The organism is Propioniciclava sp. LT432 (genome assembly GCF_059515965.1).
Genome location: NZ_JCAKNE010000008.1, coordinates 1 through 111,730, shown reverse-complemented (window position 1 = coordinate 111,730; position 111,730 = coordinate 1). Strand labels below are relative to the sequence as shown.

Sequence of the window (111,730 nt, the reverse complement as noted above, 5' to 3'; positions counted from 1 at the left end):
GCTGATCCTCGTCCTCGGCCTGCTCACGCTGGCCGGCACGATGATCATGCAGGCCACGCCCGAGGCGCTGGCCGACCCGGAGGTCTTCCAGGCCTGGTACGAGAACGGCCCCCGGCAGAAGTACGGCGGCTGGGCCCCGATCCTCTCCGCCCTCGGCCTCTACAGCGTGTTCGGCACCTGGTACTTCAAGGCGCTCTTCGCGCTGCTCGCCACGAGCATCCTGGCCTGCTCGGTGAACCGCGCCCCACGCCTGTGGCGCAGCGCCACGCGCCCCCACGTGTCCCTGCGCGAGGCCTTCTTCACCCACGCCCCGCTCCGCGCCGCCTTCGACCTCCCGATGGATGCCGAGGGTGCGGCCCAGCGCGTCCGGGCCGGCCTCCAGCGCGGCCACTTCCGCACCGTCGAGGCCGAGGTGACGGACGGCGCGGACCTGTACGGCGACAAGTTCCGCTGGGCGCCGTTCGGCACGGTGATCGCCCACATCAGCTTCATCATCATCCTGCTGGGCTTCGTGGTGTCGGCCTCCATGGGCTTCCGGGACGACCAGTTCGTCGCCCCCGTGGGTGTCCCCGTCGAGGTCGGCCACGGCACCGGCCTGACGGTGCTGGCGCACTCGTTCCACGACGCCTACTACGACAACGGCGCCCCGAAGGACTACGTCTCCGACCTCGAGGTGTTCAAGGACGGACAGTCGGTCGCGCGCCAGGAGATCCGGGTGAACGAGCCGCTCATCTTCGACGACGTCTGGTTCCACCAGTCCTTCTTCGGGGTGGGGGCCGACGTCAAGGTGACCGAGGGTGGCTCCGATGTCTTCGCCGAGACGGTCGCGATGGCGTGGCGCTCCAACGACGGCACCCGCACCATCGGCCAGTTCACGATCCCGACCAAGGGGCTGTCGGTCTACGTCGTGCAGGCGGCGTCCGGCAAGGTCCTGCCCGAACTCCCCGCCGGATCGGTGGCGCTCGAGATCAGCAGGACGGGCTCCACGACGCCGACCGTCGAGGTGCTCACCCAGGGCGACTCCGTCGAGGCCGAGGGCCTGACGTGGACCTTCGAGCGCAACCGCCAGTACACCGGCGTGACCATCAAGAAGGACCCGGGCTCGGTGCTGGTGTGGGTGGGCAGCGCCCTGCTCATCCTCGGCAGCTGCCTCGTGTTCTTCCTGCCGCATCGCCGCATCTGGGCGCGTGTCCGTCCGAATACGGACGGCACCACCCGCGTGATGCTCGGCGCCCCCAACAAGCGCGACCCCGGCATGGAGCCGGTGTTCGCCGACCTCCTCCACCGCATCCAGAACGACGACGCCCAGCGCGAGCGCTGAGCCCAAGGAGAGAACGCCATGCTGCTCTACGCCCAATACGCCATCATGGTGGCCCTCGCGGCCACGGTGCTCGCCTCCATCGGGTACATCTGGGCCGCGGTCCAGGGCCACCAGATGGTCACCGCGGGCGCCAGGAGGAAGACCCGGGTCCTGGTGGGCGGCGACCTCGTCGACGACCTCGCCGGGTTCGAGGCCGAGCCCGCGGCGTCCCGTCAAGGACGCGCTTCCAACCCCGGCGCGATCGCGCGCTACTCCTCCTGGCTCGCCTGGGGCGCCCTCGGCCTGCTGACGCTGGCCCTGGTGATGCGCACGATCGAGACGGGCCGTGGCCCCTTCGTCACCCAGCACGAGTTCGCCGTGTCGATGGCCTGGGGCTTCCTGCTCATGTACCTCCTCTTCGAGTGGAAGTACCGGGCCCGCACCCTCGCGCTCGTCGCCCTGCCGATGACGGTGGTCATCCAGCTGTACGCCCTGTCCTGGGACTCGACCGCCGACCCGCTCGTGCCGGCGCTGCAGAACAGCTTCCTGCTGACCATCCACATCGTCGTCGCGATCTTCGCCTACGGCGCGTTCCTGGTCTCCTTCGCCGCCGCCGTCCTCTACCTGGTCAACTCCTACTTCCCGGGCAGGTTCAGCCATGTGCTGCCCAAGCAGGACGTCCTGGACCGCCTCGGGTACCGCGCGGTCGTCATCGGTTACCCCCTGCTCACGGCCGTCATCGTGCTGGGCGCGGTGTGGGCCGAGATCGCGTGGGGCCGGTACTGGAGCTGGGACCCGAAGGAGACCGCGTCACTCGTCACGTGGCTCATCTACGGCGCTTACCTGCACGCCCGCGTCGCGCGCGGCTGGGTCGGACGCGGTGCGGCCTGGCTCCTCGTGCTGGCCTTCTCGTCGGTGATCTTCACCTTCTTCGGCAACGCGATCTTCGGCGGCCTGCACTCCTACGGCGTCTCCTGATCGTGGCCGGGGGAGTGACGGAACGGGAAGGAACGGATCATGAGGGACCACATCGAGGACGACGACGAACTGTTCGAGGTGACCGGGGCCGAGGCGACGCGGGGTGTCGACGTGCTCGCGCCCACGGCGTCCACCGTGGTGCGTCGTGACCCGCGCGAGCGGATCCGCTCGAGCAGGCTGGGCCAGCTGTTCGTCCTGCTGGTGACGGCGGCCGTCGTCCTGGGCGGCTGGCAGATCGTCCAGATGCAGGAGCGGCAGGACCGCGCCTCGCAGACAGGCGGCTCGACGGTCGTCCGTCTCGACGGCACCTCCCGGCTGCCGCCGCCCACTCTCGGGCAGCCGGCGACCGACTTCACCTACACGACCTGGGACGGCAAGAAGATCACGCTCTCGGAGCTGCGGGGCAAGGGTGTCTGGGTCACGTTCGGAGCCACCTGGTGCACCAACTGCCAAGCCGAGATGCCCGATGTCGAAGCCGCCTCGAAGGCGTTCGCGGATCGGGGTGTCGTGGTCCTGGGGGTCAACATCCAGGAGTCCCCGGAGGCCGTCCGTTCGTACGCCGAGCGCGTCGGGCTGACCATGCCGATCGGGGTCGACGCGACGAACGAGATCGCCGAGGCGTACGCCGTGGGCGCCATCCCGGCCCACTACTTCATCGCTCCCGACGGCACGGTCAAGGACATCCGTGTCGGCGGTCTGGCTCCGGCCACCATGACGTCCATCCTCGAGGAGTTGGCACCGTGACCAACGCGCCCGAACCCGCCGAACCCGTTCCGGACGAGGTCGGCGGCCCAGCGGATCCACCCGGGTCGGCGTCGCCCCAGACCCCGGCGCAGCCGCGCCGGGGCTTCCGCGCGCGTGTGGTCGACCCGGTCGTGGGGTTCGTCCGCCGGTGGACCCCACGTCCGAAGACGCTCGGTGGCGCCCTGGCGCTCATCTTCGGCACCCTCGCGGTGGGGGTGGCCCTCGCCGTGGGCGGCATGGAGGTCGTCCACTACTCCGAGAGCGTCCCGTTCTGCACGCTCTGCCACACCATGGAGCCGCAGGACAAGGCCTATCACGCCTCGCCCCACGCGGAGGCGGCCACGTGCGGCGACTGCCACGTCACCCCGACGGTCGCCGGCTTCGTGAAGGCCAAGCTCGAGGGCACCCGTGAGCTGAAGAACCTCGTGTTCAACACCTACCCCACGCCGATCCCGCCGATCGAGCACGGGAAGATGCCCCAGAGCACCGACACGTGCACCAACTGCCACCAGGTGTCCTCCCTCGGTGGGAACCTCGGGCCGAACCGGCTCGTGCTGCGCACCACGTACGCCTCCGACGAGAGCAACACCCGCAAGGACCTCGCCGTCGTCATGCGGCCGGCCAAGGCCGGCAGCCCGGACGCGCTGGGCGTCCACTGGCACATCGAGACGCCGGTCGAGTTCACGACCACGGACGCGCACCAGCAGACGATCGATTCGGTCAGCTTCACCGACCCCAAGACGGGCGCGGAGCGCACCTTCATCGCCGTCGGACAGATTCGCGACTCCAACAACGCCGCGCTCGACGTCCAGCGGATGCGTGAGCGCGACGAGGTCGTCACGATGAGCTGCATCACCTGTCACAACCGGGTGGGCCACGACATCCCCACGGCGGACCAGGCCGTCGACGACGCGCTCGCGCTGGGGAAGCTCGACCCGTCGCTGCCGTTCCTGAAGAAGAAGGCCGTCGAGCTGCTGAGCGGGCCGTGGGAGGGCGAGGAGAAGGACCTCGCCGACATCGCCGCCCTTCCGGCCTTCTACGGGTCCGAGTACCCGCTGGTCGCGCAGCAGAAGGCCGAGGCGGTGCAGGAGTCGACACAGGAGCTGACCCGGCTGTACTCCCAACTCGTCACCGCCGGCATGGAGACCGGCCCGGGCACCTATGCCAACAACCTGGGCCACCAGGCGGGCACGGGCTGCTTCCGCTGCCACGACGGCGCCCACTACGAGGTGGTCGACAAGGTCGTCACCAAGACCACGATCCCGTCCACGTGCGACACCTGCCACACGTTCCCCCAGTTGACCGGGCCGGACGTCCCACCCGAGGCGCAGAAGATCTCCGCGGTCATGGACCCCGTCCCGCTCGGCCCGCGTCCGGACGACCACAACCGGGGGCTGTTCGCCTTCGACCATGCCAAGCTCGCGACCTCGCTCGACGGCGTCGGGACGAGCTGCGCCGCCTGCCACAAGCCGAGCTACTGCGTGGACTGCCACGACAGCGGCGCGATCAACGTGGAGCACGACCAGATGCTGTACAGCCACGCGACCTCGCTGCGGCTGGCCAACGGACCGCTCGCGTGCGCGGTGTGCCACCAGCCCAGCTACTGCGCCCAGTGCCACAAGGGGGACGCCCGGCTCGGGCCGAGCAACTCCCGGCTGGACGGCTCCACCGCCGAGGTGGGCCGATGACCGCGACCACACGGATGAACGAGACCTGGCTCTCGGTCCAGGAGGCCAGCGCGATGCTGGGAGTGTCCCCGGCCACGCTGCGCCGGTGGAGCGCCGCCGGCGAGATCGAGGCGTTCACCACTCCCGGCGGGCACCGGCGGTTCGCGCGCAGCACGCTGAGCGCACTGCTGGACAAGGGCTGCGGTGACGCCGCGCGCTCGGGTGGGGACGACCCCCTGCCCGAGGGCTTGTCCGGGTGCCTCCTCACCGAGGTGGTGGCGGCCTTCGTCCGGTTCCGTGGGGTGTTCGTGGACGAGGTGGCGGACGCCGCGGTGCGGCACGGCCTCACCTCGACCGAGGCGATGACCCTGGTCAACCGGTGTGGCGCGGTCGTCGACGAGGCGCTCGCCGACTTCGTGCGGGCGGGGCAGGAGGGCCGCGAGGCCTGATTGCATCTCGCGGTGCGGACGAGTTCGGTGGAAGTGGTTGACAGGACTATCGTAGAAGCAGCCGTGGTGATCGGACCCGGCCCTGTTCCGTGGAGGTCAGTCGTGAGGCGTCAGCTCGAGCTCGTGCAGCCGATGTGCTGCTGGGCGCGCCTCCACATCGACATGATGCGGGCGAGCTCCATGTGCTGTCGCGGCTGAGCCGCACGCCCAGGACGCTCGCCGTCCCGCCCCCCTCGCACCTCAACCTCCCCGTATCACCACCTCTGAGAAGGAATCCCTCTGTCATGCGCATTTCCAAGCCGCTCGTCGCTGCCATCGCCGCCCTGTCCCTGACTCTGGCCGGTTGCTCCGCCGGGGCCCAGCCCGCCGCGTCCGGCACCGCGGCCGCCGACAAGCCGATCAAGCTCGGCGTCGTCGGAGCGGCGTCCCCCGAGTGGGACGTCTTCAAGTCCAAGGCCCAGGCCGCCGGCCTCAAGGTCGAGATCAAGGACTTCACCGACTACACCACGCCGAACCCGGCCGTCTCGGACGGTTCGCTCGATGCCAACCAGTTCCAGCACATCCTGTACCTGGCGCGCTACAACAAGGACAACAACGGCAAGCTCGTGCCCATCGCGTCCACCGCCATCTACCCGCTGGCGCTGTACTCGCAGAAGTTCACCTCGGTCGACGCCATCGAGGCCGGCTCCCAGATCGCCGTCCCGAACGACGAGACCAACAAGTCCCGCGCCATCCACCTGTTGGCCTCGGCCGGCCTGCTGAAGCTCAAGGACGGCACCGGCGTCATCGCCGGCGAGGAGGACATCGTCGCCGCCGAGTCCAAGGTCAAGGTCTCCCCGATGGACGCCCAGCAGACGGTCACCGCCCTGCCGTCCATCGCGGGCGCGGTCGTGAACAACGACTTCGTCAACGACGCCGGGCTGGATCCGGAGTCCGCCCTGGTGGAGGACGACCCGAGCAACGAGGCGTCGCAGCCGTACATCAACGTGCTGGTCGTCCGCGAGGCCGACGCGACCAACCCCAACCTGCTCAAGCTCGGCGAGATCCTGGCCGACAAGGAGTTCCAGGCCGCGCTGAGCGAGCAGTCCGCGGACTCGGCGGTCCTGGTCAACAAGACCCCGCAGGAGCTCAAGCAGATCCTCGACGAGGTCACGGCCGACCTCGCCTGAGGTCGCCCCACGACGATGGCCGACCCCATCATCACGTTCGACGGCGTGCACAAGGTCTTCGAGGGATCGAAGCCGGTGCACGCCGTCAACGGCGTCTCCCTGGCCATCGCGGCCGGGGAGATCTTCGGCGTCATCGGCTTCTCCGGAGCCGGCAAGTCGACGCTGGTCCGTCTGGTCAACGGGCTCGAACCCGTGACGGAGGGCCGCATCGTCGTGGACGGCTTCGAGGTGTCCGCCATGACGGAGAAGGAGCTGCGCAGCGTCCGTCCCGAGATCGGGATGATCTTCCAGCAGTTCAACCTGTTCCAGTCCAAGACGATCGCCGAGAACATCGCCTACCCGCTGCGCCTGGCCCGGTGGGACGCCGCCCGCCGCAAGGCCCGCGTCGCGGAGTTGCTCGAGTTCGTCGGGCTCACCGACAAGGCCGACGTCCACCCCGCGCAGCTGTCCGGGGGCCAGAAGCAGCGCGTCGGCATCGCCCGCGCGCTCGCGACCAGCCCGAAGATCCTGCTGGCCGACGAGTGCACGTCGGCGCTGGATCCCCAGACCACCCGTGAGGTGCTGGACCTGCTGCGCCGCGTCAACGACGAACTGGGCGTCACGATCGTCCTCATCACGCACGAGATGGACGTCGTCCGCTACCTGTGCGACCGCGTCCTGATCATGGAGGACGGCCACGCCGTCGAGTCCGGCGACGTCTACTCGATCTTCGCCCGCCCGCAGCAGGAGGTGACGCGGCGGTTCGTCCACACGGCCCTGCGCGACCGGCCGTCGGCGGACGCGCTGGCCCGCTTGGCGCGCACCCACCCGGGTCGGATCGTCACGGTGCCGGTCACCGACGACGCGGACGCCTCGGGTGACCGCGCCGCCGTGTTCGCCCGCCACGGGGTGGCGGCCCAACTGGTCTACGGCGGCATCGTCGAGATCTCCGAGCGTCCCTACGGGTCGCTCACCTACGCCCTCGACGGCCCGGACGCCGCGGTCGCGGCCGCGTTGGCCGAACTCGAGGCGTCCGGCGGATACGAGGAGCACGACCGGGAGGACCTGCGATGAAGTTCGACTTCTCGGTCAACGGAGACATCTTCCTCGAGGCCATCGGGACCACGCTCTACATCGTCTCGGTGGGGCTGGGTGTCGGCGGGCTGGTCGGCCTGGGCGTCGGCGTCCTGCTCTACCTGACCCGGCGCGGGGGCCTTCGCCCGCACAAGGTCCTGTTCACCATCCTCAACCTGGTGATCAACTTCTTCCGGCCGATCCCGTTCATCATCTTCATCACCGCTGTCGGCCCGCTGACGCTGACGGTCGTGGGCTCGACGATCGGGACGAACGCCTTCATCTTCCCGCTGGCGATCATGGTGTCGTTCGCCTCGGCGCGCCTGGTGGAGCAGTCGCTGGTGGCGTTGGACCCGGGTGTCATCGAGGCGGCACGCTCCATGGGGGCGTCGACCTGGACAATCGTCCGGACGGTCGTGATCCCCGAGGCGCTGGCCCCGCTGATCCTGGCCTACACGTACCTCTTCGTGGCCGTCGTCGACATGTCGGCGCTGGCGGGGATCGTCGCGGGCGGTGGCCTCGGCGCGTTCGCGCTCAGCTACGGCTACCAGCGATTCGACTGGGCGATCACCTGGATCACCGTCGGCCTCATCGTCGTGCTGGTGCAGTCGGTGCAGTTCCTGGGCAACACCCTGGCCCGGAGGGCGCTGCACCGCTGAGCGGGATCGGTGACCTTGGTTGCCTCCGGTACGCTCAACGGCGTCCCCAACTCGCGCCCAGACAGGGAGTGGAATGAAAGCACCACGGCTCCTCCGCAGTCCGTTCCTGTGGATCCTCGCCGTTTTCCTGGTGGTCATCATCGGGATGAACCTGTTCTCGGCGTCGAGCCGCTACCAGCAGGTCCCGACGTCGCAGGTCATCCAGGCGATCGAGGGCAACGACCCGCTGCTCGAGGTGGTCATGGTCGACGGTGACCAGGAGATCCGCCTGGAATACAAGGAGAACGGTGCCCGCCTGCGCGCCAACTGGGTCGGCACCCAGAGCCAGGACATCATCGAGCGCCTCAACGAGCGTGTCGAGGCAGGCACGCTGGACCAGTGGCGCGGCGAGAACCCGGGCAACGGGTTCATGTCGCTGTTCCTGATGGGCGTGCTGCCGTTCCTGCTCATCGGCGGACTGTTCCTCTTCATGATGAACTCCGCCCAGGGCGGCAACCGCGTGCTGGGCTTCGGCAAGAGCAAGGCCAAGATCGCCAACAAGGACACCCCGCGCACGACCTTCGACGACGTCGCCGGCTGCGAGGAGGCCATCGAGGAGTTGCAGGAGATCCGCGAATTCCTCTCCGAGCCGGCCAAGTTCCAGGCCGTCGGCGCCAAGATCCCCAAGGGCGTCCTGCTGTACGGACCCCCGGGCACCGGCAAGACCCTGCTGGCGCGAGCGGTCGCCGGCGAGGCCGGCGTCCCGTTCTTCTCGATCTCGGGTTCGGACTTCGTCGAGATGTTCGTCGGTGTCGGCGCCAGCCGCGTCCGTGACCTCTTCGAACAGGCCAAGGAGGCCGCCCCGGCCATCATCTTCATCGACGAGATCGACGCCGTCGGACGCCACCGCGGCGCCGGCATGGGCGGTGGGCACGACGAGCGTGAGCAGACCCTGAACCAGTTGCTGGTCGAGATGGACGGCTTCGACGTCAAGGGTGGCGTGGTCCTCCTCGCGGCCACCAACCGGCCCGACGTGCTCGACCCGGCGCTGCTGCGTCCGGGGCGGTTCGATCGGCAGATCCCCGTCGAGGCACCCGACATGAACGGACGCCTGCAGATCCTGCGCGTCCACGCGCAGAACAAGCCCATGGCGGCGGACGCGGAGCTCGCCTCGGTCGCCAAGCGCACCCCCGGCTTCACCGGCGCCGACCTGGCCAACGTCCTGAACGAGGCCGCCCTGCTGACGGCGCGCCAGAACCGCCAGTGGATCACCAAGGAGAACCTCGATGAGGCCATCGACCGCGTCATCGCCGGCCCGCAGAAGCGCACGCGGGTGATGAACGAGCGCGAGCTGCTCATCACCGCTTACCACGAGGGTGGTCACGCCCTCGTGGCGGCGGCGATGCCCGGCAACGACCCCGTGCAGAAGGTCACGATCCTGCCCCGGGGCCGGGCGCTCGGCTACACGATGGTCATGCCGGACGCCGACAAGTACTCCCAGACCCGCGGCGAGCTGCTCGACCAGCTGGCGTACATGCTGGGCGGACGCGCCGCTGAGGAACTGGTGTTCCACGACCCGACGACCGGTGCCGCGAACGACATCGAGAAGGCCACGAAGGTCGCCCGTGCGATGGTCACGCAGTACGGCATGACCGAGAGCCTGGGCGCGGTGAAGTTCGGCGCCGACAACGGCGAGCCGTTCCTCGGCATGCAGGCCGGCATGGGCGGCTCGCGCGACTACTCCGAGGACGTCGCCGGTCGCATCGACGCCGAGGTCAAGAGCCTCATCGCCACCGCCCACCAGGAGGCGTTCGACGTCCTCGACGAGAACCGCGACGTCCTCGACGAGCTCGTCCGCCAGCTGTTCGAGCACGAGACCCTCGACAAGGAACACGTCGCCCGCATCTTCGAACCGCTGAAGAAGCGCCCGCGGCGTCCGGCCTGGACGGGCTCGCCCGACCGCGTGCCCTCCGACGTTCCCCCCATCGACCCGCCCGAGCGCAAGGTGCCGGACGCCGTGGCCCCCGGCCCCCAGCCCGCCGGCCTCCCCGGTGGTCCGGGGCAGAACCCGTGGGGTCAGCAGCCCCCGGGCCAGCCGGGCCCCTGGCAGCCGGGCCCGCCCGCCGGGCCGTGGGGCAGCCAGCCGCCCGGTCCCTACGGCCAGCCGCCGCAGCAGCCCGGTCCTTACGGCCAACCGCCGCAGGCGCCCGGTCCCTGGAACCAGCCCGGCGCGTACCCGCCGCCGAACGCCCCGTACCCGCCCGGGGGACCCGGTCAGGGCCCGTATCCGCCCGGGCAGGCTCCCCAACCCCCGCAGGAGCGCTGACATGGCCGTTGACCAGGAACGCCTGACCGCGGCCGTCCGGGAGATCCTCCACGCCATCGGCGAGGATCCGGACCGCGACGGCCTCGTCGGCACCCCCGAGCGGGTCGCCCGCGCGTACGCCGAGATGTTCTCCGGCCTCGACCAGGACCCGGCCGACCACCTCGGTGTCACCTTCGACCTCGAGCACGAGGAGATGGTGCTCGTGAAGGACATCGAGGTGTGGTCCACGTGCGAGCACCACCTGCTGCCGTTCCATGGCGTGGCCCATGTGGCCTACATCCCGAGCAAGGACGGCAAGATCACGGGGCTGTCCAAGCTCGCCCGCCTCGTCGACGTGTACGCGCGGCGCCCCCAGGTGCAGGAGCGGCTGACCGGGCAGGTCGCGGATGCCCTGGTCGAGCACCTCAATCCCCAGGGCGTGATGGTCGTCGTCGAGGCCGAGCACCAGTGCATGACGATGCGCGGCGTCCGCAAGCCGGGCAGCAAGACCGTCACCTCGGCCGTCCGCGGGGTGCTCCTCAACGCCGCCACCCGCGCCGAGGCCATGGGCCTCATCATCGGGTGAGCGCCATGGCGCGCACGCTCGTGATGGGCGTCCTCAACGTGACGCCCGACTCCTTCTCGGACGGCGGTTCGTGGGCGGAGACGGACGCCGCCATCGCGCACGGCCTGCACCTGGTCGCCGAGGGCGCCGACATCGTCGACGTCGGCGGGGAGTCCACCCGCCCCGACTCCGACCGCGTCGACGAGGCGACCGAGCTCGCCCGGGTCGTCCCGGTCGTCCGGGCGCTGGCGGACGCCGGCGTCCAGGTCTCGGTGGACACCACCCGGGCCTCGGTTGCGGCCGCCTCGCTCGACGTGGGCGCGACGTGGATCAACGACGTCTCGGGTGGTCTCGCCGACCCGGACATGCTCGCCACGGTGGCGAACCTGGGCGGGTCGTACATCACCATGCACTGGCGCGGGCACGCGCGCGAGATGGGGGAGAACGCGGTCTACGCCGATGTCGCGGCGGACGTCGCGCGCGAGCTCGCGGCCTGCCGGGACGCCGCCCTGGCGGCCGGCATCGCCCCGGAGCGCCTGGTGCTCGACCCGGGCATCGGCTTCGCCAAGACCGCCGAGCACAACTGGGCGGTCCTGCAGGGCTGGGACGCCCTGGACGCGCTGGGCCTCCCGCTCCTGCTGGCCGTGAGCCGCAAGCGTTTCCTCGGCACCCTGCTAGGGTCCGCGGACGCGCCCCGACCCCCGCGCGAGCGGGACACCGCGACCGCCTACCTCTCGGGTCGGTTCGCCGAGCGTGGGGTGTGGGGCGTCCGGGTCCACGACGTCCGCTCCACCCGCGACGCCATCGCCGTCGCCGAACGGTTGGGGCGGCCATGACCGACGACCACCTCGTCACGATCCGGCTGACCGGGATCCGGGCGACCGGACACCACGGCGTGTTCGACTTCGAGCGGCGCGAGGGCCAGGAGTTCGTCGTCGATGCCGAATTGGACGTCCACCGTCCGAACCTGACCGACGACCTCACCACCACAGTGGACTACGGTGGTCTTGCGGACGCCCTCGTGGCGGACGTGGAGCGTGACCCGGTCGACCTCATCGAAACCCTCGCCGGGCGCCTCGCCGAGACCTGTCTGGCCGATCCGCTCGTCGAGCGGGCGACCGTCACCGTCCACAAACCCAACGCACCGATCAGCGTCCCCTTCGGGGACGTCGCTGTCACGTGCACGAGGAGGAAACCGTGAGCTACCCCGTCGAACTCGACCTGGACACCCTGAGCGGCATGAAGCCCCTGCGGCGGATCGTCTTCTCCCTCGGCGGCAACCTGGGGGACGTCGCCGACTCCTTGCAGCGCGCCGTCGACCTCATCGCCTCCACCCCCGACGTCGTGGTCACCGACGTCTCTTCCGTCTACCGCACTGCCCCCGTCGGCAAGACCGACCAGCCCGACTTCCTGAACATCGTGCTGATCGCCGAGACCATGATGTCGTCCGACGTCCTCCTGGAGCGGGTCCAGGCGATCGAGACCTACCTCGGCCGGGTGCGCGAGGAGCGGTGGGGCCCGCGCACGATCGACATCGACCTCATCACGCTGGGCGATCGCGTCCGCGACGAGGACGAGCTCACCCTGCCGCACCCGCGCGCCCATGAGCGGGCCTTCGTCCTCGTGCCGTGGCTCGAGGCCGACCCGGCCGCCCAACTGCCCGGACGCGGTTCCGTCGCCGACCTCGTCGCCGGTCTCGACACCACGGGCGTCGAGCGGGTCGAGGGCGTCACGATCCACCTTCCGTGACCGAAGGGCCCAGGATCCGACCCACCCGGCCGCTCCGCGTTCTGGGGGCGGCCGTGGGGGCGCTCCTCGTCGTGCGCCTGACGCTGGCGTGGTGGCAGGGGCGAGGATCGTCGCTGCCGATCGCCGGGTTCGCCTCCTGGGTGTCGATCCTCGTCGTCGCATTGGGGATCGCCTGGCTGGCCCTGCGCACGCGACGGACGCTGGCGCGCGACCGTGCGGCCCTCGACCCGACCCAGGCGGTCAGGCGCGTGTTGCTGGGTAAGACGTCCCAAGTGGGCGGAGCCCTGCTGCTGGGGGGCTACGCGGCGCTGGCCTGGGCCGCGGCGGACGCGCTGCCCGCGCCCCTGGCGGTCGAGCGCGTCGTGCATGCCGGCGTGGCGGTCGTCGCCTCCGCCGGGTGGGTGGTGGCCGGACGCGCCCTCGAATCGGCTTGCCGGCTTCCGGACGACCGGGACTCCCCGAACGACCTCGGTTCCGACTCCGACACCCCGCCCGGCACATCGGTGCGCTAGCCTTTCCGAGGTAGCCTAGGTCTGTGACCTCCCTGTCTTCCCCCGCGCCCCGGACGCGCCGCCGCGTCCTCCTCATCTCCAGCCTGGTCCTCGGTACCGTCGCCTCCCTCGCCCTCATGGTGGCCAACCAATGGGTGCCCTTCCTCGATTGGGCTGCGGTCGTCGTCGCCCTCGCGGCGGGCTTCCTGGCCACGTGGGCCGCCCTCGTCGAGTTCCGTGAGTGGCGCCTCCGCTCGCTGGCCGAGGCCGCTGAGGCCCGCGCCGCCGAGCGCGCGCGCACCCAGCAGCTCCACGCCACCCAGCGCAGCGTCCTCACCACGGTGGAGGCCCGCATCCAAGCCGTCACCGGTGCGCTGGACGAGACGCGGGACGAGCTGGACTCCACCACGGAGGAGCTCGTCCACACCAAGGTGGAGCTCGCCGAGACCAAGGAGGAGCTCGTCCAGACCAAGGTGGTCCTCGGTGAGGCCCACATGCAGGTCTCCCGCCTTCGCGGCGACAACGAGGCGCTGCGGGTGGAGAACACCGGCCTGCGCCACGACCTGGCCACCGCCACCGCGGTCGACGAGGGTGCGGAGGTCTTCTCCCTCCCACGACGCCGTGTCACCGAGGGTGAGTCGGAGTGGGACACCGTCGAGGCGCCCACCGTCGTCGACCTCGACCTCCAGCGACTGGCCCAGCCGTTCGTCGCCGAGGTCCAGGCGCGTCACGCCAACTGAGATCACGTGAGAGCCCCCGGCCCTGGGCCGGGGGCTCTTCTCATGTCCGCGTCACTTGTCGAGGTCGCCCGCCACCCAGGGCAGGGACGCGATGGCGATGTCCAGGTCGGCCATCGCCGTGCCGGGGAGGACCGCCGGCCAGGACGAGACGTTCGCGAAGGACGGCGTCCGCAGGCGCAGCCGCCACGGGGTCTTCTCGCCACGCGACGAGACGACCATGCCCGCCCGGCCGAGGGGGGCCTCGACGCGGGCGACCCAGTCGCCCTCCGGGAGCTTGACGACCTTCGGCAGGTGCGCCACGAGCGGGCCGGCGGGCAACGCGTCCAGCCACCGGTCCAGCATCGATGCGGACGCCACCACCTCGGCGGCCAGGTGGGCGAAGCGGGCCCGGGCGTCACCGGTGGCCGGGGCGGCCACGTCCAGGAGGTCGCGCACGGCCCGCCATGGCTCCGCGTGCCCGCCGCCTCCGCGCCGCAGGTCGGTCACCATGCCGGACGCCCGGGCCACCGGACCCGCGAGCCCGTACGCGTCGACCACGGCGGGGGACACGGGCGCGACACCGGCTCCGAAGCCGTCCGCAACGACCTCCCCGATCCGGATGGCCAGCGCGGACGCCCGGGCCACAGCCGCGCGCTCGGCGTCCGCCCAGCCGGACGGGAGGTCGTCGGCGATCCCGCCCAGCCGGACCACCATGGGGTGGAGCCGGTTGCCGGTCCAGGCCGCCGTCTGCCGGCGCAGCGACTCCCGCACCGTGTCCGTCTCGAGGGAGGGGTCACCCAGTCGGTGCCCCAGGAACGACAGGTGGGCCAGGTGCGACGCGATCCGGGAGTGTTCGGCGCCGATGGCGCGGAGCCAGCGTGCCCGGTCCGGCACCTCGATGCCCAGGGCGTCCTCGACGAGGCGGGCCAGCGTCCACTCGCCGAAGAAGGGGGCCTGCCAGTCGTGGCGGTTGGCCAGGCTCAGGGCTTGGCGGTAGTCCCGCGCGGTGAAGATCATCTCCGCGCCACGGTGCAGCGCACCCGGTGCCGGATCGGCCGAGGTGACCGCGCCGTCAGCGTCGGTGAAAATGATTAACTCCAGCATTCCGGCCGCGCTCGGGTGGGTCGGACCGAGGTCAATCGTGGCCCCGGTGATTCCGGGACCATCAATTCCGCCGATGCGGAGGTGGGATTCGCTCGTGTGCACCCCCGAAGCCTATTTGGCCGATTGATTCAGGGCCAGTCGAGGGTATACATTCATCTGTGGCACGGGGGCGCATATTGCTGAGTGCCGTCCTTGTGAACCTTGTGAAGGGAATGTGCCATGGCGCAACGTGTCCGTATCGAACTCACCGACGACCTGCTCAATGACGGCACCCCCGCCGACGAGACTGTCACTTTCGCTCTCGACGGTGTCACCTACGAGATCGACCTCACCTCCGAGAATGCGGCGAAGCTGCGCGATGGGCTCTCCGCCTGGGTCGCCTCCGGCCGCCGTGTCGCGGGCCGCAAGCAGGTCACCCGTGCCGCCTCGACGTCGGGTCGTCGTTCGCGCTCGGGGTCCGGCTCGGCCAACGACATCCGCGAGTGGGCGCGCGCCCAGGGCATGGAGGTCTCCGATCGCGGCCGTGTCCGCGACGAGGTGCGTGCCGCCTACGAGGCCGCGCACAACTGAGCCGCCCCCACGACTCGTCGGACGCCCCGGGTGCCGCACCCGGGGCGTCCGCTATGCCGAGGGCGAACAGGGAACATCCGGTGTGCCGGGGGCGTTGACTAGACTGATGAAACAACCGTCCACGTTCCGTGTGGGCGATCCGGCTGCCGGCCGGAGATCAAGGAGAGCTCATGTTCGATCGGTTCACCGACCGCGCGCGGCGCGTGATCGTCCTGGCCCAGGACGAGGCGCGCATGCTCAACCACAACTACATCGGCACCGAGCACCTGCTGCTCGGCCTGATTCACGAGGGCGAGGGTGTCGCGGCCAAGGCGCTGGAGTCCCTCGGCATCTCGCTGGAGGCTGTGCGCGCCCAGGTGGAGGAGATCATCGGTCAGGGCCAGCAGGCGCCGACCGGCCACATCCCGTTCACGCCTCGGGCCAAGAAGGTGTTGGAGCTGTCCATGCGCGAGGCGCTGCAGCTCAACCATCCCTACATCGGCACCGAGCACATCCTGCTCGGCCTGATCCGCGAGGGTGAGGGTGTCGCTGCCCAGGTGCTCATCAAGCTGGGCGCCGACCTCAACCGCGTCCGCAACCAGGTGCTGCAGCTGCTGTCCGGGTTCCAGGGCAACGAGAAGCCCTCGACCGCGGGTGCGCCCGAGGCTCCGCAGCAGCCGGGCAACCAGACGATCCTGGACCAGTTCGGTCGCAACCTCACCCAGGCCGCCCGCGAGAACCAGCTCGACCCGGTCATCGGGCGCGAGAAGGAGATCGAGCGGGTCATGACGGTGCTGAGCCGTCGTACCAAGAACAACCCGGTCCTGATCGGTGAGCCCGGCGTCGGCAAGTCCGCCTGCGTCGAGGGCCTGGCCCAGCAGATCGTGCGCGGCGACGTGCCCGAAACCCTGCGCGGCAAGCAGATCTACACCCTCGACCTCGGTGCGCTGGTGGCGGGTTCCCGCTACCGCGGTGACTTCGAGGAGCGCCTGAAGAAGGTGCTGAAGGAGATCAAGACCCGCGGCGACATCGTGCTGTTCATCGACGAGATCCACACCCTGGTGGGTGCGGGCGCCGCCGAGGGCGCCATCGACGCGGCATCGATCCTGAAGCCCATGCTCGCCCGTGGTGAGCTGCAGACGATCGGCGCGACGACGCTGGACGAGTACCGCAAGCACATCGAGAAGGACGCCGCCCTCGAGCGCCGCTTCCAGCCGATCCAGGTGGCGGAGCCCTCCATCGCGCTCACCATCGAGATCCTCAAGGGGCTGCGCGACCGCTACGAGGCGCATCACCGCATCACGATCACCGACGGTGCGCTGACCGCCGCTGCAACGCTGGCCGACCGCTACATCCAGGATCGCTTCCTGCCCGACAAGGCCATCGACCTGATCGACGAGGCCGGCGCCCGCCTTCGCATCCAGCGCATGACCGCCCCGCCGGACCTGCGCGAGATCGACGAGCGCATCGCCGTCACGCGCGGTGAGAAGGAGGCCGCGATCGATGGCCAGGACTTCGAGCGGGCGGCCCGCCTGCGCGATGACGAGAAGAAGCTGATCATCGAGCGCAACAAACTCGAGGAGAGCTGGAAGAACGGTGACCAGGGTGTTCCGCCCGAGGTCGGCGAGGAGGAGATCGCAGTCGTGCTCTCGAGCGCGACGGGCATCCCCGTGTTCAAGCTGACCGAGGAGGAGAGCCAGCGCCTGCTCCAGATGGAAGCCGAGATCGGCAGGCGCTACATCGGGCAGACGGACGCCGTGAAGGCGCTGTCCCGCTCGATCCGCCGTACCCGGGCCGGCCTGAAGGACCCGAAGCGCCCCAGCGGTTCGTTCATCTTCGCGGGTCCGTCGGGCGTCGGAAAGACCGAGCTGACCAAGGCCCTGACCGAGTTCCTGTTCGGCGACGAGGATGCGCTGATCACCCTCGACATGTCCGAGTACTCCGAGAAGCACACCGCTTCGCGGATGTTCGGTTCGCCTCCCGGATACGTGGGGTACGAGGAGGGTGGCCAACTCACCGAGAAGGTGCGGCGCAAGCCGTTCTCAGTCGTGTTGTTCGACGAGATCGAGAAGGCGCACCCCGACATCTTCAATTCGCTCCTGCAGATCTTGGACGAGGGTCGCCTGACCGACGCCCAGGGCCGCGTGGTGGATTTCAAGAACACCGTTATCGTCATGACGACGAACTTGGGTACGCGCGACATCTCGAAGTCCGTGAACCTTGGTTTCAGCCGCACGGACGATCCGGTCGGTGGTTATGACAAGATGAAGGCGAAGGTGACGGACGAGCTGAAGCAGCACTTCCGTCCCGAGTTCCTGAACCGCGTCGACGAGATCATCGTGTTCCACCAGTTGAGCGAGACCGACATCGAGCACATCGTGGATCTCATGGTCGCGCAGGTGGAGGCGCGTCTCGCCGATCGTGACATGGGCATCGTCCTCACCGACACGGCCAAGGCCCTGATCGCGAAGCGCGGCTTCGACCCCGTGCTGGGCGCACGTCCGCTGCGTCGAGCGATCCAGCGCGACATCGAGGACTCGCTCGCCGAGAAGATCCTCTTCGGTGAGTTGCACCCCGGTGAGATCGTGGTCGTGGACGCCGCGCCGGAGGGTTCGGAGCTTCCGTTCACCTTCACGGGCCAGCCCCGTGCCGAGCTGCCGGACCACGCGCCGGCCGACCTGAGCGGCACGCAGGAGAGCTGACCTCCAGCGGACAGAGGCCCCCAGCAGAGAGGCCCCCAGCCGAAAGGCTGGGGGCCTCTGTCGCGTCCTGCGCCGAGGGCTCGGGTTCCCTGCGCCGCGGGCTCGGGTTCCCTGCGCCGAGGGCTCGGGTTCCCTGCGCCGAGGGCTCGGGTTCGCTGTGGGTGTGCTCAGCTGCGCACGGCCATGAACCCGACGATGCCCACCGCGACCAGCAGGATGCCGAGCAGCATGACCAAGGTGACCACAAGCCCGAGCGCCCAGCCGACCGTGAGGCTCGTGCTGGGGGAGAAGCGACCCGCGGCCACCTCGGCGCGGGCTCGCATGCCCAGCACCAGGGCGAACGGCGCGGTGACGCCACTGAAGAGCCCCAGGACCCCCAACAGGAGGATCGTGGTGGACTGCGGGTGCTCGGGCAGCGTCCAGGCAGAAGGTCGGTCCCAAGCGAGGTTCCCCGGGGCGCCATACGGTGGGTGCGCGGCGTCCGGCGGGCCCTGCCACGTGGGCGTATCGGCGTAGGGGTTCACCGGCTCGGCGGGGCGGGAGGGCTGGGACGGCTCGGTCATGGGGGGCCTCTCGTGCGGGGTGGCCACCACGATACTGCCCCTGCTCGGGTGCCGGCCCTGGGCCCCTCACCCCATCAGCGCCGGTGGTCTCTCGCTTGTGTCGCTGCTGGGCCCGGGCGCCGCAGGAATCACTCTCCTGGCTGTGCTGTTCCTGAGCGGCGTTTCTTCCCTGACCCGTGCCGTCGGGCGGTCGACGTGCACCGCGGTCACAAGGAAAACCGTCCGTCCGCCCGCCGCCGGACCAAGCCGTCCGCCAGTAGGGACGCCAACGCCCGACGGGCCTGAGCAGGGTCGGACGCCCACAGCGCCAGCAGGGCGTCCTCCGCCACGGCGTCCGCCTCGCGCAGGGCGCCCAGCAGTACGCCCCGGCACTGCCGGTCGGTGCCGGCGTAGGTCTGACCCACCCGAGGCGGCCCTTCCCACGCCGGGCGTCCGCCCGCGAGCCAGGCGCAGGCGTCGCTGACGGGGCAGACGTCGCAGCGGGGGGCGTCCGCGGTGCAGACGAGGGCGCCGAGTTCCATGGAGGAGGCCGCCCAGGTGGCGGCCTCGGCGTCCGACTCAGGTAGCCAGGCGGCGGCCCGCGCGCGCTCGGCGCGGGTGAGCGTGGCGGGGGCGAACGCGACCCCGCCCTCGAGGCGCGCGATCACCCGGCGGACGTTCGTGTCGAGCACCACGTGGCGGCGCCCGTGGGCGAAGGACGCGATCGCGGCAGCCGTGTAGTCGCCCACGCCGGGCAGGGCACGCAGGGCGTCCAGGTCCGCGGGGACCTGTCCGCCGTACTCGTCCCGAATGGCCGACGCGGCCGCGTGCAGCCGCTGGGCGCGACGGGGGTAGCCCAGGCGGCCCCACGCGCGGACAGCCTCACCCACCTCCTCGGCGGCGAGGCTGACGGGGGTCGGCCAGCGATCCAGCCACGCGTGCCAGACGGGCAGCACCCGGACGACCGGTGTCTGCTGGAGCATGAACTCACTCACCATCACACCCCACGGCGTGCAGTCGGGCACCCGCCACGGCAGGGGACGGGCGTGTGCGGCGTACCAGGCCGCCACACGGGCGACGACGGCGGGACGATCCATCTAGTTGGTGAGGGCCCGCTCGGCGATGCGGGCCAGCCCGTCACGGACGGTGTGCGCGATGTCGGGGGTCACCTCGTCGACGGCCAACATCTGCGTCGTGGACGCCGAGTAGAGACCGTTGAGGTCGCCGAACGTCTCGACGAGTCGGGCGCGTACCCCTGCGGGTAGTCGCGGGATCGAGGCGAGCTGCCGGTAGCCACGGGGCCGGACGTGGGAATCCAGGTGCAGGTCGCCGGCGAAGCCGAGCGCGCGCGCGACGAGCACGATGTCGAACAACTCGTGGTCGTCGAGGCGGGTGAGGTTCGCGAACGGCATGGCCTCGGCGTCCTCCGCCACGTAGTCACGCTGGAGCAGGGACGACAGAGGGGTGAGGTCGTCGACGAGGTCGCGGAGTTGCAGGGACGCCAACCGTCCGTCGCCGCCCATCGCGTTGATGTACGTGTTGGCCTCGTCGGCCAGCCGGTTGACCATCTCGACCCGCTGGGCGACGTGCGCGAGGTCGCGCAGCGTCACGCTGTCGTGCACCTCCAGGGTCGTGAGCCGGTCCAGCGCGCCATTGAGGCGTTGCCGGGTGCCCTGGATGGCGGACAGGGCCTGGCTCGCGCGGTCGAGCAACTGCTCGGGTCGCGGAACCACCTGACGTCCGGCGCCGGCGAACAAGGAAATCGTGCCCATGGAGGCCGACACCGTCACCACGGGCACGCCGACCTGCCGGGCGACGCGCTCGGCGGTGCGGTGGCGCGTGCCGGTCTCGGACGTGGGGACCTCGGGGGCGGGCGAGAGGTGGACGGCCGCGGCGACGATCCGGCCCAGGTCGGTGCTCAGGACGATCGCGCCGTCCATCTTGGCCAACTCGCGCAGGCGGGTGGCGTTGAACGGGATGTCGATGGCGAAGCCCCCGGTCGAGATCGCCTGGAGCGCCGGATTCGTGCCGAGCACGACCAACGCGCCGGTGTGGCTGCTCACGATGCGATCGAGGCCATCGCGCAGGGGCGTGCCCGGCGCGAGCTGGACGATCTCGTCCGGCAACCGTCCCACGCTCACGAGCACCTCCTCGGGGTTCTCGGACATTCTAGTGGAGCCGCGCCGCCGCGCTGTCGAGACCACTCGCCTCCCGGCGGTGCTCGTCGAGCACGGCGACCTTGCCGCGGGCGGTGCCGAAGGCCGCGCGGAGCGCCTCGTCGATCGAGGTGACCTCGACGACCGTCAACCCGGTGCACCCCGACTCCCTGCCCGACCCCGCGGGCACGATGGCGCGGTCGAACCCCAGCCGGGCGGCCTCGGCCAGCCGCCGGCCCAGGGCCGGGACCCGCCGGACCTCGCCCGACAGGCCGACCTCGCCGATCGCGAGCAGCTTGCCCAACGGCTCCTCGTCGCGGAGCGCCGAGGCCACCGCGATGGCGAGCGCCAAGTCGGCCGCCGGGTCACTCAGTCGGACGCCGCCCACGGTCGAGGCGTAGACGTCGCGCGTGTGGAGCTTGTGGCCCGCGCGGCGCTGCAGCACGGCCAGGGTCATCGTGACCCGCGCGTTCTCCAGGCCCTGGGTCATGCGCCGCGGCTGTTGGAGGCTGGTCGGCACCACGAGTGCCTGCACCTCGGCCACGAGCGGACGCCGCCCCTCGAGGCTCACCGTCACGCAGGTACCGGCCGTCGGCCCGCGGGCGGACGTGAACAGCCCGGACGGGTCGGGAACCTCGCGGATGCCCGTCTCGGTCATCTCGAAGCAGCCCACCTCGTCGGCCGGGCCGTACCGGTTCTTCGTCGCCCGGACCATGCGGAAGCCGCCGTGCCGCTCGCCCTCGAAGCTCAGCACGACGTCGACGAGGTGCTCCAGGGTGCGGGGACCGGCGAGCGCCCCGTCCTTCGTCACGTGGCCGATGATGAGGACCGCCATGTTGCGACGCTTCGCCGTGCGGACCAGCGCGTTCGTCACCTCGCGCACCTGCGCGACGCCACCGGCGACGCCGTCCGTGCCCTGGGCCTGCACCGTCTGCACCGAGTCCAGCACGAGCAGGCTGGGGGAGAGCTCCTCGATGTGGCCCAGGACCACGCCCAGGTCGGACTCGGCGGCGAGGAACAACTCGTCGTGGAGCGCCTCCGTCCGGTCGGCGCGCAGGCGGACCTGCGCCGAGGACTCCTCGGCCGTCACGTAGAGCGTCCGTCGCCCCAGGGACGCCCACCGGGCGGCCACCTCCAGCAGCAGGGTCGACTTGCCGACCCCGGGCTCGCCGCCCAGCAGGACGACCGCGCCGGGCACCAGCCCGTCGCCGAGCACCCGGTCGAGCTCGCCGATGCCCGTGCGGACGCCACGGGCCGCGTTGGCCTCGACCTCGGTGATGCGGAGGGCCGGCTGCGCGGGGCGCTGGGAGGCGACGGCGCGGGGGGAGGTCGCCTCTCCCTCGGTGAGGCTGCCCCAGGCCTGGCACTGGGCACAGCGGCCGACCCAGCGCCCGGTCGTCCAGCCGCACTCGGTGCAGCGATAGCTCGTGGTGGTCTTGGCCATGGCTCACAACCTAGGTGCCCGCACAGACAAAACCGGACGCCGTGGCGTCCGGTCTCATCGGGAAGGGGTCAGATGGTGACGATGCCCTGGGGGCAGCGGAAGGTGACCGCCTCGATGCCCGGCATGCCGTTGGGCGAGTTGAAGGTGAGGCCCACCCCGTCGAAGACCGGGCCGAGCTCCTCGCCGATCCACTCCGAGACGCGCTCGCGCGACCCGGACAGGCGGATCTCCAGCAGTTCGATGGGCTCGGGCGGGAGGGCCGACGGGCGGAGCTCCTCCTCGCTCGTCCACTTCACGAAGAAGGGGAGCTGCGGGTCGGCCATGAGGCCCTTGATGCCGATCTGGCGCCACTCCAGCCGGCGGCCGTCGGGGAACTGGCGCGAGCCCTCGACCGACTGCCGCTCGAGGCGGGCCTCCAGGGGGGACATGTCGTCGACCTCGAGGACCCACGCGAACCAGCCGCCGCCCATGTCGGTGCGGGCGCGGACGGCCTGACCGAACACGGCCTTCTCGGCCGCGGGGTGCTCCAGGACCTCGACGACCTCGAGGTAGCGGCCGCCCGCGATGGTGATGATGTTGTTGCGGGTGCCGAAGCGCGGGTGGAATCCCCCGTCCCGGAAGTGGACGCCCAGAGCGCCCTCCAGTCGGGCGACGGCAGGCGCGAGCCCGTCTGGTCCGGCGGCGAAGGAGAGATTCGACAGGCGCATGGCAGAATTCAAACCCATCAGCGAGAACCGCGCCAATCGAGTCCGTTTCCCCTTGTGGTGAGGTCATCACGACATCGAGACAGTGCTGCGGTGGGGCGGCGTCCGAGGTGGCGACGCGTCGGGGCGCGCCTATGCTGGGCGGGTGAGTGCCTACCCCGCCTGGCCCGGCGCCGGGTCGCAACAGACCTCTCGCGTCGGCCTGTCGACGTCGTCGGTGTATCCCGAGCAGACCCCCCGATGCTTCGAGTTGGCCAGCCGGCTGGGCTATGACGGCGTGGAGGTGATGGTCGGCATCGACCCGGTCAGCCGCGACGTGGACGCCCTGGTCGCGCTCCAGGAGCAACACGGTGTCGAGGTGCTCAGCATCCACGCGCCGACCCTGCTCGTCACCCAGAACACCTGGGGCGCCGATCCGTGGGAGAAGCTGGAGCGCTCGGCCGTGGCCGCCCACCGACTCGGCGCCGACTCGGTCGTCGTGCACCCGCCGTTCCGCTGGCAACGCAAGTACGCGGCCGGATTCGTGGAGGGCATCCGACGTCTGGAGCGGACCACCGGCATCACCTTCGCGGTGGAGAACATGTTCCCCTGGCGCGGGCCGCGCGGCACCGAGGTGCGCGCCTACTCCCCGGGCTGGGATCCGACGGAGCGCGACTACGACCACCTCACCCTCGACCTCTCCCATGCCTCGACCTCCCGCCGGAAGTCGCTCGACCTCGTGGACGCCTGGGGGGAGCGACTCACCCACGTCCACCTCACGGACGGGAACGGGTCGATCGCGGACGCGCACCTCTTCCCCGGCGAGGGGGACCAGGAGGCGAACAAGGTGCTGGGCACCCTCGCCTCCCGCGGATTCGCCGGGCACGTCGTCCTGGAGATGAACACCCGCACGATCGGCTCGCGTCCGGCGCGCGAGGAGGCGCTCGCGCGTGCCCTGGCCTGGTCGCGCGAGGCGCTGTCCGTCCCGGTGGTGCCGTGAGCACGGTGGCCGGCGCCGACCCCGAGGCCGGTGACCCGACCACGACGCGAGGTGCGCCCGCGGCGTCCGGCGGTCGGTACCTGACGGAGGTGCTGCTGGTGCTGGGCGTGTCGCTCGGCCAGTCCGCGGTGTACTCGCTGCTGTCGATCATCGAGAAGGTCACCCGCGAGGTGCCGCTGAACCAGCAGACGACGTCCATGAACAACTCGGTCACGCCCGACCGCCCCTGGCTCGACCTGGCCTACCAGGTCGCGGGCATCGTCTTCCCGCTGATGCCGATGCTGCTGGCCCTGTACCTGCTCCGGCTCACCGGCGACCGCGCCGGGATCGGTTTCGACCGGCGGCGTCCGGGCTTCGACCTGGGGCGGGGCTTCCTCGCGGCCGCCATCATCGGCATCCCGGGGCTGGCGTTCTACTTCGCGGCGCGCGAGTTGGGGTTCAACACCAACGTGTCGCCGGCCAACCTCGCCGCGAACTGGTGGACGATCCCCGTGCTGGTCGGCTACGCGCTGATGAACGGCCTCCTGGAGGAGGTCGTCATGCTCGGCTTCGTGCTGCGGCGCTTCGAGCAACTGCGGATGGGCCCATGGGTGGCCATCGTGGCCAGCGCCGTGATCCGCGGTGCGTACCACCTCTACCAGGGCTTCGGCGGCTTCGTCGGCAACATCGTCATGGGGCTGGTCTTCGGCTGGCTGTACCGCCGCTGGGGACGGGTGATGCCCCTCGTGGTCGCGCACGTGATCCTCGACCTGGTCAGCTTCCTCGGCTACGCCCTCATCGCGCCGTACGTCGACTGGTTCTGAGGCAACCGGGTGGGACACCTCGCGGTGGTGAGGGTGGCCCGCCGTAGGATGGTCCCCATGCGTGTTGGTGTCTTCGGTGCGACCGGTCAGGTCGGTCAGGTCATGCGTGCCCTCCTCGAGCAGCGGGAGTTCCCCCTCGACGACGTGCGCTTCTTCAGTTCCGCCAAGTCGGCCGGCACGGTGATCCCCTTCAAGGGCAAGGACGTCACCGTCGAGGACACCGCCACCGCCGACTTCTCCGGCATCGACATTGCCATCTTCTCCGCCGGTGCGACCATGTCGCGCGAGTACGCCCCCAAGGTGGCGGCCGCCGGCGCGATCGTCGTCGACAACTCCTCCGCCTGGCGCAAGGACCCCGACGTCCCGCTGGTCGTCAGCGAGGTCAACCCCGAGGACGCGGTCAACCCTCCCAAGGGCATCATCGCCAACCCCAACTGCACCACCATGGCCGCCATGCCGGTGCTGAAGCCGCTGCACGACGAGGCCACGCTCACCCGCCTCACCGTCGCCACCTACCAGGCCGTCTCCGGCTCGGGCGTCAAGGGCGTCCAGGCGTTGGCCGACCAGGTCGCCGCGATCGAGGACCCCAAGGTGCTGGCCCTCGCCGGAGCCGAGGTGCCCGCCGGTGACACGAGCCCGTACGTCGCGCCCATCGCGTACAACGTGGTGGCGATCGCCGGCAGCCGGCTGGAGGACGGGTCCGGTGAGACCGACGAGGAGGCCAAGCTCCGCAACGAGTCGCGCAAGATCCTCCACATCCCCGAGTTGCTGGTGTCCGGCACCTGCGTCCGTGTGCCGGTCTTCTCCGGCCACTCGCTGGCCGTCCACGCCGAGTTCGCCGAGGACATCACCCCCGAGCGTGCGCTCGAGCTGCTCGCGGACGCCCCGGGCGTCCAGGTCGTCGACCTGCCGAACCCGCGGGTCGCCGCCGGCGAGGACGACGTCTTCGTGGGCCGTGTGCGTCAGGACCAGGGCGTGCGGGGCAAGAAGGGCCTCGTGATGTTCATCACCGGGGACAACCTGCGCAAGGGGGCCGCGCTGAACGCCATCCAGGTCGCCGAACTGCTGGTCGCGAAGTGAGCCACACCGCCCTCATCGGCACCGGCGTGATGGGGGAGACCCTGCTCGCCGGGCTGCTCAAGGCCGGATGGGCGCCCACCGACCTCGTGGGCGCCGACCGCCGGGAGTCCCGTCGGCACGAGCTGGAGGGGCGTTACGGCGTCCGGACCTTCGCCAGCGCGGCCGACGCCGTCGAGGGGGCGGACACTGTCCTGCTGGTGGTCAAGCCGCAGGACGTCCACGACCTGCTGCCGGAGCTCTCCCCGCACATGGGGGCGGGAACCCTGCTGGTCTCTCTCTGCGCCGGCGTGACGACCGCCCAGCTCGAGGCGGGCCTGCCCGAGGGGACGCCGGTCATCCGGGTCATGCCGAACACCCCGGCCCAGGTCTCGGAGGGCATGGCGGCCATCTCGCCCGGCGCCCACGCCAGCGAGGTCGACCTGGAGAAGGCCGTCCACATCATGGAGGCGGTCGGGCGCGCCGTCGTCGTCGCCGAGCGCTACCAGGACGCCGTGACGGCGATCTCCGGGTCCGGCCCGGCCTACCTGTTCTTCGTGGTCGAGGCCATGATCGACGCCGGTGTCATGCTCGGCCTGCCGCGCGACCTGTCCACCACGCTGGTCAACCAGACGGTGTTCGGGTCGGCGAAGCTCCTGGTGGAGTCCGACAAGCACCCGAACCTCCTGCGCGAGATGGTGACCTCGCCGGCCGGCACCACCGCCGCCGCGCTGCGTCACCTCGAGGAGCGCTCCGTCAAGGCCGCCTTCATGGCCGCGATGGAAGCTGCCCGCGACCGGTCCGTCGAGCTCGGTCGGGGCTGACCCAACCCCGGTGGGGTCCAGGTACCCCACCGGTGTGTCGACTGGTGGCAAGCGTTTGGTCGCTTCCCGGTCGGGGCAGTAGGATGCTGTCCTTGCGGGCCCGGGAATCAGGCTCGCAGTCAACCATTCATCCCCGCCCCTGAGGTCCGGGGGCGTCCTGAGGAGTCACACGTGGGTTCTGTCATCAAGAAGCGTCGCAAGCGGATGTCCAAGAAGAAGCACCGCAAGCTGCTGAAGAAGACGCGCATCCAGCGCCGCCGCGCAGGCAAGTGACCTCCGCGCACCCGATGCCGCAGTCGGACGCCCGCGTGGTGGTCCTGACGCGACAGGGGTGCCACCTCTGCGACGAGGCGCTCGCGATCATCGAGACGGTCTGCCGGGAACGAGCTGTGTCCTGGCAGGCCGTCGACGTCGATGGCGACCCCGCACTGCGCAGGCAGTACACCGATCATGTGCCCGTGACGTTCGTCGACGGCCGGCAGTTGAGCCTGTGGTTCGTGGACGCCGGGCAGCTCGCCGACGCCCTCGGCTGACCGCCTATCCTTACCGGCATGCAGCCCACCATCGTCCACGTGTGCCGTCACGGGCAGGTCCTCAACCCGGACCATGTCCTGTACGGCCGCTTGCCGGGGTACGGGTTGAGCGACCTCGGTCGCGCCATGGCCGAGCGTCTGGCCGACCACTTCGCCGGCGTCCCGTTGGACGCCCTGTACGTCTCCCCGCTGCAGCGTGCCCAGGAGACCATGGCACCCATCGCCGCACGTCACCCCGACCTGGAGGTCAGGGTGGACGAGCGCGTCACCGAGGCGACCAACGTCTTCGAGGGCCGCAGCTTCGGCCGCTTCAACGAGCGGCTCCTGCTGCCGGCGAATGCGTGGCGGCTGCGCAACCCGTTCCGTCCGTCCTGGGGCGAGCCCTACCGCGAGGTGGCGGCCCGCATGCGCGCCGCCCTGGGTGACATGGCGGCGTCCGTGCCCGCCGGTGGGCGGGTCCTGGTGGTGTCCCACCAGCTCCCCATCTACGTCGCGAGGCTGGACGCCGAGGGTCGCAGCCACCTGCACAACCCCGCGAACCGTGAGTGCCGGCAGGCGTCGGTGACCAGCTTCCACTTCGTGGACGGGCGCGTGGTGAAGGTGGGGTACGAGGAGCCGGCCGCCGACCTCTACCCCGTCGGACGCCGGCTGTTCCGGCCCGGGATGTGATGGGGGTGTCCCTCTCCACGCGGCTCAGGGGCCTGGCGCTCGCGGCGTCCGCCCTCGTCCTGATCAGCGGCTGCACGGCCGGTCCGACGGCCGAGGGTGGCTTCGTCGGCGGTGACGGTTCGCTCACCATCGTCCCGGCCTCCGAGCGACGCGAGGCCCCGCGCATCTCGGGTGAGCTCCTGGGTGGGGGCGCGTTCGACTCGGCGTCCCTCGACGGCCAGGTGATCGTCTACAACGTGTGGGGCAGTTGGTGCGCGCCCTGCCGCAAGGAGGCGCCCGCCCTCGAGCAGGCCGCCCGCGCCACCGCCGGCAAGGCCCAGTTCGTGGGCATCAACACGCGCGACCTCGACCAGGCCCCCGCGCTCGCCTTCTCGCGCGCGTTCGACATCACCTATCCCAGCGTGTTCGACCCGGACGGTCGGGAGCTGTTGAAGTTCGGCTCCCAACTCCCGCCGAGCGCCATCCCGTCCACCCTCGTGGTGGACGCCGAGGGTCGCGTCGCGGCGCGCGTGCTGGGCGAGGTCACCGAGTCCACCCTGACGGGCCTCATCGACGACGTGGCGGCCGGCAGGTGAGCGTCCTGGACATCGGCTCCTGGTTCGCGCAGGCCGCGGGTGGCTCGATGGTCCTCGCCCTGCCCGTCGCCCTCCTCGCCGGCGTCGTCTCGTTCTTCTCACCCTGCGTCCTGCCGTTGCTGCCGGGTTACCTGTCGTACGCGACGGGCCTGTCGGCGTCCGACGTCACGTCGGGGAAGGGCAGCCGCGGACGCATGCTGCTCGGGACGAGCCTGTTCATCGCCGGCTTCGCGCTCGTCTTCGTCTCCACCGGCGCCCTGTTCGGCGGGCTCGGCAGCCTGCTGCTCACCTGGAGCCGTCCCATCTCGGTCGTGATCGGCATCATCGCGATCCTGCTGGGGCTGGTGTTCGCCGGCGTCCTCACCATCGGGCAGGGCACCTACCGGATGGGTGGCCGCGCGCCGGCCGTCGGACTGGCAGCCGCGCCGTTGTTGGGGATCGTCTTCGGACTGGGTTGGACGCCCTGCATCGGCCCCACGCTGTCGGTCGTCCTGACGCTGGCCCTCAACGAGGGGACGGCCGTCCGGGGTGCGGTCCTCGCATTGGCGTACGCGCTGGGCCTCGGCGTGCCCTTCCTGCTCGCCGGGCTGGCGTTCGACCGGTTCGCCGGCGCGCTGGACTGGGTCAAGCGCCACCACGGTCTGCTCCAGAAGTTGGGCGGGGGCATGATGGTGCTCGTCGGCGTCCTGCTCGTCACCGGCCTGTGGGACCGGTTGATGGGTGTCTTCCGCCAGTGGGCGTCGGCGTACGGATTGGTGATCTGAGTGGCGCTCCTCCGACTGTTCTGGGTGCAGTTGACCTCCATGCGGACGGCGCTGATCCTGCTGCTCACCCTCGCCCTGGTGGCAATCCCCGGCTCGCTGCTCCCGCAGCGTCCCGTCGCGCCCATCCGCGTGTCCGACTGGAAGGCCGCCAACCCGGCCGTCGCCGACCTGTACGAGGTGCTGGGCCTGTTCGACGTGTACGGCTCGCCGTGGTTCTCGGCGGTCTACCTGCTGCTCACGGTCTCGCTCATCGGCTGCATCCTGCCCCGCATCGCGGTGTACGCGAAGGCGGTCGGCCAGCCCCCGGCCCGGACGCCCAGGCGACTGGACCGCCTGCCGGCCAGCGCGTCCGGCCCGACGGCGTTGCCGGCGGACGAGGCGCTCGGCAACGCGGAGCACCTGCTGCGCGCGAAGCGCTTCCGCGTCCGGCGCGAGGGCGACGCGGTGGCCGCCGAGCGCGGGTACCTGCGCGAGTTCGGCAACATCCTGTTCCACCTCAGCTTCGCCCTCATGCTCGTGGGCGTGGCCTGGAACACGATGTTCCACTACAAGGGCGAGGTCGTCGTGGTCGAGGGCCAGGCGTTCAGCAACAACCTCACCCAGTACGACGACTTCTCCGCGGGCGCCGCGTTCAAGGCCGAGAACCTGCAGCCTTTCACGATCTGGGTCGACCGCTTCACCGCCAAGTTCGAGACCGGCGAGGTCCAGCGGGGCGCCGCCCGCGTCTTCGAGGCGGACGTCCGTGTCGCCCACGGTTCCGGTGAGCCCGAGGCGACGCGCATCGAGGTCAACCACCCGCTCGAGGTGGACGGCACCCAGGTCCACCTCATCGGCCACGGCTACGCCCCGGTCGTCACGGTCACCGACCCGAACGGCGACGTGGCGTTCTCCGGCCCGGTCGTGTTCCTGCCCCAGGACGGCAACTTCACCTCACTCGGCGTGGTCAAGGCCCCGGACGCCCGGCCGAACTACCTCGGCTTCGAGGGCTTCTTCCTGCCCACGGCCGTGGTCGACCAGCGCGGCCCGCACTCCGTCTTCCCGGACGCGCTGGCCCCCGAGTTGTTCGTCAACGTCTGGACCGGCCCGCCGCGGGACGAGACCGGACGCCCCGAGTCGGTCTACTCGATCAACAAGGACGGCCTGGAGCAGATGCGCACGGCCGACGGCAAGATCGTCACGTTCCGCATCGCGCCCGGTCAGGCCATCGACCTGCCGGACGGGTCCTCCCTGTCGTTCGACGACTGGAGGCGCTGGACGAAGCTCCAGATCTCCAACGAGCCGGGGCTGTGGCTCGTGATCGGTTCCGTCCTGCTCGCAGTGGTCGGCATGCTGCTGAGCCTGTACATTCGCCCGCGTCGCCTGTGGGTGCGCGTGGTGGACACCCCGGACGGTCTCCGCGCCGAGGTCGGCGGGCTCGACCGGGCCGAGTCCTCGACCGGTCTGACCGACGACGTCGCCGAGCTGGCGGTGGCCGCCGGCGTCCGGCATCCCCAGGAACACGCGGGCGACGAGGATCGCGTGGACGAGAAGGAGAACGCATGAGCGCCTACACGAGCCTTCCCATGGTGTTGTCGGCCGTCCTCTACCTGCTGGCGATGGTCGCCCACGCCGTGGAGTGGGCGGCGGACCGGCGTCCGGTCCGCGAGCGGCAGTTGGTCGCCGCGGGCGGCCCGGCCGTCACCCAACCGGCCGTCACCCAACCGGACGTCGCCGAGCCGGCCGTCGCCGGGGCGTCCGAGTACCGCGTCCGCCTGTTCAGCCGGATCGGGGTGGCGCTGACCATCGTGGGCGTGCTGTGCCATGTCGCGGGCGTCGTCCTCCGCGGCATCGCGGCCGAGCGACTCCCGTGGGGCAACATGTACGAGTTCGTGACGAGCTCGCTCGCGTTCGCCGCCATCTTCTACCTGCTGCTCGTGTGGCGGCGCGGGTGGACGTGGCTGGGCCTCCCGGTGACCCTGCTGCTGTCGGTGGGCCAGGGCCTCGCGGTGACGGTCTTCTACGTCGCCGTCGCACCGCTCGTGCCCGCGCTGCACTCGGTGTGGTTCATCGTCCACATCGTTGCGGCGGCCGTCTCGGCGGCGGCCTTCAACGTGGCGGCGATCGCGGCGATCCTCTTCCTGGTGCGCACCCGGGCCGAGGCCAAGGGTCCGGTGACCGGTTACCTCGCGCGCCTGCCGAAGGCGACCGCCCTCGATGACTTCTCGTTCCGCGTGCACCGCTTCGCGTTCCCGCTGTGGACCTTCACGATCCTGGCGGGCGCGGTCTGGGCCGACTACGCCTGGGGCCGCTTCTGGGGCTGGGATCCCAAGGAGACTTGGTCGCTGGTCACCTGGGTCGTGTACGCCGCCTACCTGCACGCCCGCGTCACCGCCGGCTGGAAGGGCGTCCGTGCCGCGTGGCTGGCGATCCTGGGCGTGGTGACCTTCTGGTTCAACTTCGTCGGCGTCAACCTGCTGACCGTCGGACTGCACTCGTACGCCGGCATCTGAGCCTTCTGGGAGACTGGTCGGGTGCGCCATTTCGACCTCATCATCATCGGCTCCGGCTCGGGCAACTCGATCGTCGACGAACGTTTCGGCGACTGGGACGTCGCCCTCATCGACGACGGGGTACGGTTCGGCGGCACCTGCCTGAACCACGGCTGCATCCCCACCAAGATGTTCGTGCTGCCGGCGGACGCCCTTCGCGCCCCCGAGGCGGCGGCGGCGATCAGCGTGACCGTACCGCAGCCGACCGCCGACTGGGCCACGGTCCGGGACCGCATCTTCGGCCGGATCGACCCCATCAGCGAGGGCGGTGAGGCCTGGCGCGCCCAGGCGGACAACGTCACGCTGTACCGCCAGACCGCCCGCTTCGTCGGCGAACGTGTTCTGGAGGTGGCGGGGGAGACCATCACGGCGGACAGGATCGTCATCGGCGCAGGGTCGCGCTGCACCTCGCCCGAGACCATCGAGGGCCTGTCCGAGGCCTGGGCGTCGCAGCGCGTCCACAACTCCGACACGGTCATGCGCATCGACGCGTTGGCCGAGCGCGTCGTCATCCTGGGCGCGGGCTTCATCGCCGCCGAGTTCGCCCACGTGTTCTCCGCCTTCGGCGCCCAGGTCACCGTGGTGGCCCGCTCCGGCGTCATGCTCCGCCGCGAGGACGACGAGGTCTCACGCCGCTACACCACCGCGGCCGCCCGTCACCTCGACCTCCGCCTGGGCCAGGTCACCCGGCGCGTCGAGGCGGACGCCGAGGGCGTCCGCCTGTTCACGGTGGACAACGGGGGACACGAACACGTCATCGAGGGCGACCTCCTCCTCGTGGCGACCGGCCGTCGCCCCAACAGCGACCGGGTGGACGCCCGGGCCGGCGGCATCGCGACGGACGAGGAGGGCTTCATCGTCGTCGACGAGCAGCAGCGCACCAGCGTCGAGGGCGTGTGGGCCTTCGGGGACGTCTCCTCGCCGTTCATGCTCAAGCACGTGGCCAACCACGAGGCCCGGGTCGTCCAGTACAACCTGCTGCACCCGGACGCCCCGATGACGAGCGAGCTCGGCCCGATCCCCCACGCGGTGTTCGGCAGCCCCCAGGTGGCCGCCGTGGGCCTCACCGAAACCGAGGCGCGCGCAGCCGGGCACGACATCGCGGTGGCGGTGCAGGAGTACGGCAGCACGGCCTACGGCTGGGCGCTGGAGGACACGGAGAGCTGCGTGAAGCTGATCGCCGACAAGCAGACGCGGCAGTTGCTCGGGGCCCACATCATCGGCCCGCAGGCGTCGTCGCTCATCCAACCGGTCATCCAGGCGATGGCCACCGGACTGGACGTCCCCACCATGGCGCGCGGTCAGTACTGGATCCACCCCGCGCTGCCCGAAGTGGTCGAGAACGCCCTGTTGTCGCTGGGGCTGAACGTCTCCTGAGGCCTCAGGGCTCCACGCGGAGCTGGCCCTGCACCTGACGGGCCGTGGCGAGCAACTCGGGACGACTGTCGGGGATCGAGGCGTAGTACAGGCTGGAGGAGTCGGTGCCGGTCTTGACGACCATGATGATGGCCGTCTCGCCCTTCTCCTTCAGGTTCGGGATGTCGAAGGTGAGGTGCATCTCCGTCAGCCACGCGTCGCGCCCGTCGACGGTCGTGGCCTGGCTGACCCGGTCGGAGCGCCCGACCTCGGCGTCCGCGTAGAAGACGCCCAGCACGCACTGGGCGATGATCTCGGCGCCCTGCTGGGGGTCGAAGAAGCCGTCGCCGGCCACGAGCTCACCCACGACGATGGACGCCACCCAACTGGCGTTGCCGTCGTAGTTCGGCTCGACCATCACGGACTGGCCGTAGACGTCGCGGCCGAAGGGAACACGGGTCTCCTGCTCGACCGGACCCCACGGAGACCCGAGCTGCGGGTAGGAGAGCTTGCCGCCCTGCACGCGGCCGGCTGGGTTCGTGTGGGTGCTGGGCTCCGTGGTGATGCGCTTGGGCGGGCAGACCGCGGCGGTCGGGTTGGACGCAGGCCCGTTGCCGCCCAACGGCCCCAGGGACCCACCGGTGAGCAGCTGGACCGACGCGGCGAGCAGTGCCACCAGGAGGACGCCGACCAGGACGAGGACGATCAGCGGGCCTCGCCCCGAACGCTGCGGCTCGGCGCCGGCGGACGACCGCCAGGCCTGCCGATCCTCGTCCGACAACTCCCTGATCGGGAGGTCGTGGGCCTCGGGGGCACTCCAGGGCTGGCGCGGATCGCGCGCGGGCGGGCCGGCGAAGGGCTCGCGGGTGACCATGGGCGTCCACTGGCTGCCGTCCCACCAGCGGAAGAGATCCTGCTGGCCGCCTGGATCGGGGTACCAACCTGCCTCGCTCATGCCCCGAGTCTATGTGGGAATGCAGCTGGGCCCCGACCGTGGTCGGGGCCCAGCACGCGGAGGGTGTCGATCAGCCGAAGCGGCCGGTGATGTAGTCCTCGGTGGCCTTGACGGACGGGGTGGAGAAGATCTTCTCGGTCGAATCCATCTCGATGAGCTTGCCGGGCTGGCCGGTGCCGGCGATGTTGAAGAAGGCCGTGGTGTCGGAGACGCGGGCGGCCTGCTGCATGTTATGGGTCACGATCACGATCGTGTAGTTGGCCTTCAGCTCCTGGATCAGGTCCTCGATGGCCAGCGTGGAGATCGGGTCCAGGGCGGAGCAGGGCTCGTCCATCAGGAGGACCTCGGGGGACATGGCGATCGCGCGGGCGATGCAGAGGCGCTGCTGCTGGCCGCCGGACAGGCCGGAGCCGGGCAGGTCGAGACGGTGCTTGACCTCCTCCCACAGGTTGGCGCCGCGCAGGGCCTTCTCGGCGATGTCGTCCTGCTCGGACTTCGACAGCTCCCTCTGGTTGAGGCGCAGGCCGGCGAGGACGTTCTCCTTGATGGACATCGTCGGGAACGGGTTCGGGCGCTGGAAGACCATGCCGATCTTGCGGCGCACATTCACCGGGTCGACGCCGGGGCCGTAGAGGTTCTCGCCGTCGAGCAGGATCTCACCGTCGACGTAGGCGCCCGGGATGACCTCGTGCATGCGGTTCAGCGTCCGCAGGAAGGTGGTCTTGCCGCAGCCGGACGGGCCGATGAAGGCCGTGACGGCCCGCGGCTCGATGGTCATGCTGACGCCCTCGACGGCCTTGAACTTGCCGTAGTAGATGTCGACGTCGGTCGCTTCGATTCGCTTGGACATGGTGTGCGTGGCTCCTTGTTACCGGCCGGCCTTGGGCGCGAACCGCTTGGCAATGATACGGCCAATGAGGTTCAAGGCCATGACGATGAGGATGAGGGTGAGGGCTCCCGACCAGGCGCGGTCCCAGTAGGGCTCGTTGGGGATGCCCGGGCGTGCGTACTGGTCGTAGACGAAGACCGGGAGGGTCATCATGGGGCCCGACAGCGGGTTGGTGTTGAGGCTCTGGGTGAAGCCCGCCGCGACCATGAGGGGGGCCGTCTCGCCGATGATGCGGGCGATGGCGAGGATGACGCCTGCCACGATGCCCGAGATGGCAGTGGGGAGCACGATCTTCAGGATCGTCCGCCACTTCGGCACCCCGAGCGCGTAGGACGCCTCACGGAGTTCGTTCGGCACGATGCGCAGGAGTTCCTCCGTGGAACGCACCAGGACGGGAATCATGAGCACGGACAACGCGACCGACCCCGACAGCCCGCTGTAGAAGCCAGGGCCGAAGAGCAGCGCGAAGACGGCGTAGGCGAACAGGCCGGCCACGATGGACGGGATGCCGGTCATCACGTCGACGAAGAACGTGATGCCGCGCGCGAGCGCCGAACGTCCGCCGTACTCGGCGAGGTAGATCGCGGTGAGCAGGCCGATCGGCACCGAGATCAGCGTCGCGATGCCCGTGACGATCAGGGTTCCCCAGATGGCGTGGTTCGCCCCGCCGCCATCGCCCAGGACATTGCGCATCGAGTAGGAGAAGAACATCGGGTCGAAGCGGCGCAATCCGTCCGCGAGGGTGGTGACGACGACCGAGATGAGGGGGAGCAGCGCGAGCAGGAACGCTCCGGTCACCAGGTGCTGGAACAGGCGGTCGGCCGCCCGACGTGAGCCCTCGACGGTGAAAGACGCGATGTGCATGAACACGAGGAACAGCACGGCTGCGATGACGGACGCGAGGGCGATGTGGAACCCGCCGAGGAGCACGGTGGCCACTGCACCCACGACGCCCGAGGCGGCCAGGATGACCCACGGCGTCCACCGGGGGAGCTGGCCCGCGGTCAGCGACGTCGGTGCGACCGCTCGCGGGGGACGGTTGTCGGTGAGGGTGCTCATCAGTTGGCTCCTGAGAAGGCGGCGCGGCGGCTCACGATCCAGCGGGCCAGCACGTTGACCGCGAGGGTGATCACGAACAGCACGAGGCCGGAGGCGATCAACTGGTTCACGCGCAGGCCGAAGGCCTCGGGGAAGTTCAGCGCGATGTTGGCGGCGATGCTGTTGGGGTTCGACTGACCCGTCAACTGGAAGTGGATGACGTGGGCGCCGGAGAGGATCATGGCGACGGCCATCGTCTCACCCAGGGCGCGACCGAGGCCGAGCATCACGGCGGACACGATGCCGGCGCGGGCGAAGGGGAAGACGGCCATCCTGATCATCTCCCACCGGGTGGCGCCGAGGGCGAGAGCCGCCTCCTCGTGGAGCTTCGGCGTCTGCAGGAAGACCTCACGGCACAGGGAGGTGATGATCGGCAGGATCATCACCGCCAGCACGAGCGACGTGGTCAGGATCGTGCGGCCGGTGCCGGACGGGTCACCGGAGAACAGCGGGATCCAGCCCAGGTAGGTGGTGAGCCACACGTGGAGCGGCTGCAGGGCCGGCGCCAGCACGAAGAACCCCCACAGGCCGTAGACGACGGAGGGCACGGCGGCGAGCAGGTCGACGACGTAGCCCAGCGACTGCGCCAGCCGGCGGGGGGCGTAGTGGGAGATGAACAGGGCGATGCCGATCGACACCGGAACGGCGAACAACAGGGCCCAGAAGGACGACCAGATCGTGCCGAAGGCGTAGGGGAGCACCCAGGACCAGAACTCGCCGTATCCTCGCGAGGCGAGCTCCTCGGGGGCGGTGGTCAGCGCGGGAATGGACAGCGCCACGAGGAAGGTGGCGACGGCGCCGAGGATCGCGAGAATGACGATGCCCGAACCGGTCGACAAGCCCTTGAAGACGCTGTCGCCGATCCGCCGCTTGGTGGGGACGAGCGAGGATCTCGGCTCTGCCGGCCTCGCCTGTGTGGTGCTGCTCACGAATGCCTTCCCAAGTTGTCTGGGGCCCGTGCCGGGCCGACGGGAGCAAGAATGAGGGGGAGGGGAAGTGAAGGGCCCGTCCCGGCCAGAATACCGGGACAGGCCTTTCAGGGAGCTACTCGAGCAAGGTCACTTGACCGAATCGATGGCGGCCTTGACGTTGGCCTGCATCTTCTCGCTCAGCGGGGCGGCGCCGGCCTTCTCGGCGGCGAGCTTCTGGCCATCGGCCGACAGGGTGTAGCCCACGTAGGCCTTCACCAGCTCGGCGTCCTTGGCGTCCTGGTACTGCTCGCACACCATGGTGTAGGCGACCAGGGCGATCGGGTAGGCGTCAGCGGCCTTGCGGTCGAGCTTGAGGGCCCAGTCGTGGTCCTTGCGGCCCTCGACCTTCGGGGAGGCCTCGACCATCGCGGCGGCACCCTCGGGGGTCGGCGCGATGAAGTCGGAGCCGACGCCGACGGAGACCTTGCCCAGGTCGCCGACCTGGCCGAGGTCGGCGTAACCGATGGTGTTCGCACCGTTCTTGACGGCCCCGACCACACCGGAGGTGCCCTGCGCGGCCTCGCCACCGAAGGCGGCCGGCCACTCGCCGTCAGCCTTCTCGGTCCAGACCGCGGGGGCGGCCTTGCTGAGGTAGTCGGTGAAGTTCTCGGTGGTGCCCGAATCGTCAGCGCGGTGCACGGCGGTGATCGTGGCGTCGGGCAGGGTCACGCCGGGGTTGTCGGCGGCGATGGCCGGGTCGTTCCACTTCGTGATCTTGCCGGAGAAGATGCTGGCGATGACCTCGGGCTTGAGGTTGAGCTCCTCGACGCCCTCGATGTTGAACATCACGGCGATCGGGGAGATGAAGGTCGGGAGGTTGAGGGCGCTGGAGTCGGTGGCGCACTTGGCGAACTTGCCGGCACCCATCTCCTCGTCCTTGAACGCACGGTCCGAGCCCGCGTACTGGACGGCACCCGCGACGAAGGCGTCGCGGCCGGCGCCGGAGCCCGCGGGGTTGTAGTTGATGGTGACCTGCGGGTGCTCGGTCTGGAAGCCTGCGGTCCAAGCCTTCTGGGCGCTGCCCATGGCCGAGGAGCCCTGGCCGGCGAGCGTGCCGGAGAGGCTGGAGGCGGCAGCGGTGTTGCCGGAGTTGCTGGCCGGGGTGGCCTCGTTGGCCGCGCAGGCGGTCAGGGTCAGGGCGGCGACGGTGAGGACGGCGAGCGGGGCGCCGATCTTCTGGAGCTTCAAGGTTCATCCTTTGCTTGCGAGCGTTCGGGGCGTTGCCCCGAGGACTGGTTTGTCCCAATCTCCGTGGGTGACGGTAGGGACATGCCGTGAAGAGAGTCGGACCCAAAAGTGAACGAATGGTGAACTGCCCGTCTCGATTGGGGCACGAAATCATCCCGGCCTTGCGAACCACCTTGTGGGAGTGCTCAAGGATGGGTCGTCTCCCGTCCGCCCAATCCGGCGGCAACTCCGCGGCAACCCGTCAACCACGGGGACGGTGGAACTCCGTCGCGACGGTGCGGGCCTGGTTGTCCAGGTGCAGGATGATCGCCGAAGCGGTCTGCATCGGGCGATCGGGGAGCCCGAGGGCCTCGAGCATGATGGGCAGGACCGGCCGGTGCCCGCAGACGGCCGTCGGTGTGCCGGACTCGACGGCGCCGCGTGCCAGTCGCTGCATGAGCTCCTGCACGGAGTTCGGGTTGTCCTGCCCGTACTCCTCGGACAGGGTCGTCCACCCGTTCACGTCCAATCCCTTGGCCCTCGCGTAGGGGCTCAAGGTCTGGACGCACCGGGTGGAGGTGCTGGACGCGAGGGAGCGGACGCCGAACGCCTCCAGGAGCGGCACAAGACGGCGGCTCTGCCTCCGTCCCCGCGAGGTGATCGGGCGATACATGTCGCGCTTCGACCAGTTCTTGCGGTCCATCGCCTTCGCGTGGCGCACGACCAGGAACGGCGTCGTGTGGGGCAACCCGAGGGCCTGCTTGAGGAGCCCCTTCTCGTCGTCGTACGTCATGCGGGCCAGCGCGCTGGTCGGGGTCAGCCATGCGACCATGTCGACCTCCCGGTCCGCCTTGCGCCTCTGTCCCTCCAGCGGTTCGGCGCGCCAGTAGTGCACGACCTTGGTGCCGCCCCCGACGGGGTACCGGATGACGCCCAGGGGCAGGTGCAGGGCGACCTTGACGGCTGTCTCCTCCCAGGTCTCCCGCCCGGCGGCCACCGCCTCGTACTCGTCCGGCTCCAGGTGGCCTTTGGGCAGCGTCCAGTCGTCGTAGGCGGGCCGGTGCACCAGCAGCACGTGCGGCTCCTTGCCCTCGCGCTCCCGGATCGTGACGGTCCCGGCCGCGGTGATGATCTTCCCGCTGCCCTTCATCGCCCCTCCTCGCGCTTGGTGGACAAGGTGGTGATGAGGTGCTCCTGGAGGTCGAGGAGCGGCGTCCCGTCCGGGGCGCTCGTCCGCATCGTCCACGTGGAGTCCTGCAGGTGCCACGCCGCGGTCCCAGCGTCGAAGGCGAGCTCGAACAACGCGCCGATGGCCTTGACGTGCCGAGGGTGCGGGATCGGGGTGATGACCTCCACCCGGCGATCGAGGTTGCGGTGCATCAGGTCGGCGCTGCCGAGGCCGACCCGCGGCTCCCCGCCATGGGCGAACCAGTAGAGGCGGCTGTGCTCCAGGAAGCGACCCAGGATCGAGCGCACGCGGATGTTCTCGCTCAGACCGGGCACGCCCGGGCGGACGACGCACATCCCGCGCACCCACAGGTCGACGGGCACGCCTTCGGCGGAGGCGCGGTAGAGCGCGTCGACGACCTTCTCGTCGACGATCGCATTCACCTTCAGGCGCACCCCGGCGGGACGCCCGGCCCTGGCGTTCTCGATCTCGCCTTCGATCGCGGCGATCAGTCCGGAGCGGACGCCCCGGGGTGCGACGAGGAGGCTGCGGTACTCCATGTCCCGGGTCACGCCGGACAGGTGGTTGAAGACGCGGCCCACGTCCTCGGTGATGGTCGGGTCCGACGTGAGCAGGCCCATGTCCTCGTAGGCCCGGGCCGTGGACGGGTTGTAGTTGCCCGTGCCGATGTGGACGTAGCGCCTCAGGCCCTCGGGTTCGTCCCGCACCACCAGGCACAACTTGGCGTGCGTCTTGAGGCCCACGAGGCCGTACACCACGTGGCAGCCGGCACGTTCCAGCTTGCGGGCCCACCGGATGTTCGCGTGTTCGTCGAAGCGGGCCATGATCTCGACGATGACGAGCACCTGCTTGCCGGCCTCGGCCGCCTCGACCAGGGCGTCCACGATGGGCGAGTCGCCGGAGGTGCGGTAGAGCGTCTGCTTGATCGCCAGGACCGCCGGGTCCGCGGCGGCCTGCTCGATGAAGCGTTGCACGGACGTGGCGAAGCTGTCGTAGGGGTGGTGAACGAGGACGTCGCGCTCCCGCAGTGCGCCGAACAGGTCGGCGGGCTTGGCCGTCTCCACCTCGGCGAGGTCGGGGTGGGTCTGCGGCAGGAATGCGCCGAAGCACAGGTCCTCCCGATCCGAGCTCGCCGCGATCTGCGTGAGGCTCGTGAGGTCGAGCGGGGCGGGGAGGTGGAAGACCTCGGCTTCGGAGATGTCGAGCTCCTCCAGGAGCACGTCCAGCAGTTCGGTGGGGATGCCACGCTCCACCTCGAGCCGGACGGGTGGGCGTCCGACCTTGCGGCGGAGCAGTTCCTTCTCCAGTGCGTGGAGGATGTTCTCGGCGTCGTCCTCCTCCACCTCCAGGTCCTGGTTGCGGGTGACCCGGAAGGTCGTCCAGGCGAGGAGCTCGGTGCCGGGGAAGAGCGTCTGCAGCCGGTGGCCGATGATGTCCTCGATGGGCAGGTACCGCCCGTCCCCGAGGGGGGCGAAACGCGGCAGGATCGTGGGGACCTTGATGCGGGCGAACTGCCGGTTGCCCGTGGTGGGGTTCCGCACGAGGACGGCGATGTTCACCGACAGCCCCGAGATGTAGGGGAACGGGTGGGACGGGTCGACCGCGAGCGGGGTCAGGATCGGGTAGATGCGCTCCTCGAACAGGCGCGCCATGCGCTCCTGCTCGGCGACAGCGAGGGCGTCCCACTCCACGATCCGGATGCCCTCGGCCGCCAGGGCGGGCCGCACGTCCTCACAGAACACCCGAGCCTGCTCGTCGGTCATCTCCCGGACGCGGGCGAGGATCAGGTCGTGCACGTCACGGGGCAGGATGCCCGACGCACCCGGGAGCGCGAGCCCGGCGGCGATGCGCCGTTTCAGCCCGGCGACGCGCACCATGAAGTACTCGTCCAGGTTGGAGCTGAAGATCGCCAGGAAGCGGGCGCGCTCGAGCAGCGGCACGCGTCGGGAGTCCTTCGCCAGGTCCAGCACGCGATTGTTGAAGTCGAGCCACGACAGTTCACGGTCGTGGAAGCGCCCACCGGGGAGCGTCGGATCTGCGAACCGCTCGGGCATCGCGTCACCAGCCTTCCTGCATGCGGCGGGTCTCAGCTCGAGGGAGCCGGACGGTAGAGCGTATCGGTGTGGACGACCCGGAAACCACTGCGCTCGTAGAGGCCGACGGCCGGGATGTTCCCGGCGTCCACGTAGAGGATGACCCGGCGCGCGCCGCCCGCCGCGAGGTGCGCCAACCCGGCGTCCAGCAGGACACCGCCCAGCCCGCGCCCGGCACCGCGCGGGTGGACGCCGAGGACGTAGACCTCACCGGTGTCGGCGTCGTGGCGCTTGGTCCAGTGGAATCCGACGACCCCCTCGGCGTCCTCGGCCAGGATCAGGCCGGCGGGGTCCCACCAGCTCTCCGCCTGGCGGTTGGCGAGGTCGGCTCCCGAGAAGTGCCCCTGTTCCGGGTGGTTCGCGAAGGCGGCCGCGTTGACGGCCAGGAAGGCGTCCGCGTCGGCGTCGGTGTAGGCGCGCAGGGTGGTGCCGTCGGGTGCCGGACGCGCGGGTCCGGCGTCCAACGCGCGCTCCATGATGTGGAGGCCGCGGGCGGGGAGCAGGCCCATGGCGGCGGCGAAGCGTTGGGCGGCGTGGCTGTCACCGAACGCCCACACGGCGGGCTCGGCGACGTCGCCGGCCAGCGCGGCGTACAGCGAGCTCCCGTGGCCCCGGCGGCGGTGCCCGGGGTGCACGACGAGCTGACCCGTGGCGTTGGCCAGCTGCCACTGGGCGTACCCGACCACGACGTCGTCGCGAATCGCGAGCCAGTGCAGCGCCTCGGTCCGGTCGAGCTGGAGGACGGCCTCCTCGTTGAGGGGGGCCACCCCGTCGACCGCACGGGCCGCGGAGGCGAGGTCGGCGACGGCGTCCCGCTGGGCGCTGGTGAGCGAGGTCAACTGGTCCACGCGGCCACGATAGTCGTCGGCACACCGACTCCGGGCCCAGACCCGGGACCCGGTGCTCACGCCTCCAGGAGACCCCGGATGTCCTCGGCCGACAGGGGTGCGGCCACGTCGGACGCCGCCCCGACGACCTCGTCGAACAGGTGTCGCTTGGACTCGGCCAGCGCGACCACCTTCTCCTCGATGGTGTCGGCGGCGACCAGCCGGTACACGTTGACGGGCTTGTCCTGCCCGATGCGGTGGGTGCGGTCGACGGCCTGGGCCTCGGCGGCGGGATTCCACCACGGGTCGAGGATGAACACGTAGTCGGCCTCGGTGAGGGTCAGCCCGAAGCCGCCGGCCTTCAACGAGATGAGGAACACCGGGTCGTCGCCCCCCCGGAAGTCGGTGATGCGCGCCGCCCGGTCGCGGGTGCGGCCATCCAGGTAGGAGTGCGCGATGCCCTCGGCGTCGAGCCGGGCACGGACGAGGGCGAGGAACCCGGTGAACTGGCTGAACACGAGCGCCCGGTGCCCCTCGGCGATGACCTCACCGAGGAGTTCCACCAACGTGTCGATCTTGGCCGACTGGGCCGGGTAGTCACCCTCGATCAGGGCGGGGGAGAGGCTGAGCTGGCGCAGAAGGGTGAGCGACCGGAGGATCGTGACCCGGTTGCGACCGAGGTCGCCGACGAGGCCGAGCACCTTCTGCCGCTCGCGCTGGAGGTGCCGGTCGTACAGTCGCCGGTGCGCCGGGGACAGCTCGACGGGGACCACCTGCTCCTGCTTGGTGGGCAGTTCGGTGGCGACGGCCGCCTTGGTGCGGCGCAGGACCAGGGGACGGATGCGGCGGTGGAGCCGCGCGAGCGCCTCCCCGTCACCCGACTCGATCGGCTTGCGGTAGGCCTCGGCGAACGCCTTGGGGTGCGGGAACAGGCCCGGCGCGGTGATCGAGAGCAGCGACCACAGGTCCATGAGGTTGTTCTCGAGCGGCGTGCCCGTGAGGGCGATCTTCACCCGTGAGCGCAACCTGCGGACTGCGTGGTACGCCTGTGAGCGGTGGTTCTTCACGAACTGCGCCTCGTCCAGCAGCACGGCCGCCCAGTCGAGATCGGCGTACGCCTCGGCCTCCAGCCGCAGCAGCGTGTAGGACGTGACCACCACGTGCGCGCCGGAGACCGCGTCGGCGAGGGGTGCCCCCCGCCGCTTGTGGGTCTCGGTGATCGGCACCACCGTGAGTCCCGGCGCGAACCGGGCGGCCTCGGCGACCCAGGTGCCCAGCACCGAGGTGGGGGCGACGACGAGCATGGGGCTGGCCAGGTCCCCCGCTTCGTGCGCGGCTTGGGCCAGCGCCAGCGCCTGCAGCGTCTTGCCCAGGCCCATCTCGTCGGCCAGGATCCCACCCAGTCGGGTGCGCCACAGGAATGCCAGCCACGAGAAGCCCGTGTGCTGGTACGGCCGCAGGTCTGCGGCCAGCCCGCGGGGGACGGCCGCCTCGGGCAGCGACTCGAGGTCGATCAGGGCGCCGACGGACTCGGCCCACGCCGCCGACTGCTCCGCGACCACCCCCAGTTCGACGAGGTCGGCCCACAGGCCGGCGTGCTCCGGTCGGAGCCGGAAGGTGTCGTCGTCGTGGTCGACGAGCAGGCTCGCCTCGGCGATCAGGGACCGGAGTTGCTCCAGTTCGGGCCGGTCGAGGTCGAACCACGTGCCGGACGCCAGCAGCAGGTGGTCCTCCCCCCGGGACAGGGCGGCGAACAGGTCGGCGAACGGGACGGCCTCCCCGTCGACCGTCACCTCGACGTTGAGGTTGAACCAGTCACCCGCGGGCGGTTCGCTGACCGTCAACGTCACCACGGGGGCGGACTCGGCCTCCCGGTACGTGGGGGGAGCCGACCCGAGCTCGACGTCGACACCGTCGAGCTCCCCCAGGGCGGGAAGCGTGCGCGCGGTGAAGGAGAACAGGGGGCGTCCGGTCAGGAAGGTGGGCCGCAGGGCCGGCTCGCCGCGGGGGCCCACCACGCGCCAGGGACCGTCCGGCACGCGGGCCGCCAGGGCCGCCTCGGCCTCCAAGTCGCGCACCGGGGGGTCGGACGCCGTGGGTGCGAGCCCCAGCCGGTGGGTCGCGGAACCGACCCGATAGAGGAACGACCACCGGACGGTCGCACTGGCCTCGCCGAACTCGACGCCGCAGACCAGTCGGGGCGGCTCCGCCTCGGGGATCGCGACGTCGTCGTCCACCTCCACCGTGATGCGTCGTCGCAGCGCCGGGAGGAAGCCGGCGCCGAACAACGACAGGTCCTCCTCCGGGATGCGGAGGGGACCGGGCTGGGTGAACAGGTGGTGCTCGGCGGAGTCGAGCGGACGGGCGAGGCGGCCGAGCAGCAGGCGGCCCTCGTGGGTGAACACGGCGCCGTGGGCCGGGCGTCCGATGAGGGACTGCCAGGGCAGTGATCGTTCCTGGCCCTCGAACGTGACGACCGGCGCCAGCACGACGCCGTCCGTCCGGTGCAGGTGCAGCACGGGAACCAACGGATCGTCCAGGAGCTCGGGCTCGGGCAGCGGCCGGTGCGACGCATCCTCCCCGGCCAGCAGGGGGACACCGACCTCCCGCGCGCGGGCCAGCAGCTCCCACACGTCGTGCCGCAGCTCCCAGAGGGGGAGCGCGTCGGCACGGTGCCCGTAGGCGAGGTCGCTGCGTCGCCTCGAGTCGAGCAGGGCCACCAGCACCTCTCGCTGCTGGGGGTCGAACACCGCGGACGCGTTGCGCACGTCGTCCCACGTCGCGCCCGTCTTGACCCAGCTTCCGCGGTTCCCGGGCCGCAGGGGCCGGAGCGTGTACTCGCGCCCGGCCGCGTTCAGCTGGAGTGCGAGTTGCGTCGTACCCGATGCGGCGTTCGGACGGGGGACCAAGGGGGTCAGTGCGAGCTGCCAGGGCGCGGTGCGGCGACCGGCGACCTTGCGCCGCGCGGTCAGGATGAGGGCGGCGCCGTGCTTGCAGTCGCGCCGGACCGGACACGTGCACGTGGACACGAGTGAGGTGGGCCCAGCCGTCGCGATGGCCGAGCACTGGTAGGTCTGCCGGCCACTGCCCAGCACCGTCGCCATGATGAGGTCGCCCGCCGTGCGGACACCTCGCACGCGTCCGTCGTCGGCGTACGCCTGCCCGCGCGCCAGGGTCTCGGCGCCGAAGCGGCGCTCGAGGTCACTGTCGCCGAACGAGGCGACCCAGTCGGGCAAGGTGTTCATCGCTTCGTCGATGGTACGACCGCGGTCGGACAAGTCATGCGCCGGACACTAGGCGGAGCATGTCACGCCCGGCCCTCCGGGCTGAAGCGGTAGCCGACATTGCGGACGGTACCGATGAGCGACTCGTGCTCGGCACCCAGCTTGGCGCGCAGGCGTCGGACGTGGACGTCCACCGTGCGGGTACCGCCGTAGTAGTCGTAGCCCCACACGTCCGAGAGGAGGGTCTCGCGGGTGAACACGCGGCCCGGCTGGCCCGCCAGGTACTTGAGCAACTCGAACTCCGTGTAGGTGAGGTCCAGCGGCCGGCCGTCCAGTGTCGCCGAGTACGCGGTCTCGTTGATCACCAGTCCACCCGCGGACAGGATCCCCGAGGAGCCGTTGTCGCGGCCCGCGGCGAGGCGGATCCGGGCGTCGACCTCGGCGGGACCCGCCCCGTCCAGCACGATGTCGGTGACGCCCCACTCGGGGTTGACCGCCGCGAACCCACCCTCCCGCAGCACCAGCAGGATGGGCGTCTCGCTGCCCGCGGCCGCGAGCAGGCGGCACATCTGCAGGGCGAGGGCGAGATCGGTGCGGCCGTCCAGGACGACGACGTCAGCGTTGGCGGCCTCGGTGGCGACGGTGGCGTCCGGGAGCAACTCGCGGACGGAGTGGGGCAGCACGGAGAGGACGCCGAAGGCGGGCTCTCCCGGGCCCCGGCGGGCACGGGGGCTGACAGCCAGCACGTCGACCATTCCCACCCCTTTCGACCGGAAATCGATCGTCGACCAGTCTACGACCGACGGCCCCGCCGTCCGTCAGCGCGCCCAGGTGGCGCTGTCGAGCAGCAGGGTCACGGGGCCGTCGTTGACGAGGTCGACCGCCATGTCGGCGCCGAACCGTCCGGTCTCCACGCGGGCCCCACGCTCGCGGAGGGCCTCGACGAACGCTTGGACGAGCGGTTCGGAGACCGGCCCGGGGGCCGCGTCGCTCCAGGAGGGCCGCCGTCCCTTCCGCACGTCGGCGTAGAGCGTGAACTGGCTCACCACCAGGATGGGCGCGTCCAGGTCGGAGGCCGAGCGTTCCTCCCGCATGACGCGGAGCCCCCACACCTTGTCGGCCAGGCGGTCCACGTCGGCCCGGGTGTCGCTGTGGGTCGTGCCCACGAGCAGGCACAGGCCGGGGCCGTCGATGGAGCCGACCACCTCACCGTCCACCGTGACCGACGCGCGGCTCACCCGCTGGAGGACCACCCTCATCGTGCTGCCGCCCTCACTGGTAGGAGATGAACTGCGGGGTCGGGTGCACCTGGTCGACCGTCTGCTTCGGGGTGAGCATCGGGACGTCCTCGTCCTCGAAGTTCTTCCAGCCCAGGTGGGTGTGGGCGGGGAGGTTGCGCTTGATGACCCCCCAGGTGTCCTGTTTGGCCGCCTGTCCGCCCTGGCCGTCCACGTGCACGAGGTACTGGATCTCGGGGCGGGAGGTGTCGAGGCGCGCGCGGTCCACGATCATGCGGGTCTGGAACTGGTGGAGCGTCAACACCTTCGGCGGCAGCTTGTGCCGGGCCACGAGGTCAGCCAGCCAGGTGCCGACCTCGTTGACCTCGTCGACTCCCACCTGCCCGATCTGCCGCAGGTGCTTCTGGTCCGGCTTCAACCGCCACTCCGGGTCGAGCGCCAGCCCGACCCAGGGGCGCTTGAGCAGGTCCTCGTACCGCTTGGCCTGCTCGAGGAACGGGGTGCGGCCGGGCTGCAGGTCGAGCACGACGTAGATGTCGTTCTCCTCGGCCGCCTCGACCCAGGGGAGGATCAGGTCGATCGGGGTCTCGTAGCTGTAGTCGCCGTCATCGCCCGCGGAGCCCGAGGCCACAGTGGTGATGATCTCGAACGCCCCGATCACGGTCCGGTCGGGCATCAGCTGGCGGTACTCCTCCACCAGCGTGTTGAGGCGGGTGACCGCCGCCGCGGGGGGCTGCTCACCCATCATGCCCAGCGCCGCCGTCTCCGGGTGGCCGTACAGGGCGATCATGTGCCGGCCCGGGAAGGGGGCGACTCCGCCACCGGGCAATTCGGTGGCCGTCCGGGTCACCTCGACCTGCCGGATGAACTGCTCCTCGGTGCCGAATCCCTCGCCCACGGCCAGGACGGGACCCTCGTGATCGCGCACCCGGGCGGTGGACTCACCCGTGGCGCCCGGGTGGGGTCCGGGGAGCGGCGAGGCGGGCGGGAGTTGGGCGGCGCCGAGGACGGCGTCGGTCAGCGGGTCCAGCTCACCGACGACGAGGGCGAGGACGCCGGGGGCCTCGGCCTTGGCCGGGAGGCCGGGCAGGTCGACCTCGGCGGCGCTGGCGGGCGCGGCGACGAGCTCGCGGTCACCGATGTGCTGGGGCGTGCCGTACGCGATCACCGTGCGCGTCTGCAGACGGTCGAGCTCGGCCGCGAGCTCGGGTGTGTCTGCGAACGCCGGGACGCCCAGTTCGCGGGCCAGGCGTGCCGCGGTCACGTGGGGGGAGGCGTCCGGCTGGGGAGTCGGTTGGGCGGTCGTCGTGGGCGTCGGGCCCGTCGTGGGCGTCGGGCCCGGCGAGGACGTCGGCTGGGGCGAGGCGGACGGATCGCCGGCGTCCGTCTGGCCGACGACCACGACCACGGTGGCGGCCGCCAGCAGCGCGCGGGACGCCACGAGAGCGCCCTCGGGACCGGGGGGCACGACCAGGTCAGCGGGCGGGATCCTGGTGAGGACCGTGGTGGCGCGGGGGTCGACGCGCCGGGTCTCGGTCTGGTCGGGGGGAAGCAGACCGGTCGAGGGCTGGTCGGCGGTGCAGCCCGCAACCATGAGGAGGGCGCCCGCGGTGGCACCGGACAGGAGAGTTCGTCGGGTGATCATCGCGTCCACCCTAGCTTCCCCGGGGATGATCGCACACCTCACGGCTTGCGGAATCAACAGCGGCGCGACAACGTTGGGGAGGAAGACGCCATGAAGGAGAAGCACGTGTTCGAGATCCCGTCCGACCTCAATCCCGCCCTCGCCGGGCTGGCCTGGCTGCGCGGCCGCTGGGAGGGCACCGGCTTCCGCGAGTGGCCGGGGGAGGGCAAGGTCGAGTTCGGCGTGCAGATCGACTTCGTCGAGAACGGCGGCGACTACCTGCACTACCTCGCGCAGATGTTCCTGTTGGACGACCGGGGGCGTCCGGAGCGCCCCCTCACCCTCGAGACCGGCTTCTGGCGGGCCAACGCGAAGGCGGAGACCGACGTCGTCATGTGCAGCCCCGAGGGCTACTCGGAGATCTGGTTCGGCAAGCTCCAGCCGGGACGCGTCGACCTCACCACGGACGCCGTCGTGCGCTCGCCACACGCGCCCGTGGAGTACACGGCCGGACGCCGCCTCTACGGCAACGTGAACGGCCAGCTCATGTACAGCTTCGACCGGGCCACGTCAGAGGTCCAGCTGCGCCCCTTCATGTGGGCCACCCTCAACCGCGTGGGGTCCTGACATGGGCCGTGCGGTCCTCAACGAGACGGGCCTCGACGCCGGCGTCCCGTGGCACCACGGTGAGCCGCTGCGCGAGCAGCGCCGCCTGGCGGCGGGGGAGGCGACGGTCGACCTGTCCCATCGTCCGGTGTTCCGGATCACGGGGCCGGACCGGTTGACCTGGTTGCACGCCATCACCTCCCAAGCCTTCGAGGGGATCGCGCCCGGCGTCTGGACCACCGCGTTCGTCCTGGACCCGAACGGCCACATCGAGCACGTGCTGGCCGGCGCCGACGACGGCGAGGCGTTCTGGGCGACCACGGAGCCGGGGCACCTCGACGCGCTGCTCGCCTGGTTGCGCCGCATGGTGTTCGCCTCCCGGGTCGAGCTCGCGGACGTGAGCGACTCCCACGCCTTCGTCCTCGCCGGCGGCCCGCGCATCGTGCCCCGCGACGCGCTGGACGAAGTCCTCGGCGAGGAGCGGGCCGGCACCTGGGCGTCCGAGGCCCTGCGCATCGCGTCCGGGCAGCCCCGCATCTTCCTCGACACCGACGAGAAGACCATTCCCAACGAGGTGGCCATGCCCGACGGGCTCGCCCTCGGCGTCGGCGTCCACCTGCAGAAGGGCTGCTACCGCGGGCAGGAGACCGTAGCGCGCGTGCACACGCTCGGGCGTCCGCCGCGCCGCCTGACGCTCCTGCACTTCGACGGCTCGGACGAGCGCCTGCCGGAGGTGGGCGCGGACGTGCTGCTGGACGGCAAGGTGGTCGGACGGATGGGCACGTCGGCCATCCACCACGAGCTGGGCCCGATCGGGCTGGCGCTGGTCAAGCGGAACACCCCGCTCGACGCGCGCCTGGATGTTGATGGCCTCGTCGCGGCGCAGGAGACGATCGTCGACCCCGAGGTCGGCCTGCACGTGCGTCCCAACCTGCGCTGACGCCCACGCAGACAGGTCGACCGTCACCTTCCGTTCACGTGGGGTGGGAAGTATCCAGTCCATGTCTGCCTTCGCATCCTCGACCCGCCGCATCGCGCTGGCCGGTCTCGTCGCCGGCGCTTGCGCCCTCGTCCCGGTTGCGGCCGTCGCCGCCCCCGCGGCCTCCACTGACCCGGCCTTCTCCATGACCCCCATGGGCACCTACGCCACCGGCGCTTGGGACGAGGGCGCCTCCGAGATCGTCGCCTTTGACAAGCAGTCGCAGCGCCTGTTCGTCGTCAACGCCATGGCGGGCACGATCGACGTGGTCGACGCCTCGAACCCGGCCGAGCCGACAAAGATCGGCGAGCTCGCCACCCCGGGCGCCAATTCGGTCGCCGTCAGCCACGGCGTCGTCGCCGTCGCCGAGCAGGCCGACGACAAGCAGGCCGACGGCACGGTGTCCTTCTTCGACGCTCGCAGCCTCGCGAGGCTGAACACCGTCACCGTGGGCGCGCTGCCCGACATGGTGACCTTCACCCCGAACGGCAAGAAGGTCCTCGTCGCCAACGAGGGCGAGCCCGAGGGCTACGAGGCCGGCCAGGTCGACCCAGTCGGCTCGGTGTCCATCATCGACATCACCCGCTCGGTCCAGAAGGCCACCGTCTCGACCGCCGGCTTCGAGGCATTCGACGCCGAAGCGCTGCGCGCCGAGGGCGTCCGCATCTCCGGCCCCGGCTCCACCGCGGCGCAGGACCTCGAGCCCGAGTACATCGCTGTCGACAAGTCCGGGCACACGGCCTGGGTGACCCTGCAGGAGAACAACGCCCTTGCGATCGTGGACATCAGGTCCGCGACCGTGACCGACATCGTCCCGCTCGGCCTCAAGGACCACTCGCTGCCGGGCAACGGCCTGGACGCGTCCGACAGGGACAAGAAGATCAACATCGCCACCTGGCCGGTCAAGGGTTTGTTCATGCCCGATGCGATCGCCGCCTTCGACGCCGAGGGCAAGACCTACACGGTGACCGCCAACGAGGGCGACGCGCGCGAGTACGACGGCTGGGAGGACGAGGTCCGCATCAAGGACGTCACCTTGGACACGACGGTCTTCTCGAACGCGGCGGGCCTGCAGGGCAGCAGCGCCATCGGGCGACTCAATGTGGTCGTCGACTCGCCCAGGAATGCCGCGGGGGAGTACGCCGAGCTTTGGAGCTACGGCGCCCGCTCGATCACCATCCGCGACGCCGCCGGCGCGCTGGTCTGGGATTCCGGCGACGCCCTGGAGCGCATGACGGCCGCGTTCGCCCCCGAGGCGTTCAACGGCGAGGGCCAGGACGACGGCGCGATGTCGTTCGACGACCGCTCCGACAACAAGGGCCCCGAGCCCGAGGGCGTCACCGTCGGCAAGGTCGGCGGACGCACCTACGCGTTCGTCGGCCTCGAGCGCTTCGCGGCCATCGCGGTCTTCGACGTGACCGACCCGACCGCGCCGATCGAGCTCGGACTCTTCAAGAACGAGGGCGACTTCGCCCCCGAGGGCCTGCTGTTCGTCCCGGCGTCCGACAGCCCGACCCACACACCGCTGCTGGTCGTCGGCAATGAGCTGTCCGGCACCACCACGGTGTGGGAGATGAACGCCTGACCACGACACCCTTCTTCTGACCCACCCCCAGTGAGGCATTTCCGGGTGGCAGGACCCCCAGAATTCTGGGGGTCCTGCCACCCGGAAACGCATCACGGGGGGAGGGGGGCGAGGGCGGAGCGGAGGTCAGGGCTTCCGGGCCAGCACGGCGAGTTGTTCGGCGGAGCCCTCGTGCGGCCGAGGGGCGCGGCGGTACCACTCCACGTCCACCAACCCTGCGGACTCCACCGCGGCGAGGACGTCGGCCTGGTCGTGCTCGACGACCGCCACGTCGACCGGGTGGCCGAGGAACTCGGTGTAGGGGCGGACGCGGTCGCCCACCATCAGCGTCACCAGGAGGTGCCCGCCGGGACGCAGCACGCGCGCCATCTCAGCGATCGCCGGGCCCAACTCTGACGGGGCGAGGTGGAGCAGGGACTGCAGTGCCAGCACCGCTCCCCAGGCGGGCGCCGTCCGCGGACGGAGCAGGGAGCGCAGGTCGCCCACCGCGAAGTCCAGGTCGGGGTAGGTCTCCTGCGCCAGGGCCACCATCGCCGGTGAGGAGTCCAGCCCGCTGACCGTGGCACCGAGGTCGGCAAGGAAGGCCGCGACATGGCCGGGGCCGCACCCCAGGTCGAGGATGGGGGCCTCGCCGGCGGCGTCCGCCACGCGCTCGAGCAGCCACACCTCCAACGGCTGGTCGGTGAGGTCATCGGCATGGGCGTCCGACCAGTCGGCCGACACCGCGTCCCACGCGGCGACCACCCGCGCATCCCGGACGGAGGACCCATCGGCCAGCACGGCCTCCCGATCCGGGCCGGACGCCGTGGGCCCGGCCACCGCGGCTTCCGCGGCCGGACCCAACGTGTGGACCCACCGGGTCTCCTGCTGACCCCGCCGCGTGCCGACCTCGCGGACGAGGGGTTCGGGTCGCCCCGCCATCGCCGTGAGGGTCTCGGTCACCGCCTCCTTGTCGGCGAAGGGGTGCAGTCGTTCGGTCCGCGTCCGCAGTTCGCCCGCCGACTGGGCGCCGCGCAGCAGCAGCACGGTCAGCAGGGCCCGCTCGGGGTCCGTCAGGTCCAGCAGTTCATCGACCAGGTGGTGGTACTTCACCACGCGTGACCCCTTGCCGGCCCACACGAACCGGACGAGGCCGCGCTCCTTGAGGCTCTTGAGCGCCGACAACAACGTCGCGTCGTCGAAGTCGGTCACCGGCTCCCGGTTGGACGTCTGGTTGCAGGCGGACTTCAGCGCGTTCGCGCTGAGGGGGTAGGACGCCGGCACGGTGGCCTGCTTCTCGAGCAGGCTTCCGATGATGCGTTGGTTCAGGGCGTCGAGTTCGGGGAACACACCCTCAGCCTAGGACCGGGCGGCGTGCAGGTCAGCCAAGAACGTGTCCGCCCATCGGTCGACGTCGTGGCCGAACACCTGGCGGCGCAGGGCCGTCATGCGGCGGCGCTTCTCGCGGTCGGGCGCGTTGGTCGCGGCCATGATGCCCTCCTTGAGCGCGTCGATGTCGTGGGGGTTCACCAGCCAGGCCTGGCGCAGTTCCCGTGCCGCCCCCGCGAACTCGCTCAGCACGAGGGCCCCGTCGGCGCTGCTGCGGCACGCGACGAACTCCTTCGCCACGAGGTTCATGCCGTCGCGCAGTGGCGTGACCACCAACACGTCCGCCGCCCGGTACAGCGCCGCCATCTCCTCGCGCACGAAGGAGTGGTGCAGGTAGGTGATCGGGGCACGTCCGAAGCGGCCGTTCGATCCATTGATGCGGCCCACGAGCAACTCGAGGTCATCGCGCAGCCGGCGGTACTCCCGGACCCGTTCCCGCGACGGCGACGCGACCTGGACGAAGACCGAGTCGCCCGCATGGAGTCGGCCCTCGGCGAACAACTCACCGAAGGCTCGGACCCGCTGCCGCAGGCCCTTGCTGTAGTCCAGCCGGTCCACGCCCAGGTACACCGTGCGAGCGTTCAGGTCGGCGCGGATCTCGTGCGACCGGGCCACCACGTCGGGGCGGTTGGCGAGCGCCTCGAAGCCCTGCGCATCGATGGAGATGGGGTAGGCGCCCGCGCGGCCGCGGGTGCCGTCGGGCCGTTGGAAGGTGTCGGGTCCCACCGTCCACCCCAGGCGCTTCCGCACCAGGTGCAGGAAGTTCCGTGCCGCGCCCGGCACCTGGAAACCCACCACGTCCGCGCCGGTCAGACCGAGCAGGATCTCCTCGCGCCACGGCAACTGGTCGAAGAGCTCGGGCGGTGGGAACGGGATGTGCAGGAAGAACCCGATGGCCAGGTCGGGCCGCAGCTCCCGCAACAGCTGGGGAACCAGTTGCAGGTGGTAGTCCTGCACCCACACCGTCGCCTCCGGTTCGGACGCCGCGGCCACGGCCTCGGCGAAGCGCCGGTTCACGCGGACGTAGGCGTTCCACCACTCCCGGTGGTACTCGGGCGTGGCGACCGCGTCGTGGTACAGCGGCCACAGCGTCGCGTTGGCCATGCCCTCGTAGTAGTCGGTGACGTCGTCCGCCGTCAGGGGCACCCCGATCATGTCGATGCCGTCGTGCCGCCATGGCGGCACCTCGTCGTCCGCGACCCCGTGCCAGCCGACCCAGGCGCCCCGGTGGGTGCGCATGAGCGAGGTCATGGCCGTGACGAGTCCGCCGGGCGACGTCCGCCACGTCGCCTGTCCGTCCCTGTCACTGGTGCGCTCCACCGCGAGGCGGTTCGCGACGACCACGAAGGACGCCCTGGGCGAGCCGGCCGCGGTGGGGGGATTTCCGTCCATGGACCCCTCCTCCCGGTGCCCCACCGTAACCCGTAGCCTCTGTCATGACGAGGGGAGGCGTCGTGCGCATGCCCACCACCACCGGCCGTGCGGCCTGGTCCGCCCTGGTCGCGGACCCCGGATCCGCCCTCGTCTGCACGGACTTCGACGGCGTGCTGGCGCCCATCGTCGACGACCCCGACGCGGCGTGGGCGTCCGACGACGTGCTGGACGCCCTGGGTCGCCTCGGTGCGCGCGTGGGCAAGGTGGCGGTGGTGACCGGACGCCCCGCGCGGACCGCCGTCCGGCTGGGTCGGCTGGACGGGCGTCCCGGTCTGGAAACGCTGTCGGTGCTGGGCCTCTACGGGTTCGAGCGCTGGGATGCGGCGACGGGGGAGTACACGGAGCCGCGCGGGTCCCAGGGCGTGGCGGACGCGGCCGCCGAACTGCCGGCCCTGCTGGAGGGCCTCGGCCTGACCGGCGCCCGGGTTGAGGACAAGCGGCTGTCGATCGGCGTCCACACCCGCGAGCTGCCCCACCCCGCGGACGCCCTCGCGCGGCTCCGCGCGCCACTGACCGAGATGGCCGGACGCCATGGGCTCCAGCTGGAACCGGGCCGGTTCGTCCTCGAGATGCGGATGCCGGGGCGTGACAAGGGGGACGCCGTGCGCGAGCTGGTCGGGCAGACGCGCGCCCGTACGGTGCTGTACGCCGGCGACGACCTCGGGGACGTGCCGGCCTTCGAGGCAGTGCGGGACCTCCGGGAGCGCGGGGAGGTCCATGGCCTGTTGGTGTGCTCGGGGTCGCGGGAGCAGGACGCCCTCGTCGGCCTGGCCGACGTGGTGGTGCCCGGTCCCCCCGGCGTGGCGCGCCTGTTCGACGCCCTGACCGGGGCGGTGGCGTCCTGACCCGCCGGGGGCGTGAGAGCCGGTGGTTTGAAAGGGGAGCGGTGGTCCCCTGTGGAAAAAGCCCGGCCTGAGTTAGCATGGGCCATCGGTTTTCGCGCGAGGAGGCGCCATGACCACCACTCAGTCAACCCGTCCCACCGGCCCCACCGCGCGGGATTCGCGCAAGGTGGCCGAGGCCGCCCGAGAGCAGAGCTGGACCAAGCCCAGCTTCGGCAAGGAGCTCTTCCTCGGACGCCTGCGGCTCGACCTGATCGACCCGTGGCCGACGCCCACGCCGGAGGCACGCGCCCGCGGCGAGGAATTCTTGGCGAGGGCCCGTCCCGTGGCCGAGGGCATCGACGGGCGCCGCATCGAGCGCGAGGCGCGCATCCCCGACGAGGTGTTCGCCGAGTTGGCCGAGGTGGGCGCCTTCGGCATGAAGGTCCCCACCGAGTACGGCGGCGTGGGCCTCTCCAGCTACTACTACAGCAAGGCGCTGGCGCTGTTCGGCACGGCCAACCCCTCGGTGGGGGCCCTGCTCAGCGCGCACCAGTCCATCGGCGTGCCACAGCCGGTCCACATGTTCGGCAGCCCGGAGCAGCAGGCCAAGTTCCTGCCGCGCGTGGCGGCCGGCGAGGTGTCGGCGTTCCTGCTGACCGAACCGGACGTGGGCTCCGACCCGGCGCGACTCGGCTCGACCGCCGAGCCCCTGCCGGACGGCGGCTACCGCCTCAACGGCGTCAAGCTGTGGGGGACCAACGCCACGGTGTCCGGCCTGTATGTGGTGATGGCACGGGTGCCCGCTTCCGAGGGGAACAAGGGCGGCATCACGGCATTCGTCGTCGAGGCGGATTCCCCGGGCATCACCGTCGAGAACCGCAACGCGTTCATGGGCCTGCGGGGCCTGGAGAACGCGGTCGTGCGGTTCGACAACGTCGAGGTCCCCGCCGAGAACGTCCTCCTCGGCGTCGGGCGCGGGCTCAAGATCGCCCTGGCCACGCTGAACGTCGGACGCCTGTCGCTCCCGGCGCTGTGCGTCGGGGCGGCCAAGTGGTGCCTGAACGTGGCGCGCGGCTGGTCGGCCGAGCGGGTCCAGTGGGGCCGCCGGATCGGCGACCACGAGGCGATCGCCACGAAGTTGGCGTTCGTCGCGGCGACCACCTACGGCCTGGAGTCGATGCTCGACCTGTCCTGCCTGCTGGCCGACGACGACCGCAACGACATCCGCATCGAGGCCGCCCTGGCCAAGCTGTACGGCTCCGAGCTGGCCTGGAAGGTCGCGGACGAGGTCGTCCAGATCCGGGGAGGCCGCGGCTACGAGACGGCCGACTCGCTGGAGGCGCGGGGCGAGCGTCCGGCCGAGGTCGAGCAGGTCCTGCGCGACCTGCGCATCGAGCGGATCTTCGAGGGATCGAGCGAGATCATGCACCTCTTCATCGCCCGGGAGGCGGTGGACACCCACCTCACCATCGCGGGCGACCTCATCGATCCCGAGTCCAGCACGGAGGCCAAGGCGCGCGCCGTGGCCCGCGCAGCCGGGTTCTACGCCGGATGGTTGCCCACCCTGGCCGTCGGCGCGGGGGACAAGCCCGGTGCGTTCTCCGAGTACGGCGAACTCGCGGGTCACCTGCGGTGGGTGGAGCGGGCGTCCCGCCGGCTGGCACGGCACATCTTCGCCGGCATGGCGCGCTGGCAGGGCCGACTGGAACACCGGCAGGCGTTCCTCGGCCGGGCCGTCGACATCGGCGCCGAGCTGTACGCCATGGCGGCCGCCTGCGTGCGGGCCAAGGCCGAGCGCGACACGTACCCCGAGGGGGTGGAACTCGCCGACGCGTTCTGTGGTCAGGCGCGCGTCCGGGCCGAGGCGCTGTTCACGGGACTGTGGCACAACACCGACGCCGCCGACCGCGCGCTCGCCAAGAAGGTCCTCGACGGCCGCTTCACCCGTCTGGAGGAGGGTGTGCGGCACGTCGCGTCGACGCTCCCCTGGGTCAGCCCGTGGCCGACCGGACCGTCGACCCGGCCCGACGTCCGCCGCCGGGTGAACCGCAAGGCGGACGCCGTGGGTCAGGCCAGGTAGTCGACCAGCGCCTCGTCCGCGTCACGCGGGGCGAACCCTGTCGCCTTGATCTTGTCCAGGGACAGGACACTGTGGCGCGGGCGGGGGGAGACAACCTTGCCCGCCGCGAACTCCGCGGTGCTCTGCGGTGACACGTCGTCGACGCTCGCGCCGGACAGTTCGAACACGCGCCGGGCGATCTCGAACCAGGACCGCGCCGGGCCGTCGTTCGTGACGTTGTAGGTGCCGGACGCCGGGCGCGTGGCCAGCAGGTGGGCGACGGCCTCGGCGAGCGTGGAGGTGAACGTCAGGCGTCCGAACTGGTCGTCGACGACGGAGGGCTTGATGCCGCGCTCGGCCAGTGAGGCCATCGTCTTGACGAAGTTCTTGCCCTCGCCGATCACCCAGCTGGTGCGGACGATGTAGTGGTCGGGCAGGGTCGCGACGAGCGCGTCGCCGGCGGCCTTGGTCACGCCGTACACGCCCAGCGGGCTGAACGGCTCGTCTTCGGCGTGCTCCTCGACGGTTCCGTCGAAGACGTAGTCGCTGGAGACGTGGAGCAACGTGATCCGGTTCGCCCGGGCCGCCTCAACCAGGTTCTCAACGGCGCGGACGTTGACCGCCCACGCCCCGGGGCGTCCCTCCTCGGTCTCGGCCGCGTCCACGGCCGTCCAAGCTGCGGCGTTGATGATGGTGCCCACGCCCTGCCACGAGTGGGCACGGACGGCCTCGGCGTCCGTGATGTCGAGGTCGGCGTGGCGGAGCGCCACGGCGTCGGGGAAGGCCTTCTGCAGGGCCAGTCCGAGCTGTCCCCCGGCTCCCACGATGACGGTGGTGCGCGGCTTCATCGGTGCCACGTCGGCCAGGCGCGGATGGTTCGCGTCGGCGTCGGAGATGATCGCCTCCGACAGCGGGATGGGCCAGTCGATGCCGACGGTCTCGTCGGCGAGGTTCACGAACGTGTAGGACGCTTTGGCCCCGGCCGACCAGTGCTCGTTGACGAGGTACGAGTACGTGGTGTCCGCCTCAAGCGCCTGGTAGCCGTTCGCGACGCCGCGCGGAACGAAGACCGCCTTGTCGGTGCCCATCTCGAGGGTGAAGCTCGTGCCGAACGTCTCGCCGGGGCGCAGGTCGACCCACGCGCCCAGGATGCGTCCGTGGGCAAGGCCGATCAGCTTGTCCCACGGCTCGGCGTGCAGGCCGCGCGTGACGCCGGCCTCGGCGTTGTAGGACATGTTGTTCTGGACGGGGCCGAAGTCGGGCAGGCCGAGGGCCACCATCTTCTCCCGCTGCCAGTTCTCCTTGAACCAGCCGCGGGAGTCCCCGTGCAGGGGCAGGTCGATGACCAGCAGCCCCGGGATCGGGGTGGTGTGGACGGCGAGGTCAGCCATCGATCACTGGCCCGTACGCGCGTACTTGGCCTCGGTGGCCTCCTTCATCGGACGCCACCAGGACTCGTTGTCCCGGTACCAGTCGATGGTGGCGGCCAGGCCGTCCTCGAAGGACGTGTACCGCGGCGTCCAGCCCAGCTCGGTGCGGAGCTTGGTGGAGTCGATCGCGTAGCGCATGTCGTGGCCGGGGCGGTCGTTGACGTGCTCGTAGGCGTCGGTCGGGTGGTCGATGAGGCGCAGGATCATCTCGACCACGGCCTTGTTGTTCATCTCGCCGTCGGCACCGATGAGGTAGGTCTCCCCGATGCGCCCGGCCTCGATGATGCGCAGGACGGCGGTGTTGTGGTCGTCGACGTGGATCCAGTCGCGGACGTTCTGGCCCGCCCCGTAGAGCTTGGGGTGGACGCCGTCGATCAGGTTGGTGATCTGCCGCGGGATGAACTTCTCCACGTGCTGGCGCGGGCCATAGTTGTTGGAGCAGTTGCTGATGGTCGCCTGCACGCCGAAGGAACGCACCCAAGCGCGCACGAGCAGGTCGGACCCTGCCTTCGTCGAGGAGTACGGCGAACTCGGGTTGTACGGGGTCGTCTCGTGGAACCGCTCGGGATCGTCCAGCTCCAGGTCGCCGTACACCTCATCGGTGGAGATGTGGTGGTAGCGGACGCCGTGCTTGCGGACCGCCTCGAGCAGCGTGAACGTGCCGACCAGGTTGGTGTTGATGAACGGGCTCGGGTCGTTGAGCGAGTTGTCGTTGTGGGACTCGGCGGCGAAGTGGACGACCACGTCCGCCTTCGAGACCAGCTTGTCGACGAGGTCGGCATCGCAGATGTCACCGACCACCAAGTCGACCCGGGCCGCGGGCAGGCCGTCCAGGGATGCCCGGTTGCCCGCGTAGGTGAGCTTGTCCAACACCGTTGCCGTGTGGTCGGTGTCCTGGACGAGGGTCCGAACGAAGTTGCTGCCGATGAAGCCGGCACCGCCGGTCACGAGGTAATGAGCCACGGGTCCCAGACTAGAGGACATGGCGCGGCGGGAGTGCGCCACAATGACCGCATGCGCGGAATCATCTTGGCCGGTGGATCTGGTACCCGGCTGCACCCGATCACCCAGGCCACCAGCAAGCAGCTCGTCCCCGTCTACGACAAGCCCATGATCTACTACCCGCTCTCGACGCTGATGTTCGCGGGGATCAAGGACGTGCTCGTGATCACCACGCCGCACGAGGCGGAGGCGTTCCAGCGGCTGCTCCGGGACGGGTCGCAGTTCGGCATCTCGATCACCTACGCCACCCAGCCCGAACCCAAGGGGCTCGCGCAGGCGTTCACGATCGGCGCCGACTTCGCCCGCGGGCAGAAGTGCGCGCTCGTGCTGGGCGACAACATCTTCTATGGCCCCGGGCTCGGCCGACAGCTCCGAGGCTTCAGCGAGGTGGACGGCGCCGCCGTCTTCGCCTACTGGGTGTCCGACCCGACGGCCTACGGTGTCGTCGAGTTCGACGACGACTTCAAGGCGGTCTCGATCGAGGAGAAGCCCGCCCACCCCAAGTCGAACTACGCCGTGCCCGGCCTGTACTTCTACGACGAGCAGGTCACCGACATCGCCGCCGACCTCCGGCCGTCTGCTCGGGGCGAGTACGAGATCACCGACGTGAACCGCGTCTACCTCGAGCAGGGCAAGCTGCAGGTCGGCGTCCTGCCGCGCGGCACCGCTTGGCTGGACACCGGCACGTTCGAGTCGCTGAACGACGCCAGCAACTTCGTCCGCACCATTCAGGCGCGGCAGGGCCTGCAGGTGGGCTGCCCGGAGGAGGTCGCCTGGCGGATGGGCTTCCTGACCGACGATGAACTGCGGGTGCGCGCAACCAAGCTGGTGAAGTCCGGCTACGGCGACTACCTGCTCAACCTGCTGGAGTCTGGCCGGGTGGGCTGACCGCGCCCGGTTTGGCGGGCTGACGCGGCCGAGGAGGCCGGTCAGCCCGTGCGGGGTGTGATGATGATCTGAACGGCCTCGATCCGCTTGCCCTGGCCGGTCGTTCCTGCCAGGCCCCCGTCGGCCACCCAGTTCTGCCACCCCACGTCTTGGACGTGCGCGCGGTAGCGCACCGTATGGGTCGTGGCCGTGGTGCCGGTGAGTCGCATCTCGAAGGCTTCGAGGCGGAGAGCCCGGCCCAACGTGCCGACGTTCGTGCTCGACCCCGCCCAAGGCTGCCAGCCGAGGTTCTGCACGTGGCCACGCCATTCGAGGACGTTGGCCGGGACACTGCTCGGGAGTTGCAGGGACAGGGCCTCGAGGCGCAGGCTCTGCCCGGTCGTGCCGGCGGCCTCGCCGCTCGCGACCGGTGCCAGCCAACCGCGGTTCTGGACGTGCGCCGCGTACGTGATGGCGACGGTCTTCGGCACGAGTGCCACCTCGACGGCTTCGATGGCGCGCGCTTGCCCCGTGGTCCCGGCGGTGGCCCCGTTCAGGCGGTACGGCTGCCATCCGATCCCCGACACGTGGGCGCGGTAACGGATGTCGTAGAGGGCCGCCAGGTGGCCGGTCAGCTTGAACTCGATGGCCTCCAGGCGTCGGTCCTGTCCCGTGGATCCCACCTGACCGCCCGAGTTGACCCAGGGTTGCCAGCCCACGTCCTGCACGTGACCGCGGGCGGAGATGCTCGGGGTGAAGTAGTCGACCCACAGGCGCAGGGCCTCCAGGCGGCGGGACTGGCCCGTCGTGCCGGCCGTCTGTCCGTCCGCGACGGCCGACTGCCAGCCAATGCCCTGGACATGTCCCGCGTAGATGACCAGGCCCGGGGGCGTGGGTGCCGGCGACGGGATGATGGGCTGGACGGTCGACGAGGTCATGGCCCCGGGGAACCACGTCTTGATGATCCGGAAGAAGTTCCGGTTGCCATAGGCGGAGCAATAGCCACCCTCCCCCGTGACGGCGGACAGCGCCGCGGCATCAGCGGTGTAGGGCGTGTAGTTGTAGAGCCCGGCGGTGGCCTGGTTGGCGACATACACGGTCGCGCGTCCACAGCGAGAGTCGGGGTTGTAGAGGATTTGGTTCGTGGCCCCGGCCTTCACGTTGTAGCGCCCCGGCTCCAGGCGGTACTTCTGGAAGCGTTCCCCGGCTCCGTACACCTGCAGGAAGAACGTGGCCTCCGCCGGGTTGCAGGGTTGGAAGTCGGGGCATCCCGCGCCGGTCGCCTTGGCGTAGGCGGACGCCGTCAGGCGGCTCCCCGACGCGGTCACCAGGCCGGACTCCTTCTGGATGAGCGTGATCAGCACCTGCGGGTTGATGCCGCAGGCGCTCGCCACCGAGGAGATGATGCCGGCGGCGGAGTTCTGTGCCACCGCCGGCAGTGCGGCGCAGTAGAAGGTCGAAGGAGTCGGGGGTGTGTCGACGCGGTAGTCCTTGAGGCACGGCATCTCACCTGCCACGCAGGACGCCCCCCTGAGGGCCAGGAAGTCGGCGACGTCGGTTGCCGTCATCGTGCCCCGGTTGAAGAAGCTGGCATCGCTGATCAGGTTCCCCGGGTCGTACCCCTCCAAGCCGGTCGCAGCCTGCGCGGAGGTCGTGGGCCCCACGGTCAGCGATGCCAGCGCCAGGACAAGAGCCAGGAGCGCATGAGTCCAACGGCGCACCATGGGCGGCCTCCCATCATCAGGGGTGGTCAGGTCCCGGACCACCGAGCCCATCCTCGCAAGTGGAGCGCCGGTGTCAAGCGTCCTTCTTGGAGCGGGTGCGCGCCTTGGCGCGTTCGTGGGCGACGAGGGTCGTCTTCCGCATGCGGACGGTCGCGGGCGTGACCTCGAGGCACTCGTCCGCCCGGCAGAACTCCAAGGCCTGCTCGAGGGAGAACTTGGTCGCGGGGATGAGGCGCTCCAATTCGTCTCCGGTGGACGAACGCACGTTGGTGAGGTGCTTCTCCTTGGTGGGGTTGACGTCCATGTCGTCCGGGCGGGAGTTCTCGCCGACGATCATGCCTTCGTAGGTCTCCTCGCCCGGCGCGACGAACATGGTGCCGCGCTCCTGCAGGTTGAACAGGGCGTAGGACGTCACGCTCCCCATGCGGTCGGCGACCATCGAACCCGTCGTGCGGGTCAGGATCTCGCCGTGCCACGGCTCGTAGCCCTCGAACACGTGGTTCATGATGCCGGTGCCACGCGTCTGCGTCAGGAACTCCGTGCGGAAGCCGATCAGGCCGCGGGCCGGGACGGTGAACTCCAGGCGGACCCAGCCGGTGCCGTGGTTCGTCATCGACTCCATGCGGCCCTTTCGGGCGCCCATGAGCTGCGCGACCGTACCCAGGTGCTCCTCGGGCACGTCGACGGTCAGCTTCTCGACGGGTTCGTGGACCTTGCCGTCGATCACGCGGGTCAGGACTTCCGGCTTGCCGACGGTGAGTTCGAAGCCCTCGCGGCGCATCATCTCGACCAGGATCGCCAGCTGAAGCTCGCCACGACCCTGCACCTCCCACGTGTCCGGGCGGTCGGTGTTGTTGACCTTGATCGAGACGTTGCCGATCAGCTCCTGGTCCAAGCGGGCCTTGACGAGCCGCGCCGTGAGCTTCTTGCCCGACTTGCCGGCCAGCGGTGAGGTGTTGATGCCGATGGTCATGGAGATGGACGGCTCATCCACGTGGATCAGCGGCAGTGCCACCGGATTCGCCGGGTCGGCGAGGGTCTCGCCGATGGTGATCTCAGGGATGCCCGCGATCGCGACGATGTCGCCGGGGCCGGCGGACTCGGCAGGGACGCGCTCCAGCGCGTTGGTCATGAGCAGTTCCGACAGCTTGACGTTCTGCACGGATCCGTCGCGGCGCATCCACGCCACGGACTGGCCGCGCACCAGGGTGCCCTGGACGATGCGGCACAGGGCCAGGCGTCCGAGGTAGGGCGACGAGTCCAGGTTGGTCACCAGCGCCTGGAGCGGAGCGCCCTCGGTGTAGGACGGCGCGGGGATGGTCTCCATGATGACCTCGAACAACGGCTCGAGGTTCTCGGAGTCCGGCATGGTGCCGTCCGCCGGCTGGGTACGGGACGCGCGGCCGGCCTTGGCGGCCGCGAAGACGACAGGGAAGTCGAGCAGCTCGGCCTGGTCGTCCTCCACCAGGTCCATGAACAGGGCGTACACCTCGTCCACGACCTCGCTGATACGGGCGTCGGCCCGGTCCACCTTGTTGATCACGACGATGATCGGCAGCTTCTTGGCCAGCGCCTTGCGCAGGACGAAGCGTGTCTGGGGGAGTGGGCCCTCGGAGGAGTCCACGAGCAGGACGACGCCGTCGACCATCTCCAGGCCGCGCTCGACCTCCCCCCCGAAGTCGGCGTGGCCGGGGGTGTCGATGATGTTGATCGTGACCCGCCGGCCGTCGGCCATGGTGTGCGTGACGGCGGTGTTCTTCGCGAGGATGGTGATGCCCTTCTCGCGCTCGAGGTCCATGGAGTCCATGACGCGGTTCTCGACGTCCTGGTTCTCGCGGAAGGCGCCGGACTGCCACAACATGGCGTCCACCAGGGTGGTCTTGCCGTGGTCGACGTGGGCGATGATGGCGACATTGCGCAGGTCGGCGCGTGTGGGCATGCGGGATTCCCGTCGGGTTGAGTGCGGAGAGCGAACTGATTCTACGCGGAGACGGGGTGGTGTTGAACCGCCCCGGCCCGGGCCGGCCCTAGCGGGTCAGTCGGATGGTGTCCGTCACCTGCGATCCATCGCCGTCACCTGGCCGCTGGCGGTACTCCAGGACGAGCGTCTGGGGCGTCGCCAGGAGCTGGACGATGCCCGGTCCGGCGAGGCAGATCCGGCTGCCCGGGACACGCTCGGTGGGGCAGTCGCGTCCCACGGTCCCGGCGCTGACGCCGGCGGTCACGTAGTGCAGCCCTCCCGCCACGATGTCCTCGTAGATGTGCTGGTGGCCCGACACCACCAGGTCGGCGCCCCACTCCCGGAGGTCCCAGGTGCCGTCAGGTTGCGGGCGCATCGCGACGTTGGCCGCATGGACGCCGGACGTGTAGGGCGGGTGGTGGAACACCACGACGTTCCAGACGAGCGGATCTGCGGCACGTGCGGCGCCCAGCGCCGCCTGGAGCCAAGCGCGTTGGCGTTGCATCTCCACCGCCGGCGTGGCCTGGCTGTCCACCGCGAAGAGCCGCACGTGTCCGAGCGGTTGGGGGTACCAGCGTTGCTGGGGGTCCGCCTGGTCACTGAGGTGGGGGAAGGCCCGGCGGTAGGCGTCGAGCCCAGCACCGACATCGTCGTAGTCGTGGTTGCCCAGGGTGGGCCACAGGGTGGGGTCGCCGCGCCCATCTGCGCCGCGCGGGTAGAAGCCCCAGACAGAGCGGGTGTAGGGGACGCAGGCGCTCTCATTCTGGCTGTTGTCCCCGGCCGTGATGATGGCTTCCACCCCCAGGGAGCGCACGGCCTCCGAGGCCCACTGCTCCTCGGCGTCGCACGTCCCGAAATCAGTGATGAGCCCGAGCCGCGTCTCGATCGTGGACGCAGCACCGCTGCTCGGTTGAGAGCTGTTCGAGGGTGTGGGCGCCGATGCGGCCATCGTGCAGCCTGCCAGCGTCCCGAGCGCGATGAGCAGCGACAGGAGTCCGTGCGCGCGCCTCCAGTGCGGCTTTCTCGGCGGCAGGACCTGGTGCACCGGATCTCCTCTGAAAGGGAAATGCTAACAAGGGCGTCAAGGGCATCGGCCCCAGGCGGACGAGCCTGGGGCCGATGGTTCTCCGAGGTGATCAGGCCTTGGGGACCAGCCTGACCGCCACCTGTTCGAGGCGCAGGGACTGCCCGGTCGTGCCGGCCGTCTGGCCGTTCCGACGCCAGCTCTGCCACCCGCTGCCCTGCACGTAGGCCCGGTACTCGACGTCGAACTCTGCGGCGAGGTCGCCGGTCAGCTTCACCTCGAACGCCTCCATCCGAAGTGAACTGCCGGTCGTCCCGATGAAGTTCGCCGAGGTCTGCCAGCTCATCCAGCCGATGTCCTGGACATGGGCCCGGTAGGAGATGTCCCCGGAGACCTGCTCACTGGACGCCTTCAGCTTGAGGGCCTCCAGCCGCTTGCCGAGGACGCCGGCGACTGCGCCGTCCTTGACGTTCGGGCCCCAGCCGATGTCCTGGCTGTGCACGTTGTAGGTCGTCACGCCCACGGGGACCGGGTCGGACGCGCCAGTCTTCGCGAGCAGGCGGATCTGGATGGCCTCCACCCGCTTGGCCTGCCCTGTGGTGCCTGCGACGGCGCCGTTGGTCACCCATGGCTGCCAGCCGATGTCCTGGACGTGGGTCCGGTACGAGATGTCGTACTTGGTGGCGAGGTCGCCCGTGAGGCGGAACTTGACCGCCTCCAAGCGGAGGCTGCGTCCCGTGGTCCCGATCTCGGCCGCGTTCCTGTACCCCATCCAGCCGATGTCCTGGACGTGGGCGTCGGCTTCGATGCTGTTGATCGTGGACGTTCCCGGGGTGGAGAGTCGTAGCGCCTCCAACCGCTTGCTCTGGCCGACCGTCCCGGAGACCTGCCCGAAGTTGTAGCGACCCTGCCAACCGATGCGCTGGATGTGGCTCTCGTAGGAGAGCACGGGGGTGGGAGCGTGCTCCCTGGAGAGCATCGTCACCCGCGTGTTCACCCAGTCGCGAAGGTACGTGACCTCACCGGCGTAGGTGGTCGCGTAGGTCTTGCCGATGCTGGCGACCAGCAATGAGGGCTTGCCCAGGATCGGCCACTCCGTGAAGTTGGCTCCTGCTGACTTGGCCAGAGACGCGCCCCAGGCGTCGATCTTGGCAGGGATCTCCGCCGCAGCGGCGCCGATGCCCTCGGCCCACATCTGGTTGGCCCGCTCGACGAATCCGCGCTGTCGGAACAGTTCCTCGAACCAGCCGTTGTGTTCGGGAGCGGTCGCGGGGTTGTTCGCATCCTTCAGCGTCTTGACGCTCTTGGCGTAGTCCGAGCCTGCCTCGGACCCGTACCACGGTGCCTTGTCGAAGTTGCCGAGTGAGCTGTCGAAGTCCCACACCGGGCCGGCGAACACCTTGCTGTTCGGGCCGTCCTTGTAGAAGTACACGCTGGAACCCGTGATTTCCGAGTTCGCCGTGAGTTCCGAGACGAAGTAGAACCTGACGAAGGAATCGACGTCGATGACGGCCTCGACGGCGGGCCAGTCCACCGTGGGGGCTGCCAGGAGGGCGTCCAGGCGATTCAACGACTCCTGGATGTCCGCCCAACCCGCTGCCGTGTTTGCGGACAGTGGGTCCGGTAGGTCGGCGACCTTCGAGACGGCCTCCTTCAGCACGAACAGCGACTTGCTCGTGCCGGTCCAGAATTTCCAGTCCTCCACGTCGCCGTAGCGGTTGTCGAGTTCGACCAACACCCCCTGCGGGTCCGTGAGCTGGACGCGGTTCGTCTTGACCTCCGTCTTCTCCGAGAGCAGGTAGTTGCCGAGGTAGTCGTCGTTCACCCTGACGTCCACCCAACGGGACTCGGGCGTGTACGGCATGCCGATGCTGGTGGCGAAGTCGAACGCCACCTTGTTGCGCATCAGGGAGGCGTCCGCGTGGTTGGCCAACAGGACCCACGTCGACTGCGGGGCCATGCCCAACACGCCGGTGTTCGCGGCGAACTTGATCTGGAAGGCCTCTTGTCGAGCGTCCAGGTGAAGTTCCCACGCCCCTTGATCTCGCCGGGCAGGTCGGTGAAGTTGAGTTCGGCCGTCGGCGCGCCCTCGAGCGACATCGTGACGGGCGCCTTGGTGTCATGGTTCTCGTCGTCGTTCACCGCCTTCATGAGCGCGGGATCGACGGTGATGTTCAGGGTGGGGAGGTCGTCCACCACCGGTGCTGCGGAGGCGGACGGGACGCTGAGAGGGGCGAGCAGGGCCATGGCGGTTGCGGCCGCCAGCATCACCCGGCCCAGAGTCTTGGTATGTTCTTCAATGGGCATGTGAAGCCCCCTATCTTGAAGCGGTCCAAGTGACCGCAGCGGCAACGGTGCCGCTGTGATCGGCATGCACTGGTGTGAAGCCTTGCGCGCATCTTAAGTCGAGACCGTTTTCTCGGTACAGGAATCGCGACGATTTGTCAGGGCAGCATTCCAGCGGTGAATGGAGCGCTTTCGGTGAGCCGCATCTGGAGGATGATGTGAGCATGACCCGGCTCGTTTCCATGGCCCTCTACGACCCCGACGGCATCGTGGCGCCCTTCGTGCGCCGGACGTTCGACCAACTCGCGCGCCCGGACACGACGATCGTCGCGACCAGTACCCGTCCCTTGCGTCCTGCCGACGCGTCCTGGGTACGGGAGCGAGCCGAGCTGGTCGAGCGCGAGAACGTGGGGCTGGACCTGTTCAGCCACCACCTGGTGCTGACCTCCCGCGACCTGAGCCAGTACGACGAGGTCATCACCACCAACGACACCTACGTCCTGCTGCAGCCGTTGGACGCCGTCGAGCAGGACATCGACCCCAAGGCCGACTTCTGGGGGTTCACGATCAGCCCCGAGGTTCGACCGCACGTGCAGTCGTTCTACGTCGATTTCCGTTCGTCGGCCATCCGGAACCCGGCCTTCCTCGAGCACTGGCGCGCCGTCCGGCCACTGCGGCGCCGCGCGATGATCCGCACGAACGAGGTCGGCATGTCGCGCAGCCTGCTCAGGGCGGGACTCCGGATGGATGCTGCCTTCCGGCCCACGGCGCGGGATCGGAGGTTGGCCCGCGCCCGCGCCCTGCGGCACGGGTGGTTCAACCCGCGCAGCGTGCTGGGCCAGTGGAACCCGAACTCCATCCTGGCCGAGGCGGCGCTGGAGGGACGGATGCCGATGGCCAAGATCTCCACGCTGCGCTACGACCCGTTCAAGATCGGAGCGGCTGATTTGCTCGATCGCCTCGAGGAGACATTTCCGGCTCCCATGCGGGGAGTCCGGGAGTACCTGGAGCGGACCGGCACCTCGTATCGCAAGCGCAGCCCCATCGCGGAGATGCTGCGGGAGAACTAGGCGCCTCGCTGAAACCCTTCGATCGGGCGAGGAGGCCGACGCTAGGATGACCCGGACGCGGGAGGTGTGGTCTTGGACGCGAACGTTCGCGCCAGCGTGTGCATGGCGACCTGGAACGGTGAGCGCTACGTCACCGAACAACTGGAGTCGATCCTGGAGCAGATCGGTCCCGACGACGAGGTCGTGGTCGTGGACGACGCCTCCACGGACGGCACGCGCGACGTCATCCGTGCGATCGATGACCCCCGCATCCGACTGATCGCCCGCTCCCACAACCTGGGCTACGTCAAGACGTTCGAGGAGGCGCTCCGCGAGAGCCGGGGCGAGTACCTCTTCCTGTCCGACCAGGACGACCTGTGGTTGCCGGGCCGCTTCGACGCCATGATGGAGGCGCTCGAGGACCATGACGTGGTGGCGTCCAACCTCACGACCCTGGGCGTGTCGGCAACGCTGGAGGGGCCGTTCGGCCAACCTGATTGGCGCCTGCACTCCTCGACGTCGTCCCATCGCGTCCGGAACGTGGTGGGCATCCTCACCCAGGCGTTGCCGTACTACGGATGTGCCATGGCCCTGCGCCGGTCGGCGCTGGGCAACGGTGTCCTTCCCTTCCCGTCCTTCCTGTTCGAGTCCCACGACACGTGGATCGCGCTCTACGGCAACATCCGCGGGCGCATGGCGCACCTCGACCTTCGCTCCGTGGCCCGACGCCTTCACGACGACAACGCCACCCCGAACCGCCCCCGCGCGGTGGCCAAGGTGCTGCGGTCGCGCGTCATGATGCTCCGCTGCATCGCGGCGCTCCTGGCCCGGCGCGGCTGAGGAACCGGGTTGCCCAGCGTCCTCAGCCGCTTGACCGGCTTCACACTCCTCCCCCTGATCGGCCTCGTGCTGCCACTCGTCCTCATGCCGACGGCCGCCCGCATCGTGGGCGTGGACGGCTGGTCCAGCGCTCTGGCCGGTACCGCGATCGGCGCGTTCGCCTCCACGATCATCCTGTGGGGCTGGAACGTCGACGGTCCGGTGCTGGTGGCGCGCACGATGGACGATGGACTCCGAGCGACGATCTACGCGCGCAGCATGCGCACGCGCATCATCCTCGGAACAGTGGTCCTGCCCGCCGCGATCCTGATCGCCATGGTCAACGCCCTGCCCGGCCACGCCTCCTCCGCCGCCGCCATGACGCTCGCGACCGCCATGGCCGGTTTCTCGCCGGCGTGGTTCGGGATCGGCGCTGGTAGCCCCGTCCTGCTGGTGCTGTACGACACCCTTCCTCGCGTCCTCGCCACGCTCGCGTCGGTGCCGCTCATGCTGTGGACGGCATCCCTGTGGCCCTACCCGATCCTCATCGTCCTCGCCACGGTGGTGTCGCTCGTCATCTTCGGACGCCGGCACGCCGAAGCGGCCTGGTGGCGTCCCGGCCCGCTGCGGCTCGTGTGGCGGGACATCGCTGAGCAGCGCCACACCGCCGGCTACAACTTGGCCGGGTCCGCCTACGCCGCCACGCCCATCCCCATCGCGAACGGCACCATCGGCAACGCGACAACCGCAGCGTTCGGATCCACCGACCAGCTGTACCGGTATGGCCTGTTCAGCGTCGTGGCCCTCGGGAACGCGCTGCAGGCGTGGACGCTCGAACCAGGGGTGCCCAACCGGCTCCGGCGGCACGGCCTGGCGATCGCCGCACACGTGGTGTTGGGCCTGGTGGGCTTCGCGGTCCTGGTCGTGGCGGGGCCCCCCGTGGGCGGCCTGCTGTTCGGGAGTGACAAGGCTCCGACCACCATCCTGTGTGCCCTGTACGGCGCCGCCTTCGTGTGCCTCTCGATCGCCACGCCCTTGTCGCGCAACATCCTGATCCCGGCGGGCCGACAGCGCTTCGTCCTGGGCTCCACGATCGTCGCGGCCGTCGTCGGTGTGGTGGTCATGGTGATCGCCGGCGCCGCGGGTCACGTCGAGGGGATCGCGCTCGGAATGGCGCTGTCCGAGGCCGTGATGCTGGCGGTGCTGATCGCTCCGTCGCTGAGCTTGGTGAGGGAGGACCGCGATGGATGAACACAGGACCACCACGGTTGTGGCGGTGGTTGCCGCGTACAACCCCGACGACAGCCTGCGGAGCAGGGTCTCCACGACGGCCCAGCAGGTGGCGCACGTCGTCGTCGTGGACGACGGCTCGACGCGCGGGCTCGACGTGCTCGCCGGCTTGCGGGGCCCGTCCGTGACCGTGCTGCACCAGGACGGCAACCGAGGCATCGCCGCGGCGCTCAACGCCGGTGTGGCCGAAGCGAGGAGGCACGGTGCCGACGCCGTGCTCACCCTTGATCAGGACTCGTCGTTGGGGCCCGAGTACGTGGAGGTCCAACTGGAGTTGTGGGGTCGCGCCGAACAGGCGGGCTTGCGGGTCGGCCTCCTGGCCGCCGCCTCCCATGGCGGCCATCCGACACCGACTCTCGCAGGCCGCCACGCGGACCCGTTCACGAGGGCGTTCGACCCCATGCAGTCCGGATCCCTGATCCCCATCGAGGTGTTCGATCGCGTGGGGGGATTCGATGAGGGCTTCTTCATCGACGGCGTGGACTCCGAGTTCAGCGCGCGGTTGGCGACCGAAGGGTTCGAGGTCCTGCTGGCCGACGGTGCTCGCCTGCACCATGCACTGGGACGGCGACTGCCGACGACCGTCCTCGGGCGCCCCGTGGTCCTGTTCGGGCGCCGGATCGAGTACAACGAGCATTCACCCGTGCGCGTCTACTACATCACGCGCAACGGGATGACCCTGGTGCGGCGGTACGCGAAGTCACAACCGCGGTGGGTGGCCCGCCGCACGGTGCAGGACGCGAAGGCGCACGCCATGCGCGTGGTCCTCGGCGGACGGCGCCTGCGCACGCTGGAGGCCATGGCGTACGGCGTCCGGGATGCCGTGCGCGGTGTGTCGGGCCGTGTCCCGACCCACACCCTCCAGCGCCTCACGCGCACGCCCGACACAGGAAGGAGACGGGAAGCCGCCACGGATCGCTAGGCTCACGGGCATGCGCATCGCGATCGTCTTCGACTGCATGTACCCCCACACCACCGGAGGCGGGGAGAAGCAGTACGTGGAGTTCGCGCGGGAGTTCGTGAAGCTGGGACACCGGGTGGATTACCTGACCCGACGGCAGTGGGAGGGCGCCGACCCGGTGGAGGAGGGCGTCCGGGCCGTGTCCATCACCGACGGGTTCCCGCTCTACGACGACGCGGGCGTCCGCCGCCCGATCGGTGCTGTGAAGTTCTCCGCTGCACTGTTCGCCCACCTGCTCCGCCACCGTTCCTCCTACGACGTGGTGATGGTCTCTGCGACGCCCGTCCTGAACGTCTTCGCCGCCCGGCTCGCGTTGAGCGCCACGCGCACCAGGCTGGTCGTCGACTGGCTGGAGGTCTGGACGCGTCGGCAGTGGCTCGAGTACTCCGGCCCCGTCGTCGGCCGCGTCGCGGACTTCCTGCAGCGCCTGGCCGTCCGCATGTCCCCGTTGGCGACCGGGCACTCGCAGCACACCGAGGACGGTGCGCTCCGCAACGGATTGCCGCCCGCGCGCTTCCTGCGCTCTCCGGGGATCATCCCGCCCCAGCCGGTCGATGTCGCACCGCGGCTGGCGGTCGACGCGACGCCGGGGCCGGTGCTCTTCGTGGGGCGCCACATCCAGGACAAGCGCGCCCAGGCCATCCCGCCCGCGCTGAAGGTGGCCCGGGCCACGGTGCCGGACCTGACCGCCGTCATCGGCGGCCGGGGGCCCGAGTCGGACGCCGTGCGTGCGGCGATCGCGGAGTCCGGGCTGGATGACGCGATCTCGATGCCGGGGTTCGTCGACCAGGACGAACTGGGCCGCCTCATGGGACGGGCGAGCATGCTGCTGAACCCGTCGCGGCGTGAGGGCTACGGTCTCGTGGTCGTGGAGGCGGCCGCGCACGGCACCCCCTCCGTCGTGGTGGACGACCCGACGAACGCGTCCACCGAACTGGTCCAGGATGGCGTGAACGGGTTCAAGGCGCGCAGCGCCTCGGCCCCGGACCTGGCTGAAGCGATGGTCAAGGTGATTGAGGGTGGGGAAGAGCTCCGGCGGTCGACCCGGGCATGGTACGAGGACGCCATCGCCACCAAGTCCATCGCCGCCACCGTGCGCCGCATGGCGGAGCGACTCGAGGCGATGGTGTCCTGACCCTGTCGAGCAGGACGGCCGTCAGTCCAGCCCGTAGCGCCGCCGTGCCTCCTCCAGCGCGACCTGACGGGCGAGCCTGAAGGTGATGTCGCGCTGGGCCCCGTTGCGCAGGTACTGCGACAACGCGTAGACGATGAACGCGGCGGTGAGGCCGTAGAGGAGCAGGTCGGTGCCGCGTCCGATGCCGGCCCACGTCGCGACCAGCGAGAACAACCCCGGGTTCATCACCGCGACCACCATGCCGACGGCGAGCAGCACCAGGCCGATCTTCTTGTAGGCGCTCGTCGCGGCCGTCTGTCGGCGGACCGTGATGTACACCAGCCACAGTGCGACGACGATGATGCCGACCTGGACCCACATCAGCGAGCCACCTTCCTCAACAACATGTCGAACGCGATGTTCACCGCGTTGATGATCGACTGCCCCTTCGACCGGCTGTACTGCGTGTAGACGATCTGGACCGGCACCTCTGCGTACGTGAAGCCGTGCGACCTGATGATCTCGAGGATCTCCGAGGCGTGGGCCATGCCGGGGATCGTCAGGTTCACCTCGTCGATGGCTCGGCGGCCCATCACCCGAAGGCCGTTGTGCGTGTCGGTGAGCTTCACGCCCGACGTCAGGTTGCTGAAGGCGATGGCGGCCTTGAGCACGGCCCGCTTCACCTTCGGCATGTCGACCGCCTCGGTGCCGAGGAAGCGGGAGCCCAGGACCATGTCCACGCCCTTCTCCTCAGCCACGCGGAGCATCTGCTCGACGTCCTCCAGACGGTGCTGGCCGTCCGCATCGAACGTCACCACGTACCGGATCCCGGGTAGGCCGCGGACGAACTCCAGACCGGTCTGCAGTGCGGCGCCCTGTCCCATGTTGATCGGGTGGTTGATGAGGTAGGCGCCGGTCGCGGCGATCTGGGACGCCGAATCGTCCCGGCTGCAGTCGTTGACGCACACCACACGGGCATAGTGCTCCAGGACGCTCTCGACGACCTCACGGACGACACTGCCCTCGTTGTACACGGGGATCACGAAGGCGACGTCGGACCGCGTGTGTGCAGGGGGCGGGGATGTTCGATCCACGGGCTCACCCTATCGGCTCACGCGAAAGCCCGGTCCGGGCGCATCAACCGCAGGCCGTGACCTCGTACAGGACGGCGTCGCCTTCACGAGCCACCTCCTTGAATCCTTGGGCGGAGGCGAGGGAGTCGAATCCTGGGTAGGGGTGGCTGCCGCCGTGCACCTCACGCGTGCCGAAGTCCAGGACGTAGCGCACCCCCAACCGGTCGACCGCGTCACAGGTCGCCCCGCCGGCACGCGCTTCGTCCAGGCTGGAGTTGATCGAGTCGACATCCGGGGTCGAGACGTACAAGGTGTGCGTCGTGGTGGTCCGCACCCCTTCCAGCGCCCACGCCATGGAGGAACCGTTCCATGGGTTGGTGGCGATGACCGCGTCGGTGGGAACCAACTGGGGCAGGCGCTGGAGCAGCGCGTACTCGTCGGAATTGACCAGCGGCGAGTCGTCGGTCAAGGCGTAGGTCGACGAAGCTCGGTCCACGGCCTGGTCCATCGCGGGCGTTCGCTGGGTGGCCGCGACCAGCACCACCGCCAGCAGTACCCCGCTCCCGGCCGCGAGCCAACGGGTGAGGCGCCGTCCTCCACGAACGCGGCGGGTCAGCCCGCCGGCGAACCACACAGTCACCGCCTCGGCGCCCAAGGCGGCCAGGGGGAGCGCGGCGGCCGGGACGAGCGCGGCGAGGCGGAAGGAGTCGTTGTACCAGATGCCGGTGAGCGTGTCGCGGAGTTCACCTGAGGGACCGCTCGAGACGACCAACCACAGCACGCCGACGATGGCCCAGCCCGCCAGGATCCAGCCCAAGCGGCGCCTCCAGGCCGCGACGAGCCCGAGGGCCACGAGCAGGCTCACCGCCCACAGGGGCCCCAGGCCCAAGGGTGCGTTGAGCGCGAACTGTCCGAAGGAATCCGTCCGGGACAGCGTGGGCGGCCAGAACGGGTCGAGCGGACGAAGGATGCGCCAGGCCATGACGATCGCCACGAGGGCCACGACGCACGCCGCCACGACCCCCAGTGCGGTCGGGGCAGCGGCCCGGCCCTGACGCCAGGACACGACATGACGGCCGGCACGGACCAGCAGGATGGGGACGGCCAGCGCCATCAGGGACATGAGCGCGTTGGGGTGGGCCATGACGAGGCCGGGGAGGATGAGCGCGCCGAGGCCGATCGCCTCGAAGACGGTGAAGGGCTGGGTACGCGACACCGCCAACGCCTGGACGGCCAAGCCCAGGAGGACCGGGAGCAGGGCGAGGCCGAGCAGGTTGGGGTAGAGGACGCCGTAACCCAACAGGAGCACGGGGAAGGCGGTGAACGAGGCGGCAAGGACTCCCGTGATGAGCAGGGTGGCGGGGCGCGCTCGGAACAGGCACCGGATCAGGAAGACACAGGCGAACGGCCACACGACCGCTGAGATGACCCAGAGCACGGCGTTCACGGCGACGGCCATGCTGCCGGGGAATGCCTGCAGCACCAGCGACGCCATTCCATGGAACGCGGCCGGGTAGAAGGACGACTCGTCGGGGCCGGCGTTGATCCGCGTGACGTGCAGCGAGGACGCGTCCCCCGTCACCACGATGTAGCGCACCACTGAGAGATGGAAGATGTTGTCGAAGGTCTGCGAGAAGGCGTCGGGCCGGTCGAGGACGTTCCGAAGGTGCCGAGTCAGCAGGACGATCGCCACGCCGAGCCCGATCCACGCGCCCACCTCCGACCGATCCCACCACTGGTCCGACGTCCGCCCCGCCCGCCTGAGGCGACGCAGCGCGAAGGCTGCCAGGCCCAAGATGAGTGCCGCGACCAGGGGGACGGGCCAACCCCACGGCACGCCGGCGGCTCCCGCGACGACGGCGGACACCCCGATCGCGGTGACGGAGAGCGCGGGGGACAGGGCCAGGGCGGTGAATCCGCGACGGCCCGCCAGCAGGGCCACCACCAGGCCCGGGACCAGGGTCAGGAAGAGCGCATAGGCGGCGGGGGCGAGGAGGGCTGACCAGGTCATGGGGTCATCATCCCAGAGAAGGTTCCTGGACCACCGCGGCGGTCGCCCGAGGACCCTGCTGCTCCCCCCCTTGGGTGTCCATCATGTGGCCCGAATCGTCCTACGCTTTGACATTATTGGTCTCAACGACGACATGTAGTAGAAGACGTGGCAGGATGTCGTCATGACCCCACGAACCATCGGCGTGACCGAGGTCGCGCTTCGTGATGCCCACCAATCCCTGATGGCCACGCGCATGGCCATGGAAGACATGGTCGACGCCTGTGAGGACATCGATCAGGCGGGTTACTGGTCCGTCGAGTGCTGGGGTGGTGCGACCTACGACGCCTGCATCCGGTTCCTGAACGAGGACCCGTGGCAGCGTCTCCGTACGTTCCGTGAACTCATGCCCAACAGCCGCCTGCAGATGCTCCTGCGCGGCCAGAACCTGCTCGGTTACCGCCACTACGAGGACGGCGTCGTCGAGCGCTTCGTCGACAAGTCGGCCGAGAACGGCATGGACGTCTTCCGCGTGTTCGACGCCCTCAACGACCCCCGCAACATGGCCCAGGCGATGCAGGCGGTGAAGAAGACAGGCAAGCACGCCCAGGGCACCATCTGCTACACGATCTCGCCGCTGCACACGACCGAGGGCTACATCAAGCTCGCGGGCCAACTCCTCGACATGGGCGCCGAGTCCATCGCCCTGAAGGACATGGCCGCGCTGCTCCAGCCGCAGGCCGCCTACGACATCGTCAAGGGCATCAAGGACACCTACGGCGACGTCCAGATCAACGTCCACTGCCACTCCACGACGGGCGTGACGCTGGTCAGCCTGATGAAGGCGATCGAGGCCGGGGCCGACGTGGTCGACACCGCGATCAGCTCGATGAGCCTCGGTCCGGGACACAACCCGACCGAGTCCCTGGTCGCCATGCTGGAGGGCACCGAATACACCACGGCCCTCGACATGGACCGGCTCCTGAAGATCCGCGACCACTTCGCCAAGGTGCGCCCCAAGTACGCCCAGTTCGAGTCGGCGACGCTGGTCGACACCGACATCTTCTCCAGCCAGATCCCCGGCGGCATGCTCTCCAACATGGAGAGCCAGCTCAAGGCCCAGGGTGCGGGCGACCGCATCCGCGAGGTGATGGAGGAGGTGCCGCGGGTGAAGGCGGACGCGGGGCACCCGCCGCTGGTCACCCCGTCCAGCCAGATCGTCGGCACCCAGGCCGTGTTCAACGTCTTGATGGGCAAGTACAAGGTCCTGACCGGCGAGTTTGCCGACCTGATGCTCGGCTACTACGGCGAGTGCATCGGCGAGCGCAACCCCGAGGTCGTCGAGATCGCCCACAATCAGACGAAGAAGGAGCCGATCACGCGCCGTCCGGCCGATCTGCTCGAGCCGGAGTGGGACAAGCTCGTCGCCGAGGCGTCCGGCCTGCCGGGCACGGACGGCACCGACGAGGACGTCCTCACCTACGCCATGTTCCCGTCGGTGGCCCCCGGCTTCTTCGCCAAGCGCGCGGAGGGCCCCAAGAGCGTCGGCAAGACCCCGGAGCAGATGGCTGAGCAGGCCGCCGCCAAGGGTGACAGCGATCGCGCCGTGAAGGGGCCGATCACCTACAAGGTGTCCCTGGGTGGACGCGAACACAACGTCGTCGTGGAAAGGGCGTGACCAACATGGTCAAGAAGACACGTGCCATGGATGAGCAGGTCGCCAACCTCAACAAGGCCCGCATCGAGACCCGCAAGGGCGGTGGTGAGAAGCGCATCGAGAAGCAGCACGAGGCCGGAAAGCTGAGCGCGCGTGAGCGCGTCGCGGCCCTGGTGGACGAGGGCTCCTTCCAGGAGATCGGACTGTTCCGCCGCAACCGGACGACCGCGTTCGGCATGGCGCAGGCCGACATGCCCGCCGACGGCGTCGTGACCGGCACCGGGACGGTGCTGGGGCGTCCGGTGCACATCGCCAGCCAGGACTTCACGGTCGTGGGTGGCTCGGCCGGTGAGGTGCACAGCCTGAAGGTCGCCCAGATGATGGACGCCGCCCTCAAGTGCGGCACGCCCTTCATCTTCATCAACGACTCCGGCGGTGCCCGTGTGCAGGAGGGCATCGACTCCCTCCACGGCTACGGGGCGGTCTTCCACACCAACGTGAAGCTGTCCGGCGTGGTGCCGCAGGTCTCGATCATCGCCGGCCCCTGCGCCGGCGGCGCGGCCTACTCCCCGGCCCTGACCGACTTCATCATCCAGACCCGCAAGGCCCACATGTTCATCACGGGCCCGGGCGTGATCAAGCAGGTCACCGGTGAGGACGTGACCGCCGACAAGCTCGGCGGCGCGGACACCCACATGGCGGTCTCCGGCGTCAACCACTTCGTGGTGGACGACGACGAACAGGCGATCCTGGTGGCGCAGAAGCTGCTGAGCTTCCTGCCGCAGAACAACACCGAGGACCCGGCGATCGTCGACCCGGACCCGTACGTCGACCACGACGAGGCGATGTACGACCTGGTCCCCACCGACGGCAACAAGGGCTACGATGTCCGGACGGTCATCGCCCGCCTGGTCGACCACGAGGACTTCCTCGAGGTCCAGGCCGGCTACGCCCAGAACATCGTGGTCGGCTTCGGCCGCATCAATGGCCGTACCGTGGGCCTCGTCGCGAACCAGCCGCAGGTGATGGCGGGCGTGCTCGACATCAACTCCTCCGACAAGGCGAGCCGGTTCATCCGCTTCTGCAACGCGTTCAACATCCCGCTGGTCACCTTGGTGGACGTCCCGGGCTTCCTGCCCGGCGTCGCCCAGGAGGCGGGTGGCATCATCCGGCACGGCGCGAAGATGCTGTACGCCTACGCCGCGGCGACCGTCCCGAAGATCACCGTCGTGCTCCGCAAGGCGTACGGCGGGGCGTACCTCGCCATGTGCTCCAAGGACATGGGCGCGGACACCGTGTACGCCTGGCCGACCGCCGAGATCGCCGTCATGGGCGCGGAGGGCGCTGCCACCGTCGTGTTCCGCAAGGAGATCGCGGCCGCCGACGACCCGGAGGCTCGGCGCGCCGAACTGGTCCAGGAGTACAAGGACACGTACTCCACGCCGTTCGTCGCCGCGTCGCGGGGTCTCGTCGACGACGTCATCGACCCGGCGGACACGCGCCGCTACATCGCCATGCAGCTGGAGATCCTCGTCAACAAGCGTGAGCTCCGGCCGGCCAAGAAGCACGGCCTCGGCCCGGTCTGATCGGAGGAACCATGTCGGACGACATCAACGCCGAACTGCTCGCCGCTGTCAGGAAGCTGACCGAACGCGTCGAGGGGCTCGAGACCGAGATCAAGGGCATCAGGCTGATGACTTCGCAGCACGTGCCGGAGGAGGTGGTGGTCGCCATCTCGGCGGCCGTCGCCGCCTACCTCGGTCACCGCGCCAAGCGCCGTCAGGCGCACTTCACGCGCTCGGCCGCCTGGCAGTCGACCACGCGCCAGTCCCAACACGACCGCATGCCGCTCCACCTGCGGTGACCTGAAAGGTACAACCATGAAGCTCAAGGTGACCGTCAATGGAGTTCCCTACGACATCGAGGTGGACGTCCAGGAGGAGGAGAAGCACCCCGTCGGTTCCATCGTGATCGGGGGGGCGGGTGGCATGAACACGCCCGTGGCGTCCACGGCGTCCGTCCAGGCGACCTCCGCCAACGCCGTCACCGCGCCCCTGTCGGGCTCGGTGTCGCGCATCCTCGTCGAGGAGGGCCAGGCCATCAAGGCGGGCCAGGTCCTCTGCGTGCTCGAGGCCATGAAGATGGAGACTGAGATCACCGCACCGGCCGACGGCACGGTGGCCCGCATCCTCGTCGAGAAGGGCGACACCGTCGCGGGTGGGGAGGCCCTCATCGAGCTGGGCTGATCCCGCTCGACCCACGCGCACCGGGTTGGCGGGACTCAGCCGACCCGGTGCAGCTTGTGGTTGGCGGCTTGGGCCCGCGGGCGGACGACCAGTCGGTCGATGTTCACGTGCGCCGGACGGGTCGCGACCCACGCGATGACGTCGGCGACGTCCTCGGCGACGAGCGGGTCCGGGACGCCGGCGTACACGGCGTCCGCCCTGGCCTGGTCGCCGTGGAAGCGGACGACGGAGAACTCCTCGGTGTGCACCAGCCCCGGCGCCACCTCGCACACCCGGATCGGCTCGCCGTTCAGTTCGAGCCGCAGGGCCCCGGCGAGCATCCGTTCGCCGGCCTTGGCCGCGTTGTAGCCGGAACCGCCCTCGTAGGCGGCCTCGGCCGCGCTGGACGTCACGAACACGACCGTGCCCTCGGCGGCGCGCAGGGCCGGGAGGAGCGCCTTCGTGACGCGGCCGGCGCCCAGGACGTTGGTCTCGAACATCGTCGTCCAGGCGTCGAAGTCCGCCTCGGCGAGGGGCTCGCTACCGACCGCCCCGCCGGCGTTGTTGACCAGCAGGTCGAGGCGGTCGCCCACGGGTCGGGCGAGCGCGGCCACGGCGTCGGCGTCCGTCACGTCGCAGACGACGGCCACGCCGTCAATCTCGTCGGCCAACTCCTGGATCCGGTCCTGGCGGCGGGCGGCGCAGAACACGCGGTAGCCCTCGGCGGCGAGGCGGCGCGCGGTGGCGGCGCCGATCCCGCTGGAGGCTCCGGTGACGACAGCGGTGAGGCTCATGGGGCGATCCTAACGACAGGCATCCTTCAGGCGAACCGCGTCGAGGCGGCGTCCAGCGTGGCGACGTCCGCGTGGCTGAGGGTCAGCCCGGGGGCGGCCAGGAGCGCCGGCAACTGCTCCGGGCGCGACACGGACGCGATGGGTGCGGTCACGCCCTTGGCGAGCAACCACGCCAGCGCGACGGTGGTCGGCTCGCTGCCCTGCTCGGCCGCGACGGCGTCCAGTGCCTCGACCACCTCGAGGCCGCCCGCCTCGTGGTAGCGACGATTCGCGGCCTCACGGGACGACCTCGCGAGGTCCTCCTCGCCGCGCACCTTGCCGGTGAGGTAGCCCGATGCCAAGGCGGTGTAGGGGAACGAGGCCAGCCCGAACTCGGCGATGACCGGGCCGGCATCCTGCTCGTACTCGGTGCGCGCCACGAGGCTGTACCGGTTCTGGACGGCGGCGGGCAGGGTGGCGCCCGTCTCGCGGGCAGTGTCCACCCACTCGCGCAGGCGGGCTCCCGAATAGTTGGACAAGCCGATCGCCCGAACGCGTCCCTCGCGGACGAGTTCGTCGAAGGTCCGGACCTGGTCGGCGATCGGGGTGGCGGGGTCGTCCTTGTGGGCGTAGTAGAGGTCCACGTGGTCGGTGCCGAGGCGGACCAAAGACTCCGCCAGCCCGGCGCGAACGCTCGCCCGGGACAAGCCCTCGTGCGGGGTGTACATGCCCACCTTGGTCGCGATCACGATGTCGTCGCGGTTGCCGCGCGCGGCCAGCCACGACCCGATCATGCGCTCGGACTCGCCGCCCTTGTTGCCCGGGACCCAGGCCGAGTAGCCGTCCGCCGTGTCCACGGCGTTGCCGCCCGCCGAGACGAACGCGTCCAGGATGGCGTGGGTGGTCGGCTCGTCGGCGGTCCAGCCGAAGGAGTTGCCGCCGAGGATGAGCGGGAAGAGGTCGGTGTCGATGCCGTGGATCTGCGCCATGGCAACACCCTAGAGCCGCCGGTGGGCGAGCGACAGGAAGGGCTGGGACCGGCGAAGGTCGCGTCGGTGACGCGATCATTTCGCCTGCGACGGCAGGGGTCGTGGTGGGAGCATGGGTCCATGCGCCATGCACTTTCAGTCCGGTGGGGCGCCGGACTCATCGCGATGCTCCTCGGAGCCACCCTCCCCACGCTCACCGCCGAGGCGGCACCCAAGCCGAAGCCGACCCCTGCCCCCACCAATGGCTACGTAGCGTTGGGGGACAGCTATGCCGCCGGCACCGGAGCCGGGAGCTACCTCAGGGACGGCACCACGTGCTACCGGTCCACCAAGGGCTATCCGTACCTCCTCGCGACCAGCAACGGCCTCGCCCTCAACCTCCAGGCCTGCTCCGGTGCGACCATCGCAGATGTCAGCGCCAAGCAACTCGGGGTGCTGAAGAGCACGACCGCCTACGTGACGATCACCGTGGGCGGCAACGATGTCGGTTTCGCCGACACGGTCTCCACGTGCGCGGGCTCCGACACCCAGGCCTGCCTGGCCAAGGTCAGCGCTGCCGAGGCCACCATCGCGGAGACGTTGCCCGCCAAGTTGAGGGAGCTGTATGCAGCCGCGAAGGCCAAGGCTCCCACCGCGCAGGTCGTGGCGACCGGCTACCCGCGCCTGTTCAACGGCAGTGACTGCAGCGCCTGGACGTCGTTCACGGCCGACGAAATGACCGCCATGAACACGGCGTCGGAACACTTGGCCGACGCGATCGAGTCGGCAGCGGCGGCCGCGAGCATCGCGTACAGCGACGTCCAGGGGACGTTCGTCGGGCACGCGGTGTGCGACACCGTGCCGTGGATCAACAACGTCGACGTGTGGCGGCAGTACAACTCGTTCCACCCGAACGCGAGCGGCTACGCCGGCGGTTACCAGCCTGCGGTGACGGCTTCCCTCGGCATCGGTGGCGCAGTCACGACGACGGCCACCGTGACCACGGGCGGTACCACGTCGTCCAACACCAAGCGGGGTGAGGTGCGCATCCAGGGCTGACACTGTCGGCTGTCGGGACGCCGGGTTAGGCTCAGGCGTGGCCGAAGCAGAGATCCTGTCCGTCGACGGACCCCAGGGCGTCCGCGAGGTGAGGCTGACCAGCGCCGACAAGGTGCTGTGGCCGGCGTCCGGTGGCGCGAAGGAGATCACCAAGCGCGACCTCGCGGACTACCTGCTCGCCGCGTCCGAGTCGTTCCTGCGCATCAACGGGGACCGGCCGATGACGCTGCAGCGGTTCCCCGAGGGCATCGAGGGCGAGGAGTTCTTCGCCAAGCGGCCCCCCGCGGGGGCTCCGGCGTGGCTCAACCGGGTGATGTGCACGTACCCGAGCCGACGCCGCCACGAGCAGGTGACGTTCGACGAGCCGGCCGACCTGGTGTGGGCCGCCCAGATGGCGACGATCACCTTCCACCCGTGGCCCGTCCGCACGGCCAACCTCGACAATCCCGACGAGTTCCGCATCGACCTCGATCCCCAGCCCGGCCGCGACTTCTCCGACGCCGTGGAGGCCGCCTTGGCGCTGCGCGAGGTGATGGCGTCCGTCGGGCTCACGGCGTACGCCAAGACCTCGGGCAACCGGGGCGTCCACGTGTACGCGCGGATCAGGCCCACGCACGAGTTCCAGGACGTCCGGCACGGGGTCATCGGCGTCGCCCGCGAGCTGGAGCGGCAGCTCCCCGACCTCGTCACCACCTCGTGGTGGAAGGAGGAGCGCGGCGAGCGCGTCTTCGTCGACTTCAACCAGGCCAACCGTGACCGCACGATCGCCGGTGCCTACTCGCCGCGTCCCCTGCCCGGGGCGCCCGTCTCGACGCCGTTGTCCTGGGACGAGCTGGCCGACGCCGACCCCCGCGACCTGACGATCTGGACCGTCCCGAAGCTGCTGAGGGACCGGCCGTGCCCGTGGGCGTCCATGGACGACGACCCGGGCGAGCTGACCGGCGCGCTGGGGCTCTGGGAGGCCGACCTGGAGCGCGGGCTCGGTGAGCTCAACTTCCCGCCCGACTATCCCAAGATGCCGGGCGAGCCGCCGCGGGTGCCGCCGAGCAAGCGCAAGAAGGACCGCGCCGAGGAGGACTACCTCGCACCCAAGGCCGAGCGTGACGCCGAGTGGGGGACGCCGATCGTCCCGCCGTTCGGGCCGATGCTGGCCAAGCTCGTCAAGGACTTCCCGAAGGCCGAAGTCCTGTTCGAGCCCAAGTGGGACGGCTTCCGGACGATCATCTGGCGTTCGGGGGACATGGTCGAGTTGGGGTCGCGCAACTCCCGGCCGATGACGCGGTACTTCCCCGAGCTGGTGGAGGCGGTGAAGGAGAACTTCCCGGACCCGTGCGTGATCGACGGCGAGATCATCCTCATCGACCCCATGTCCGGCGACCGGCTCAACTTCGACCTGCTGCAGCAGCGGATCCATCCCGCGGAGTCCCGCATCAAGAAGCTGAGCAGGGAGACACCCGCCAGCTTCGTCGGGTTCGACCTGCTCGCGTGGGGGAGCGAGAACTGGGCGGAGAGGCCCTTCCGGGAGCGCCGCCAAGCTCTCGAGAAGGCCCTCGCAAAGGCGAGGCCGCCGATCTTCCTCACCCGGGCGACCCACGACCGTGAGCTGGCGAAGGAGTGGTTCGAACAGTTCGAGGGCGCGGGCCTGGACGGCGTCATCGCCAAGCCCCTGGACCAGCCCTACGCCGAGGACAAGCGCGTCATGTGGAAGATCAAGCACGAGCGCACCGCCGACTGCGTCGTCGCGGGCTACCGCCTCTACAAGGACGAGACGGACGCCATCGGCTCACTCCTGCTGGGCCTGTACACCCCCGAGGGGATGCTCAACTCGGTCGGCGTCATCGGCGCGTTCCCGATGGAGCGCCGCCGCGAGCTCTTCGCCGAACTCCAGCCGCTGGTGACGTCATTCGACGGCCACCCCTGGGCGTGGGCCGAGCCCGAGGGGGACAGCCCCGACAACCGCGACCAGTCCTTCCCCCGGACGCCATCGGCGGCCGCCCACTCGCGCTGGAACGCCAAGAAGGACCTCTCGTTCACACCCCTGCGGCCAGAGCGGGTCGTCGAGGTGCGTTACGACCACATGGAGGGCAACCGGTTCCGGCACACCGCCCAGTTCGTGCGGTGGCGTCCGGACCGGGACCCCGACTCGTGCACCTACGAGCAGCTGGACGAACCGGTCAGCTACGACCTGGGGGACGTGCTGGGCGACTGACGGTGCGCCGGGGGTGGCCCCTCACCCTTGTGCGCACGCAGTGGCGGGCGCACCATACGGCTAACCCAAGGAGGTCACATCATGGCCAAGTACCTGATCCTGTACCGGGCACCCGAGAGTGCCGCCGACCAGATGTCGGAGGAGATGGCGATCGATGCGGCGGCCGGCTGGCCCGCCTTCAACGCTTGGCGTGAGAAGGTGAGCACCGCCGTGGTCGATCCCGGCGCCCCCCTCGAGGCGATCACGCCCATCGATGAGCCCATCGGGGGCTACTCCATCCTCGAGGCGGAGTCACCCGACGCCCTGAAGAGCATGCTGGAAAGTCACCCCCACACCGCCTGGGGCGGTACCGTCGACATCCTCGAGGTCCTCGACACGCCCATCGGCGGCTGAGGCTGGGCCCCCAGGACATGCGGGCAGGACCGCGCCGTCTCAAGCAGCGGTCTCGTTGGAGGTGTCCTGCTCTGGAGGGCACTCGACAGGCCACGGTGGTGGGTCGACCACGGGGTAGCGCTGACCGGAGGGGGTTTCGACGGACCTGCCCCTTACCTTGGTGTGACGCCAGCCGGGGGCTTCCTTGGCGTAGTTGCAGGCCTCGCACAGGCCTTGACCGTTGTCGGCGCTGGTTTCACCACCTGCCGAGACGGGCTGGGGGTGGTCCGTCTGCCGGATGGGTGCATCGCACCACGGCGTCCGGCAGGTTTGGTCACGCAGGGTGATGGAGGTGGCCAACCCGGCGGGAAGCGGCCCGTGGCCGACGACGACGGCGGGGTGGGCGTCCGCCTGGAGCAGCGTGCGGTCGGTCATCACCAGGTGCACCCCGACGGCCACCGCCTCGGCGCTGGCCTGGCCGGTGGTGCGGGTCACGAGCGTGTCGGCCATCACCTGCCCGCGGGAGCGGTCATCCCCGGCCGCCCGGGCACTGTCGGCGGCCTGCTTCAGCGCGGCGTAGCAGGCCACGCCCTGGCTGACGGGAACCAACGCGGTGAGGTAGCTCATCGCGTCGGGAGCCGGTCGCAGGGAGACGCACCTGTCTTGGACCGCTTGCTCGTTGCGGCGCACCACCGAGTGCGGGTCCAGCCGGTAGGCGTGTTGCTTCACCTCGGCGACGAGCTCCTTGTTGCCCAGCGCCCCCACGCGCAGCAGGTCGCCGCACACGAGGGAGTCGACCGTGGCTCGATCCTCGCGGGTGAGGCACGCGGTCTCCCGGGTGACCAGGACCGCCCGGTACTCCGACAGCACGCCGTCAGCCAACGCGGCCAAGGTGTTCGGCAGCTCGTGGGTGAGCCACTTGGCCAGCCCGAGCAAGACCTGGCCCCGGTTCGGGGACTCCCGCCGGGCCAGCGCGACCTGGGCGGCGACGCCCTGGCCCAACCTCGCGGCCGGCACTCCCGCTTCACGCTGCACCTCACGCTGGGAGGCGTCGAAGTCGACGGTCAGCCTCGCCTGGATGGCCGCGGCGGTGTTCTTCAACGCCTCCAGGTCACGGATCGCCTCGATGCGCTCGTCATCGGTCAGGCCCGCGACCTCGACGGCGCACAGCGCCCCGCGCACGTCCGCGAACGCGGAGGGAGCGCCGGGCTGGCTGGACCGGGGGTGGGTCATGATCCAAACCTGGGACTCGCCACCGACAAAACGCATGGGAGTACGAAAAGGGTGGAGAAGGTTGTTCGACTCCTTGTTGGCGAGTTCGGCGGGCGCTTCCTCGGGGCCGGACCCCCTCATCGTGCCGTCTCGCAGAGTGCTTCCGCGGGAAGCTGCTCGGGCCGTGTGGGGAAGCGTCGGACGATAGGCTCGACCCATGACTCACAAGCTGATCCTGCTGCGCCACGGCGAGAGCGAGTGGAACCAGAAGAACCTGTTCACCGGCTGGGTGGACGTGGACATCAACGAGAAGGGTGTCGGCGAGGCCAAGAAGGCAGCCGAGCTCCTGAAGGCCGAGGGCCTGCTCCCCGAGAAGCTCCACACGTCGTTGCTGCGCCGTGCGATCCACACCGCCTACCTCGCGCTCGACGGGTGCGATCGCCACTGGATCCCCGTGTCCCGCTCCTGGCGTCTCAACGAGCGCCACTACGGCGGCCTTCAGGGCCTCGACAAGGCCGAGACGCTGTCGAAGTACGGCGAGGAGCAGTTCATGGCCTGGCGCCGCAGCTACGACACGCCGCCGCCGGTGCTGGAGAAGGACGCCGAGTACAGCCAGTGGAACGACCCGCGCTATGCCGACATCCCCGAGGACGAGCGCCCGCAGACCGAGTGCCTCAAGGACGTCGTCGCGCGGATGCTCCCCTACTGGGAGTCCGACATCAAGCCTGACCTCGCCGAGGGCAAGGTCGTCCTGGTCACCGCCCACGGCAACTCGCTGCGCGCGCTGGTCAAGCACCTCGACGACATCTCGGATGCCGACATCGCGGGCCTGAACATCCCGACCGGCATCCCGCTGTATTACGAGCTCGACGACAACTTCATGCCGGTCACCAAGGGTGGCCGCTACCTCGACCCGGACGCCGCCGCGGCGTCCATCGAGGCCGTGAAGAACCAGGGCAAGAAGTAGTAGTCGGGAAAAGCAGGGGCCGACGGACGTGTGTCCGTCGGCCCCTGCTCACGCTCTGGATCAGGCGATGGTCCAGTTCTCGCCCTCGGGGTGCAGGCCCGTGACGATGTAGATCACGCGGGAGCCCATCAGGACCGCGTGGTCGGCGATGCGCTCGTAGTAGCGACCCAGGAGGGCGCAGTCGACGGCGGCCTCGATGCCGTGGCTCCACGATTCGTCCAGCAGGAGCGTGAACTGGTGGGTGCGCAGCTGGTCGACCTCCTCGTCGTGCTCGGCCATCTTCTCGGCGTCCAGGATGTTGCGGTCGCGGAGTGTGCGCTCAGCCAACTCGACCATCTCGACGGCCAGGACGGCCATGCGCTGGAAGTTGGGCTGCATCGACTCCGGCACCGCGCCCCGCGGGTAGCGCATGCGGGCGATCTTGCCGATGTGGGCGGCCAGGTCGCCCATGCGAGCGAGGTCGGCGACCATGCGCAGCGCCGCCACCAAGGTGCGCAACTCTCCTGCGACGGGCGCCTGGCGGGCGAGCAGGGAGAAGCATCGCTGTTCGAGGTCGTCGTGGAGTTGGTCGAGGACGGCGTCATCGCTGATCACCTTCTCCGCCGCGGCCAGATCGCTCGTCAGGAGCGCCTTCGTGGCGTCCTGGACGGCGACCTCGACGCGTTCCGTCATGGTGATGAGGTCATCGACGACGGCGGTGAGTTCCTCGTGGTAGCTCTCACGCATGTGAGCTCCTCTGCTAGTGCGGTTCGCGGTCAACCGGAGGTGGGTGGCTGGGCCGCAACACTACGGCCAGCGACAAGCATAAACGGACGCGCTGGGGGAACGCCGGATGAACTCTCGGTGAACCAACGGATTCCTCAGCGGGGAGGGGGCATGGACGGGGGCCCACGGGCCGGTGGCACCGTATGCTGACGTGCGTGACACCCGCTCTCGCCGCCCTGATCGGTGTGGTCGTGGGCGTCATGGTCGGGTACCTGCTGGCCTGGTGGGTCCTGCGACCCCGGGCCGACGGTCCGCCCCTGGATCCCTTGGCCGAGCGGCAGCGCGTGATCGACGCCCTGCGCTGCGGTGCCGCGATCATCGGGCCGGTGGACGAGATCCTCGCGGCCAACGAGTTGGCCGGGAGCATGGGCATCGTGCGGGCGAACCGCGTGGTGATCTCCGCGCTGCTCGACCTCGTGCGCGAGGTGCGCCGCACGGGAGAGACCTTGGCGGTCAACCTCGACCAGACCCGCGCCCGGCGCGCCGAGCAGCGACTCGCCGTCCGCGTGCTGCGGCTGGACGACGGCAACGTCCTGGTCGTCGCCGACGACCGTGGCGCCGCGCTGCGTGTGGAGGCGTCCGCGCGGGACTTCATGGCGAACGCCACGCACGAGCTCAAGACCCCGGTGGGCGCCATCACGTTGCTCGGCGAGGCGGTGGAGCAGGCATCGGACGACCCGGAGGCCATCGCCCGGTTCGCGCGCAAGATCCAGTCCGAGTCCAGCCGGCTCTCGCAGCTGGTCGCGCAGATCGTGCAGCTGTCCCGGTTGCAGGGGCAGGCGCCCGCCAACGCCGAGCGTCTCGAGGTGGACGAACTGGTCGGCATGGCGCTCGACCGCAGCCGTCAGATCGCCGAGAGCCGGCGCATCACCCTGACCCGCGGGGGCGTCAGCGGTCTGGCCGTGCGCGGGTCGCGGGAGCAGTTGGTGACAGCCCTGGCCAACCTCGTCCACAACGCGATCACCTACTCCGACGACAAGTCGCGCGTCGTCGTCACCACGCGCGCAGTGGAGGACGCCCAGCGTGGCGACAGGGTGGCGATCGCCGTCTCGGACAACGGCATCGGCATCGCCCCCGAGGACACCAAGCGCATCTTCGAGCGCTTCTACCGCGTCGACTACGCCCGGAGCCGCCAGACGGGCGGCACGGGGCTCGGGCTGTCGATCGTCGCGGAGATCGTCGAAGGACACGGCGGCGAGGTCACCGTGTGGAGCAAGCTCGGCAGTGGGTCGACGTTCACCGTCACCCTGCCTGCCGCTCCCATCGAGAAGGAGGAAGTCGCATGAGCGTGGTCCTGATCGTCGAGGACGAGGAGAGCTACCGGGACGCCCTGAGCTTCATGCTCACCAAGGAGGGCTTCGAGGTGATCCTGGCGGCGGACGGCGAGGAGGGCCTCGCGCAGTTCGAGCGCCATGGGGCGGACATCGTGCTGCTCGACCTGATGATGCCCGGACTCTCGGGCACCGAGGTCTGCCGACGCCTGCGCCAGCGCAGCACCGTCCCGATCATCATGGTCACCGCTCGGGACGCCGAGATCGACAAGGTCGTGGGTCTCGAGCTGGGGGCGGACGACTACGTCACCAAGCCCTTCAGCCACCGTGAACTGGTCGCCCGGGTCCGCGCCGTGCTGCGCCGGGGGGTCGACACCGAGCTGGTGCCGGACGTGATCGAGGGCGCGGGCGTCCGGATGGACGTGGAACGCCACGAGGTGTGGGTGGACGGCGAGGCCGTCCGACTGGCACTGAAGGAGTTCGAGCTCCTGGAGATGCTGCTCCGCAACGCGGGCCGCGTGATGACGCGCGGGCAACTGATCGATCGCATCTGGGGCGCCGACTATGTGGGGGACACCAAGACGCTGGACGTCCACGTGAAGCGGCTGCGGGGCAAGATCGAGTCCGATCCCGCGAACCCGAAGATCCTCGTCACCGTCCGCGGCCTGGGCTACAAGTTCAACGGCTGACGATCGGACGCCGTGGCGCGGCCACCCGCGTAGGATGCGGCGGGTGACCAGCGATGTCGTCGTCTTCTCGGGCCAGGCCCATCCGGAGTTCGCCCAGGAGATGTGCGACCTGTTGGGTGTCGAACTGTCCCCGACCCGCCTCCAACGGTTCAGCAACGACTGCATGCAGGTGCAGCTGCGCGCCAACTGCCGCCAGCGCGACGTCTACATCGTCCAGCCGCTGGTTCCGCCGACGCAGGAGAACCTCTTCGAGCTGCTGATGATGGTGGACGCCGCGCGCGGGGCGTCCGCCGCCCACGTCAACGTGGTCATGCCCCATTACGCCTACGCGCGGTCCGACAAGAAGGACGCTCCGCGCATCTCGGTCGGCGGCCGCCTGGTCGCGGACCTGCTGGCCACGGCGGGCGCGACCCGGGTGTTGACGATGGCGCTGCACTCGGAGCAGGTGCACGGCTTCTTCTCGGTGCCGGTGGACCACCTCACCGCGTTGCCCGTCCTGGCCGATCACTACCGTGGCCGGGACCTGTCCAACACCATCGTGGTCTCGCCCGACTTCGGCAACGCCAAGGAGGCCGGCCGGTTCGCCCGCAGGCTGGGCGTGGAGGTGGCGGCGGGTTCCAAGCGGCGCACCGCGGACGACAGGGTCATCATCGACGCGATCGTGGGTGACGTCGCGGGCAAGGACTGCATCGTCCTGGACGACGAGATCGCGACGGGTGGGTCGATCGTCACCCTGATCGAGGCCCTGACGGCGTACGGGGTCAACAGCATCTCCGTCGCGTGCACGCACGGCCTGTTCACCGGGGCGGCACCGGGGCGGCTGAACGCGCTCTCGGGGATCGCCGAGATCGTCACGACCAACACGGTGCCCCAGGACAAGCCCGTCGATCGCCTCAAGGTGCTCTCCGTGGCCCCGTTGTTCGCCGAGGCGGTGCGGCGCATCCACCTCGGCGAGTCCGTGAGCCGATTGTTCTCCGAGGAGAGCACCTACGGCGAGTGAGCCTCGCTCAGGGGGTCGGAGTCGCGGACGCCGACGGCGCGGACGCCGACGGCGCGGAGGCTGACGGCGCGGACGCCGACGGTGCCGGGGTGATCGAGGCGTAGATCGCGCTCTCCGAGGACATGACCGGCGCGATCGCGCTCACCTGGGCGCCGGACTTGAACGTCAGCGTCACGTCGGCGGTGAGGCCCGGCTCGAGGTCGGGGCTGGTCACCGTGAAGCCGTCGCCGTCGGTCAGGACGACCATGCGGTTGGCGTCCAGCTTGACGGGGTCGCCGGTCACCTTGAGCGGCGCACCGACCGAGTTGTCGGGCTTGCGTGCAGCACCCTCGATCTTCGTGAGGGTGTCCGCGACGGGGGAGACGATGGACGCCGACACGACGCCCCTGCCGGACCCGTCCGAGACCAGCAGCAGGTTGCGCACCTTCAGAAGGCGCCCGGCCTCACCGGCCGGGACGTCGACGTTCACGCCGTGCGCGGGGGTGTACGACTGGAGCGTCTGGGCGTCGAACCCACAACCGGTCAGCAGCAGGCTGACGCCGACACCGGCGACGAGGGTACGCGCGGCCCGGCTACGGCGACGGGTGCTGGAATCCATGGCAGGAGCCTCCTGGGTCGGTGAATCTCGACGACACAATAACGAAACACCGCTGGTGATGGTTAGCCGTGCTACCCCGCGGTGGACAACGTTGCGAAACCGGGACCGAGGGACGTGTGCGTGCCACGGCAACATGCGGCGCGATTCGGGGTGTCGTTGGCGCCCGGCGGGTCGCGGTCCTAGGCTGGGGTGGAGCCGATGAGATGGGGACACGTCTACCGCCGAGCACAGTGTCGGACGCTTGTCAAGAGTTCGATTTCCGTGTGACAAGGTCTTTCGTCCCTGTCGGTCCCGAAGGCCCCGTGGTAGACTGGCCTGCGGGAAAGGGGTCTATGAATATGACTTTTCAGGTCGGTGAAACGGTCGTGTACCCGAACCACGGTGCCGCTGTGATCGAAGACATCGAAACCCGGACGATCAAGGGAGAGGAGCGCCTCTACCTCGTCCTCCGCATCGTGGGGCAGAACGACTTGGTGGTGCGGGTCCCGGCCTGCAACCTCGACCTGGTGGGCGTGCGCGACGTCGTCGACGCCGATGGCCTCGAACGCGTGTTCAGCGTGCTTCGCGCCCCGCACACCGAGGAGCCCACCAACTGGTCGCGTCGCTACAAGGCCAACCTCGAGAAGCTGCACTCCGGCAACGTGATGAAGGTTGCCGAGGTCGTCCGTGACCTGTGGCGTCGTGAGCGCGAGCGTGGGCTGTCGGCAGGCGAGAAGCGCATGCTGGCCAAGGCGCGCCAGATCCTGGTCTCCGAACTGGCCCTGGCGGAGAAGGTTTCCGACGACCGGGCCGAGGTCATGCTCGACGAGGTGCTCGCCTCCTAGTCCATGGCCCACAACATCAATCCCGTGCCGGTCGTCGCCATCGTGGTGGCGGCCGGTTCCGGTTCCCGCCTGGGGGCCGACGTCCCCAAGGCGCTCGTGCCCGTGGCCGGCGTCCCGCTGGTGACGCGCGCGGTGGCGCAACTGGCCGCCGGTGGTGTGGGGGAGGTCGTGGTCGTGATCCCGGCCGCCGAACGGCGGGCGTTCACCCTCGCCCTCGAGTCGGCGCCGGTGCCCGTGGTCATCGTCGACGGTGGGGATGAGCGACAGCATTCCGTCGCGAACGGGATCGCCGCCCTCCCGGACCTCCCTGCCGAGCTCGCCGAGCACCAGGTGGTCCTCGTCCACGACGCCGCGCGGGCTTTCGTGCCCCCCGAGGTGGTCAGCCGTGTGGTGGACGCCGTCCGCGCCGGAGCCGACGCGGTCGTCCCCGTGGTGCCGGTATCGGACACCATTCGTGAAGTCAACGACACGGGCTCCGTCGTGATCGATCGCTCGCGCCTGCGCGGCGTCCAGACGCCCCAGGGCTTCCGCCGGGGCATCCTCGAGGAGGCCCACGCCGAGGTTCACGACACCGTGGTGACCGTCACCGACGATGCGGCGGCGGCCGAGTTCATCGGTTGCGAGGTCGTCCTCGTCGAGGGTTCCCGGAACGCCTTCAAGGTCACCGAGCCCTTCGACCTCGTGGTCGCCGAAGCCATCGCCGCGCGAGGGGAGTGGGCATGAGGGTCGGAATCGGCACGGACGTCCACGTCCTCACCCCCGGCGTGCCGATGTGGTGCGCCGGGCTGCACTTCCCCGACGAGCCGGCCGGTCTGGCGGGGCACTCCGACGGGGACGCCGCGTCGCACGCCGCATGCGACGCGCTCCTGTCCGCCGCGGGCCTGGGCGACCTCGGTTCCAACTTCGGCACGTCCGACCCGGCGTGGGCCGGGGCGTCCGGAGTGGCCTTCCTCACCGAGACCGCCCGCCGGGTCCGCGCGGCTGGGTTCGAGATCGGCAACGTCGCGATCCAGGTGATCGGCAACCGTCCACGACTGGCCGGACGCCGCGCCGAGGCGGAGCGCGTCCTGTCGGACGCCGTGGGTGCGCCCGTCTCGGTGGCCGGCACGACCACGGACGGCCTGGGCCTCACCGGTCGCGGTGAGGGCGTGGCCGCCGTGGCAACGGCGTTGGTGGTGTCTCAGCGCACCTCGTCCGCGGAGGCCACGAACGAGTTGCAGGCGGAGATGGTGTCCGAGGAGAGCCCCCGGTTGAACCAGTCCTGACGGGACTCGCCGGTGCCGTGACCCCCTGAGTAGCCGACCTGGCCGGACAGGACGTCGTCGCCGAGGTTCCACGCGAGCTCGCTCAGGGCGTCGAGTTCAGCGGGATCCAGCGACTGGCTCCGCGCAACGGAACGGACGTACTGGCCGGACAGGCAGTCCGCCTGGACCTCCGTGCGGCGTGACAGGTCCAGGGTCGCCCGTTCGCTCGGGGCCTCCTGCTCCAGGTACTTCTCCGAGATGAGGATGGCGGTCCGCGCCTGGACGGCGTGGCCGAACTCGTGGGCGAGGATCATCTCCGCCGCGTACTCCGTGTCGGCCACCTGGGGGGGAAAGGCCCGCAGCAGCGAGTTGGCGTAGTAGACGCGCTGGTCGCCGGTGCAGTAGGCGGCGTTGACCTCCGAGAAGTCACCGCAGGCGGTCTTGATGGGCCGGGTGTAGACCGTGACGGGCGGACGCGGCATCTCGAAGCCGGACGCCTCCACCGGCTGGGCGAACACCGTCATGAGGCACCCCATCAAGTCGTTGAAGTGCTCCTGCTTCTCCTGGGCGGAGGCCCGGTTGACGTCGAGTGAGTCCATCCGGCAGTTCGTCGGGGTGGGGATCGACTGGTCGTAGAGCGGGTTCTCCTGGACGAGGCGGCCCGCGGCGTCCAAGCTGCGCGGGCCGGGCAGCGCCGGCGGGTTCCGCGTCGGCGGCGGGGGAGCGTAGCCCTCGTTCTTGTAGGGAGAGGTCGGGTCGCCCGGGATCTGGGGGGCGGGGGGGTCCTGCTGCGTCGTCCGGCCCGGCACTTCAAGGCCGGACGCGCTGTCCAGCAGCCCACGGACGAACGACGCGACCATCAGGATGGCGACCACCGCGAGCACGACGCGGACGGCGTTGCCGAGCCCGCTGCGGCGCCGGCGGGGCGGCCGAGGCGGCCACGGCTGCTGCGGGGGGCGCTGCCACTGCCCGGAGCCCTGCCACTGTCCGGAGACCTGCCACTGGGCCGGTGGCTGCCACTGGGCGGGCTGCTGCCATTGCGCCGGTGGCTGCCACTGCTGCTGGGGCCAGGACTGGCGGGGCCGCGGCGGCAGCGGCGGCGGAGGGGCTCCCCACGGTGTCTGGCTCACGCGACCACCCTAGCGGCCGTGCGGTAGGTTCAGGAGGGTGAGCCCCGTCCGCACCGCCCTGGGCCGCGTCGTCGCGGCGCTGCTCCTCGCCGTGGCCTTCCTTGCCATGCCCCTCCCCGCCTCAGCGGCAACTGAGGTGGAGTCCTACCTCGTCGACGCCCGGATCGAGCCGGACGGCACCCTGAAGGTGTCCGCCACCATCACCCCGACCGGTGGGGCGGGCGAGATCATCCAGCGCTTCGCCACCACGCTGCCCACGAGTGGGTCACGCGAATACCGCTTCGACCTCAGCGAGGTCCGCGCTTCCCGTGGCGGGTCGGACGCCGAGGTGCGGGTCGCGTCCGAGGGCGGCTACGACGTGGTGACCATCCCGGTCACGGACGACCGGCCGGTGGTGCTCGAGTACACCGTGCACGGCGCCGCGATCGCGACCGAGGGGTCCACGACCGTGACCTGGCGCCTCCTCCAAGGACTCAACCTGCCGGTCGGCACCTTCGAGGCGACCGTCGCCGTCCCGGCCCCGTTCACGATGATCGACTGCGCCGCCGGGCCGCCGGCCTCGCCCGGCGCCTGCGTGTGGTACTCGGGCGGAACGCACGACAACCCCGTCCCGACGTTCCACGACGGACCCCGCGGGGCGGGTGAGGTGGTTCAGGTCCTGGTTCGGTTCCCCTCTGGGGTGGCGTCCAACGCGCAGGTCGTCCAGCTTTGGACGCTCGACGGGGCCCTGTCCCTGGCGCCACTGCCGCTCGGCATCGCCGCGGCGCTCGCCCTGGTCGGGCTGGTCGGCCTGTTCCTCCTGCGACGCCGGTTCGCCGCGGACGAGACGCAGGACGTGACCCCGACCGTCGTGGGGACCTTCCGTCCGGCGGGGGCCGGGTTCTCCGAGTTCCAGGTCTCCGACGGGATCCGCCCGGGTCAGGTCGGCACCCTCGTCGACGAGTCGGTCGACCCCGTCGACATCACGGCCACCCTGCTGGACCTGGCCGTCCGGGGGCACCTGCTGATCCGCGAACTGCCCCACGCGAGCCAGTTCGCGCGCGCCGACTGGGAGTTCGTGCGCAGGGCGTCCGGCGACGAGTTGAGGCCCTACGAGCGCACGCTCCTGGAGGCCGTGGCGCCCGCGGGCGGGTCGACGCTCTGCTCCGCGCTGGGGGCGTGCGTGGCCGACGTCCTCCCGGACGTCCGGTCTCAGTTGTACGACAACGTGGTGGGGCGTGGCTGGTTCTCACGGCGTCCGGACGCCGTGCGCTCGGTCATGTCGCGGGTCGGCTGGGCGCTCCTCGCCGTGGCCGTGTTGGGCGCCCTCCTGCTGATCGCCCTGACCCCGTTCGGCGTGGCCGGGCTGGTGCTCGTGGCCCTGGCCGGCGCCTTCGGGCTCCTCGCGCAGGACGCGCCGACCCGCACCCGCGCCGGCGCGGGCATGCTCGCCGGTCTCGGCCTGCTGCGCGGACAACTGCTCACCCATCCCGTCGAAGAGCTGCCGCCGGGTCGCCAGGTGGCCGAACTGTCCGAGGTGCTGCCCTACGCGGTGGTGCTCGGCGGCGCCGATCGCTGGCTGGACGGTCTCGCCGCCACGGACGGCGACGACACCCCGGACGAGCAGGAGCTCGACTGGTACCACGGCCCCGAGGGCTGGCACCTCTCCGACCTGCCGGACTCGCTGCGCAACTTCATCACCACGGTGGAGGGCACGCTGCTGCAGCGCTGAATGCATGTCCGGGTGGCAACACCCCAAGAATTCTTGGGATCCTGCCACCCGGAAATGCAGGCGGGGGACGCTCAGAGGGTCAGACCCGGGTAGAGCGGGTTGGCGTCCAGCAACTCCGCGGCGGCGGCCTTGGTGCGCTCGGCGACACCGTCGGCGATCGTGTACTTCGCCTTGCCGGGCTGACCGGTGGACGCCGTGACCGGCGTCGTGTCCTTCAGGACGCCGACGATCAGCTCGGCGACCTTGTCGAAGTCGTCCGCGCCGAAGCCGCGCGAGGTGAGCGCGGGCGTCCCGATGCGGACGCCGGAGGTGTACCAGGCGCCGTTCGGGTCAAGCGGGATCGAGTTGCGATTCGTGACCACGCCGGAATCCAGCAGGGCCGACTCGGCCTGGCGCCCCGTGAGGCCGAAGGACGTGGCCACGTCCAGCAGGACGAGGTGGTTGTCGGTGCCGTCGGTGACGAGCTTCACGCCGCGCTTCATCAGGCCCTCGGCGAGGGTCTTGGCGTTGTCGGCGACGGCCTGTGCGTAGGCCTGGAAGTCCGGCGTCCGTGCCTCGGCGAAGGCGACCGCCTTGGCGGCCATCACGTGCGACAGCGGGCCGCCGAGCACCATGGGGCAGCCCTTGTCGACCGCATCGGAGAACTCCTTGGTCGCCAGCACGAAGCCACCGCGCGGGCCGCGCAGCGACTTGTGCGTGGTGGACGCCACGACGTCGGCATAGGGGACGGGATTCTCCTCGCCGGTGAAGACCTTGCCCGCGACCAGACCCGCGAAGTGGGCCATGTCCACGAACAGGACCGCGCCCACGGCGTCCGCGATCTCGCGCATCTTCGCGAAGTTCACCCGACGCGGGTAGGCGGAGTAGCCCGCCACGAGGATCAGGGGCTTGAACTCCTTGGCGTCGGCCAGCAGCTTGTCGTAGTCGATCAGGCCGGTCTCGGGATCGGTGCCGTAGCTGTGCTGTTCGAACATCTTGCCGGAGATGTTGTGGCGGAAGCCGTGCGTGAGGTGGCCGCCGGCGTCCAGGCTCATGCCCATGACGCGCTGGGCGTTGAACTCGCGCCGCAGCGCCTCCCAGTCGTCGTGGGACAGGTCGTTCACCGTCTTGGCGCCGAGGCGCTCCAGCGTGGGGGACTCGACCCGCTTGTTCAGGATCGCCCAGTAGGCCACCAAGTTCGCGTCGATGCCGGAGTGGGGCTGGACGTAGGCGTACTCGGCGCCGAACAGTTCGCGCGCGTGCTCGGCCGCGACGGTCTCGACGGTGTCGACGTTCTGGCACCCGGCGTAGAAGCGGTGGCCGATGGTGCCCTCGGCGTACTTGTCGCTGAGCCAGTTGCCCATCGTCAGCAGCGTGGCGAGGGAGGCGTAGTTCTCGGACGCGATCAACTTGAGCGAGGAGCGCTGGTCGGCGAGTTCAGAGCGGATCGCGCCGCTGATCCGCGGCTCGACCGTCTCGATGACGGACAGGGCCTGCTGGTAGGCGCTGGACGCAGTGGCGACAAGGTCGGACACGAGGGACTCCTTCATTGGACGTGTTGACCCTCAACATACTGGCCACTCGGCTCCTGCACCGACCGTCGTCTGGCCACGGGACGGTACGTCGGGCCGTCGGTCGGTGCCGACATCCGGCGGCCCGGCTAGCGTGGCACGTGCAACCCGTGACCACAGGAGTGACCATGAGCGAGAACACCCAGCACCCGCAGGCTCCCCAGCAGCTTCCCGGGGCACGCCAGGACCCCAGCGGGCAACCGGGGTGGCCCGCGTACCCGCCGCCCCACCCGCTCGCCCCGCAGCCCCAACCACGCCCCGCCCAGTTCCGCAGCGGCCTCGGCCTCGGTGCCGGCGTCGGACTGGGCTTCGGTGCGGTGATCGTGGTGCTGGCGATCCTCGGCAGCGTCCTGACGGGCGTGGTCCTGACCGGGTTCGCAACTGCCGCTGCCTCCGCGGCGGCCGGAGCCCGGACGGCCCCGGACCGGGTCGCCACCGTGTGGGGCCAGGACGCCGCGCCGAACACCATGCGGGCGATCCCCGTGCACGGGGCGATCCTCACACAGGCCTCGGCAGGCGTCGCGCTGGCGGGCGGCACCTTCGGGTACGAGGTCGCCGACGTGCTGGACCGGTTGGAGAAGGACGACGCCAGCGCCGTGGTGCTGATGATGGACACCCCCGGTGGCTCGGTGACCGGGTCCAAGGCCATCTCCGACGCCGTCGACCGCTACCGCGAACGCACCGGGAACAAGGTCTTCGCGTTCGTCGAGGGCATGTCGGCCTCGGGCGGGATGTACGCGATGGCCGGTGCCGACGAGGTCGTCGCCGACCATGGCTCCGTCACCGGCAGTGTGGGCGTCGTCATGGGTCCGTTGTACCGCTACCGCGACGTCACGGAGACCGGCAGCCTCCTCGAGGGCAGTGTCACCGCACGCGAGATCACCGCCGAGTACATCACCGCCGGGCGGGGCAAGGATGCCGGTCAACCGTTCCGCGACCTGACCCCCGAGGAGCGGGCCGAACTGCAGGCGATCATCGACAGCATGTACGCCGACTTCGTCGACCACGTCGCCACGAAGCGTGGCATCGACCGCGACCGGATCATCACCGAGTTCGGGGCGGGCATCTTCGCCAACCCCAAGGCCCAGGAGATCGGCTACATCGACGCCGAGATGGGCCGCGACGAGGCGATGAAGCACTTCGCGGAGGTCGCCGGCCTCGACCCGGCCCAGACCAAGGTCGTCCAGGCGATCGCCCCGAGCCTCCTCGACAGCCTGCTCGGCGTGGAGGCGCGTCCGCTCGGCGTGGCGCCGGCCGCCCAGCCCGTGGCGGGCACGCCCGCCCGCGCCACGGCCCCGATGTGCACCGACCCGTCGACCCCCCTCGCGTGGCACGGTCCCCTGGTGGGTGCCTGCGGCTGACCGCACGGGTCCCGGGGTCGGGGGCCCCACGGAAGGTTCAGTCGCGGGCGCGTGCCACCTCGTAGAGCGCGATGGCCGCCGCCACGGACGCATTGAGCGACTCGACGTCCGACGCGATGGGGATGGACGCCAGCACGTCGCAGTTCTTGCGGACGAGCTGGGCCAGGCCCTCGCCCTCGGAACCCACGACGAGCAGGACGGGACCGTCGACGCCGGGGATCTCGGCGATGTCGGTCTCGCCCTCGCCGGCGAGGCCCACCACGACGAAGCCGGCCTCGGCGTACTCCTGGAGCACCCGGTTGAGGTTGGTGGCCAGCGCGACGGGCACGCGGGCCGCGGCACCGGCCGAGGTCTTCCAGGATGCCGCGGTCATGTGGGCTGACCGCCGCTCCGGCACGATGACGCCCCGGGCGCCGAAGGCGGCCGCCGAGCGGATGATCGCCCCCAGGTTGCGCGGGTCGGTGATCGAGTCGCAGGCCACCATGATCGGCGCGTCCTCGTCGGCGAGCGCCTCCTCGAGCAGGTCGGTCGGGTGGGCGTACTCGTACTCGGGCATCTGCAGCGCGACGCCTTGGTGCACCGCCCCTTGGGTGAGCCGGTCGAGCTCGGAGCGCGACGCCTGCAGCAGCGTGATGCCCTTCTCGGCCGCGAGCCTCAGGATGTCGCTGATCCGGGAGTCCCGCTCCGTGCCCTCCATGAGGTACGCGCGGCGCACGGGGAGGTCGGCCTGCAGCGCCTCCAGCACCGGGTTGCGCCCGATGATCCAGTCGGCGCCGGGAGCCTTGCTCGCCGCCTGGCGGACGCGCTGCTCGCCGGGCGTCGAGCGACGTCCGCGCGCACGATCGCCGGAGATCGGCGACTCGCTCGGCTTCCGGGAGCGGTAATTCTTGTGGTAGGGACGGTCCTCGGCCTTCGGCGTGGGGCCCTTGCCCTCGAGCCCGCGGCGGACGCGGCCGCCCGAGCCCGCGGTGTTGCCGCTCGATCCGACTCCCTTGCCGCGCTTGCGGACAGCGCCCTTGCGCTGGCTGTTCCCGGGCATGTCAGCCCCTCTCCAGGGACCAACGGGCCCCATCCTTGGTGTCGGTGATGGTCAGGCCGGACGCCGCGAGCGTGTCGCGGATGGCGTCCGCGGTCGCCCAGTCCTTGGCCGCGCGGGCCTCGGCGCGCTGGTCGAGCAGGGTCTTCACGAGGGCGTCCACGACCGGGGTCAGGTCGTCGGACGCCGTGGCGTCCTCGGCCCACTCCGGGGCGAGGGGATCGAGCCCGAGCACGCCCAGCATGGGCCGCACCTGGGCGGACAGCGCCTGGACGGTGTGCAGGTCGCGGGCCTCGACAGCGGCGTTGCCCTCGCGCACGAGCGTGAAGAGGACGGCCAATGCCCCCGGCGTGCCGAGGTCGTCGTCCATCGCGGCGGCGAACTTCTGCCAGTGTTCCCCGCTGCCGTGGGAGAAGCCCCCGACCGATTCGCGCGGTGCCGCACCCGCGGCGTCCGCCGGCCGCCGGCCCACGAGGTCGTCGGCACGGGCGAGGAAGCCGTCGATGCGCGCCAACTGGGCGGCGGACTCGGCCAACGAGGCGTCCGACAGCTCGATCGCCGAGCGGTAGTGGGGCCCGGCCAGGAAGAGGCGCACCGCCCGTCCGCCGTACTGGGCCACGGCGGTCATCACGTCGGCGGTGTTGCCCAGCGACTTGGACATCTTCTCGCCGGCGAGGGTGACCCAGGCGTTGTGCATCCAGATGCGCGCGAAGCCGCGCCCGGCCGCCCGGCTCTGGGCCAGTTCGTTCTCGTGGTGCGGGAAGCGCAGGTCGAGGCCACCCCCGTGGATGTCGAAGGTGTCCCCCAGGTACTTGCCCGCCATGGCCGAGCACTCCAGGTGCCACCCCGGACGCCCGGGGCCCCACGGGGTCTGCCAGCACGCCGTCGAAGGCTCGCCGGGCTTGTTGGCCTTCCAGAGCGCGAAGTCGCGGGGGTCGCGCTTGCCCGCGGCCTGCTCCTCCTCCGACTCGAGTTCGTCGACCTTCATGCCGCTGAGCTCGCCGTAGGACGGCCAGCTCCGGACGTCGAAGTAGACGTCGCCCGGACCGGCCACGTAGGCGTGCCCGCGGTCGAGCAGCTCGCCGATCAGCTCGATCATCTCGGGGATGTGCCCGGTCGCCCGCGGCTCGTAGGTCGGGGACTTCACGCCGAGAGCCCGGTAGGCCGCGTGGAACTCGCCCTCGAAGTGGTAGGCGTGCGCCCACCAGGGGCGTCCGGCCTCGGCGGACTTGATGAGGATCTTGTCGTCGATGTCGGTGATGTTGGCCACGAACGTCACCTCGTACCCGGACGCCTCGAGCCACCGGCGCAGGACGTCGAAGTTGACCTCCTTGCGGATGTGGCCGAGATGCGGCGACGACTGCACGGTGGGTCCGCACGCGTAGATGGAGGCCTTCCCCTCGACGAGGGGGCGGAACTCGACCTTCGCGCGGCTCGCGGAGTCATACAGGTGCAGCGTCACCGCTCAAGGGTACCGAACCTGTGCTCGTCTGCCCGTGTGGCACCCCTGAGTCCGGCGTCGCCCGGCTACTCGGTTGCCCTCCGGCGCAGTGCCTCGATGTCCAGGAGCTCCGGCAACACCTCGGTACCGGGCTCGTGCGCCTCGGAGTCCCACGGGTCGTCCGGCATCGGCTCCTCGTCGATGTAGCCCTGCGAGGGGTCCAGGGGGTTGGCCAATTGGCGCTGGTCGCCGAGCGGGGTGAAGGACTCGTGGGAGATCACCTCGTCCGGCAGCACGCTCAGCACGTCACGGACGTAGCCGTGGACGGCCTCGGTGAGCGGGACGTCCCGGTTCTCACGCTGGCTCTGGTACCAGCGGTAGTCCAGCACCTCGTGGAAGATCTGCGCCGGCTCACGCTTGCCCGCCAACTCCGGCGGGATCGCGGTCACCACCGGCTCGAAGGAGCGGGTGAGCCACTGGTGGGCCAGCACCGATTCCTCGACGTTGCCCTGGTTGGTGCGCGCGCGGTAGGTGTCCAGGTCGTTCAGCAGGCGCCGGGCCTGGTTCTCCTCGGTGTCCAGCCCCGTCAGGCGCAGCAGGCGCCGTGAGTGGTGGCCGGCGTCCACGACCTTCGGCTGGATGCTGATGGTGTCACCCGTGGAGGAGGTGTGGATGTCCAACTCGGCCACGTCGAAGCCGAGTTGGTTGAGCCGGTGGACGCGGGACTCGATCCGGGCCAGCTCGCTCCCGGCGAACTTCTCGACGCCGGTGAGCTCCTTCCACAGGTCGGTGTAGCGGGTCTCGATCTGGCGGACCAGGGCGAGCGGGTCCAGCGACTCGTCCAGCATGTGACCGGCCTCGAGGTCGCTGAACTCGCCGAAGAGGTTGACCACGGCGATGTCGAGGTCGTGCAGTCGCTGGCCATCCGAGAGTCGGTTGTGCAGCTCGCCGGTCTCCGCATCGACCAGGTAGGCGGCGAACTCGCCGGCGTCCCGACGGAACAGGATGTTCGACAGGGAGACGTCCCCCCAGCCGAATCCGATCAGGTGCAGGCGAGCCAGCAGCACCACCATCGCGTCCAGCAGTCGCGACACGGTGTCCCTGCGGACGCCGCTGGAGAACAGCGAGCGGTACGGCAGGGAGAACTGCAGGTGCCGCGTCAGCAGGATCGAGTCCAAGGGCGAACCGTCGCTCGCGAAGCGATTGGTGACCACTCCCACGGGCTCGACGGCCGGGGTGTTGAGCCGGTGGAGGTCGGTGAGCATCCGGTACTCGTGCATCGCGGCCGCCTCGAGGGCCTCCTTGGCCGCGTAGACGTCCTCGCCCACCTGGATGAATCGCACGACGTGTCGCGAGATGCCGCGGGGCAACGCGACGAGGTGGTCGTGCGGCCACTCGGCCAGGGGCACGTGCCAGGGCAGGGGAAGGAGCCGGGCGTCAGGTTGCGCGGCCAGGAATCGAGGCACGAGGACATCCTCTCAGGAATGCCGGGGGAAGGAACACGACCGTGGCCCCCGCCCTTGGGGGCAGGGGCCACGGTGTCGGTTCGGTGGAACTCAGCTGAGCCGCTCGCCAGTCTTGTTGCTGAACACGTGCATGCGTGAGGGATCCGGCACGAGGCGGATGACGTCGCGCCGGTTCAGCGGGTGGCGGGACTGCAGACGGGCCACGACCTGGTTGGCGTTGAGCTTCTCGTCCGGGGTCAGGCCCGCGAGCGTGCCGTACAGGTACGAGTCGGCGCCCAGTTCCTCGACGACCGCGACATCGACGGGGATGCCTTGCTGGTCCTCCGAGGGGTTGAGGTGCTCGGGGCGGATGCCGAGGGTCAGGTCGGCCTCGCCGGGCGCCTTGGCCAGGATCTCGCGCGGGACGGGGACGACGTAGTCGCCGACCTGGACGCCGCCGTCGACGACCGTCCCTTCGATCAGGTTCATGGCGGGGGAGCCGATGAAGCCGGCGACGAAGAGGTTCTTCGGTGCGTCGTACAGGGCCAGCGGGCTGTCGACCTGCTGCAGGAGGCCGTCCTTGAGCACCGCCACGCGGTCACCCATGGTCATGGCCTCGATCTGGTCGTGGGTCACGTACACCGTCGTGACGTCGAGCCGCTTCTGCAGCGCGGCGATCTGGGTACGGGTCGACACGCGGAGCTTGGCGTCCAGGTTCGACAGCGGCTCATCCATGAGGAAGACCTGCGGCTGGCGGACGATGGCGCGACCCATGGCGACGCGCTGGCGCTGGCCGCCGGAGAGGGCCTTCGGCTTGCGGGCGAGGAACGGCTCCAGGCCCAGCAGCTTGGCGGCCTCCAGGACGCGCTTCTCGCGGTCGGCCTTGGGGACGTTCTGCATCTTGAGCGCGAAGCCCATGTTGTCCGCCACGGTCATGTGCGGGTACAGGGCGTAGTTCTGGAAGACCATCGCGATGTCGCGATCCTTGGGCGGCAGGTCGGTGACGTTGCGGTCGCCGATGTGGATGGAGCCCGCGTTCACCTCCTCCAGGCCGGCCAGCATGCGCAGCGAGGTCGACTTGCCGCAGCCGGAGGGGCCGACCAGCACCATGAACTCTCCGTCGCCGATGTCCAGGTTGAGCTTGTCGACGGCCGGGTGGTCAGAGCCGGGGTAGACGCGCGTGGCGTCCTTGAATGAGACGGTGGCCATGCCAGAAATCCTTTCCACGGGCAGGTACGTGCCCGACGATCCGTAGTGGAAACACGGACGCGTTGCTGCGTCCGTTTGCCCATTGAACCCTCAGGCGGGCCCGGAGGCAAGCTGGACCGCCAGAGGCGAGATGAAAGTGCAACGTTGCGTCGAGGCTCGCCTCCCGGGCTGCGGGTATCCTCGCCGCGTGACCGAGCAGCCCGCCCCCGACGCACAGGACGCCTCGGCGTCCTCCGCCGAGCCCGAGTGGTGGGACGACCCGGCCCTCCCGTGGCGCCACAAGCCCGGACGCTCGGACTTGATCGCCATGGGAGCCCTGTCGCTCGTGGCCGTCTATTCGTTGGTGATGCTGCCGCTGCGGCCGGTCATCCTCGGTCTGGCCCCGCACCTGCTGGGCTCGCTCGGCTACCGCACCGGCCTCGTGCTGGTGGGGGCACTCGCCGCGGTGGGCGACCAGTGGTGGCCTGTGGTGCTCGTGCTGGGCTCGCTCATGGCCATCAAGTTCGACTGGATCTACTGGTGGGCGGGCAAGCTGTGGGGCCGCAACATCATGGACGTGTGGGCGGCCAACAAGTCGGCGCGCACTCGTCGACGCTGGGACAGGATCTGGGACGGCGCACGCCGTTTCGAGACGCTCGCGATCTTCGTCACGTTCCTGCCGATCCCGCTGCCCGCCGGTGTGATCTACGCCGCTCTCGGTGCCGCCGGCACGAAGTTGTGGAAGTTCCTCACGGTGGCGTTCGCCAGCGCCGCGGTCACCACGGCGGGCTACATGGCCCTCGGGTACTGGATCGGCGAGCCCGCGGTCCAGGTCGTCGACACGTACGGCCGCTACCTCTGGTACCTCTCCATCGCCATCCTCGTGGGCATGCTGGCGGTCGTCTGGTGGCGGCAGCGCAAGGCGGGCGACGCCCTCGACCAGGGTCGCTGACGTCGGGCACGTCGCAGGACGCGACTCAGGCCCTGCCGAGAACCGCCACCAGGAACGTGGACTCCTCGGTGAACAACTGCAGGTCCCACGTCGAGAAGGCCTGCCGGAGCATGAGGCCGGACGTGACGCCGTCCTTCACGAACTCGCCGAAGTCATAGCCGCGTCCCGCGCCGAAACCGATCACCGCGCGTCCCTCGGGCTTGAGCCAGTTCGCGAAGGTCCGCAGCACGTCCAGACGTGTCTCGGGGTGGAGGAAGCCCATCACGTTGCCGGCCGAGAAGACCAGGTCGAACTCCTGGGGCGCATCCTCGGGCAGCACGACCTCGGCCAGGTCGCCCACGATGTAGCGGGGGCCCGGGAAGTCCTCCTCGGCGGCCGCGATGAGCACGGGGTCGAGGTCGACGCCCACCACGGTGTGCCCGGCTGCGTGCAGGTACCCGGCGTGACGACCCGGGCCGCACCCGGCGTCCAGGATCGTGGCGCCCCGGGGCGCCATGGCGTCGATGAGGCGGGCCTCGCCGACGAGGTCCGCGCCGTTCGCGGCCATCTGTCGGAAGCGCTCGACGTACCAGGCCGAATGGTGGGGATTGTTGGCCACCGCGTCCGCCCACTTGCTGCGCCGGGTGGCGCCCAACATCGCCGCGGTGGGCTCGCCGGCCTGCTCCTTGGTGGGTTCCATGAGCCTCCGACAGGATTCGAACCCGCGACCCTCCGCTTACAAGGCGGACGCTCTACCAGCTGAGCTACGGAGGCCTGGCCCCGCAGGGCCGGGGACCATTGTGCCCGAAGTTGCTAGGATCATGGGCGGCTCCAAGCCCCGGACGACGGTTCAGTACCCGGTGAAGACAAGACTGGCCAGCCGTGTCCGACGGACGCCGATGGCGTCAGAACCCTGTTGAGGAGCACCCATGGACTGGGCCATCCTGCTCGCCTCGGGCGTCCTGGAGGCCGTCTGGGCGAGCGCGCTCGGGGCGTCCCACGGGCTCCGGAAGCCCAAGCCCACCGTCGTGTTCCTGCTGGCGTCCATCGCGAGCCTGTACGGGCTGTCGTTCGCCATGGTGACCATTCCGGTGGGGACGGCCTACGCGGTCTGGACGGCCACCGGCGCCACGTTGACCGTGGCGTGGGCCATGCTGCGCGGCACCGAGCCGGCCACGCTCAAGCGGGTCCTCCTGCTGCTGGGGATCGTCGCCTGTGTCGTGGGCCTGAAGGTGGTGGGCTGAGGTGGCGTGGTCGGTGCTGTTGGTGAGTGCGGTCCTGGAGGCCGTCTGGGCCACGGCCCTGTCGATGTCGAACGGCTTGACCGAGCCGGTGGCCACCGTGGTGTTCCTCGTGGCGACCACGCTGTCGGTCGTGGGCCTCGGGTGGGCGATGAAGTCCATCCCGACGGGAACGGCCTACGCGACCTGGACCGGGATCGGAGCGGTCCTCACCGTCAGTTGGGCGGCCATCACCGGCGCGGAGCCGATGTCGCCGGTGAAGGCCGTGCTCCTGGTCGGGATCATCGGATGCGTGGCCGCACTCAAGGCGGACCCCATCCCGCCGAAGCATGACGGGACCCCCGGGGGAGCGTGAACCCCGGCGGCCTTGGTTGGACTAGGAGCGACGCCCCTTGGAGTGCTCGGCCTGTACGTGCTTCTTCTCGGCGCGGCGGGCCTCGGCCTGACGCTTGGCGAGCTCGCCCGCGGAGTTGCCCTGGTTGGAGCCCCATTGGGGGACGCCGAAGATCTCCGGAGCCGGATTGCGTGCGGTCTCGAGGTCGGAGCGGACGACCGCTGCTCCGGCCGGGATCTCATCAGGGGCGGCGCCCTTCTTGCGTGGAACGATGTGCATGAGCGCAACGATAACCGCACCCACGGCGAGGCCTGCCAAGAAGGAGAAGAAGGTGTTGGTCACCCAGCCGGTGAGGCCGCCCAGCGCTCCGGTGGCGGCGGCCACGGCCACCTCGGCGTCGTGGACGAAACCGTAGGGCGCGTGCCAGCCGAGGTCGTCGACACCCACCAGCAGGATGTGGCCGCCGACCCACAGCATGGCGATGGTGCCGACCACGGAGAGCACCCCCAGCACCTTGGGCATGCCCTTCACCAGCCCGTTGCCGAGACCTGGGGCGCGGCCGGACTCCACGAGGTGGAGGCCGATGTCGTCCATCTTGACGATGAGGGCGACCGCCCCGTAGACGGCCACGGTCAGGAGGATCGCCACGACGACCAGGATGATCGCCCGGTTGATGAGGCCCTCATCGGCGACCTCGTTGAGCGAGATGACCATGATCTCGGCCGACAGGATGAAGTCCGTGCGGATCGCGCCGGCCGTCATCGCCTTCTCCTGCTCCGCGCCGCTGAGGACGACGGGCTCCTTCTCGGCAGGGTCGGCCTTGGAGTGGCCGGTGACCTTCTCCCAGATCTTCTCCGCTCCCTCGTACGAGAGGTAGAGGCCGCCCAGCATGAGGAGAGGCGTCAGGATCCACGGCACGAACTGGCTCAACAGGAGGATGGCCGGGAGGATGAAGAGGAGCTTGTTGCGTAGGGACCCCAACGCGATGTTCTTGATCATGGGGAGCTCGCGCGCCGGGCTCATCCCGGTCACGTAGCGAGGCGTCACGGCAGCGTCGTCCACGACGACCCCCGCCGCCTTGACGCTGGCGCGCCCGGCCGCTCCGGCCACGTCATCGACCGATGCGGCGGCGAGTTTCGCCATCGCCGCGATGTCGTCCAGCAGTGCCGCCAAGCCGCCACTCATGTGTTCGCCCTTCTCGGGATGGGGTGCGAGCCCCTCGGGTGAGGGGCCGGTGTGAGCCGGTTCAGCCTAGACCAGGGGCGGCCAGGAAGACCTGACCCGATCCAGTCGCGGTGATCGCCGGGCTGCCGGCCGGGATGAACACCGACTCCCCGGTGCCCAGCGGGAGCGTTCGTTGCTCGCTGGTGAACGTCACGGACCCGCGGGTGACGAGCGCGATCCTGGCGCCCTCGGGCTCGGGGACGGCGACCGGGACGTCCGGGGCGACCTCGAGGCGCCACACGTCGAATTCGTGGCAGTGCGTGGGGTAGTCCCACACTCCGGGTTCGGCCTCCCTGCCGGACATGACCTCGGGGTCGCCCCAGCTGAAGTCCACCACCCGCACCAATTCGTCGACCGAGACGTGCTTGGCGGTGAGCCCACCGCGCAGGACGTTGTCGCTGCTCGCCATCACCTCGATGCCGGTGCCCCTCAGGTGCGCGTGCATGACCCCGGCGGGGGTGTAGAGGCCCTGACCGGGTGAGAGGTGGACGCGGTTCATCAGCAGCGCCGCGAGGATGCCCGGGTCGCGGGGGAACGTGTCGTCGAGTTCGAGCGCAGTGCGGGCGAACTCACCCAGTTCCCCCGGGGCGCTGCGGTGCGTCATCGCCGAAGCCAGGACTGCGTCCACCGCGTCCTCCTGGCGCTCCTTCATCGAGAGCACCTTCAGGAACAGCTCCTGCAGGCCGGCTTCGCCACTGCGGGCCCTCAGCGGGGCCACCAGGCGCTCGACGAGCGGCCCGGCGTCCAGTGCCTGGAACAGCGCGATGGTGATCGCGGGATCGCGGAAGCCGCACAGGGCGTGGAACTCGGTGAGGGCGACGAGGATCTCGGGCTTGGGCCAGTTGTCCTTGTAGATGCGCTCGGGGGCGGTGAGCGGGATCCCGGCCGCCTCCTCGGCGGCGTAGCCCTCCTCGGCCTGGGCGCGCGAGGGGTGCGCCTGCAGCGACAGCGGGTGGCGGGCCGACAAGACCTTCATCAGGAAGGGGAGTTGCGGACCGAACTCCGCCACGCTCGTGGCGCCGAGGAGTTCAGGGCGCTGGGCCAGGGCCTGGTCGAGGGTGGCGTCCGCCAGCGCAGACGGTGCGAGGGGGTGGGCGCCGAGCCACAGTTCCGCCACGGGACGGCCGTCGGGCTGTGTACCGAGCAGCTCATGAATGGTGTCGAACGTGCCCCACGGGTAGTGGATCAGCGTGCCCCGCAGGTGCTCCATGCCGCCCGGTTCCTCCTCATGCTCGTGGCCCACGTGGACCGGTGGCGCCCCTCCCATTCTTCTCTGTGACGCGGACCCGGGCAAGATTCGGGGACCCGGTTGCCCGGCCAGCGAATGACACCGTTGTGATTCGTGGCGTAGCATCAAGAACATGTCCGAGGCACTGGTCGAAACCGTAACAGGTCCCACCGAGTCCGGCCTCATCGAGTCCGGCCTCTCCGAGTTCGAGGCCGATCTGCTCGACTTCGAGGCGACCGGCTTCAAGGCGCCCGAGGGCAAGGACGCCGCCATTCTGGCCCGTTTCGGCCTGTCCGTTCCGCGCTACTACCAGGAGATCAACGCGCTGATCGACCGCCCCGAGGCGCTGGCCCACGCCCCCCTGCTCGTCAAGCGTCTCCGTCGCCAGCGCGACCAGCGCCAGCAGAACCGCTCGGCTCGTCACCTCCCGTTCTCCTCGACCGTCTGAACGCACGCCAGGGGCGTCCGAGCGCGGAGAGTCCGGGTTCGCCCCGGAACGTCCACACCGCTCCTCGTGGCCGGCCTGTCAGGGCGTCCGCATACCCGCCCGCGACCAGGCCGGCGTGGCGCTCCAAGGGGTTCAGCCAGGCGGGATTCCCCGTCCGTGCCCATGACCAGGCGGCGCCAAGGAGGTAGGCGGGCAGGAACCACACCCCGCCCACGGCGTACTGGCCGGCGTGCCGCTGCTCGTGGTCCAGCACGCCAGGCGTCCGTTGCTCCAGCAGCGCCATCGTGCCCGAGGTGACCACGACGTCCCCGATCGTGAAGGCACCCGCGTCCGGGAAGCGGAACCGGTAGCCCTCGGCCAGGAACAGGCCGGAGGGGGACCGCCGCAGGCGGGAGCCCCCGAGCCCGGCGACCACCAACCCGACGGGCGTGGTGAGGTTGAGCCAGTTGGCCGCGTGGCGGAGGAGGTCGGCGCGGCGCATGCGTTTCTCCTATGTCAAGCGGCTGCCGGGATGCAGGTCCCGAGGGTCGCTTCGTGGTCGGTCTTCAGGGTGTTGTAGACGATGCGGGCGAGGCGTCGTTTGAGGCAGCGCAGGGCTTCGGGGGTGGACATGCCCTCGGCCTTCTTCCGTTCGTAGTACACCTTCCCGAGGCCGCCTGCCAGCCGGATCTGGGTGAGGGCGATCCGATGGATCGCCACGTTCAGCTGCCGGTTGCCGGACCTGGTCAACCGGACCCGTCCTTCGGTCCGGCCAGACCACACCGGGATCGGTGCGATCCCGGCATGCCGGGCGAACTTGGCCTCGGTCGCGAACCGCGTGACACCTGCTGTCTCGCCGACCAGCTTGGCCGCGGTCAACACCCCGCAGCCAGGCATGGCCACCAACGAAGGGGCCACCCTGACCACCGAGGCGGCAATCCTGCGCTCCAGCTCGTTGACCCGACGCGTGAGCGCAACGACGTCGTCGAGCTCCGCCAAGGCCAACTCGGCCACGATCCCCGGCAAACCCACCAGCCACCCACGCAAGGCCTGTTGGGTGGCCTGACGGTCAAGCGACCGGGGCGCCGGCACACGCTCGGGGTCGAGTTCATGGATCCGCCACAACAAGCTGTTGATGATCCTGGTCCTGGTCGACACCAACGATTCCCGGTAGTCAACCAGCAGTTTCAACTCCCGTGACCCCTCATCGTGCGACGCAACCGGCAGATCGGGTTCCCGCAAGAACGCCCGCGCCACCGCCAACGCGTCGATCGGATCAGACTTCCCCCGCGTCCGTGCGACCCGACGCTGCTCGGCCATCATCTTCGGCGGCACCCGCACCACCTTCTGCCCGACCGTGAGCAGGTCACGTTCCAAGCGGGCCGACAGGTGCCGGCAGTCCTCGATGGCCCACACCAACTCGGCCCCGAACTCGCCGGTGGCCCAGGCCCACGCCTTCGCGTGCCCCTCGCTGGTCGCTTTCACCGTGAACTGGCCCAGCTTGCGGCCGACCTCGTCGACCGCAACGAACGTGTGGGCCTGCTTGTGAACATCCACACCAACGACAACCATGGTGGTTGCCTCCTTTCACCTGATCAGTGGAGGACGGTCGGAACCGGTCGGCGGACACATCTCAGTGGGGGCGATGCCACGCTCCTATCAAGTCACGCCGGCCGGTTCCTTCCCACCAGCCGACGGCAAAACGCATGGACGCCACATCCCCACAAAAAGGACTCCCGGCACGAAGCCTAAGAACCAGCCGACTGATGGTCAGGATCCAACCACCGCAACCGCGGTACCACCACCCTGACACTGA

General features: G+C 70.1%; 106 protein-coding genes, 1 tRNA gene and 1 riboswitch (1 of these 108 cut by a window edge). Of the genes, 60 read left to right on the top strand and 47 right to left on the bottom strand.

Annotated features, from left to right (window positions below):
* The 15 genes from AC5YDV_RS06050 to AC5YDV_RS05980 all read left to right on the top strand — a co-directional run.
* Window positions 1-1,321 carry the 3' portion of a cytochrome c biogenesis ResB family protein gene (locus AC5YDV_RS06050; protein ID WP_496182435.1) on the top strand. Its footprint begins 188 nt before the window's first position, so the window shows 1,321 of its 1,509 coding nt (coding positions 189-1,509); the start codon falls outside the window, past its left edge; it ends in the stop codon at window positions 1,319-1,321.
* An 18-nt stretch (window positions 1,322-1,339) separates the two neighbouring features.
* Window positions 1,340-2,278 (top strand): c-type cytochrome biogenesis protein CcsB, encoded by a 939-nt coding sequence (ccsB, locus tag AC5YDV_RS06045; protein ID WP_496182434.1) that lies wholly within the window; start codon window positions 1,340-1,342, stop codon window positions 2,276-2,278.
* Window positions 2,279-2,317: 39 nt separating this feature from the next.
* Window positions 2,318-3,022: a TlpA family protein disulfide reductase gene (locus AC5YDV_RS06040; protein WP_496182433.1), complete on the top strand. Its 705-nt coding sequence runs from the start codon at window positions 2,318-2,320 to the stop codon at window positions 3,020-3,022.
* On the top strand, window positions 3,019-4,710 hold the full coding sequence (locus tag AC5YDV_RS06035; RefSeq protein ID WP_496182432.1) for a NapC/NirT family cytochrome c: 1,692 nt from the start codon (window positions 3,019-3,021) through the stop codon (window positions 4,708-4,710). The genes AC5YDV_RS06040 and AC5YDV_RS06035 overlap by 4 nt, the downstream gene beginning before the upstream one ends.
* A complete protein-coding gene (locus AC5YDV_RS06030; protein ID WP_496182431.1) occupies window positions 4,707-5,138 on the top strand; it encodes a MerR family transcriptional regulator in 432 nt (143 codons plus the stop codon). Before AC5YDV_RS06035 ends, AC5YDV_RS06030 begins: the two co-directional genes overlap by 4 nt.
* Window positions 5,139-5,422: 284 nt before the next feature.
* The gene (locus AC5YDV_RS06025) at window positions 5,423-6,307 is read left to right on the top strand and encodes a MetQ/NlpA family ABC transporter substrate-binding protein (protein ID WP_496182430.1); all 885 of its coding nucleotides are present in this window, start codon (window positions 5,423-5,425) and stop codon (window positions 6,305-6,307) included.
* Window positions 6,308-6,322: 15 nt separating this feature from the next.
* The gene (locus tag AC5YDV_RS06020) at window positions 6,323-7,360 is read left to right on the top strand and encodes a methionine ABC transporter ATP-binding protein (protein WP_496182429.1); all 1,038 of its coding nucleotides are present in this window, start codon (window positions 6,323-6,325) and stop codon (window positions 7,358-7,360) included.
* Window positions 7,357-8,019 carry a methionine ABC transporter permease gene (locus AC5YDV_RS06015; RefSeq protein WP_496182428.1) on the top strand — a complete coding sequence of 221 codons (663 nt, stop codon included), beginning with the start codon at window positions 7,357-7,359 and terminating at the stop codon, window positions 8,017-8,019. Before AC5YDV_RS06020 ends, AC5YDV_RS06015 begins: the two co-directional genes overlap by 4 nt.
* A 73-nt stretch (window positions 8,020-8,092) precedes the next feature.
* Window positions 8,093-10,324 carry an ATP-dependent zinc metalloprotease FtsH gene (gene ftsH, locus AC5YDV_RS06010; protein ID WP_496182427.1) on the top strand — a complete coding sequence of 744 codons (2,232 nt, stop codon included), beginning with the start codon at window positions 8,093-8,095 and terminating at the stop codon, window positions 10,322-10,324.
* A gap of 1 nt (window position 10,325) precedes the next feature.
* Window positions 10,326-10,889: a GTP cyclohydrolase I FolE gene (folE, locus tag AC5YDV_RS06005; RefSeq protein WP_496182426.1), complete on the top strand. Its 564-nt coding sequence runs from the start codon at window positions 10,326-10,328 to the stop codon at window positions 10,887-10,889.
* Window positions 10,890-10,894: 5 nt separating this feature from the next.
* Window positions 10,895-11,704, top strand: a complete 810-nt coding sequence (gene folP, locus AC5YDV_RS06000; protein WP_496182425.1) for a dihydropteroate synthase — start codon at window positions 10,895-10,897, stop codon at window positions 11,702-11,704.
* Window positions 11,701-12,069 (top strand): dihydroneopterin aldolase, encoded by a 369-nt coding sequence (gene folB, locus AC5YDV_RS05995; protein ID WP_496182424.1) that lies wholly within the window; start codon window positions 11,701-11,703, stop codon window positions 12,067-12,069. Before folP ends, folB begins: the two co-directional genes overlap by 4 nt.
* Window positions 12,066-12,617, top strand: coding sequence for a 2-amino-4-hydroxy-6-hydroxymethyldihydropteridine diphosphokinase (gene folK, locus AC5YDV_RS05990; RefSeq protein WP_496182423.1), 552 nt, complete (start codon window positions 12,066-12,068; stop codon window positions 12,615-12,617). Before folB ends, folK begins: the two co-directional genes overlap by 4 nt.
* Window positions 12,614-13,129 (top strand): DUF3180 domain-containing protein, encoded by a 516-nt coding sequence (locus AC5YDV_RS05985; RefSeq protein ID WP_496182422.1) that lies wholly within the window; start codon window positions 12,614-12,616, stop codon window positions 13,127-13,129. Before folK ends, AC5YDV_RS05985 begins: the two co-directional genes overlap by 4 nt.
* 23 nt (window positions 13,130-13,152) lie before the next feature.
* On the top strand, window positions 13,153-13,848 hold the full coding sequence (locus AC5YDV_RS05980; protein ID WP_496182421.1) for a hypothetical protein: 696 nt from the start codon (window positions 13,153-13,155) through the stop codon (window positions 13,846-13,848).
* 51 nt (window positions 13,849-13,899) lie between these two features.
* Here AC5YDV_RS05980 and AC5YDV_RS05975 read toward each other — a convergent pair whose 3' ends face one another.
* The gene (locus AC5YDV_RS05975) at window positions 13,900-15,033 is read right to left on the bottom strand and encodes an NADH-quinone oxidoreductase subunit D-related protein (protein WP_496182420.1); all 1,134 of its coding nucleotides are present in this window, start codon (window positions 15,031-15,033) and stop codon (window positions 13,900-13,902) included.
* A 117-nt stretch (window positions 15,034-15,150) separates the two neighbouring features.
* On the opposite strand from AC5YDV_RS05975, the gene AC5YDV_RS05970 reads away from it, so the two are divergent.
* Window positions 15,151-15,501 carry a histone-like nucleoid-structuring protein Lsr2 gene (locus AC5YDV_RS05970; RefSeq protein ID WP_496182419.1) on the top strand — a complete coding sequence of 117 codons (351 nt, stop codon included), beginning with the start codon at window positions 15,151-15,153 and terminating at the stop codon, window positions 15,499-15,501.
* Window positions 15,502-15,671: 170 nt separating this feature from the next.
* Window positions 15,672-18,182 (top strand): ATP-dependent Clp protease ATP-binding subunit, encoded by a 2,511-nt coding sequence (locus tag AC5YDV_RS05965; RefSeq protein ID WP_496182418.1) that lies wholly within the window; start codon window positions 15,672-15,674, stop codon window positions 18,180-18,182.
* Between the two features lie 167 nt (window positions 18,183-18,349).
* Here AC5YDV_RS05965 and AC5YDV_RS05960 read toward each other — a convergent pair whose 3' ends face one another.
* The 5 genes from AC5YDV_RS05960 to AC5YDV_RS05940 all read right to left on the bottom strand — a co-directional run bounded on the left by AC5YDV_RS05960 (window position 18,350) and on the right by AC5YDV_RS05940 (window position 23,031).
* Complete coding sequence (locus tag AC5YDV_RS05960; protein WP_496182417.1) at window positions 18,350-18,745, bottom strand: hypothetical protein; 396 nt, start codon at window positions 18,743-18,745, stop codon at window positions 18,350-18,352.
* Between the two features lie 206 nt (window positions 18,746-18,951).
* Window positions 18,952-19,821 (bottom strand): HhH-GPD family protein, encoded by an 870-nt coding sequence (locus AC5YDV_RS05955; protein ID WP_496182416.1) that lies wholly within the window; start codon window positions 19,819-19,821, stop codon window positions 18,952-18,954.
* Window positions 19,822-20,892, bottom strand: a complete 1,071-nt coding sequence (gene disA / locus AC5YDV_RS05950; RefSeq protein WP_496182415.1) for a DNA integrity scanning diadenylate cyclase DisA — start codon at window positions 20,890-20,892, stop codon at window positions 19,822-19,824.
* Between the two features lies 1 nt (window position 20,893).
* Window positions 20,894-22,324, bottom strand: a complete 1,431-nt coding sequence (radA, locus tag AC5YDV_RS05945; RefSeq protein ID WP_496182414.1) for a DNA repair protein RadA — start codon at window positions 22,322-22,324, stop codon at window positions 20,894-20,896.
* 68 nt (window positions 22,325-22,392) lie between these two features.
* Window positions 22,393-23,031, bottom strand: a complete 639-nt coding sequence (locus AC5YDV_RS05940; RefSeq protein ID WP_496182413.1) for a VOC family protein — start codon at window positions 23,029-23,031, stop codon at window positions 22,393-22,395.
* 142 nt (window positions 23,032-23,173) lie between these two features.
* On the opposite strand from AC5YDV_RS05940, the gene AC5YDV_RS05935 reads away from it, so the two are divergent.
* From AC5YDV_RS05935 to AC5YDV_RS05880, 12 genes are all read left to right on the top strand, one after another.
* On the top strand, window positions 23,174-24,007 hold the full coding sequence (locus tag AC5YDV_RS05935; RefSeq protein WP_496182412.1) for a sugar phosphate isomerase/epimerase family protein: 834 nt from the start codon (window positions 23,174-23,176) through the stop codon (window positions 24,005-24,007).
* 5 nt (window positions 24,008-24,012) lie between these two features.
* On the top strand, window positions 24,013-24,810 hold the full coding sequence (locus AC5YDV_RS05930) for a CPBP family intramembrane glutamic endopeptidase (protein ID WP_496182457.1): 798 nt from the start codon (window positions 24,013-24,015) through the stop codon (window positions 24,808-24,810).
* A gap of 48 nt (window positions 24,811-24,858) precedes the next feature.
* The gene (locus AC5YDV_RS05925; protein WP_496182456.1) at window positions 24,859-25,890 is read left to right on the top strand and encodes an aspartate-semialdehyde dehydrogenase; all 1,032 of its coding nucleotides are present in this window, start codon (window positions 24,859-24,861) and stop codon (window positions 25,888-25,890) included.
* Window positions 25,887-26,690 (top strand): pyrroline-5-carboxylate reductase, encoded by an 804-nt coding sequence (gene proC, locus AC5YDV_RS05920; RefSeq protein WP_496182411.1) that lies wholly within the window; start codon window positions 25,887-25,889, stop codon window positions 26,688-26,690. The genes AC5YDV_RS05925 and proC overlap by 4 nt, the downstream gene beginning before the upstream one ends.
* A gap of 171 nt (window positions 26,691-26,861) precedes the next feature.
* Complete coding sequence (locus AC5YDV_RS05915; protein ID WP_081636672.1) at window positions 26,862-26,963, top strand: 30S ribosomal protein bS22; 102 nt, start codon at window positions 26,862-26,864, stop codon at window positions 26,961-26,963.
* 14 nt (window positions 26,964-26,977) lie between these two features.
* The gene (locus AC5YDV_RS05910) at window positions 26,978-27,223 is read left to right on the top strand and encodes a glutaredoxin family protein (RefSeq protein ID WP_496192407.1); all 246 of its coding nucleotides are present in this window, start codon (window positions 26,978-26,980) and stop codon (window positions 27,221-27,223) included.
* An 18-nt stretch (window positions 27,224-27,241) separates the two neighbouring features.
* A complete protein-coding gene (locus AC5YDV_RS05905) occupies window positions 27,242-27,892 on the top strand; it encodes a histidine phosphatase family protein (protein WP_496182409.1) in 651 nt (216 codons plus the stop codon).
* Between the two features lie 5 nt (window positions 27,893-27,897).
* On the top strand, window positions 27,898-28,467 hold the full coding sequence (locus AC5YDV_RS05900; RefSeq protein ID WP_496182408.1) for a TlpA family protein disulfide reductase: 570 nt from the start codon (window positions 27,898-27,900) through the stop codon (window positions 28,465-28,467).
* Between the two features lie 47 nt (window positions 28,468-28,514).
* A complete protein-coding gene (locus AC5YDV_RS05895; protein WP_496182455.1) occupies window positions 28,515-29,231 on the top strand; it encodes a cytochrome c biogenesis CcdA family protein in 717 nt (238 codons plus the stop codon).
* Complete coding sequence (resB, locus tag AC5YDV_RS05890) at window positions 29,232-30,773, top strand: cytochrome c biogenesis protein ResB (protein WP_496182407.1); 1,542 nt, start codon at window positions 29,232-29,234, stop codon at window positions 30,771-30,773.
* Entirely contained in the window at window positions 30,770-31,720 is a 951-nt protein-coding gene (gene ccsB / locus AC5YDV_RS05885) for a c-type cytochrome biogenesis protein CcsB (RefSeq protein WP_496182406.1), read from the top strand. Before resB ends, ccsB (AC5YDV_RS05885) begins: the two co-directional genes overlap by 4 nt.
* 21 nt (window positions 31,721-31,741) lie before the next feature.
* Window positions 31,742-33,136 carry a mycothione reductase gene (locus tag AC5YDV_RS05880; protein WP_496182405.1) on the top strand — a complete coding sequence of 465 codons (1,395 nt, stop codon included), beginning with the start codon at window positions 31,742-31,744 and terminating at the stop codon, window positions 33,134-33,136.
* Between the two features lie 4 nt (window positions 33,137-33,140).
* Here AC5YDV_RS05880 and AC5YDV_RS05875 read toward each other — a convergent pair whose 3' ends face one another.
* From AC5YDV_RS05875 to AC5YDV_RS05820, 12 genes are all read right to left on the bottom strand, one after another.
* On the bottom strand, window positions 33,141-34,070 hold the full coding sequence (locus tag AC5YDV_RS05875) for a DUF2510 domain-containing protein (protein ID WP_496182404.1): 930 nt from the start codon (window positions 34,068-34,070) through the stop codon (window positions 33,141-33,143).
* Window positions 34,071-34,140: 70 nt separating this feature from the next.
* Entirely contained in the window at window positions 34,141-34,920 is a 780-nt protein-coding gene (gene pstB / locus AC5YDV_RS05870; RefSeq protein ID WP_496182403.1) for a phosphate ABC transporter ATP-binding protein PstB, read from the bottom strand.
* Between the two features lie 18 nt (window positions 34,921-34,938).
* Window positions 34,939-36,018, bottom strand: coding sequence for a phosphate ABC transporter permease PstA (gene pstA, locus AC5YDV_RS05865; protein WP_496182402.1), 1,080 nt, complete (start codon window positions 36,016-36,018; stop codon window positions 34,939-34,941).
* On the bottom strand, window positions 36,018-36,986 hold the full coding sequence (gene pstC / locus AC5YDV_RS05860; RefSeq protein ID WP_496182401.1) for a phosphate ABC transporter permease subunit PstC: 969 nt from the start codon (window positions 36,984-36,986) through the stop codon (window positions 36,018-36,020). The genes pstA and pstC overlap by 1 nt, the downstream gene beginning before the upstream one ends.
* A 129-nt stretch (window positions 36,987-37,115) precedes the next feature.
* Complete coding sequence (gene pstS, locus AC5YDV_RS05855) at window positions 37,116-38,216, bottom strand: phosphate ABC transporter substrate-binding protein PstS (protein WP_496182400.1); 1,101 nt, start codon at window positions 38,214-38,216, stop codon at window positions 37,116-37,118.
* A 241-nt stretch (window positions 38,217-38,457) separates the two neighbouring features.
* Window positions 38,458-39,345 carry an NUDIX hydrolase gene (locus AC5YDV_RS05850; RefSeq protein ID WP_496182399.1) on the bottom strand — a complete coding sequence of 296 codons (888 nt, stop codon included), beginning with the start codon at window positions 39,343-39,345 and terminating at the stop codon, window positions 38,458-38,460.
* Entirely contained in the window at window positions 39,342-41,438 is a 2,097-nt protein-coding gene (locus AC5YDV_RS05845; RefSeq protein WP_496182398.1) for an RNA degradosome polyphosphate kinase, read from the bottom strand. The genes AC5YDV_RS05850 and AC5YDV_RS05845 overlap by 4 nt, the downstream gene beginning before the upstream one ends.
* Before the next feature lie 32 nt (window positions 41,439-41,470).
* Window positions 41,471-42,325, bottom strand: coding sequence for a mycothiol synthase (mshD, locus tag AC5YDV_RS05840; RefSeq protein ID WP_496182397.1), 855 nt, complete (start codon window positions 42,323-42,325; stop codon window positions 41,471-41,473).
* Between the two features lie 56 nt (window positions 42,326-42,381).
* On the bottom strand, window positions 42,382-45,549 hold the full coding sequence (locus AC5YDV_RS05835; protein ID WP_496182396.1) for a DEAD/DEAH box helicase: 3,168 nt from the start codon (window positions 45,547-45,549) through the stop codon (window positions 42,382-42,384).
* Window positions 45,550-45,611: 62 nt separating this feature from the next.
* Window positions 45,612-46,283: a winged helix-turn-helix transcriptional regulator gene (locus AC5YDV_RS05830; RefSeq protein ID WP_496182395.1), complete on the bottom strand. Its 672-nt coding sequence runs from the start codon at window positions 46,281-46,283 to the stop codon at window positions 45,612-45,614.
* Window positions 46,284-46,346: 63 nt separating this feature from the next.
* Window positions 46,347-46,787, bottom strand: a complete 441-nt coding sequence (dtd, locus tag AC5YDV_RS05825) for a D-aminoacyl-tRNA deacylase (RefSeq protein ID WP_496182394.1) — start codon at window positions 46,785-46,787, stop codon at window positions 46,347-46,349.
* A gap of 13 nt (window positions 46,788-46,800) precedes the next feature.
* Complete coding sequence (locus AC5YDV_RS05820; RefSeq protein WP_496182393.1) at window positions 46,801-48,411, bottom strand: hypothetical protein; 1,611 nt, start codon at window positions 48,409-48,411, stop codon at window positions 46,801-46,803.
* A 90-nt stretch (window positions 48,412-48,501) separates the two neighbouring features.
* Between AC5YDV_RS05820 and AC5YDV_RS05815 the strand changes: the two genes are divergently transcribed.
* From AC5YDV_RS05815 to AC5YDV_RS05805, 3 genes are all read left to right on the top strand, one after another.
* Entirely contained in the window at window positions 48,502-49,017 is a 516-nt protein-coding gene (locus AC5YDV_RS05815) for a heme-binding beta-barrel domain-containing protein (protein WP_496182392.1), read from the top strand.
* 1 nt (window position 49,018) lies between these two features.
* On the top strand, window positions 49,019-49,936 hold the full coding sequence (gene ygfZ, locus AC5YDV_RS05810; protein ID WP_496182391.1) for a CAF17-like 4Fe-4S cluster assembly/insertion protein YgfZ: 918 nt from the start codon (window positions 49,019-49,021) through the stop codon (window positions 49,934-49,936).
* A 61-nt stretch (window positions 49,937-49,997) separates the two neighbouring features.
* On the top strand, window positions 49,998-51,560 hold the full coding sequence (locus AC5YDV_RS05805; RefSeq protein WP_496182390.1) for a choice-of-anchor I family protein: 1,563 nt from the start codon (window positions 49,998-50,000) through the stop codon (window positions 51,558-51,560).
* Window positions 51,561-51,686: 126 nt separating this feature from the next.
* Here the strand turns inward: AC5YDV_RS05805 and AC5YDV_RS05800 are convergent, their stop codons facing one another.
* The gene (locus tag AC5YDV_RS05800) at window positions 51,687-52,889 is read right to left on the bottom strand and encodes a DUF480 domain-containing protein (RefSeq protein WP_496182389.1); all 1,203 of its coding nucleotides are present in this window, start codon (window positions 52,887-52,889) and stop codon (window positions 51,687-51,689) included.
* A 9-nt stretch (window positions 52,890-52,898) separates the two neighbouring features.
* Entirely contained in the window at window positions 52,899-54,320 is a 1,422-nt protein-coding gene (locus AC5YDV_RS05795) for an alpha,alpha-trehalose-phosphate synthase (UDP-forming) (protein WP_496182388.1), read from the bottom strand.
* A gap of 68 nt (window positions 54,321-54,388) precedes the next feature.
* Between AC5YDV_RS05795 and otsB the strand changes: the two genes are divergently transcribed.
* A complete protein-coding gene (otsB, locus tag AC5YDV_RS05790; protein ID WP_496182387.1) occupies window positions 54,389-55,207 on the top strand; it encodes a trehalose-phosphatase in 819 nt (272 codons plus the stop codon).
* A 109-nt stretch (window positions 55,208-55,316) separates the two neighbouring features.
* The gene (locus tag AC5YDV_RS05785) at window positions 55,317-57,266 is read left to right on the top strand and encodes an acyl-CoA dehydrogenase family protein (protein ID WP_496182386.1); all 1,950 of its coding nucleotides are present in this window, start codon (window positions 55,317-55,319) and stop codon (window positions 57,264-57,266) included.
* On the opposite strand, the gene AC5YDV_RS05780 is transcribed toward AC5YDV_RS05785, so the two are convergent.
* Complete coding sequence (locus AC5YDV_RS05780; protein WP_496182385.1) at window positions 57,254-58,636, bottom strand: sugar nucleotide-binding protein; 1,383 nt, start codon at window positions 58,634-58,636, stop codon at window positions 57,254-57,256. The two genes, AC5YDV_RS05785 and AC5YDV_RS05780, sit on opposite strands and share 13 nt — an antisense overlap.
* A 3-nt stretch (window positions 58,637-58,639) precedes the next feature.
* Entirely contained in the window at window positions 58,640-59,638 is a 999-nt protein-coding gene (gene rfbB, locus AC5YDV_RS05775) for a dTDP-glucose 4,6-dehydratase (RefSeq protein ID WP_496182384.1), read from the bottom strand.
* Between the two features lie 51 nt (window positions 59,639-59,689).
* Here rfbB and rfbA point away from each other — a divergent pair, with 51 nt between their 5' ends.
* Window positions 59,690-60,565 (top strand): glucose-1-phosphate thymidylyltransferase RfbA, encoded by an 876-nt coding sequence (gene rfbA / locus AC5YDV_RS05770; protein WP_496182383.1) that lies wholly within the window; start codon window positions 59,690-59,692, stop codon window positions 60,563-60,565.
* 41 nt (window positions 60,566-60,606) lie between these two features.
* Here the strand turns inward: rfbA and AC5YDV_RS05765 are convergent, their stop codons facing one another.
* The 5 genes from AC5YDV_RS05765 to AC5YDV_RS05745 all read right to left on the bottom strand — a co-directional run bounded on the left by AC5YDV_RS05765 (window position 60,607) and on the right by AC5YDV_RS05745 (window position 67,559).
* Window positions 60,607-62,268: a hypothetical protein gene (locus AC5YDV_RS05765; RefSeq protein ID WP_496182382.1), complete on the bottom strand. Its 1,662-nt coding sequence runs from the start codon at window positions 62,266-62,268 to the stop codon at window positions 60,607-60,609.
* A 73-nt stretch (window positions 62,269-62,341) separates the two neighbouring features.
* Complete coding sequence (typA, locus tag AC5YDV_RS05760; RefSeq protein WP_496182381.1) at window positions 62,342-64,207, bottom strand: translational GTPase TypA; 1,866 nt, start codon at window positions 64,205-64,207, stop codon at window positions 62,342-62,344.
* A gap of 88 nt (window positions 64,208-64,295) precedes the next feature.
* Window positions 64,296-65,273, bottom strand: coding sequence for a metallophosphoesterase family protein (locus AC5YDV_RS05755; protein WP_496182380.1), 978 nt, complete (start codon window positions 65,271-65,273; stop codon window positions 64,296-64,298).
* 91 nt (window positions 65,274-65,364) lie between these two features.
* The gene (locus AC5YDV_RS05750; RefSeq protein WP_496182379.1) at window positions 65,365-67,212 is read right to left on the bottom strand and encodes a CotH kinase family protein; all 1,848 of its coding nucleotides are present in this window, start codon (window positions 67,210-67,212) and stop codon (window positions 65,365-65,367) included.
* A complete protein-coding gene (locus AC5YDV_RS05745) occupies window positions 67,158-67,559 on the bottom strand; it encodes a hypothetical protein (RefSeq protein ID WP_496182378.1) in 402 nt (133 codons plus the stop codon). Before AC5YDV_RS05745 ends, AC5YDV_RS05750 begins: the two co-directional genes overlap by 55 nt.
* A 203-nt stretch (window positions 67,560-67,762) precedes the next feature.
* Between AC5YDV_RS05745 and AC5YDV_RS05740 the strand changes: the two genes are divergently transcribed.
* The 5 genes from AC5YDV_RS05740 to AC5YDV_RS05720 all read left to right on the top strand — a co-directional run bounded on the left by AC5YDV_RS05740 (window position 67,763) and on the right by AC5YDV_RS05720 (window position 72,792).
* A complete protein-coding gene (locus AC5YDV_RS05740; protein ID WP_496182377.1) occupies window positions 67,763-68,608 on the top strand; it encodes a rhamnan synthesis F family protein in 846 nt (281 codons plus the stop codon).
* Window positions 68,609-68,710: 102 nt separating this feature from the next.
* On the top strand, window positions 68,711-69,427 hold the full coding sequence (locus tag AC5YDV_RS05735; RefSeq protein WP_496192406.1) for a glycosyltransferase: 717 nt from the start codon (window positions 68,711-68,713) through the stop codon (window positions 69,425-69,427).
* Between the two features lie 9 nt (window positions 69,428-69,436).
* Entirely contained in the window at window positions 69,437-70,657 is a 1,221-nt protein-coding gene (locus tag AC5YDV_RS05730; protein WP_496182375.1) for a polysaccharide biosynthesis protein, read from the top strand.
* Window positions 70,650-71,618, top strand: a complete 969-nt coding sequence (locus AC5YDV_RS05725; RefSeq protein ID WP_496182374.1) for a glycosyltransferase — start codon at window positions 70,650-70,652, stop codon at window positions 71,616-71,618. Before AC5YDV_RS05730 ends, AC5YDV_RS05725 begins: the two co-directional genes overlap by 8 nt.
* Before the next feature lie 10 nt (window positions 71,619-71,628).
* Window positions 71,629-72,792: a glycosyltransferase family 4 protein gene (locus AC5YDV_RS05720; protein WP_496182373.1), complete on the top strand. Its 1,164-nt coding sequence runs from the start codon at window positions 71,629-71,631 to the stop codon at window positions 72,790-72,792.
* Between the two features lie 21 nt (window positions 72,793-72,813).
* Here AC5YDV_RS05720 and AC5YDV_RS05715 read toward each other — a convergent pair whose 3' ends face one another.
* The 3 genes from AC5YDV_RS05715 to AC5YDV_RS05705 are packed head-to-tail and all read right to left on the bottom strand — an operon-like array spanning window position 72,814 to window position 75,855.
* Window positions 72,814-73,152, bottom strand: coding sequence for a DUF2304 family protein (locus AC5YDV_RS05715; protein WP_496182372.1), 339 nt, complete (start codon window positions 73,150-73,152; stop codon window positions 72,814-72,816).
* Window positions 73,152-73,865 carry a glycosyltransferase family 2 protein gene (locus AC5YDV_RS05710; protein ID WP_496182371.1) on the bottom strand — a complete coding sequence of 238 codons (714 nt, stop codon included), beginning with the start codon at window positions 73,863-73,865 and terminating at the stop codon, window positions 73,152-73,154. Before AC5YDV_RS05710 ends, AC5YDV_RS05715 begins: the two co-directional genes overlap by 1 nt.
* Before the next feature lie 43 nt (window positions 73,866-73,908).
* A complete protein-coding gene (locus AC5YDV_RS05705; protein WP_496182370.1) occupies window positions 73,909-75,855 on the bottom strand; it encodes a DUF6541 family protein in 1,947 nt (648 codons plus the stop codon).
* A gap of 163 nt (window positions 75,856-76,018) precedes the next feature.
* Here AC5YDV_RS05705 and AC5YDV_RS05700 point away from each other — a divergent pair, with 163 nt between their 5' ends.
* Genes AC5YDV_RS05700 through AC5YDV_RS05685 form a run of 4 tightly spaced genes read left to right on the top strand, consistent with a single transcriptional unit; the run spans window position 76,019 to window position 79,737 of the window.
* Window positions 76,019-77,512 carry a methylmalonyl-CoA carboxytransferase subunit 5S gene (locus tag AC5YDV_RS05700; RefSeq protein WP_496182369.1) on the top strand — a complete coding sequence of 498 codons (1,494 nt, stop codon included), beginning with the start codon at window positions 76,019-76,021 and terminating at the stop codon, window positions 77,510-77,512.
* Window positions 77,513-77,517: 5 nt separating this feature from the next.
* Window positions 77,518-79,077 (top strand): acyl-CoA carboxylase subunit beta, encoded by a 1,560-nt coding sequence (locus tag AC5YDV_RS05695; protein ID WP_496182454.1) that lies wholly within the window; start codon window positions 77,518-77,520, stop codon window positions 79,075-79,077.
* 11 nt (window positions 79,078-79,088) lie between these two features.
* Entirely contained in the window at window positions 79,089-79,355 is a 267-nt protein-coding gene (locus AC5YDV_RS05690; protein ID WP_496182368.1) for a hypothetical protein, read from the top strand.
* A gap of 16 nt (window positions 79,356-79,371) precedes the next feature.
* Window positions 79,372-79,737 (top strand): biotin/lipoyl-containing protein, encoded by a 366-nt coding sequence (locus tag AC5YDV_RS05685; protein WP_496182367.1) that lies wholly within the window; start codon window positions 79,372-79,374, stop codon window positions 79,735-79,737.
* Between the two features lie 35 nt (window positions 79,738-79,772).
* On the opposite strand, the gene AC5YDV_RS05680 is transcribed toward AC5YDV_RS05685, so the two are convergent.
* The gene (locus AC5YDV_RS05680; protein WP_496182366.1) at window positions 79,773-80,510 is read right to left on the bottom strand and encodes an SDR family NAD(P)-dependent oxidoreductase; all 738 of its coding nucleotides are present in this window, start codon (window positions 80,508-80,510) and stop codon (window positions 79,773-79,775) included.
* Window positions 80,511-80,536: 26 nt separating this feature from the next.
* Complete coding sequence (locus AC5YDV_RS05675) at window positions 80,537-81,478, bottom strand: aldo/keto reductase (protein ID WP_496182365.1); 942 nt, start codon at window positions 81,476-81,478, stop codon at window positions 80,537-80,539.
* 120 nt (window positions 81,479-81,598) lie between these two features.
* On the opposite strand from AC5YDV_RS05675, the gene AC5YDV_RS05670 reads away from it, so the two are divergent.
* The 3 genes from AC5YDV_RS05670 to AC5YDV_RS05660 all read left to right on the top strand — a co-directional run bounded on the left by AC5YDV_RS05670 (window position 81,599) and on the right by AC5YDV_RS05660 (window position 85,118).
* On the top strand, window positions 81,599-82,516 hold the full coding sequence (locus AC5YDV_RS05670) for an SGNH/GDSL hydrolase family protein (RefSeq protein ID WP_496182364.1): 918 nt from the start codon (window positions 81,599-81,601) through the stop codon (window positions 82,514-82,516).
* Between the two features lie 37 nt (window positions 82,517-82,553).
* The gene (locus AC5YDV_RS05665) at window positions 82,554-84,725 is read left to right on the top strand and encodes an ATP-dependent DNA ligase (RefSeq protein WP_496182363.1); all 2,172 of its coding nucleotides are present in this window, start codon (window positions 82,554-82,556) and stop codon (window positions 84,723-84,725) included.
* Window positions 84,726-84,806: 81 nt separating this feature from the next.
* The gene (locus AC5YDV_RS05660; RefSeq protein WP_496182362.1) at window positions 84,807-85,118 is read left to right on the top strand and encodes a YciI family protein; all 312 of its coding nucleotides are present in this window, start codon (window positions 84,807-84,809) and stop codon (window positions 85,116-85,118) included.
* Between the two features lie 39 nt (window positions 85,119-85,157).
* Here the strand turns inward: AC5YDV_RS05660 and AC5YDV_RS05655 are convergent, their stop codons facing one another.
* Window positions 85,158-86,330 carry an HNH endonuclease gene (locus tag AC5YDV_RS05655; RefSeq protein ID WP_496182361.1) on the bottom strand — a complete coding sequence of 391 codons (1,173 nt, stop codon included), beginning with the start codon at window positions 86,328-86,330 and terminating at the stop codon, window positions 85,158-85,160.
* A 196-nt stretch (window positions 86,331-86,526) separates the two neighbouring features.
* On the opposite strand from AC5YDV_RS05655, the gene AC5YDV_RS05650 reads away from it, so the two are divergent.
* Window positions 86,527-87,276 carry a phosphoglyceromutase gene (locus AC5YDV_RS05650; RefSeq protein ID WP_496182360.1) on the top strand — a complete coding sequence of 250 codons (750 nt, stop codon included), beginning with the start codon at window positions 86,527-86,529 and terminating at the stop codon, window positions 87,274-87,276.
* A 60-nt stretch (window positions 87,277-87,336) separates the two neighbouring features.
* Here AC5YDV_RS05650 and phoU read toward each other — a convergent pair whose 3' ends face one another.
* A complete protein-coding gene (gene phoU, locus AC5YDV_RS05645; protein ID WP_496182359.1) occupies window positions 87,337-88,002 on the bottom strand; it encodes a phosphate signaling complex protein PhoU in 666 nt (221 codons plus the stop codon).
* A gap of 194 nt (window positions 88,003-88,196) precedes the next feature.
* On the opposite strand from phoU, the gene AC5YDV_RS05640 reads away from it, so the two are divergent.
* The 3 genes from AC5YDV_RS05640 to AC5YDV_RS05630 are packed head-to-tail and all read left to right on the top strand — an operon-like array spanning window position 88,197 to window position 91,001.
* Window positions 88,197-89,327 (top strand): sensor histidine kinase, encoded by a 1,131-nt coding sequence (locus AC5YDV_RS05640; protein WP_496182358.1) that lies wholly within the window; start codon window positions 88,197-88,199, stop codon window positions 89,325-89,327.
* Complete coding sequence (locus AC5YDV_RS05635; RefSeq protein WP_496182357.1) at window positions 89,324-90,001, top strand: response regulator; 678 nt, start codon at window positions 89,324-89,326, stop codon at window positions 89,999-90,001. The genes AC5YDV_RS05640 and AC5YDV_RS05635 overlap by 4 nt, the downstream gene beginning before the upstream one ends.
* A 43-nt stretch (window positions 90,002-90,044) precedes the next feature.
* On the top strand, window positions 90,045-91,001 hold the full coding sequence (locus tag AC5YDV_RS05630) for a ribose-phosphate diphosphokinase (RefSeq protein ID WP_496182356.1): 957 nt from the start codon (window positions 90,045-90,047) through the stop codon (window positions 90,999-91,001).
* Between the two features lie 7 nt (window positions 91,002-91,008).
* Here the strand turns inward: AC5YDV_RS05630 and AC5YDV_RS05625 are convergent, their stop codons facing one another.
* Entirely contained in the window at window positions 91,009-91,599 is a 591-nt protein-coding gene (locus AC5YDV_RS05625; protein WP_496182355.1) for a hypothetical protein, read from the bottom strand.
* Between the two features lie 338 nt (window positions 91,600-91,937).
* On the opposite strand from AC5YDV_RS05625, the gene AC5YDV_RS05620 reads away from it, so the two are divergent.
* The 3 genes from AC5YDV_RS05620 to ispF are packed head-to-tail and all read left to right on the top strand — an operon-like array spanning window position 91,938 to window position 93,688.
* A complete protein-coding gene (locus tag AC5YDV_RS05620) occupies window positions 91,938-92,423 on the top strand; it encodes a CarD family transcriptional regulator (protein ID WP_496182354.1) in 486 nt (161 codons plus the stop codon).
* Between the two features lie 3 nt (window positions 92,424-92,426).
* On the top strand, window positions 92,427-93,146 hold the full coding sequence (gene ispD, locus AC5YDV_RS05615) for a 2-C-methyl-D-erythritol 4-phosphate cytidylyltransferase (RefSeq protein WP_496182353.1): 720 nt from the start codon (window positions 92,427-92,429) through the stop codon (window positions 93,144-93,146).
* Window positions 93,143-93,688 carry a 2-C-methyl-D-erythritol 2,4-cyclodiphosphate synthase gene (ispF, locus tag AC5YDV_RS05610; RefSeq protein ID WP_496182352.1) on the top strand — a complete coding sequence of 182 codons (546 nt, stop codon included), beginning with the start codon at window positions 93,143-93,145 and terminating at the stop codon, window positions 93,686-93,688. Before ispD ends, ispF begins: the two co-directional genes overlap by 4 nt.
* Here ispF and AC5YDV_RS05605 read toward each other — a convergent pair.
* Complete coding sequence (locus tag AC5YDV_RS05605) at window positions 93,604-94,797, bottom strand: neutral zinc metallopeptidase (RefSeq protein ID WP_496182351.1); 1,194 nt, start codon at window positions 94,795-94,797, stop codon at window positions 93,604-93,606. The two genes, ispF and AC5YDV_RS05605, sit on opposite strands and share 85 nt — an antisense overlap.
* Window positions 94,798-94,834: 37 nt before the next feature.
* Here AC5YDV_RS05605 and AC5YDV_RS05600 point away from each other — a divergent pair, with 37 nt between their 5' ends.
* Complete coding sequence (locus AC5YDV_RS05600) at window positions 94,835-96,508, top strand: DUF2207 family protein (protein WP_496182350.1); 1,674 nt, start codon at window positions 94,835-94,837, stop codon at window positions 96,506-96,508.
* A gap of 71 nt (window positions 96,509-96,579) precedes the next feature.
* Here the strand turns inward: AC5YDV_RS05600 and AC5YDV_RS05595 are convergent, their stop codons facing one another.
* Window positions 96,580-98,037, bottom strand: coding sequence for a glycine hydroxymethyltransferase (locus AC5YDV_RS05595; protein ID WP_496182349.1), 1,458 nt, complete (start codon window positions 98,035-98,037; stop codon window positions 96,580-96,582).
* A gap of 149 nt (window positions 98,038-98,186) precedes the next feature.
* On the opposite strand from AC5YDV_RS05595, the gene AC5YDV_RS05590 reads away from it, so the two are divergent.
* Complete coding sequence (locus tag AC5YDV_RS05590) at window positions 98,187-99,419, top strand: S49 family peptidase (protein ID WP_496182348.1); 1,233 nt, start codon at window positions 98,187-98,189, stop codon at window positions 99,417-99,419.
* 37 nt (window positions 99,420-99,456) lie between these two features.
* On the opposite strand, the gene rlmB is transcribed toward AC5YDV_RS05590, so the two are convergent.
* The 4 genes from rlmB to AC5YDV_RS05570 all read right to left on the bottom strand — a co-directional run bounded on the left by rlmB (window position 99,457) and on the right by AC5YDV_RS05570 (window position 104,550).
* Window positions 99,457-100,458, bottom strand: a complete 1,002-nt coding sequence (gene rlmB, locus AC5YDV_RS05585) for a 23S rRNA (guanosine(2251)-2'-O)-methyltransferase RlmB (RefSeq protein WP_496182347.1) — start codon at window positions 100,456-100,458, stop codon at window positions 99,457-99,459.
* A gap of 1 nt (window position 100,459) precedes the next feature.
* On the bottom strand, window positions 100,460-101,917 hold the full coding sequence (gene cysS, locus AC5YDV_RS05580) for a cysteine--tRNA ligase (protein WP_496182346.1): 1,458 nt from the start codon (window positions 101,915-101,917) through the stop codon (window positions 100,460-100,462).
* Between the two features lie 65 nt (window positions 101,918-101,982).
* Window positions 101,983-103,362 carry a DUF4032 domain-containing protein gene (locus AC5YDV_RS05575; protein WP_496182345.1) on the bottom strand — a complete coding sequence of 460 codons (1,380 nt, stop codon included), beginning with the start codon at window positions 103,360-103,362 and terminating at the stop codon, window positions 101,983-101,985.
* A 90-nt stretch (window positions 103,363-103,452) separates the two neighbouring features.
* Window positions 103,453-104,550 carry an ABC transporter ATP-binding protein gene (locus tag AC5YDV_RS05570; RefSeq protein ID WP_496182344.1) on the bottom strand — a complete coding sequence of 366 codons (1,098 nt, stop codon included), beginning with the start codon at window positions 104,548-104,550 and terminating at the stop codon, window positions 103,453-103,455.
* A 187-nt stretch (window positions 104,551-104,737) separates the two neighbouring features.
* Between AC5YDV_RS05570 and AC5YDV_RS05565 the strand changes: the two genes are divergently transcribed.
* A complete protein-coding gene (locus AC5YDV_RS05565) occupies window positions 104,738-105,481 on the top strand; it encodes a DedA family protein (protein WP_496182343.1) in 744 nt (247 codons plus the stop codon).
* A gap of 25 nt (window positions 105,482-105,506) precedes the next feature.
* Here AC5YDV_RS05565 and AC5YDV_RS05560 read toward each other — a convergent pair whose 3' ends face one another.
* Complete coding sequence (locus AC5YDV_RS05560) at window positions 105,507-106,160, bottom strand: class I SAM-dependent methyltransferase (RefSeq protein WP_496182342.1); 654 nt, start codon at window positions 106,158-106,160, stop codon at window positions 105,507-105,509.
* 1 nt (window position 106,161) lies between these two features.
* Window positions 106,162-106,234, bottom strand: a tRNA-Thr gene (locus tag AC5YDV_RS05555).
* Between the two features lie 48 nt (window positions 106,235-106,282).
* Window positions 106,283-106,341, top strand: a riboswitch (guanidine-III (ykkC-III) riboswitch).
* A 48-nt stretch (window positions 106,342-106,389) separates the two neighbouring features.
* Between AC5YDV_RS05555 and AC5YDV_RS05550 the strand changes: the two genes are divergently transcribed.
* Together AC5YDV_RS05550 and AC5YDV_RS05545 are read left to right on the top strand one after the other, a co-directional pair.
* Window positions 106,390-106,704, top strand: coding sequence for a DMT family transporter (locus tag AC5YDV_RS05550; protein WP_496182341.1), 315 nt, complete (start codon window positions 106,390-106,392; stop codon window positions 106,702-106,704).
* 13 nt (window positions 106,705-106,717) lie between these two features.
* Complete coding sequence (locus AC5YDV_RS05545) at window positions 106,718-107,056, top strand: DMT family transporter (RefSeq protein ID WP_496182340.1); 339 nt, start codon at window positions 106,718-106,720, stop codon at window positions 107,054-107,056.
* Between the two features lie 21 nt (window positions 107,057-107,077).
* Here the strand turns inward: AC5YDV_RS05545 and AC5YDV_RS05540 are convergent, their stop codons facing one another.
* On the bottom strand, window positions 107,078-108,220 hold the full coding sequence (locus AC5YDV_RS05540) for a DUF808 domain-containing protein (RefSeq protein ID WP_496182339.1): 1,143 nt from the start codon (window positions 108,218-108,220) through the stop codon (window positions 107,078-107,080).
* Window positions 108,221-108,281: 61 nt separating this feature from the next.
* Window positions 108,282-109,469, bottom strand: coding sequence for a mannose-6-phosphate isomerase, class I (gene manA, locus AC5YDV_RS05535; RefSeq protein WP_496182338.1), 1,188 nt, complete (start codon window positions 109,467-109,469; stop codon window positions 108,282-108,284).
* A 151-nt stretch (window positions 109,470-109,620) separates the two neighbouring features.
* Here manA and AC5YDV_RS05530 point away from each other — a divergent pair, with 151 nt between their 5' ends.
* Window positions 109,621-109,935 carry a DUF3263 domain-containing protein gene (locus AC5YDV_RS05530; protein WP_496182337.1) on the top strand — a complete coding sequence of 105 codons (315 nt, stop codon included), beginning with the start codon at window positions 109,621-109,623 and terminating at the stop codon, window positions 109,933-109,935.
* On the opposite strand, the gene AC5YDV_RS05525 is transcribed toward AC5YDV_RS05530, so the two are convergent.
* Entirely contained in the window at window positions 109,856-110,416 is a 561-nt protein-coding gene (locus tag AC5YDV_RS05525; protein WP_496182336.1) for a hypothetical protein, read from the bottom strand. The genes AC5YDV_RS05530 and AC5YDV_RS05525 overlap by 80 nt on opposite strands.
* 14 nt (window positions 110,417-110,430) lie before the next feature.
* A complete protein-coding gene (locus tag AC5YDV_RS05520) occupies window positions 110,431-111,486 on the bottom strand; it encodes an IS110 family RNA-guided transposase (protein WP_496182335.1) in 1,056 nt (351 codons plus the stop codon).
* Window positions 111,487-111,730 lie beyond the last annotated feature (244 nt).

Excerpts from the sequence above, each read along its gene's own strand:
- ccsB (WP_496182434.1), top strand. The coding sequence starts at position 1,340 with ATGCTGCTCTACGCCCAATACGCCATCATGGTGGCCCTCGCGGCCACG.
- AC5YDV_RS06040 (WP_496182433.1), top strand. The coding sequence starts at position 2,318 with ATGAGGGACCACATCGAGGACGACGACGAACTGTTCGAGGTGACCGGG.
- AC5YDV_RS06030 (WP_496182431.1), top strand. The coding sequence starts at position 4,707 with ATGACCGCGACCACACGGATGAACGAGACCTGGCTCTCGGTCCAGGAG.
- AC5YDV_RS06025 (WP_496182430.1), top strand. The coding sequence starts at position 5,423 with ATGCGCATTTCCAAGCCGCTCGTCGCTGCCATCGCCGCCCTGTCCCTG.
- AC5YDV_RS06020 (WP_496182429.1), top strand. The coding sequence starts at position 6,323 with ATGGCCGACCCCATCATCACGTTCGACGGCGTGCACAAGGTCTTCGAG.
- AC5YDV_RS06015 (WP_496182428.1), top strand. The coding sequence starts at position 7,357 with ATGAAGTTCGACTTCTCGGTCAACGGAGACATCTTCCTCGAGGCCATC.
- ftsH (WP_496182427.1), top strand. The coding sequence starts at position 8,093 with ATGAAAGCACCACGGCTCCTCCGCAGTCCGTTCCTGTGGATCCTCGCC.
- folE (WP_496182426.1), top strand. The coding sequence starts at position 10,326 with ATGGCCGTTGACCAGGAACGCCTGACCGCGGCCGTCCGGGAGATCCTC.
- folP (WP_496182425.1), top strand. The coding sequence starts at position 10,895 with ATGGCGCGCACGCTCGTGATGGGCGTCCTCAACGTGACGCCCGACTCC.
- folB (WP_496182424.1), top strand. The coding sequence starts at position 11,701 with ATGACCGACGACCACCTCGTCACGATCCGGCTGACCGGGATCCGGGCG.
- AC5YDV_RS05970 (WP_496182419.1), top strand. The coding sequence starts at position 15,151 with ATGGCGCAACGTGTCCGTATCGAACTCACCGACGACCTGCTCAATGAC.
- AC5YDV_RS05965 (WP_496182418.1), top strand. The coding sequence starts at position 15,672 with ATGTTCGATCGGTTCACCGACCGCGCGCGGCGCGTGATCGTCCTGGCC.
- AC5YDV_RS05960 (WP_496182417.1), bottom strand. The coding sequence starts at position 18,745 with ATGACCGAGCCGTCCCAGCCCTCCCGCCCCGCCGAGCCGGTGAACCCC.
- AC5YDV_RS05955 (WP_496182416.1), bottom strand. The coding sequence starts at position 19,821 with ATGGATCGTCCCGCCGTCGTCGCCCGTGTGGCGGCCTGGTACGCCGCA.
- disA (WP_496182415.1), bottom strand. The coding sequence starts at position 20,892 with ATGTCCGAGAACCCCGAGGAGGTGCTCGTGAGCGTGGGACGGTTGCCG.
- radA (WP_496182414.1), bottom strand. The coding sequence starts at position 22,324 with ATGGCCAAGACCACCACGAGCTATCGCTGCACCGAGTGCGGCTGGACG.
- AC5YDV_RS05940 (WP_496182413.1), bottom strand. The coding sequence starts at position 23,031 with ATGCGCCTGTCGAATCTCTCCTTCGCCGCCGGACCAGACGGGCTCGCG.
- AC5YDV_RS05925 (WP_496182456.1), top strand. The coding sequence starts at position 24,859 with ATGGTCCCCATGCGTGTTGGTGTCTTCGGTGCGACCGGTCAGGTCGGT.
- AC5YDV_RS05910 (WP_496192407.1), top strand. The coding sequence starts at position 26,978 with ATGCCGCAGTCGGACGCCCGCGTGGTGGTCCTGACGCGACAGGGGTGC.
- AC5YDV_RS05905 (WP_496182409.1), top strand. The coding sequence starts at position 27,242 with ATGCAGCCCACCATCGTCCACGTGTGCCGTCACGGGCAGGTCCTCAAC.
- AC5YDV_RS05895 (WP_496182455.1), top strand. The coding sequence starts at position 28,515 with ATGGTCCTCGCCCTGCCCGTCGCCCTCCTCGCCGGCGTCGTCTCGTTC.
- ccsB (WP_496182406.1), top strand. The coding sequence starts at position 30,770 with ATGAGCGCCTACACGAGCCTTCCCATGGTGTTGTCGGCCGTCCTCTAC.
- AC5YDV_RS05875 (WP_496182404.1), bottom strand. The coding sequence starts at position 34,070 with ATGAGCGAGGCAGGTTGGTACCCCGATCCAGGCGGCCAGCAGGATCTC.
- pstB (WP_496182403.1), bottom strand. The coding sequence starts at position 34,920 with ATGTCCAAGCGAATCGAAGCGACCGACGTCGACATCTACTACGGCAAG.
- pstA (WP_496182402.1), bottom strand. The coding sequence starts at position 36,018 with ATGAGCACCCTCACCGACAACCGTCCCCCGCGAGCGGTCGCACCGACG.
- AC5YDV_RS05850 (WP_496182399.1), bottom strand. The coding sequence starts at position 39,345 with ATGAAGGGCAGCGGGAAGATCATCACCGCGGCCGGGACCGTCACGATC.
- AC5YDV_RS05845 (WP_496182398.1), bottom strand. The coding sequence starts at position 41,438 with ATGCCCGAGCGGTTCGCAGATCCGACGCTCCCCGGTGGGCGCTTCCAC.
- AC5YDV_RS05835 (WP_496182396.1), bottom strand. The coding sequence starts at position 45,549 with ATGAACACCTTGCCCGACTGGGTCGCCTCGTTCGGCGACAGTGACCTC.
- AC5YDV_RS05830 (WP_496182395.1), bottom strand. The coding sequence starts at position 46,283 with ATGGTCGACGTGCTGGCTGTCAGCCCCCGTGCCCGCCGGGGCCCGGGA.
- dtd (WP_496182394.1), bottom strand. The coding sequence starts at position 46,787 with ATGAGGGTGGTCCTCCAGCGGGTGAGCCGCGCGTCGGTCACGGTGGAC.
- AC5YDV_RS05820 (WP_496182393.1), bottom strand. The coding sequence starts at position 48,411 with ATGATCACCCGACGAACTCTCCTGTCCGGTGCCACCGCGGGCGCCCTC.
- AC5YDV_RS05815 (WP_496182392.1), top strand. The coding sequence starts at position 48,502 with ATGAAGGAGAAGCACGTGTTCGAGATCCCGTCCGACCTCAATCCCGCC.
- ygfZ (WP_496182391.1), top strand. The coding sequence starts at position 49,019 with ATGGGCCGTGCGGTCCTCAACGAGACGGGCCTCGACGCCGGCGTCCCG.
- AC5YDV_RS05805 (WP_496182390.1), top strand. The coding sequence starts at position 49,998 with ATGTCTGCCTTCGCATCCTCGACCCGCCGCATCGCGCTGGCCGGTCTC.
- AC5YDV_RS05795 (WP_496182388.1), bottom strand. The coding sequence starts at position 54,320 with ATGGACGGAAATCCCCCCACCGCGGCCGGCTCGCCCAGGGCGTCCTTC.
- otsB (WP_496182387.1), top strand. The coding sequence starts at position 54,389 with ATGCCCACCACCACCGGCCGTGCGGCCTGGTCCGCCCTGGTCGCGGAC.
- AC5YDV_RS05785 (WP_496182386.1), top strand. The coding sequence starts at position 55,317 with ATGACCACCACTCAGTCAACCCGTCCCACCGGCCCCACCGCGCGGGAT.
- AC5YDV_RS05780 (WP_496182385.1), bottom strand. The coding sequence starts at position 58,636 with ATGGCTGACCTCGCCGTCCACACCACCCCGATCCCGGGGCTGCTGGTC.
- rfbA (WP_496182383.1), top strand. The coding sequence starts at position 59,690 with ATGCGCGGAATCATCTTGGCCGGTGGATCTGGTACCCGGCTGCACCCG.
- AC5YDV_RS05765 (WP_496182382.1), bottom strand. The coding sequence starts at position 62,268 with ATGGTGCGCCGTTGGACTCATGCGCTCCTGGCTCTTGTCCTGGCGCTG.
- typA (WP_496182381.1), bottom strand. The coding sequence starts at position 64,207 with ATGCCCACACGCGCCGACCTGCGCAATGTCGCCATCATCGCCCACGTC.
- AC5YDV_RS05750 (WP_496182379.1), bottom strand. The coding sequence starts at position 67,212 with ATGGCCCCGCAGTCGACGTGGGTCCTGTTGGCCAACCACGCGGACGCC.
- AC5YDV_RS05745 (WP_496182378.1), bottom strand. The coding sequence starts at position 67,559 with ATGCCCATTGAAGAACATACCAAGACTCTGGGCCGGGTGATGCTGGCG.
- AC5YDV_RS05740 (WP_496182377.1), top strand. The coding sequence starts at position 67,763 with ATGACCCGGCTCGTTTCCATGGCCCTCTACGACCCCGACGGCATCGTG.
- AC5YDV_RS05735 (WP_496192406.1), top strand. The coding sequence starts at position 68,711 with ATGGCGACCTGGAACGGTGAGCGCTACGTCACCGAACAACTGGAGTCG.
- AC5YDV_RS05725 (WP_496182374.1), top strand. The coding sequence starts at position 70,650 with ATGGATGAACACAGGACCACCACGGTTGTGGCGGTGGTTGCCGCGTAC.
- AC5YDV_RS05720 (WP_496182373.1), top strand. The coding sequence starts at position 71,629 with ATGCGCATCGCGATCGTCTTCGACTGCATGTACCCCCACACCACCGGA.
- AC5YDV_RS05715 (WP_496182372.1), bottom strand. The coding sequence starts at position 73,152 with ATGTGGGTCCAGGTCGGCATCATCGTCGTCGCACTGTGGCTGGTGTAC.
- AC5YDV_RS05705 (WP_496182370.1), bottom strand. The coding sequence starts at position 75,855 with ATGACCTGGTCAGCCCTCCTCGCCCCCGCCGCCTATGCGCTCTTCCTG.
- AC5YDV_RS05700 (WP_496182369.1), top strand. The coding sequence starts at position 76,019 with ATGACCCCACGAACCATCGGCGTGACCGAGGTCGCGCTTCGTGATGCC.
- AC5YDV_RS05695 (WP_496182454.1), top strand. The coding sequence starts at position 77,518 with ATGGTCAAGAAGACACGTGCCATGGATGAGCAGGTCGCCAACCTCAAC.
- AC5YDV_RS05690 (WP_496182368.1), top strand. The coding sequence starts at position 79,089 with ATGTCGGACGACATCAACGCCGAACTGCTCGCCGCTGTCAGGAAGCTG.
- AC5YDV_RS05685 (WP_496182367.1), top strand. The coding sequence starts at position 79,372 with ATGAAGCTCAAGGTGACCGTCAATGGAGTTCCCTACGACATCGAGGTG.
- AC5YDV_RS05680 (WP_496182366.1), bottom strand. The coding sequence starts at position 80,510 with ATGAGCCTCACCGCTGTCGTCACCGGAGCCTCCAGCGGGATCGGCGCC.
- AC5YDV_RS05675 (WP_496182365.1), bottom strand. The coding sequence starts at position 81,478 with ATGGCGCAGATCCACGGCATCGACACCGACCTCTTCCCGCTCATCCTC.
- AC5YDV_RS05670 (WP_496182364.1), top strand. The coding sequence starts at position 81,599 with ATGCGCCATGCACTTTCAGTCCGGTGGGGCGCCGGACTCATCGCGATG.
- AC5YDV_RS05660 (WP_496182362.1), top strand. The coding sequence starts at position 84,807 with ATGGCCAAGTACCTGATCCTGTACCGGGCACCCGAGAGTGCCGCCGAC.
- AC5YDV_RS05655 (WP_496182361.1), bottom strand. The coding sequence starts at position 86,330 with ATGACCCACCCCCGGTCCAGCCAGCCCGGCGCTCCCTCCGCGTTCGCG.
- AC5YDV_RS05650 (WP_496182360.1), top strand. The coding sequence starts at position 86,527 with ATGACTCACAAGCTGATCCTGCTGCGCCACGGCGAGAGCGAGTGGAAC.
- phoU (WP_496182359.1), bottom strand. The coding sequence starts at position 88,002 with ATGCGTGAGAGCTACCACGAGGAACTCACCGCCGTCGTCGATGACCTC.
- AC5YDV_RS05635 (WP_496182357.1), top strand. The coding sequence starts at position 89,324 with ATGAGCGTGGTCCTGATCGTCGAGGACGAGGAGAGCTACCGGGACGCC.
- AC5YDV_RS05625 (WP_496182355.1), bottom strand. The coding sequence starts at position 91,599 with ATGGATTCCAGCACCCGTCGCCGTAGCCGGGCCGCGCGTACCCTCGTC.
- AC5YDV_RS05620 (WP_496182354.1), top strand. The coding sequence starts at position 91,938 with ATGACTTTTCAGGTCGGTGAAACGGTCGTGTACCCGAACCACGGTGCC.
- ispD (WP_496182353.1), top strand. The coding sequence starts at position 92,427 with ATGGCCCACAACATCAATCCCGTGCCGGTCGTCGCCATCGTGGTGGCG.
- ispF (WP_496182352.1), top strand. The coding sequence starts at position 93,143 with ATGAGGGTCGGAATCGGCACGGACGTCCACGTCCTCACCCCCGGCGTG.
- AC5YDV_RS05595 (WP_496182349.1), bottom strand. The coding sequence starts at position 98,037 with ATGAAGGAGTCCCTCGTGTCCGACCTTGTCGCCACTGCGTCCAGCGCC.
- AC5YDV_RS05590 (WP_496182348.1), top strand. The coding sequence starts at position 98,187 with ATGAGCGAGAACACCCAGCACCCGCAGGCTCCCCAGCAGCTTCCCGGG.
- rlmB (WP_496182347.1), bottom strand. The coding sequence starts at position 100,458 with ATGCCCGGGAACAGCCAGCGCAAGGGCGCTGTCCGCAAGCGCGGCAAG.
- AC5YDV_RS05570 (WP_496182344.1), bottom strand. The coding sequence starts at position 104,550 with ATGGCCACCGTCTCATTCAAGGACGCCACGCGCGTCTACCCCGGCTCT.
- AC5YDV_RS05560 (WP_496182342.1), bottom strand. The coding sequence starts at position 106,160 with ATGGAACCCACCAAGGAGCAGGCCGGCGAGCCCACCGCGGCGATGTTG.
- AC5YDV_RS05550 (WP_496182341.1), top strand. The coding sequence starts at position 106,390 with ATGGACTGGGCCATCCTGCTCGCCTCGGGCGTCCTGGAGGCCGTCTGG.
- AC5YDV_RS05540 (WP_496182339.1), bottom strand. The coding sequence starts at position 108,220 with ATGAGTGGCGGCTTGGCGGCACTGCTGGACGACATCGCGGCGATGGCG.
- manA (WP_496182338.1), bottom strand. The coding sequence starts at position 109,469 with ATGGAGCACCTGCGGGGCACGCTGATCCACTACCCGTGGGGCACGTTC.
- AC5YDV_RS05530 (WP_496182337.1), top strand. The coding sequence starts at position 109,621 with ATGTCCGAGGCACTGGTCGAAACCGTAACAGGTCCCACCGAGTCCGGC.
- AC5YDV_RS05525 (WP_496182336.1), bottom strand. The coding sequence starts at position 110,416 with ATGCGCCGCGCCGACCTCCTCCGCCACGCGGCCAACTGGCTCAACCTC.
- AC5YDV_RS05520 (WP_496182335.1), bottom strand. The coding sequence starts at position 111,486 with ATGGTTGTCGTTGGTGTGGATGTTCACAAGCAGGCCCACACGTTCGTT.